The sequence below is a fragment of the Pseudomonas taetrolens genome (assembly GCF_900475285.1).
GTDB lineage: Bacteria > Pseudomonadota > Gammaproteobacteria > Pseudomonadales > Pseudomonadaceae > Aquipseudomonas > Aquipseudomonas taetrolens.
In genome coordinates this window covers 4,120,335-4,235,677 of the sequence record NZ_LS483370.1, presented here as the reverse complement: position 1 = coordinate 4,235,677, position 115,343 = coordinate 4,120,335, and the positions used below count along the sequence as shown (strand labels likewise).

Sequence of the window (115,343 nt, the reverse complement as noted above, 5' to 3'; positions counted from 1 at the left end):
CCCACCGATGACAAAATTCGCAATGACCTAGGGGTGGTTTATCTCAATCAATTGCGCATCGATGATGCCCGGTTTGAGTTTTTGACTGCACTGGAGCTCAAGCAAGAAGACGCTTTGGCGGCGCTCAATTTGGTGACTTTGTTGCTCTTTCAGGACAACTGGAGCCAGGCCTCGGAGCTTGTGACCCGTGCCGGGCTGACGCCCGGACAAGTGAGTGATGCACAGGCAAGGGCGATGGAACTCAAAGCCCAGACCGTAAAAGTCATAAGCCCGGTGGCTGCAATCCATTAATGCGTTGGAGTTTTGCCATGATCTTTTCTATTCGTATGGGTGTGATGCTGGTCATGCTGCCTCTGGGTGCGATGGCCATTGAACCGGGGCCTGCGTCCAGTGCCCAGCAGGAAACCGAAAACTGGCTGCATCTGCAGAGCAGCGGCAAAGCCCGGTCGTCGATACAGCAAGTGGCAACTCCGGCGGAACGCGAGCGCAGTCTGCAACGCTGGCTTGACAGCTACACCCACCCGATTCCCGAATACTACGGGCAAAAAGAGGGCGGCTCTGCCAAGCCGGATTGAATCGGGTGCCATGACAGCGACCGGGGGCGAGGCTTGCATCGCGAGCCCTCTGCTCCGACAGCGTATGTTCACGGCTTGTATGCCGGGTTAATGCGATGTGTGCTGATGCCGTTTGACGGAAGCACCAGGGGACAAGGCCAGCGCTAATTGGGTGCGGTTATTCATGTGAGTCAGGCGCAGCACTTGCGACACATAGAGTTTGACGGTGTTTTCAGTGATGCCCAGATCACAGGCGATCTGGTAGTTGGTTTGGCCTTTGCCCACCAGTTTTGCCACATCCATTTGGCGCGGTGATAGTTGGTTGAAAATTGAAGGTATCTGGACTTCGCTCAAGACCCGCTCGGCGGGAGGGGTGGGGACCCGTTGCGGGGGACGTAGTACTGACTCCATGTCGTGATAAAGATCATCGATGGACTCGGCTAAAAATTGCAGCTTTTGGTTCAGGTGGCCCAAGTGATCATTTCTTTGTCGATCAAGCAGGATAGTTTCCTGACGTTGAATGCCTTCAAGCAATTCGGTGAGATCGATCGGTTTTTGATAGTAATCAGCGATGCCAATTCGCAAGGCCTTGATCACATCCTGCTTGTCTGCACGACCCGTGAGTAGGATGCTTTCGAAAGCTCGTCGCTTTCCGGCGATTGCTTGCAAATGCTGTGTCAGCTCAATGCCGTCCATGTCTGGCATATGCAGGTCACACAGCACCAGAGCGATTTGCGAGTCAGCGACAAATGCAGCTATGGCTTCACGGCTGGATAGGCAGGGCACGCAGGTATAGCCGCTGCTTTCCAGGAATTCACACAGTTCTTCGACGATCAGGGCGTGGTCGTCGACGACGAGTATTTTTATAAGGGGGGTGAGCTTGTTCACGCGTTACTCCATGCCTGGCAAGCCAATCTAAGGCGTCCTTTACCATTCACTGAATGGGGGGGTGTATAAAACATAGTCGTACTTTTACACACTGTACAACTATTAAATCCTACGTTTTGACTAGGGTATGCACAAGACTGTGAGACTAAAGCCGCACAGCAGGAAAGGCGCAAATGGCAGTTTTTTTGACGGTTCGCCAATGCATTCAGGAACAGGCGGGATAATTCGCGGATTCAGCAAAGAGCAGATTTTAGGTGCGAGCCACCACCACAGTCCTGCGCTAAGCCCTGCGCCAATAAATGTACCCAGCAGCATCAGACGATCGCTTGCCAATGCCAGTGCAATCAATAGCTTCACATCACCGGCCCCCAGCTTGTTGAGGGCATACCCGGGGAGGGTCAGCGCCAATGCAATCAGCAATGCCCAGCCGCCCTCGGCAGCGCTGGCGCCCAGCCAGGTATGCCCGGTCCAGAGCAGGTAGAGCAATGCCAGCGTCGCGGCCCCGAAGGTCAGCCAGTTGGCAATGTGGCGTTGCAGCAGATCCTGGATAGCGCAGGCGGCGAACCACAGCAATACAACCCATAACTGGATCACGTAATTAATATCCCTATTTACGAATGATTCTATGATGATATTACGTCAAGTCGGCAGGGTAGACACAGTCATGAAAATTGGCCTTTCCCACAAGCAAAAAGGTGCTGCTGCGATTGAGTTCGCGCTGGTGTTCGTTATTTTCTTTGCCGTGTTGTACGGCGTGCTCAGCTATAGCTTGCCGCTGTTGCTGATGCAGTCGTTCAACAATGCGACGGCTGAAGCGGCGCGGCGCAGCGTGGCGGTGGATCCTACTCTGGCTGCAGCGGCCTACAAGCTGAAAGTCGAAGAGGTTGCCAAGGCCGTACTTGAGGAGAAACTGACCTGGGTGCCTTCTGCGATCAAGGGATCCATCGTCAAGACGGCGGCCTACAACGCGGGTGAGCTGGTTGTGACCGTCAGTCTGCCGGCCACAGCATTAAGCAGCATTATGCCGGTGCTCAAGCTGGGGGTGATTACCGTGCCTCAACTGCCCACCGATTTGACAGCCAAGTCGAGCCTCAGCTTTTGAGCCAGGGTGTGCGGTTGTTCACCCGTTTTTTGAAACGCAACAGCGAGCATGTTCCAGAGCCGGCCGGGTCATCGTCCGGCAGCGAGGCGGGGTTGCAGCTATTGCTCGATCAGTACGGACACGTAGTCGAGTCCCATGGCGGGCAGCGTCATGGTCTGACGCGGTTCAACGAGGGAGCACCGCGTCTGTTGCGGGACTATCTGATACCGGGCAGCACGCTGGCACTTGAAGGTGTACCGGCAGACTGGGTCGGGCACAGCCTTGACCTCGACTTCCAGGGCGCCGGGCAACTTGTGGTTCACACCCGCGGCTGGCTTGAGCCCCATGCAGACGGCTGGCTGCTGCGGCTGCTGGATATCACGGATTTGAAGCTGGGGACTCAGCAGGCGCACAGTCGTCAGCACTGCACGCAATTGAGCCTCAGCATGACCGAGCAACTGCGCCAATGCAGCCTTGAGCGTTTGCCCGTGGTGATGCTCGAGTCGCTGCAGCGAGTCGCCCAGCATTGGCATGTGCCCTGTGTAGCGCTGGCCCTGCGCGATGATGCGCAGCCGGGCTGGCGCCTTTATAGCGCCTTTAACGCGTTTGACGCCCCGCAGCTCTGGACCACAGGGCAAATGATTGGCGCAGAGCTCAACAGTTACAGTGGTGTTCAGCGTCTCGATCTGCAGCGTCAGGCAACAGAGGAACAGCTCAGGCTGGACAGTCTGTTCGGTCATGCCGAAGGCCTGCGCGTGCCGTATCGTGATCATTGCGGGCTGTCAGCGTGGCTGCTGTTCGGGTTTTATCCGAGGTCGGCACATTCAACACTGATGAGCGAGAGTGACTGGTCGCAAGTCTGCGCGGCGCTGGCCGGGCCGCTGCTGGCACGTTTGCGCGAAAAACAGCAGGTCGAGCACCGCGATCGCATGGAGTCTCTGCAAGGGTTGCTGGGAACAGGCTGGTGGGAATGGTCCCCCGGCGATCAACAGTTGCACGTTGCTCCGCAATTGGGCAGCAGTTTGCTGCTGGAGCCAGGTGCACACTCGATGCCCCGTGAAGCGTGGCTGGCACTGTTCCACCCGGCAGACCGCGACGAGCTCAGTAGTCGTTTCAATGAGTTGCTGGAGCATGACAAAGGAATGCTGTTGAGTGTGCGTTTGCATCAACCATCCCGTATCGAGCCGCCCCAGTGGTATCGGATTCAGGGCCAGACACAGGGCTCCGGCAGTCAGCGCCGCATCGTCGGCTTCATGCTCGATGTCAGCCTGATTAAGAACCAGCAACTTCAAGCCGATGCGGCCCATGCTCGACTTGATAACCTGATCGCCAGTTCACCGGCGGTGATTTACGTCCAGCGCTATGAAGAGGGGGCGTTGCTGCCCGCTTTTTTCAGTGCCAGCCTGCAACCTCTCTTGGGCTGGGCTCTGGAAGACTGCACCAGTGCTGCGTTGATCGAATGGATTCACCCCGATGATCGCGAGCAGTATTTTGAGCGCACCCGGCAGCTGCTGCGCGATGGCAGTGCCCGTGCCCGCTATCGCCTGCGTGATCAACGTGGCAATTATCACTGGTTACTGGACGAGGCCAAGTTATTGCGTGATGACCTCGGGTTACCTGTGGAAGCCGTAGGGCTGTGGCTGGATGTCACCGAGGCAACCGAGACCGCCGAGCGGGTCAAGCGCAGCGAAGAACGCTACCGGGTGCTGGTCGAAGATTCACCGGCAATGATTTGCCGCTACCTGCCTGACCTGACCCTGACCTTCGGCAACCAGCCATTGGCGACGTATCTGGAGTGCACGCCTGCACAGTTGCCGGGGATCAATCTGGGCAGTTGGCTCTCGACGGAGCAGCGTGCAGACTTTGTGCAGCGCATCGCTGGCTTGAGCCCGCAAAACCCGGTGAGCCTGGCTGAAATCAGTCTGCAGCTGCCGGGGCGTGAACATGCGTGGTGGGTATGGTCAGACCGGGGAGTGTTCGATGCCCAAGGCAACTTGCTGGAAATTCAGGCCGTTGGCCGTGACAACACGGAGTTGCGGCGCTCGCAGCAGCAACTGACCCACAGCGCAAAAATGGCCACCCTGGGTGAAATGGCCACCGGTCTGGCCCACGAGATCAACCAACCGTTGAACGTGATGCGCATGGCGGTCGTCAATGTACTCAAACGCCTGAGCAACGGTGATGTGCAGGCCGACTACCTGCAAGACAAGCTCACTCGTATCGACTCGCAGATCCAGCGTGCGGCCCGGGTGGTCGATCATATGCGGGTGTTTGGCCGTCGCTCTGAAATCGAGCAGCAAGTCTTCAATCCGCACCAGGCAATGGAAGGTACGCTGGCCTTGTTGGCGGAAGGACTACGCGGCAAAGGGGTAGAGCTGCGCAGTGAAGGCCTGGCGTGCAGCGTATTCGTACGCGGTTATGTTGACCAACTGGAGCAAGTGCTGATCAACCTGGTGGTCAACGCGCGTGATGCCCTGATGAGCAAGCGTGAAACCGACCGCGATTTCCAGCCCTGGATCGCCCTCTGCGCTGAATCTGTCGGCAATAACGTTTGCCTGTGGGTACAGGACAATGCTGGCGGCATCGACCCGCGCCTGCTGGAGCGGGTTTTCGAACCGTTCTTCACCACCAAGCCCATCGGCCTCGGCACCGGCCTGGGCCTGTCCGTCAGCTACGGCATCATCGACAACATGGGCGGCCGGTTAAGCGTCAGCAATACCGGGCCGGGCGCCCGGTTCTGTGTGGCGTTGCCGGTGGTGGAGGCCGGAGGCTTGCTAGAGCACTAGTTGAGGGTGTCCGCCCTGATTGCAGGAGAGGTTGGCGCCGATTTCAGCGTTGGCGAGGCCCACGCCAAGAGCGCTGAGTACGCTGTTCACAATAGGGTCGAGCAAGTTGGCCAGCAGCCCTTTCAGAGCGGTGGACAGAATGCCGGTGACCTGGTTAACCAGCCCGCCCACTGCCGCCAGTGCATCATTGGTAATGTTGCCGGTCTGGGGGGTGTAAGTGACCAATAACTTGTTATCCAGAGAGTCACCCAGACTTCTAATGATGTTTGGATCGCCGGGAAGTACTCTCCAGGCGAGAGGCGTGTTGACGTTGGTTAGCGTGGGGGCTGAGAAAACAAGCGGCTCGGACTTTCCGGCTAGCTGAGCTTGAACCTTGAGTCCCAGCCCTCCGCCCTTGCCCATCTGGAGAGGGCCGCAGAGCAAAAGAATGGAGCAGTGGGTGACGTCAATACTGATGAGCTTAACCGGTTCCACGGCCAGAAAGTTCTCTCTGTTGATTTCGACGGTTGAAGGAAACGCGCCGTTGGCAGGAGGCGTACCAATGCTCAGTTTGGCGGCCGCGCTCGAAGATTGAGCCGTCAAGCTTTTGGTCGCTGTATTGGCACAGTTATAGGCCGTCACATAGCTGTTGGCACTGGCGGCTTCCAGGAAAATATCCAGGGATGAGGCAATGCTCAGCGAGGTTCGTTCACAGGCCACGAGGCAACTTAAAACACCGACCAGATCCAGATGCAAAAGGCTGTTTACTACACTGGTCAGCGGGGACAGGAGTTGAGTGAGCGCCGAGGTGATTTGCGAGACCAGTTTTAACACCACCAGATCAATATGAATGTGGGTTTGAACCTGCGCAGTCTTTACAAAAATCCGATTCGGGCCGTTCAGAGGGTCTTTAATGGCCAGCGCGGGATTGCCCACCATTGATATCTGTGCGGGCTCAATGACTTTAAGTTTCAGGGTCACGTTGCCGACCAGTGGAATAGACGAGTTTATGTCGGCAAAAATGGCACTTTTCCCGTTCGACAGTTGAACGATCCCTTGAAGTAAGTCGAACACTTTAAGGTCTGTATTCAGGCCAGCGTTGGAGGTGCCATTTTGAATCTTGAGCAAATCCCCCAGTTTTAATATCTGCGTATTACTGGCAATCAGCTTAATGGTTTTCAGGGCATTCAATGCGACCGATGCGGCAGGACCTCCTTTCTCCAGTACATTCACCGCAGCGTTAATGAGTTGAGTCGCGCTGACCTGCGTATCCAGCAACTGGTTGTAGTCTCCGGCCGTCAAGTTCAGGTCGATGGCGAGCTGGTCCAGATAGCTGAGCAGGTTGATATCGGTGGATGCCAACCCTTTCCACGATGCAAGTGTCAGGTCCAGCTTGCCGCCCAACAGGCCACCGATGACACCATTGAGAAGTGCCGATTTCGAGCTGTCTATTGTTCCGAGAGAGGTCCGAATACTCAGCATTGCCAGAGGCTCACCGCCGATGGCCCCCACCGCACTCGCCGTCAAATGGGTACTGAGATTAAACCCGTTATTTGAAAATATGCTCCACAATCCACCAACCACGCTGGAGGGAACGGTGGTGGTGGCAATAACACGGATGGCATCGGTTTTAGTGGCATCCAGTTTAAAGGTGCGCAGGCTGTCACTGCCTGTGACCAAGGTACCGCAGGTGGTGTTGACCTTTTGTACGGCTCCGGGAGTAAAGCCATTGCGGCTGGCGCTTTCGTTAGCGAATGTGGCGGCGGTACCATTTACGCAACTTCCCCCGCGGCCTACCGCTTCAAGCACGGCCAGATCCGCGACCCGCTGCAACTTGCGTTGCTCCAGGTACAGGCGCCCACTGTCGATCACCAACAGAATAAAGAGCAGCGCCATCCCCAGAACGATGGCAGCCATTAAACCGATTGCACCACGTTGTGGCTGCGGGCCCTTGAAACGGGCACTGCGTAGAGGGGGAGACATCGAGCACTCCTTATACCGGAACAGAGCCCGGCGCTAACGCTCCAAAGGTGCAGGAAGTGTAGCCAAGAAGCGATTTAAATGCTGGCAATTTGCCGTTTTTATATAAGTAATGTGAGCCAATGATCAGAACTTTTCGCCCGGTGATCTAAAGCACTGTTTAAATACGATGGGGCTTCACGAAAGTATTAATACATTGTGAGTTATATGTCGGGCAAGTAAGTGCGTGCCGCCTAAAAGTATGAGGCTTACTTGGGAGGGTAGTTACTCAGGATTTTGCTGGCCGCGTTATGAATGGCTGCACTGCGCTCTGCAGGTGTCGGGCGCGGGTTGACGATCTGTTCAGCACTGCCTCGCCACACCAGTCTGCCATCTCTGGCATCGAGCAAATCGATTTGCAGGGTGCCGACCTGATAGTCAACGCTGCGGGTTTCGTTATACATCGGAGAACCCCAGTAGCCACCCCACGGGCCGCCCCATGCGCTACCGTAATTAGTACTGACTTGCTGTTGGCGATTGTCGACGATCAGGTAGGTTTGCACCTGCAGGTCGGCCTTGCTGCCTGCTGCAGCCTGACGCAACCCGCGCTGACCCAGTTGCTCGGCCACAGCCTGACGAATGCGTTGTTCGGTCAGGTCGCTTTTGATGCGCGGGTCGTCGGGCCGGTATTGCAGGCCGGGTTCTTTCCAGGACCAACTGCGGTAGCTGGAAAAGTCGCGGCTGGCATCAAAATCGTGATTCACCTGCGTGGTTTCGCAAGCGCTCAACAACAGGACCATACCCAATAACAAGAGGCGACGTAACATGATGATTTCTCCGCTTCAACAGCGCCTTATTGGGGAGGATAAGCTTGCACTGCCTTGTTCAACGACTCACGCAACGCATCACTGCGTTCGCTCAGGCTGCCCCGGCTGCTGGTTTCTGCACTGGAACTCCACACTGGCTGCCCGGTTTTGCCGTCATACAGATTGAGCCGTACCACCATCACTTCAACTTCATAGGTGCGCACGACCGGAATGCGCTGATACATGCCGAACTGGTTGCCATAACGCCCATACGGATCGCCATACATCCCGCCGTATCCACCCCCATAACCATAGTCGTCCTGCACCTGACGCAGACGTTTTTCGGTGTGCAAATCGGCGCGAACCCACAGATCTGCCGGACGGCCGGCTTGCGCCGGACGCAAGCCGCGCTGATCCAGGGCATTGCTCACGGCTTCAGCGATTTGCGCCGAATCGGCCCAGGCCGTGCCTACCGGCGGGCGACCATTGAGCCAGGCCCAGCTCTGGTAGCGCCCGTAATCTCTGGGCGGCGCGGGGTAGGCGCTCAAATCCAGCGTGTGGGCGGCTTGAGCCGGGGCCGGCGGCATGGGCAGGGACGTGGCAGTGTAGGGGTTGGTGCTTTGACACGCTCCCAAACCTAAGCTTAAAACGAGTAAGGCAGCACGGCGATACATGATGTTTCCCCCTCGCCAAGTGGTCAAACCGGGCGGCACACCCAATGCAGATAACGGCCCAGCCCGGCAAAAGCAGGATGACGGCGGTGGGCAAGCTCCATTTCTACCAGCGCCTGCAGTTCGGCGCGGGCCTGGAATTCCACGGGCATGTAATCGTGAAAAACCCGCACGCCACTCTGGCTTTCGACTTGCCACAGCCCCTCAAGTGCAGTGGCCAGCTCGCGTGGGTCGAGGGGCTGTTGCGGAGTCAGGCTCTGTTTTTCGCCGGCCATGTCGTTCTTGCGCATCTTGCGGAAGTGGCCTTTGAGCAGGTTGCGGTAGATCAAGGCGTCGCGGTTATAAAACGCCAGCGATAACCAGCCGTCTTTGGCGGTCAGTTGATGCAGCACCGGCAAGATCGCGTGGGGCTCGGCCAGCCACTCCAGGACCGCGTGACACAGCACCAGGTCGTAAGGTTCGGTGAGCTGGCCCAGCAGCTCTTGCCAGGGCGCCTGAATAAACGTGCCGGTCTGGCCCGCTTCGGCAAACCGCTGACGCGCGCCTTCAAGCATGGGGGCGGCCGGCTCGGCCAGGGTCACATCGTGCCCTTGCTCGGCCAGCCACAACGACATATGCCCCAGCCCGGCACCGATATCCAGAACCCGCAACGGACGGGATGGCAGTGCTTCCTTGAGGTCGGCCTGAAGCACGGCCAGGCGAATGGCGCCCTTGGCACCGCCGTAGATTTTCTCGGCGAAGCGGGTGGCCAATTGATCGAAGTGACGGTCACTCATTGATTGAAACGCCTTTCATTGTCGGCCAGTTTACTGCGCACCACTTCGTTCATGTCCAGCCCCAGCTCGCCGCACAGCAACACCAGATAAAGCACGATATCGCCCACTTCCTGTCCGGCGTGAGCCAGTTTGTCAGCGGGTAGTTGGCGTGACTGGTCTTCGCTTAGCCACTGAAAGATTTCTACCAACTCGGCCATTTCGACACTGGCGGCCATGGCGAGGTTTTTCGGGCTGTGGAATTGCTTCCAGTCATTGTTATCGCGGATGCGATGCATGCGTTGGGTCAGTTCGTCGAGGTTCATCGCGGGTGTGCTCTCCAGAAGACGCAAAGCTTGCGGCGGAACGCCAGCTGACGCAAGTGAAAGGCATTGGCTGCTGTGGATTGCGAACAGTCGGACTCTTTAGCCTTGACCACCTAGCCAAGTGGACGCCACTGACCGGTCAGGTGCACCAGATCACCCTGCCCGTTGAGCTGGAAATCACCACGGGAGCCCGGGTCACTGGCCAGTAGAATGACTTCGCTGGGCAAGCGCACCGGTTTTTTGAACGAGACACAAATTTCCAGATTGTCCGCCGGTAGATGTGAGTCAAGGGCCGCCAGGGCTCGGGCTTTTATCCACAGGCCGTGGGCAATGGCGCTGGGGAGGCCAAACAGTTTGGCACTGGCTGCGCTCAGGTGGATCGGGTTGTAATCGCCCGACACCTTGGCGTACTGGCGGCCAATGCCAGAGGGGACGTACCAGCGCGTCAGCTCTGTCAGCGCAAGCGCTGCGGCTGTCGGTTGCTCAAGCGTTTCTCCTGGTAACTCAACGCCTTTGCACAACAATGTACTTTCAGCAGCCCACAGCGGACCGATCCTGTCGCTGACTTCGGTCACCACCTCAAAGGTCGCGCCCTTGGGGTGTCTTTGCAGGTTGCGGGCATACACGCCGATATGCAGTTCGGTTACGCCCCCCATTGGCCGTATGAGTTGAATCCGGTTGTTGAGATGAATCAAACCGAGCAGCGGGAAGGGGAAGTCCTTGGCAGTCAGCAATTGCATTTGCAGTCCGAACGCCAACAGGTGTGGGTAGGTGGGAGGCAACAGCGGGCTGGGTGTTAAACCGCACAGGTCACGAAACGCCGCCAGGGGCTTGGGGGCGACGGCCACCCAGCAGCGCACGCCTTGCTCGGGCAACGTGCTACCGGTGATTTTGCGTCGGGCCGCGGCGTGGGCATACAGCGCGGGCAAATGCGGCGGCGTGTCGAGGTCAAGCCATTTTATGCTCATGCTCAGGCCCCCAGAATGCTTTGGCCACACACCCGCAGCGCTTGCCCGCTGATCGCGCCGGACCCCGGCTGGACGAGCCAGGCCACGGCTTCCGCCACATCTTGCGGCAGGCCGCCCTGACCCAGAGAGCTCATGCGGCGCCCAGCCTCACGCAGGGCAAATGGAATGTGCGCGGTCATTTGGGTTTCGATAAACCCCGGCGCCACGGCATTGATACTGATACCGCGTTCGCCCAGCAAGGGTGCCCAGGCCTGAGCCAGGCCGATCAATCCGGCTTTGCTGGCTGCATAGTTGGTCTGGCCACGGTTGCCGGCAATGCCACTGATAGAGGCCAGCAGGATGACCCGGGCATCATCGCGCAGGGTACCGCTGTCGAGCAGGTCTTTGGTCAGGACCTGGGGGGCATTGAGGTTGACCGCCAGCACCGCATCCCAGAATTCGGGTGTCATATTGGCCAGGGTTTTGTCACGGGTGATGCCGGCGTTGTGGACCAGAATGTCGAGGCCGTCCGGCAATTGTTCGATCAACTGTTCCGGCGCATTTTCAGCACAAATATCCAGCGTTATAAAACGCCCGTCCAGGCGTGCGGCGAGGGCTTCAAGATCATTCTTGGCCGCGGGCACATCCAGCAGGATCACATCGGCACCATCGCGGACCAGCGTCTCGGCAATCGAGGCGCCGATTCCTCGGGCCGCACCGGTGACCAGTGCCTTGCGCCCCGCCAGCGGCCGGGTCCAGTCCTGTACCTGCGAAGCGCAGGCATTGAGGCGCAGTACCTGGCCGCTGACATAAGCACTTTTAGGCGAGAGGAAGAAGCGCAGCGCGCCTTCCAGCTGGTCTTCGGCGCCTTCGCCGACGTACAGCAGCTGCAAGGTGCTGCCGTTGCGCAGTTCCTTGGCCAGTGAGCGGCTGAAACCTTCGAGGGCGCGTTGAGCACTGGCTGCGAACGGCTCACTTAAGGTTTCCGGGGGGCGGCCTAAAACAACCAAATGTGCGCTCCGTTCAAGGCTGCGCAGCAGAGGCTGGAAAAACTCGCGTAATTGCTTGAGTTGATAGATGTGTAACAGTGCACTGGCATCGAATACCACTGCTTTGAGTTTTGGTCCCTGGCCTGGAATCCAGGACGTCGCGTTGAATGATCCAGAGCCGTAGCTGAACACCGCATCCGTGAGTTTGCTGGCAAAGTGATTAACCTGCCCGGCCAGTTCTCCCCCGCCAATCAGCAGCGGGCCTTCGACCGGACGCAGACGTCCGGCTTGCCAGCGCTCCAGTCGCACCGGTGACGGCAGCCCCAGCGCGCCGACCAGACGCTGGCCGATGGAGGAGTTGGCAAAGTCGATATAACGGTCTGACATGGAACACTCTCCGACAGATGGGGTTCAAAGGGTTGACCACAAACAAGTGATAGTCGTTCGTTTTCAGCGATAAGACCTACGCTTGTAACGATTAATGGCGGTAAGAGAATAGGGTGAATCGTATGAGTCTGCGCCGTGTGGCAATTATTGGCGGTAATCGAATTCCGTTTGCCCGCTCTAACGGGCGGTATGCGACTGCCAGTAATCAGGCAATGCTGACGGCCGCGCTGGAAGGCCTGATCGAGCGCTATAACCTGCATGGGTTGCGCATGGGGGAGGTGGTGGCCGGGGCTGTGCTCAAGGATTCACGGGATTTCAGTCTGACCCGGGAATGCGTGCTGGGCTCGCGGCTGTCGCCGCAAACCCCGGCCTATGACGTGCAGCAAGCCTGTGGCACCGGACTTGAGGCCGCGTTGCTGGTGGCCAATAAAATCGCCCTGGGGCAGATCGAGTGCGGCATCGCGGGCGGGGTCGACACCACCTCCGATGCGCCCATTGGCCTGAATGACGGGCTGCGCAAATGGTTGTTGCAGTTCAACCGCACCAAGGCGCCCCTGGACAAGCTGAAGTCCCTGTTGCAACTGCGCCCGCAGTTTCTGAAGCCCGAGTTTCCGCGCAATGGCGAGCCGCGTACCGGTTTGTCGATGGGGCAGCACTGCGAGTTGATGGCGCAAACCTGGAACATACCGCGCGACGAGCAGGATGTATTGGCCTTGCACAGTCATCAGGCGTTGACGGCGGCTTATCACGCGGGCTGGGAAGATGATTTGATCACGCCATTCATGGGCCTGAGCCGCGACAACAATCTGCGTGTCGATCTGACGCTGGAGAAACTGGCAGCCCTTAAACCGGTATTTGAGCGCAGCGCCAAAGGCACGCTGACAGCGGGCAACTCCACGCCGCTGACGGATGGCGCATCCGTGGTGTTATTGGGCAGCGAGGCATGGGCCAAAGAGCGAGGCTTGCCTGTATTGGCTTACTTGCGCGATGGCGAAACGGCGGCGGTGGATTTCGTACACGGCGCTGAAGGTTTGCTGATGGCCCCGGTGTATGCGGTACCACGGCTTTTAGCGCGCAATGGCCTGACGTTGCAGGATTTCGACTACTACGAGATTCATGAAGCATTTGCGGCGCAGGTACTCTGCACCCTCAAGGCATGGGAAGACGTGAATTATTGCAAAAGCAGGTTGGGCCTTGAGGCACCGCTGGGCTCGATCGACCGCAGCAAGCTGAATGTCAAAGGCAGCTCGCTGGCCATAGGTCACCCCTTTGCCGCGACGGGGGGACGGATTCTGACCAATATGTCCAAGTTGCTCGCTACCGCCGGGCAGGGGCGAGGGTTGATCTCGATCTGCGCGGCGGGCGGGCAGGGCATTACGGTCATCGTTGAGCGTTAACAGGCAGCGCAGCAGTTGTAAATGTGAGTGGCCGGACGCGGCCTCGTTCTACTCGTCCGCTGCTACAGGATGGTGTGAGCCGAAGGTCGTCCGGTTTGTGGTGGTCACGGCCACTGTAGAGCAGCCGTAGAAACGCTTTTGTAGCCGTTGACGAGCGCAGCGAGGCTACGTTCGGCTGCGCAGCAGTCGTAAATGTGAGGGACCGGGTTTACGGCCGCTGCGCAGCCGGACGCAGCCTCGTTCTACTCGTCCGCTGCTACAGGATGGTGTGAGCCGAAGGTCGTCCGGTTTGTGGTGGTCACGGCCACTGTAGAGCAGCAGTAGAAACGCTTTTGTAGCCGTTGACGAGCGCAGCGAGGCTACGTTCGGCTGCGCAGCAGTCGTAAATGTGAGGGGCCGGGTTTACGGCCGCTGCGCAGCCGGACGCGGCCTCGTTCTACTCGTCCGCTGCTACAGGATGGTGTGAGCTGAAGGCCGTCACGGGTTGTGGTCAGGGAGTGGGCACGGCCACCGTGTTTTGTGCAGCGGCTTCCTGTCGATGACGGCTGGCATAGTTTTCTGCCATGACCGAGCACACGATCAGCTGCAACGGGTGGTAGATCATGATCGGCAGCAGAATCAGCCCCAGGCCGGGGTGAGCCCCGAAGATCAGTGCCGCCATCGGCGCGCCGGTGGCCAGCGATTTTTTGCTGGCGCAGAACACCGCGGCAATCTCGTCAGCCGTGCTGAACTTCAAGGCGCGGGCGGTCCGGGTGGTCATCCACAAAATGACCGCCAGCAATAACACGCTGCCTGCAAACGCGCTGATAATCACCGTGGAACCTTGTTGCTGCCACATGCCCGAGACCATCGAATTACAGAATGCGGCGTACACCAGCAACAGAATCACCAGCTTGTCGGCGATGCCGGTGTAGCGCTTGTGCCGGGCAAAGAAGCGCCCCAGCAGCGGCCGTGCCAGTTGGCCAAGGACCAGTGGCAATAGCAGCATGGCACACAGGTCGAGCAGGGTTGAGCCCAGGTCGATGCCACCGGTGCCGCTGCCGACGACGAAACTGACCAGCAACGGCGTCAGGAAAATCCCCAGTACGCTGGACAAGCTGGCGTTGAGAATCGCAGCGGGCACATTACCGCCTGCACTGCCGGTCAGTGCGACCGAAGACGAGATCGTCGAGGGCAGGGCGCACAAGTAGAAGAACCCCAGCATCAGCAGTGGTGGCAGTTGAGCGCCGAGCAGTTTGTCAGCCATGACCCATATCAGCGGAAACACCACGAAGGTGAAGCCTTGCACCATGAGATGCAGGCGGATGTTTTTCAAACCATGACTGATCTGCTCGCTGGACAGGTTCACCCCGTGCAGGAAAAACACCAGGAATACCCCGATATTGATCACCCACTCTGCGTGCATGGCGCCCCCTGTGCTACCGAATGTCGGGAACACATAGGCCAGAAATGTCGCCAGCAACATGCCACACAGGAACCAGTCGGTGAACAGTCGCTTGAGGTGTTTGAGTACAGGCATCACAGGCACCGGGATATTGTAAGAATTGGTGACTTAGCCTAACGTCGGTTTTTTGAGACGTCTTGCGACACAAGGCCAACCAATGCCGCCAAACGGACAATATGGGCTGGAGCGGGCCATTCCGGTACTGAATGCCTTGCCTCGGCCGTTGTATGCACGGGCCGAGAGCCTGGGCGCGGGGTCGTGGACGCCACGGCATCAACATGACTGGGTGCAGTTTTCTTACGCGATCAGCGGTGTGTTGGGCGTGCACACCGACGAGGGCAGCTTCTTTGCGCCACCGCAGTGGGGGATCTGGATTCCCGCCGGCCTGGAGCATGAAGTCATCACCTCGATGCGGGCTGAAATGCGCAGTTTGTACGTGCGCCGGGAGGATTGCCCCTGGGCGCCGGGCCATTGCCGAGTGCTCGAAGTCACGCCGCTGGCCCGTGAATTGATCAAGCGGTTTTGCGCCTTGCCCGTGGAATATCCCGAAGGCGGAAGCCCGGAACAGCGACTGGTGCAGGTCTTGCTCGACCAGCTTGCCGGTCTGGACGAGGTCGGGTTCTCGCTGCCCTTGCCGCGTCATGCGCGGTTATTGGCGCTGTGCAATGAGTTGATCGCCTGTCCGGATGCCGAGGTGACTCTGGGCCTGTGGGCTGGACGCCTGGGCACATCGGAGAAAACCCTGATGCGTCTGTTTACCCGTGAAACGGGCTTGAGCTTTCGCAGCTGGCGTCAGCGCATGCGGTTGCTGTCGTCGCTTCGGGTGCTGGAAGAGGGCGCCAGCGTAACCAGCGCTGCGTTGTCATGCGGTTATGATTCGACGTCGGCTTTTATTGCCGCCTTCAAAAAAATGTTCGGGTTTACGCCGGGGGAGTTGTTCTGTCAGGGTTAGCCGGCGGGTTGATAAGTCGATGCTCTAATGGTGGGCCTCGTCTATGATTCAAGCGGCTGACGCAAGAGGCGACTTTCGGGATTTATCGGCACAAGGAGTGCGTACAAGCGACTCTTAAAACGGTCGCCCTCTCCCCGTGGTGAGAGGATTGCCGTATAACGAGTGACATTCGCGTGTTTGGTAATAAAGGACCCACAATAAAAGCTGATGAAGACTCCAAAACGCTTAGAACCCCTGATCGAGGACGGTCTGATCGACGAGGTGCTGCGCCCACTCATGAGTGGCAAAGAAGCAGCTGTGTACGTAGTCCGCTGTGGCAATGAGCTGCGGTGTGCCAAGGTTTACAAGGAGGCTAACAAACGAAGTTTTCGCCAGGCCGCCGAATATCAGGAAGGCCGCAAGGTACGCAACAGCCGTCAGGCCCGAGCGATGGCCAAGGGCTCGAAGTTCGGTCGTAAAGAAACCGAGGATGCCTGGCAGAACGCCGAAGTGGCTGCGCTGTTCCGTTTGGCGGGTGCCGGTGTTCGGGTTCCAAAACCGTTCGACTTCCTCGAAGGCGTGCTGTTGATGGAGCTGGTGGCGGACGAGTACGGCGATGCCGCTCCGCGTCTGAATGACGTGGTTCTGGAGCCGGATCAGGCCCGTGAGTACCACGCGTTTCTGATTCAGCAGATCGTATTGATGCTGTGTACCGGACTGGTTCATGGTGACTTGTCCGAGTTCAACGTGCTGCTGACGCCGACCGGTCCGGTGATTATCGACCTGCCACAAGCGGTTGATGCCGCAGGTAACAACCATGCGTTCAACATGCTTGAACGTGATGTGGGCAACATGGCGGCCTACTTCGGACGCTTTGCACCGGAGCTCAAGAGCACCCGCTATGCCAAGGAAATGTGGGCGCTTTACGAAGCGGCTACGTTGCACCCGGGTAGCGTGTTGACCGGCGAGTTTGACGAGCCGGACGAGTTGGCGGATGTCGGCGGTGTGATGCGCGAAATTGAAGCGGCGCGTCTGGACGAAGCCTTCCGTCAGGCGGTGCGAGCTGCCGATGATGCCCCTCCGAGCAAAACCGAAGAGCCGCCTCCACCGTGGATGCAGTGATTCGATGAATAAAAAAATCCGGCCCAGGCCGGATTTTTTTATGGCTGTGATTCAAAGCCCTCACCCGCAGGTCGAAGGGCTTTGGGCACGTGGGGCAATCACTTGCAGCAGCTCCCCGATTCCAGGTCCTTGAGGATCGGGCAGTCAGGGCGGTGGTCGCCCTGGCAACTTTCAACCAGTTCCTGGAGGGTGTCGCGCAGGCCGCTGAGTTCGCGGATTTTTTGATTCAACTGCTCGATATGCTGGCGAGCCAAGGCCTTTACATCGCCGCTGGCACGCTGGCGGTCTTGCCAGAGGGTCAGCAACTTGCCGACTTCTTCGAGTGAGAACCCCAAGTCCCGTGAGCGTTTGATAAACGCCAGCGTATGAAGGTCATCATCGCTGTAAAGGCGATAGCCGCTGTCGCTACGATTCGCCGCTTTCAGCAGGCCGATGGATTCGTAATAACGAATCATCTTGGCGCTCAGCCCACTGTGTCTGGCGGCTTGGCCGATGTTCATGGCAGGTGCTTCCTCACTCAAGGTCCTTGGGTTTCCACAACTTCAGCAACAATGCGTTGCTGACGACGCTGACGCTGGAAAAGGCCATGGCTGCACCCGCAAGCACCGGGTTCAAAAAGCCGAAGGCAGCCAGCGGGATGCCGATGACGTTATAGATAAAAGCCCAGAACAGGTTTTGACGGATTTTGGCATAGGTCTTACGGCTGATCTCCAGCGCGGCGGGTACCAGGCGTGGATCACCACGCATCAGGGTTATTCCCGCGGCATGCATGGCGACGTCGGTGCCACCGCCCATGGCGATACCAATGTCTGCCGCTGCCAGAGCCGGGGCGTCGTTGATACCGTCGCCGACCATGGCCACCACGCCGGTTTTTTTCAACTCGGCAACGGTCGCAGCCTTGTCGGCGGGCAATACCTCGGCGTGTACATCTTCAATCCCCAAGGCCTGGGCCACGACCCTGGCACTGCCCCGGTTGTCTCCGGTCAGCAGGTGGCTGCTGATATGGCGTGCCGTGAGCTGCTGGATGGCCGACAACGCGCCGCTTTTAAGCGTGTCGCCAAAGGCGAAAAGTCCCAGGACATGCGGCTGCGGAGCTTGTTCAATCAGCCACGACAGCGTGCGGCCTTCCGCTTCCCAGGCGGTAGCAGACTCGGCAAGCGCTCCCGGGGTGAGGCCGGTTTCTTCCAGCAGGCGACGATTACCCAAGGCCAGACGGCGACCTTGCAGGGTGCCAGCAATTCCGCGTCCGGTGAGCGATTGGCTGTCGGTGACATCCGGTACATCCAGGCCGCGGGCGGCGCAGGCATCCAGTACAGCTTTGGCGAGCGGGTGTTCGCTGCCTCGTTGCAGTGCACCGGCGGCTTGTAATACGCGGGTTTCGTCACCTTCCAGTGCGCTGAAGTGGGCAATCTGCGGGGTGCCGGAGGTCAGGGTGCCAGTTTTATCAAACACCACGGCGCTGACTTCATGGGCGCGTTCGAGGGCTTCGGCATCTTTGATCAAAATGCCGTGGCGCGCCGCCACGCCGGTGCCGGCCATGATTGCGGTCGGTGTGGCCAAACCCAGCGCACAGGGACATGCGATGACCAGCACCGCCACGGCGTTAATCAGTGCGGTTTCGATGGGCGCGCCATAAAACCACCAACCGAGCAAGGTCGCGAGAGCGATCAGCAGCACCACCGGGACAAAAATCTGGCTGACTTTATCCACCAGCTTCTGGATCGGGGCTTTAGCGGCCTGGGCGTCCTCGACCAGACGGATGATGCGCGCCAGTACGGTTTCGGTCCCCAGCGCCAGCGTTCTGATCACCATGCGACCTTCACCGTTGATCGCGCCCCCGGTGACTTTATCCCCAGGCTGTTTCGGCACGGGCAGGCTTTCGCCACTGATCAGCGCTTCGTCGGCGTGGCTTTGGCCTTCGACCACCTCGCCATCCACCGGGAAGCGTTCACCGGGTTTGACCAGCACCAGGTCGTTGAGGCTCAGGTCGCTGATGGCGACATCTTGTTCCTGACCATCAACCACTCGCAGCGCACGTTCGGGGCGCAGTGCTTCAAGGGCTCGAATGGCACTGGCGGTCTGACGTTTGGCGCGACTCTCGAGGTATTTGCCCAGCAGTACCAGCGCGATGACCACCGCCGAGGCTTCGAAATACAAGTGCGGAACACTCCCGGGGGCAGCGATGGCCCATTCGTACAAGCTCAAGCCATACCCGGCGCTGGTGCCGAGAGCCACCAGCAAGTCCATGTTGCCAGCGCCGGCTTTGACGGCTTTCCAGGCGGCGACGTAAAACCGGGCACCCAGTATGAATTGAACGGGTGTGGCCAGCGCAAACTGAGCCCAGGCGGGCAGCATCCAGTGCAGGCCGAATGGTTCGAGCAGCATCGGCAGCACCAGCGGCAACGCCAGAACTATCGCCAGAACCAGTGCCCACCGTTCGCGGTGCAAGCGTTTTTGCTGATCGTCCTCGGCAGCCTTTGGGTTTTGCGGCAGGCTTGCCGCATATCCCGCCTGGCTGACCGCCTTTATCAGCACGCCCGGATCGAGCTGTCCGAGGTATTCAATGTGGGCGCGTTCGCTGGCAAGGTTGACGCTCACACGTTCAACTCCCTGCACCTTGCCCAGGGCCTTTTCCACCCGTCCTGCGCAAGACGCACAGGTCATCCCGCTGATAGCCAGTTCAAGGGTGTGACGGGGTACCTGGTAACCCGCATGTTCCACGGCCTCGATCAGCAAGGGCAGGCTATCGCCATTGGCTGCGACGCGAGCGTGTTCAGTGGCCAGGTTAACGCTGACCGACGTAACGCCCGGCACTTTGGCCAAGGCTTTCTCCACACGTCCAGCGCAGCTGGCACATGTCATGCCCGAAATGGGCAAATCGAATGGGGTGGACACAAGCAGACCTCCTCAAGAAGTTATCTATCCATAGAATCGACCTTGACCCTATGGCAAGGTCAAGGCTTCTTGCTGCCCGCTACGTTAGCTCCCCGGATTCAGTAGCCCAGCGCGGCCGGTTTGAGGTACATGCCGCTTTTGCCAAGGGCGATACGGTACTTGCGCACATCACCGGCTTTTAAAGTGAACTGCTGCGCGGGCGGCACCAGCATGCCGGGCAGGCATCCAGCCGCTTGTCCGGGCAAAAGCTTGAGACGAATGTCGACGCTGGCGGCGGGTAAATTAAAAGACAGGGCTTGTTCTTGAAACAAACGCCCGGCCAGCAGGTCATCTATGTACACGCCAATTTCACAGTGTGTGGGCACTTCAAGGCGCTCGCGGGAGATGATCAGGACGCCGTAATCCTGTTCGGCATGTGCCCACAGCGGCAAACTGGCAAGACCCAAAAGGCTGGCTAGGCTCAAGGCGGTCCAGCGCATAGGATCCACTCCTGTGTTTCGATGGTTGGCCTTGTAGCTTGGCCGAGCGGTGGATGGATTGCCAGTGGACTGTAGTGACGTCGTAACAACGGACTTGACCTTGCCACGATGGCAAGGTGAAAGCTGACCGCATCTCAAACCAAGGAGGCATGACCATGCAAGTATTCACAGTTGAAGGTATGACCTGCGGCGGCTGCGCCGGATCAGTCACCCGTGCCGTGCAGCAAGCGGATAAAAACGCCCGGGTTGAAGTAGACCTGGCGACCAAAACAGTCAAGGTGGAGAGCACCTTGCCACCGTTGCAAATCATTGATGCAATCACCAATGCCGGGTTTGATGCGCGGACTGCGCACTGAGTGACGGGCGTAAATCCGGGCGTGTGGCGAGCCAGGAGAATTTATTAGCTAGCTCGCTATCTTAATGTTCAAGGTGCTTATCCACAGCTAGACTATCGGGCTGCATTGAACGCAGCTCGATTTGGATAACTGATGAACTTTAGAGCAATTCTGATTCTTGGCGCCTTGAGTGCTTTCGGCCCCTTGGCCATCGATTTCTATTTGCCGGGCTTTCCGGCAATGGCGACGGCCTTTGCGACTGACGAAACCCATATCCAGCTGACCCTGGCCGTGTATTTCCTGGGGCTGTCCATTGGTCAACTGATCTACGGCCCGATTGCCGACAGGTTTGGTCGACGCGTGCCACTGCTGGTGGGTGTCAGCCTGTTCACCGTGGCGTCTTTGGCGTGTGCTTTTGCCCCGAGCCTGGAGTGGCTGATCGGTGCACGCTTTGTGCAAGCGTTGGGCGGTTGCGCAGGAATGGTAATTTCACGGGCGATTGTCAGCGACAAGTGCGATGCCGTTGGCTCGGCCAAAGTCTTTTCGCAGTTGATGCTGGTGATGGGGCTGGCCCCGATTTTGGCGCCGATGCTCGGCGGCTTGTTGGTCAACCTGTATGGCTGGCAGGCGATTTTCATCGTGTTGACGGCGTTTAGTGCAATGGCAGCATTGGCTGTGGCGCTTGGGTTGCCCGAAAGTCTGCCGGCCAATGTACCGCGCCAGCCGCTGTCGGGTGCCTTGCGTCAGTACGGTCGACTGCTTAAAGACGGTGAGTTCCTGGGACATGCCATGACCGGCGGAATCGCTATGGCCGGTATGTTTGCCTACATTGCCGGTTCGCCTTTCGTCTTTATCAAACTCTATGGTGTCCCGGCCGAGCACTACGGCTGGCTGTTCGGTACTAACGCCGCCGGGTTTATCCTGGTGGCCCAGGTCAACGCCCGATTGCTGGCCAAGCGCGGGCCGGCCTTTTTACTGTCGCGCATGATCTGGGTCTATCTGGCGGCGGGGCTGACGTTGCTGGGGGTGAGCTCGTTGCACACCGAGCAGTTATGGCCGTTGCTGATTCCGCTGTTTATCTGTATTGCCAGCCTGGGTTGCATCATTCCCAACGCATCGGCCTGTGCCATGAGCGGCCAGGGCGCACGTGCGGGCAGTGCATCGGCGATGCTTGGCTGTTTGCAGTTCAGCGCGGCGGCGACAGCCGCGTGGATGGTGGGGGTCTTGCATGACGGCAGTGCGATGCCGGTAGGGATGGTCATCACCTTGTGCGGGATACTTGCAGTGGGTGCAGCGATGGCGACCCGTCGGCTCTATGCTGCACGGATCGCCACTCAAACATCGTTCTGATCAGACTGCCTGCTGCTCGGGAAGGCGGTGCGGGGCTTGTATTCGCGCTTGCAATTTGTCCACAAAGGCACGGGCTTCGGACTCGTTGCGAAAGTTGACCGCTTGCCGGTCGATTTGAACCTGCCATTGGCAATCACGGGATCTTGCTAACGCTTTAATCAGGATTTTCATAACGGGCCTCCTCAGGTTGGCGAAGGAGGCCAGTGTATGCCTGACACGTTGCCGTCGCCCGCACTGGCGGATGACGGACAGCAAGTCTCTGACTGACGGTATCCCGAGGCTTTTACAGATCCTGTTCGGGGTCGATCAGAAGCCTTCCAGCACTATTTTGCCCTTGGATTTGCCGCTTTCCAGCAGCGCATGGGCGCGGCGCAGGTTGCTTGCGTTGATGGTGCCGAAGTGTTCGCCCAGCGTGGTGCGCAAAGTCCCGGCGTCAACCAGCTCCGCAACACGATTGAGTAGATGATGTTGCTCGATCATGTCCGCAGTTTCGAACAATGAGCGGGTGTACATGAACTCCCAATGCAGCGACAGGCTCTTGCGCTTGAGCTTGGTAATGTCGAGCGCCTTCGGGTCGTCGATCAGCGCGAGCTTGCCTTGCGGGGCGAGGGCGTCAACCAGCTGATCCAGATGCTGGTCGGTTTGGGTCAGGCTGGCGACATGAGTCACAGCGTCGATGCCCAGGCCCTTGAGGGCTTCACTCAAGGGTTGGCTGTGATCGACAACCACGTCGGCGCCCAGCTCGCGCACCCAGGCCTGGGTTTCAGGGCGGGATGCGCTGCCAATCACCTTGAGTGCCGTCAGTTGGCTGGCCAGTTGGGTCAGGATCGAACCGACGCCGCCTGCCGCGCCGACGATCAACAGGCTCTGTTGCTCGTCGGCATCACCCTGCTTGATCCCGAGACGCTCGAACAACAGTTCCCAGGCGGTGATTGCCGTGAGTGGCAATGCCGCGGCGTGTGCGAAATCGAGGCTTTTTGGCATGTGCCCGACGATGCGTTCATCAACCACGTGGCGTTCACTGTTGGCCCCGGCGCGGGCGATTGAGCCGGCGTAAAACACCTTGTCGCCAACCTTGAACAGGCTGACCTCACTGCCTACGGCCTTGACCACACCGGCGACATCCCAGCCCAGTACTTTGGCTGTGCCAGCATCCGGCTGTACGTTCTGTCGGACTTTGGTGTCCACAGGGTTGACGGAAATGGCCTTGACGTCCACCAGCAAGTCCCGTGGTCCGGCAACTGGCTCGGGCAGTTCGATGTCTTGCAGCGCCTGCGGATCTTGAATCGGCAAAGAATGGAAGTATGCGACAGCTTTCATGGGAAGGACGTCCTGCGAAGGGGGAGACAGTTGGACGATGATTCGCTATTTCACAGAATGAAAAAACCCGCTAATACTGCAGTCTCTTTCAATATTATTTTGATAATGCTCGGGTAAATTCCCCATGTTGCGCTTTGATGATCTGCAATTGTTTGTTCGCGCCGCTGACTTGGGCAGCCTGTCGGCTGCGGCACGGGTGATGGACATGTCCCCGGCCGTGGCAAGCGCGGCCCTCAAGCGAATTGAAGCGCAACTGGGCGCACGGTTGCTGGCGCGCTCAACTCGCAGCTTGCGCCTTACAGCTGAAGGCGAAGGATTTCTTGAGTACGCGCGTACGGCATTGAGCAGCCTTGATGAAGGGCGGCGCTTGCTGGCCCGTGGGCAAGATCAGGTCAGTGGTGTGTTACAGCTTTCGGCGCCCTCGGACTTCGGCCGCAATTTGCTGTTGCCGTGGCTGGATCAGTTTCAGCGTGAGCATCCGCAACTCACCGTACGGTTGTTGTTGGGCGACCGCATAGCCGATCTCTTTCGTCAGCCAGTAGATATCGCCTTGCGCTATGGCGAGCCGGAAGACTCCAGTCTGGTGGCACTGCCAGTAGCCCCTGACAACCGTCGGGTGCTCTGTGCGTCACCTGCGTATCTGGCGCACAAGGGTGAGCCGCAGCAGCTTGAACAACTGCTGCAACATAATTGCTTGCTGTACATGTTGGGTACGCGGGTACACGACTATTGGCAGTTCCATGACGGCAAGCGTGAGCTCGGGCTGACAGTGAGCGGCGATCGCTTCAGTGATGATGCCGATGTGGTGCGTTTGTGGGCAGTGGCTGGCGCGGGGATCGCTTACAAATCCTGGCTGGATGTTGCGGGGGATGTACAGGCCGGAAGGCTCAAGGTCTTGCTGCCCGAGCTGACGTGTGAACGGGCGCCGTTGAACATGCTCTGTGGCCATCGAGCACAATTGAGTAAACCGGTGAGGTTATTGCGGGACATGCTCAGTGAGCAGTGCGGGATTTTAAGCCGCTCCCGCAATCCGTAGCCGCAGGAACGCCGTAAAACCCGCGGCAGGAGCAGGGCTTGCCTCGTGATTCAGGCAACGCGGTGCGGGATGCCAACCGCGTGGGGGCTTTCGCGAGACAGGCCCGTCCCTGCCGGCGGACGTGTTACGGCTTGACCAGGCGTGCGTCCAGGCTGTTTTGCGCCAGGCGTTTGGCCTGGTCCTGGGTCATACCCAGATCGGTGTACAGCGCGTGGAAGTTCTCGGTCATGTAGCCACCAAAGTAGGCCGGGTCATCCGAGTTCACGGTGACTTTTACGCCGCGTTCCAGCATGTCGAGAATATTGTGTTGTGACATGTGATCAAACACACACAGCTTGGTGTTGGAGAGCGGGCATACGGTCAACGGGATTTGCTCGTCGATGATGCGTTGCATCAAGCGCTCGTCTTCAATCGCCCGCACACCATGGTCGATGCGCTGGATTTTCAACAAGTCGATCGCTTCCCAGATGTATTCCGGTGGACCTTCTTCGCCGGCATGGGCGACGGTCAGAAAGCCTTCATGGCGCGCACGGTCGAACACCCGCTGGAACTTGCTCGGCGGGTGGCCCATTTCTGAACTGTCCAGCCCGACGGCGACAAACGCTTCGCGAAACGGCAGTGCCTGATCGAGGGTTTTTTCGGCTTCTTCTTCGCTCAAATGGCGCAGGAAGCTGAGGATCAGACCGCTGGTGATACCCAGTTGCTGTTCACCGTCCTTGAGTGCGCTGGCGATGCCATTGAGCACGACTTCAAACGGAATTCCACGGTCAGTGTGGGTTTGCGGGTCGAAGAAGGGTTCGGTGTGAATAACGTTCTGTTCTTTGCAGCGCAGCAGATACGCCCACGTCAGGTCGTAGAAATCCTGAGAGGTGCGCAGTACGTCTGCGCCCTTGTAGTAGAGGTCGAGGAACTCTTGCAGGTTGTTGAAGGCATACGCCTTGCGCAAGGCTTCAACGTCGTTCCAGGGCAATGCGATTTTGTTGCGCTCAGCCAGCGCGAACAGCAGCTCGGGTTCCAGAGAACCTTCAAGGTGCATGTGCAGTTCAGCTTTTGGCAGGGCGTTCAGCCAGTCATACATAACGTTTTTTCTCATCAAAGCAGGTACAGATGACGACATTCTACAGGCGCGAAGCGCTACAGCTTGTAAAAATGCCCCTGCCATTTGTCGCAGCCCAGGCTGTACTTGCCAGTCAAGTGATGATCAAGACGCTGATAGCTGAACTAAGGTGTAACGAAACGTTAGCGAGTTGCAGGTGTCTGTAGCCGGCGACGTTAATGGCTACTCCGACAAAAGGCTCTCAATGCTGACTTTAATCAAAGACGAAAAACTCCTGCTGCTGGCGATTGTCATGGCCTGTCTGACATTCCCGTTTGAGCACTGGTTGCTGCATAGCGGCCAGGTCACGGCGTTGGTGGCAGGCTTTGTGCTGATTGCCGCGATTGTTTGTGCCTCGATGCGCGTGGCGCATCATGCGGAGCTGCTGGCAGAAAGATTCGGTGATCCATACGGGACGATGATCCTTACGCTTTCAGCGGTATTGGTTGAAGTCGTGATCCTGGCGATCATGATGAGTAACGAAGCCTCTCCCACGCTGGTGCGTGACACCATCTATTCGGCGGTGATGCTCGACATCAACGGCATCCTGGGCTTGGCGGCCCTGATGGGAGGCATCAAGCACGGCGAGCAGTCTTACAACGACGATTCGGCCCGTACCTACAGCGTGATGATTCTGACCGCGATGGCTGTCTCGATGGTGGTGCCTGAATTTATCCCCAAGGCTGACTGGAAAATCTATTCAGCCTTCACCATTGGCGCAATGGTGGTGCTCTATACCTTGTTCTTGCGCATGCAGGTGGGGCCGCACAGCTACTTCTTCAGTTACAGCTACCCTGAGAAAAAAGCCCACAAGCGCACGGCAGAAGAGCCACAGGGCAATCTGCAGTTTTCAATCGGTATGTTGGTGCTAGGGGTCATTGTGATCGGTGCGCTGGCGGAGGTGATGTCCAAGACTCTGGATCTTGGCCTGGAAGGCACGGGGGCACCCCCGGTCATCACCGCCATCGTGGTGGCGACCATTTCGGCGGCGCCGGAAATCCTGACGGCCTTGCGCGCGGCGCTGGCCAATCGTATGCAATCGGTGGTTAACGTCGCCTTGGGCGCCTCATTGTCGACGGTGATTCTGACCGTGCCGGCCATGGAGGCGATGGCCCTGTATACCGGGCAACCGTTCCAGATGGCCATGACACCGGTACAAACGGTGATGGTCCTGATCACTCTGGTGGTGAGCGCAATCAACCTGAACGATGGTCAAACCAATGCGATTGAAGGTATGACCCATTTTGTATTGTTTGCGACGTTCATCATGTTGTCGTTTCTGGGGCTGTAACCCGTGGGCCGCCTGCATCGCGCATGACCGGGGATGGCCCAGACTTTGTAGTCCCCTCGACCATCCCGCCGACCCAGCGTCTGAAGATGTAGGCATATGATGCTATGCGAGTAGGACTTGATTTTTAACGCAGTCAGAAAAGAAATGGCGTATAGAGAAAGTGGTTAAAAAACGTACAAAAATAAGCAGGCGTTATGGGGGTTGGATCCGAGGGGAGTTTGCACGGGTTATCCACAGGTTGTTCCACAGTAACTGTGTGCAACTTGAAAGCATGGCTATAAGTACCTGGCTGCTTTGTTCTAACCGCGATAACAGGCTCTAACTGTCTGTTTTTATTATAAAAATACTCAGCATGCCGGAAGTTGGTTGAAAAACGTACAAAACGCCGGAGTGCCCGTGAAACAAGGGCTGCAGCCGTGTGTACTCAGGTTATCCACAGCCGGGTGCACAGCGACTGTGGGCAATTGTTATGCAGCGATATAGCCGTTTTATTCAGCGGGATCCACGGCAGATCTGTGCAGCAAAATTCTGCCGCGACTGAGTCCTGACAGGTGCTGTTGCAGAGGCGCTATGTGCTCTTCGGCCAGAGCCAGACGCAGTTCAACCCCGTTGGCCGTGAACGTCTCGTCGATCAGTATTCCGTTCAGTTCGGCCAACCGCAGTTTTACCAGGGCTAGCTCGTTGAAGTCGCAGGCGCATTTCAGTTCCACGCGTCTGAACAGAGGCAGCTTCTCGGCGTTTTGCAGGCACTTGTTGGCTCCGCCGCCATAAGCGCGTGCCAGTCCGCCAGTCCCCAGTTGAATACCGCCATACCAGCGGATGACCAGCACGACCACTTGATCACAGTCTTGCGCTTCAATGGCTGAGAGTATCGGGCGCCCGGCGGTGCCCCCCGGTTCTCCGTCATCACTGCTGCGATATTGATCCCCGAGCTTCCAGGCCCAGCAGTTGTGCGAGGCGTTATGGTCGCTGTGTTGTTCAATGAACTCTTGGGCTTGCCGGGCGTTGTTGATCGGCGCCGCGAGGGTGATAAATCGGCTTTTGCGGATTTCTTCGCGGTATTCGCAAAGGCCCGTGAGGGTTGAAGGCATATCAGTTCCGCTTAGACAGTAGGCGTCAGGCCGCAGCCTTTGAGGATGATGCGAATCAGGTTGTCGCTGGCAACGTGCATGTCTTGCTTGGTCAAGCGTGAGCGTCCCGTTACGCGGCAGATCTGTGTCGCAAAGTCGGCGTAATGCTGGGTACTGCCCCACAAGAGGAAGATCAGATGCACCGGATCGACCGGGTCCATCTTGCCGGCATCAATCCAGGCCTGAAACACTGCTGCGCGACTTTGGAACCAGGCGCGGTAGTCTTGAGTGAAGTACTCGGTCAGACATACACCGCCACTGATGATTTCCATCGCAAATACACGCGATGCCTGGGGGTGCTGGCGTGAGAACTCCATCTTGGCCCGGATGTAGCTGCTCAAGGCCCGGGCCGGATCGTCTTCGGCGCGCAGTGTATTGAAAGTGCTGTCCCACAACTCGAGAATGTTGCTCAATACCGCAATATAGAGCCCCAACTTGTTGGAGAAGTAGTAATGCAGGTTGGCTTTGGGCAGACCGGCCTTGAGGGCGATGGCGTTCATGCTGGTGCCTTTGAAACCATGACGGGCAAACTCATCCTCGGCGGCCTTGAGAATGGCCTCTTCGTTTTTTTGACGAATACGTCCGGCAGGTTTGCCGTCGTGGGCGGGGACTTCAAAGGTCATAGGTCTTCCAGAGCATACTGTGTGGGAGTAATCAGTGCGACGACACGATTTTTCACGTTAACGTGTCGCTTCCAGGCTCTCAAGGAAACTTTCCAGCACCAGATGTGGGCGGCGGCCCTTTCGCGTGACTGAAGCCAGGCTCAAATCATAGAAACGTGTGGTGGCTTTGAGAGCCCGAAGGCGGCCTTGTTGCACCCAAAAGCTTGCGTAGTGATCGGGAAGATAGCCGATATAGCGTCCGGTCAGAATCAGAAACGCCATACCTTCGCGGTCCGAGGCGCTGGCGGTGCAGTTGAGTGCCTGATAATGCGCTTGAATCTCGGCGGGCAGGCGAAAGGTCGGTGCAATGGCATCCTGTTCATTGAGGCGCTGATCTTCGAGTTGCCGGTCATCGACATAAAACAACGGATGACCCACGGCGCAATAAAGCTGCGAACGCTCGCTGTACAGCGGTTGATACTCCAGCCCTGACAGTGCAGTGGCTTGCGGTACGACACCGACATGCAGGCGCCCATCGAGCACGCCTTGCTCGACTTCGCTGGGCGGGATCATTCGAATGTGGATGCGTACGTCTGGCCCGCGCTCTTTGAGTTGTGCCAGTGCATGGGTGATTCGCATGTGGGGCAGGGTGACGAGGTTATCGGTCAGGCCGATGGTCAGCTCGCCACGCAAATGTTGGTGCAGACCGTTTACTTCAGTACGAAAACTCTCCAGCGCGCCAAGTAATTGCAGAGATGATTGATACACCTCGCGACCTTCCTCTGTCAGAGAAAACCCCGCTCTGCCGCGTTGACACAGGCGTAATCCTAAACGCTGTTCAAGATCGCTCATTTGCTGGCTGATTGCCGAGCGTCCAATCCCCAGCACGGTCTCTGCCGCAGAAAAACCGCCGCACTCCACCACGCTGCGAAAAATACGCAGCAACCGGATATCAAAGTCGCTGACCTGGGCCAGTGCATCGGGACGACGGCTGCTCATAGTTTAGTAGGTGCCCAACTAAAGGTTAGAAGAGTTGTGTTTCATCGACTTTATAGCCGTGGCAATTTAGGTGCAAGAACGCTTTCAATCCCGTGCCGCTTTCTGCTTTGCGAGGTTTTGCTGATGAACATGCCCGAGAACGCCGAAGTTACCGTGACCAGCCAGCTCAAACTGGATGCTCACTGGATGCCTTACACCGCCAACCGTAACTTCCATCGTGACCCGCGTTTTATCGTGGGTGCCAAGGGTAGTTATCTGACAGACGATAAGGGTCGGCAGATTTACGACTCGCTCTCAGGTCTTTGGACCTGTGGTGCAGGGCATACTCGCAAGGAAATTCAGGAAGCCGTGGCCAAGCAGTTGGGCACACTCGATTACTCGCCGGCGTTCCAATACGGACACCCGCTGTCATTCCAGTTGGCAGAGAAAATTACTGCACTGACACCGGGCAATCTCAATCACGTGTTCTTTACTGACTCGGGTTCGGAGTGTGCTGACACCGCAGTGAAGATGGTGCGTGCTTATTGGCGGTTGAAAGGTCAATCGAGCAAAACCAAGATGATTGGCCGTGCCCGCGGTTATCACGGTGTGAACATTGCGGGTACCAGCCTGGGCGGTGTGAACGGTAACCGTAAGATGTTTGGCCAGGCGATGATGGATGTGGATCATTTGCCGCATACGCTGCTGGCGAGCAACGCGTTCTCGCGCGGTATGCCGGAGCAGGGCGGAATTGCCTTGGCCGATGAGCTGCTCAAGTTGATCGAACTGCACGATGCGTCGAATATCGCGGCGGTTTTTGTGGAGCCTATGGCCGGCTCGGCAGGGGTACTGGTCCCCCCACAGGGTTATCTGAAACGACTGCGCGAAATATGTGACCAGCACAATATTCTGCTGGTGTTCGATGAAGTGATCACCGGGTTTGGCCGTACAGGTGCAATGTTTGGTGCTGACAGTTTTGGCGTGACACCTGACTTGATGTGTATTGCCAAGCAAGTCACTAACGGTGCCATTCCAATGGGCGCTGTCATTGCAACCAGCGAAATCTATCAGACGTTCATGAATCAGCCGACGCCTGAGTACGCGGTTGAATTTCCGCATGGCTACACCTATTCGGCGCATCCGGTGGCGTGTGCCGCAGGTCTAGCTGCGCTTGATCTGCTGCAAAAAGAAAACCTGGTTCAGAGCGTGGCTGAAGTTGCACCGCATTTTGAGAATGCGCTGCACGGTCTGAAGGGCGTGAAAAACATCATCGATATCCGTAACTATGGGCTGGCCGGCGCGATTCAGATCGCACCGCGGGACGGCGATGCAATTGTGCGTCCGTTCGATGCCGCGATGAAACTCTGGAAGGCTGGCTTCTACGTACGCTTTGGCGGAGACACCCTGCAGTTTGGGCCAACCTTCAACAGTAAGCCGCAAGATCTGGATCGTTTGTTCGATGCTGTCGGCGAAGCACTTAATCAGATCGACTGATCCTTCTATATAGAAGAGACATTTTTGAATTTTGACAGGCGTGACAGTTTCGCGCCTGTGCATAACTTTTTGGAGTCCCAATGAGCACGATTCAACATTTGATCAACGGCGAAATGCTGAGCGATTCTGTCCGTACCGCTGATGTGTATAACCCCTCGACCGGTAAAGTGATTCATCAGGTTCCGTTGGCCAGTCGCGAGACGATTCAAAAAGCTATTGATGCAGCCAAGGCAGCCTTTCCTGCCTGGCGCAACACACCTGCGGCCAAGCGTGCCCAGGTGATGTTCCGTTTCAAGCAATTGCTGGAGCAGAACGAAGCACGGATTGCGCAGTTAATCAGTGAAGAGCATGGCAAGACACTTGAAGACGCTGCAGGTGAATTGAAGCGCGGGATTGAGAACGTCGAGTACGCTTGCTCCGCTCCTGAAATCCTGAAGGGCGAATACAGCCGCAACGTAGGCCCGAACATTGACGCATGGTCCGACTTTCAGCCATTGGGTGTGGTCGCGGGTATTACGCCTTTCAACTTCCCGGCAATGGTTCCGCTGTGGATGTACCCGCTGGCCATTGTTTGCGGCAACTGTTTCATTCTTAAACCATCGGAACGTGATCCGAGCTCGACCCTGCTGATCGCTCAGCTGTTGCAGGAAGCCGGTTTGCCCAAAGGCGTGATGAACGTGGTGCACGGTGACAAGTCTGCAGTGGATGCGCTGATCGAAGCGCCGGAAGTAAAAGCACTGAGCTTTGTCGGGTCCACACCTATTGCCGAGTACATCTACGCCGAAGGTACAAAGCGCGGAAAACGCGTTCAGGCACTGGGTGGTGCGAAAAACCATGCGGTTCTGATGCCGGATGCTGACCTTGATAACGCAGTCAGTGCATTGATGGGAGCGGCTTACGGTTCATGCGGCGAGCGTTGCATGGCGATTTCGGTGGCCGTGTGCGTAGGCGACCAGGTGGCGGATGCACTGGTGGCCAAGCTGGTCCCGCAAATCAAGGCACTGAAAATTGGCGCAGGCACGACTTGCGGGCTGGACATGGGACCTTTGGTTACCGGACAGGCGCGTGACAAGGTTAGCGGCTATGTCGAAGACGGCGTGGCAGCGGGTGCCGAGCTGGTGGTTGACGGTCGTGGCCTGAGTATCAAGGATCATGAAGAGGGCTTCTTCCTGGGGGGGTGCCTGTTCGACCGCGTGACGCCTGAGATGCGCATCTATAAAGAAGAGATCTTTGGTCCGGTGTTGTGCATTGTCCGGGTGAATAGCCTGGAAGCGGCGATGCAGTTGATCAACGATCATGAATACGGCAACGGTACTTGTATCTTTACCCGTGATGGCGAAGCGGCACGTCTGTTCTGCGATGAGATTGAAGTGGGGATGGTCGGGGTTAACGTTCCGTTGCCAGTTCCTGTGGCTTATCACAGCTTTGGCGGGTGGAAGCGCTCGTTGTTTGGTGATCTGCATGCCTATGGGCCGGATGGCGTGCGCTTTTACACGCGCCGCAAGGCTATTACCCAGCGCTGGCCGCAGCGCGCAAGCCATGAAGCTTCGCAGTTTGCCTTCCCGAGCCTGTAATCACAGCACTGCTATATAGAAGAAAAGAGGCCAGCCGTCAGGCTGGCCTCTGCTTTTGGGGGCTTTTAAGGCGATATGGCAGAAATATTAAATGAGTGCTTGACCTGGAAATCCAACGGCCTATAATTCGCCCCACTTCCGGCGCAGTCGAAACGGAAAACTCCTTGAGTTTCAATGAGTTGGATTGGTTTTCGACGGTGTCAGCTTCAAGTTATCGAAGCAGGAAATGAGGTGTTGACAGCAGCGTGTAACGCTGTAGAATTCGCCTCCCGCTAACGAGCAATCGATAGCGCAAGTGGTTGAAGTTACAGAGGAAACTTTGAAAACTTCTTAAAATAACCGCTTGACAGCAATAGAGGCTGCTGTAGAATGCGCGCCTCGGTTGAGCGAAAGCTTAACCAACCGCTCTTTAATAACTGAATCAAGCAATTCGTGTGGGTGCTTGTGGAGTCAGACTGATAGTCAAAAAGATTATCAGCATCACAAGTTACTCCGCGAGAAATCAAAGATGTAACCAACGATTGCTGAGCCAAGTTTAGGGTTTTCTCAAAACCCAAAGATGTTTGAACTGAAGAGTTTGATCATGGCTCAGATTGAACGCTGGCGGCAGGCCTAACACATGCAAGTCGAGCGGTAGAGAGGTGCTTGCACCTCTTGAGAGCGGCGGACGGGTGAGTAATACCTAGGAATCTGCCTGGTAGTGGGGGATAACGTTCGGAAACGGACGCTAATACCGCATACGTCCTACGGGAGAAAGCAGGGGACCTTCGGGCCTTGCGCTATCAGATGAGCCTAGGTCGGATTAGCTAGTTGGTGAGGTAATGGCTCACCAAGGCTACGATCCGTAACTGGTCTGAGAGGATGATCAGTCACACTGGAACTGAGACACGGTCCAGACTCCTACGGGAGGCAGCAGTGGGGAATATTGGACAATGGGCGAAAGCCTGATCCAGCCATGCCGCGTGTGTGAAGAAGGTCTTCGGATTGTAAAGCACTTTAAGTTGGGAGGAAGGGCATTAACCTAATACGTTAGTGTTTTGACGTTACCGACAGAATAAGCACCGGCTAACTCTGTGCCAGCAGCCGCGGTAATACAGAGGGTGCAAGCGTTAATCGGAATTACTGGGCGTAAAGCGCGCGTAGGTGGTTTGTTAAGTTGGATGTGAAATCCCCGGGCTCAACCTGGGAACTGCATCCAAAACTGGCAAGCTAGAGTATGGTAGAGGGTGGTGGAATTTCCTGTGTAGCGGTGAAATGCGTAGATATAGGAAGGAACACCAGTGGCGAAGGCGACCACCTGGACTGATACTGACACTGAGGTGCGAAAGCGTGGGGAGCAAACAGGATTAGATACCCTGGTAGTCCACGCCGTAAACGATGTCAACTAGCCGTTGGGAGTCTTGAACTCTTAGTGGCGCAGCTAACGCATTAAGTTGACCGCCTGGGGAGTACGGCCGCAAGGTTAAAACTCAAATGAATTGACGGGGGCCCGCACAAGCGGTGGAGCATGTGGTTTAATTCGAAGCAACGCGAAGAACCTTACCAGGCCTTGACATCCAATGAACTTTCCAGAGATGGATTGGTGCCTTCGGGAACATTGAGACAGGTGCTGCATGGCTGTCGTCAGCTCGTGTCGTGAGATGTTGGGTTAAGTCCCGTAACGAGCGCAACCCTTGTCCTTAGTTACCAGCACGTAATGGTGGGCACTCTAAGGAGACTGCCGGTGACAAACCGGAGGAAGGTGGGGATGACGTCAAGTCATCATGGCCCTTACGGCCTGGGCTACACACGTGCTACAATGGTCGGTACAAAGGGTTGCCAAGCCGCGAGGTGGAGCTAATCCCATAAAACCGATCGTAGTCCGGATCGCAGTCTGCAACTCGACTGCGTGAAGTCGGAATCGCTAGTAATCGTGAATCAGAATGTCACGGTGAATACGTTCCCGGGCCTTGTACACACCGCCCGTCACACCATGGGAGTGGGTTGCACCAGAAGTAGCTAGTCTAACCTTCGGGAGGACGGTTACCACGGTGTGATTCATGACTGGGGTGAAGTCGTAACAAGGTAGCCGTAGGGGAACCTGCGGCTGGATCACCTCCTTAATCGACGACATCAGCTGCTCCATAAGTTCCCACACGAATTGCTTGATTCATTGAAGAAGACGATAGAAGCAGCTTTAAGCTCCAAGCTGATAGCTCAGGCTAACAGTTGCAAGCTCGAAATTGGGTCTGTAGCTCAGTTGGTTAGAGCGCACCCCTGATAAGGGTGAGGTCGGCAGTTCGAATCTGCCCAGACCCACCAATTTTGTGTGGAAATAGCCTGTAGAGATATGGGGCCATAGCTCAGCTGGGAGAGCGCCTGCCTTGCACGCAGGAGGTCAACGGTTCGATCCCGTTTGGCTCCACCATTACTGCTTCTGTATCGTAAAGCTTAGAAATGAGCATTCCATCAGACGATGGTGAATGTTGATTTCTGATCTTTTGATTAGATCGTTCTTTAAAAATTTGGGTATGTGATAGAAAGATAGACTGGATAGCACTTTCACTGGTGTTTATTCAGGCTAAGGTAAAATTTGTGAGTTAAATTGCGAATTTTCGGCGAATGTCGTCTTCATAGTATAACCAGATTGCTTGGGGTTATATGGTCAAGTGAAGAAGCGCATACGGTGGATGCCTTGGCAGTCAGAGGCGATGAAAGACGTGGTAGCCTGCGAAAAGCTTCGGGGAGTCGGCAAACAGACTTTGATCCGGAGATGTCTGAATGGGGGAACCCACCTAACATAAGTTAGGTATCTTAAGCTGAATACATAGGCTTAAGAAGCGAACCAGGGGAACTGAAACATCTAAGTACCCTGAGGAAAAGAAATCAACCGAGATTCCCTTAGTAGTGGCGAGCGAACGGGGACCAGCCCTTAAGCTGTATTGATGTTAGCGGAACGCTCTGGAAAGTGCGGCCATAGTGGGTGATAGCCCTGTACGCGAAAACATCTTTACAGTGAAATCGAGTAGGACGGAGCACGAGAAACTTTGTCTGAATATGGGGGGACCATCCTCCAAGGCTAAATACTACTGACTGACCGATAGTGAACTAGTACCGTGAGGGAAAGGCGAAAAGAACCCCGGAGAGGGGAGTGAAATAGATCCTGAAACCGTATGCGTACAAGCAGTGGGAGCCCACTTTGTTGGGTGACTGCGTACCTTTTGTATAATGGGTCAGCGACTTATTTTCAGTGGCGAGCTTAACCGAATAGGGGAGGCGTAGCGAAAGCGAGTCTTAATAGGGCGTCTAGTCGCTGGGAATAGACCCGAAACCGGGCGATCTATCCATGGGCAGGTTGAAGGTTGGGTAACACTAACTGGAGGACCGAACCGACTACCGTTGAAAAGTTAGCGGATGACCTGTGGATCGGAGTGAAAGGCTAATCAAGCTCGGAGATAGCTGGTTCTCCTCGAAAGCTATTTAGGTAGCGCCTCATGTATCACTGTAGGGGGTAGAGCACTGTTTCGGCTAGGGGGTCATCCCGACTTACCAAACCGATGCAAACTCCGAATACCTACAAGTGCCGAGCATGGGAGACACACGGCGGGTGCTAACGTCCGTCGTGAAAAGGGAAACAACCCAGACCGTCAGCTAAGGTCCCAAAGTTATGGTTAAGTGGGAAACGATGTGGGAAGGCTTAGACAGCTAGGAGGTTGGCTTAGAAGCAGCCACCCTTTAAAGAAAGCGTAATAGCTCACTAGTCGAGTCGGCCTGCGCGGAAGATTTAACGGGGCTCAAACCATACACCGAAGCTACGGGTATCACTTAGGTGATGCGGTAGAGGAGCGTTCTGTAAGCCTGTGAAGGTGAGTTGAGAAGCTTGCTGGAGGTATCAGAAGTGCGAATGCTGACATGAGTAACGATAATGGGTGTGAAAAACACCCACGCCGAAAGACCAAGGTTTCCTGCGCAACGTTAATCGACGCAGGGTTAGTCGGTCCCTAAGGCGAGGCTGAAAAGCGTAGTCGATGGAAAACAGGTTAATATTCCTGTACTTCTGGTTATTGCGATGGAGGGACGGAGAAGGCTAGGCCAGCTTGGCGTTGGTTGTCCAAGTTTAAGGTGGTAGGCTGGAATCTTAGGTAAATCCGGGATTCTAAGGCCGAGAGCTGATGACGAGTGTTCTTTTAGAACACGAAGTGGTTGATGCCATGCTTCCAAGAAAAGCTTCTAAGCTTCAGGTAACCAGGAACCGTACCCCAAACCGACACAGGTGGTTGGGTAGAGAATACCAAGGCGCTTGAGAGAACTCGGGTGAAGGAACTAGGCAAAATGGCACCGTAACTTCGGGAGAAGGTGCGCCGGTGAGGGTGAAGCATTTACTGCGTAAGCCCACGCCGGTCGAAGATACCAGGCCGCTGCGACTGTTTATTAAAAACACAGCACTCTGCAAACACGAAAGTGGACGTATAGGGTGTGACGCCTGCCCGGTGCCGGAAGGTTAATTGATGGGGTTAGCTAACGCGAAGCTCTTGATCGAAGCCCCGGTAAACGGCGGCCGTAACTATAACGGTCCTAAGGTAGCGAAATTCCTTGTCGGGTAAGTTCCGACCTGCACGAATGGCGTAACGATGGCGGCGCTGTCTCCACCCGAGACTCAGTGAAATTGAAATCGCTGTGAAGATGCAGTGTATCCGCGGCTAGACGGAAAGACCCCGTGAACCTTTACTATAGCTTTGCACTGGACTTTGAATTTGCTTGTGTAGGATAGGTGGGAGGCTTTGAAGCGTGGACGCCAGTCTGCGTGGAGCCAACCTTGAAATACCACCCTGGCAACTTTGAGGTTCTAACTCAGGTCCGTTATCCGGATCGAGGACAGTGTATGGTGGGTAGTTTGACTGGGGCGGTCTCCTCCTAAAGAGTAACGGAGGAGTACGAAGGTGCGCTCAGACCGGTCGGAAATCGGTCGTAGAGTATAAAGGCAAAAGCGCGCTTGACTGCGAGACAGACACGTCGAGCAGGTACGAAAGTAGGTCTTAGTGATCCGGTGGTTCTGTATGGAAGGGCCATCGCTCAACGGATAAAAGGTACTCCGGGGATAACAGGCTGATACCGCCCAAGAGTTCATATCGACGGCGGTGTTTGGCACCTCGATGTCGGCTCATCACATCCTGGGGCTGAAGCCGGTCCCAAGGGTATGGCTGTTCGCCATTTAAAGTGGTACGCGAGCTGGGTTTAGAACGTCGTGAGACAGTTCGGTCCCTATCTGCCGTGGACGTTTGAGATTTGAGAGGGGCTGCTCCTAGTACGAGAGGACCGGAGTGGACGAACCTCTGGTGTTCCGGTTGTCACGCCAGTGGCATTGCCGGGTAGCTATGTTCGGGAAAGATAACCGCTGAAAGCATCTAAGCGGGAAACTTGCCTCAAGATGAGATCTCACTGGAACCTTGAGTTCCCTAAAGGGCCGTCGAAGACTACGACGTTGATAGGTTGGGTGTGTAAGCGCTGTGAGGCGTTGAGCTAACCAATACTAATTGCCCGTGAGGCTTGACCATATAACACCCAAGCAATTTGCTGACTCGAAAGAGCGCCAGATTGCGGTGTGTGAAGACGATACAAACCGAAAGTTTGCAATTCACAAAGCACCGACTCTATTACATACCCATTCGCTGGAGCGTGAACCGCAAGGTAAACGACCTGGCTACCGAATTTCTTGACGACCATAGAGCATTGGAACCACCTGATCCCATCCCGAACTCAGTAGTGAAACGATGCATCGCCGATGGTAGTGTGGGGTTTCCCCATGTGAGAGTAGGTCATCGTCAAGATTAAATTCCAAACCCCCTGTCTGCTCACGCAGACAGGGGGTTTGTTTTTGTGCCAAGAAAAGCCAGGTGCTCTGCTCCCGCCAGGCCTGCAGCTAGACTCTCACCAATCCCTCCGAGCAATGTTAAGGTTCGCCTTTGGATTTGCTTTCTCCTAAGGATGCCGACATGCCGGTTGCTACGTCTCTCAATGCGGGTTTCATGGTGGTTCACGGTAACCGCCTCGATGAGTTACGCAGCCTGGTTGTCAGCTGGATGCGCCGCTATCCTTTGGCGCCTTTGGAAAACGAAATTGCGTTGGTCCAGAGCAATGGCATTGCCCAATGGCTGAAGCTGGCTCTGGCAGGGGACGCTCAGGACGATGACTCTGGCGGCTGTGGTATTGCCGCAGCGGTGGATGTGCAACTGCCCGGCAGTTTCATGTGGCAGCTTTATCGACTCGTTCTGGGCAGCGAAGAGATCCCGGCCAAGTCTCTGCTGGATAAAGCCCCCCTGACCTGGCGCTTGATGCGTTTGCTCCCCGCTCTGATCGATCAACCGCACTTTGAACCGCTCCAGCGCTTCCTGACCCATGACACCGACTTGCGCAAGCGCTACCAGCTCTCAGAACGTCTTGCAGACTTGTTTGACCAATACCAGGTCTATCGGGCGGACTGGCTGGAGGACTGGGCAGCCGGTCGTCATCAATTGCGCAATGCACGGGGCGAAAGCCCGGCCCTGAGCCCGGCCAATTGCTGGCAGGCCGAGTTGTGGCGCGCGTTGTTGCTGGATGTCGGGGAGGAGGGTATGTCCCAGAGCCGGGCAGGCGTGCACCAACGCTTTATCGAGAAAATAAACAGTCTCGAGCAAGCCCCGCCCGGCTTACCGGCGCGAGTGATCGTGTTCGGTATTTCCTCGCTGCCTGCACAGGCGCTCGAAGCATTGGCCGGGCTGGCCCGGTTCAGCCAGGTGTTGCTGTGTGTTCACAATCCATGCCGACACCACTGGTCTGACATCGTGGCTGACAAAGACCTGCTGCGTCATCAGTACAAACGCCAAGCCCGCAAAGTCGGGATGCCTACAGCGCTGGACCCTGACATCCTGCATCAACACGCACATCCATTGCTTGCAGCGTGGGGAAAGCAGGGTCGCGACTACATCAACCTGCTCGACAGTTACGATGACCCCAACAGTTATCGTGCGGCTTTTCGGGACGGGCGTATCGACCTGTTCAGTGAAGTTGAACCGCTCAACATGCTGAACCAGTTGCAGGATGACATTCTGGAGTTGCGTCCACTCAACGAAACCCGTGATCTGTGGCCTCCTGTCGATCCAGCGCAAGACAATTCAATCCGCTTCCACGTTGCTCACAGTGCGCAGCGAGAAGTTGAGATTCTTCACGACCAGTTACTTGCGCGATTTAGTGAAAATCCTGAGCTGCAGCCTCGAGACGTGATTGTGATGGTGCCCGATGTTGACAGTTATGCACCGCATATCCGCGCTGTATTCGGACAAATCGAACGTGACGATCGCCGGTTTATTCCCTACACCCTGGCCGATCAAGGTCAGCGTGGACGTGATCCTTTACTGATTGCCATTGAGCATCTGCTGAAGTTGCCTGATAGCCGCTTCCCGGTCAGTGAAATTCTGGACCTGCTGGATGTCCCAGCCCTGCGTGCTCGTTTTAAGGTACAAGAGCGCGACTTGCCGACCTTGCATCGTTGGATTGAGGGCGCGGGGATTCGCTGGGGGTTGAATGCCGAGCAGCGGGCAGGCCTTGGCTTGCCGTCACAACTGGAGCAAAACAGTTGGCGTTTCGGCTTGCGTCGCATGTTGCTCGGCTATGCCGTCGGCAGTGGCGAGGCCTGCGATGGCATCGAGCCCTATGATGAAATTGGCGGCCTTGATGCGGTATTGATCGGACCGCTCGTGGCATTGCTTGATGCCCTGGAAATTGCCCACCAGGAACTGTCGCAACCAGCATTGCCGCAACAGTGGGGGGAGCGCCTGCAAGCCTTGATGCAGCTGTTCTTCCAAGCCGAAACCGAGCATGACGATTACTTGCTGGCCCAGCTTGAGGAGCTGCGCGAAACATGGCTGGAGACCTGTGAACAGGTGGGGCTGCAGGATGAGTTACCGCTGACGGTGGTGCGCGAAGCATGGCTGGCCGGACTCGACCAAGGCAAGTTGTCACAACGCTTTCTGGCCGGTGCCGTCAATTTTTGTACCTTGATGCCCATGCGTGCGATCCCGTTCAAGCTGGTATGCCTGCTGGGCATGAATGATGGTGACTACCCGCGAGCACAGCCGCCTCTGGATTTTGACTTGATGGGCAGCGACTATCGTCCGGGCGATCGATCCCGCCGTGAGGATGATCGTTATCTGCTGCTCGAAGCGCTGCTTTCTGCCCGGGATCAGCTTTATGTCAGTTGGGTAGGGCGCAGTATTCGCGACAACTCAGAGCGTCCGGCCTGTGTATTGATTGGCCAGTTACGTGATCACCTGGCCAGCGGCTGGCAACTGGCGGGCGACCATGACCTGCTGGATGCCATGACCCAGGAGCATCCGCTTCAGCCGTTCAGTACGCGTTATTTCCATGAAGGCGATTCGAACCTGTTCAGTTATGCCCGTGAATGGCAGCAATTGCATGAGCCCAAGCCTGAGCGAACCCCGCCCGCCACGCTGGAAGCCTATCAACAGGAAGAACCGCTGAACCTGACGCAGTTGCAGGATTTTTTTCGTAACCCTGTTCGTCACTTCTTTAGTCAGCGTCTGAAAGTCTTCTTTGAGGCAGCCGAAGTGCCTTTAGCGGATGAAGAGCCATTCGTGCTTGATGCGTTACAGCGTTACACCTTGAGTGACAGCTTGCTCGAAGCCGCACTGGCGCAGCCTGATCAGTTTGAGCAGGCCTTGCATACTCGTGCCTTGCGGTTGCAGGGCAGCGGCTTGTTGCCCATGGCGGGTTTTGGCGAGTGCCTGCAGCATGAGTTGATTGAACCACTGCCGGATGTGTTGCAACGCTATCAGCAGTTACTGGCTCTTTGGCCGACGCCGCTTAACACTGCCTTGCCTGTCCGTTTCGACGATCACGGCGTGCTGCTTGAGGGATGGCTCAGTCACCTGCATCAGCGAAGTGACAATGGTTTATTGTCCATCACGACGATTCCTAACAGCATCGGCGCAGTTAAAACCCGTAAATGGCACCGTCTGACTCGCCCCTGGGTTAATCATCTGGTGGCCTGTGCCAGCGGCCTGGACATGTCTACCGCGCTGGTGGCCAGCGATGACACTTTGCTGCTAGGGCCTCTGGAGCCCGGGCAAGCCCGTGACATTCTGGGTAATTTGCTGGTGTCCTGGAAAGTCGGCATGGGGCGTCCGCTGCCCGTTGCGGTCAAAACGGCATTTGCCTGGCTGGCACAGACAGACCCGGCCAAGGCCGACGCTGCAGCGCAGAAAGCCTACGAAGGTGACGGACAAACCAGCGACGGTGAGCGCCGCGAAAGCGCAGCCTTGGCCCGCCAGTTTCCGGACTATGCGGCCTTGATGGCCAATGCTGAATTCGAAGGGTGGTGCGACGCCCTTTATCGACCCCTATTTGAGGCGCCCTGGCGTTCATTGAGCAGCGAGGCAGCCCGTTGATGAGTGCGCAAACCCTACCTTTGGCACTAGGCTTTCCGTTACGCGGCAGCCAGTTGATTGAAGCCAGCGCCGGCACCGGCAAAACCTTCACTATCTCAGCGCTCTATCTGCGTTTGATATTGGGGCACGGTGGCGATGGCGCGGACTTTGGCCGCGAGTTGCTACCGCCGCAAATCCTGGTGGTGACCTTCACCGATGCGGCGACCAAAGAGCTGCGTGATCGTATTCGTACCCGGCTGGCAGAGGCTGCACGGTATTTCCGTGACGAGATTGACGCCCCCGATGCCTTGGTTGCGCAGCTGCGTGATCAATTCGATCCCGGGCAATGGGCAGCGTGCGCCGGGCGCCTCGATATCGCTGCGCAGTGGATGGATGAGGCTGCGGTTTCGACCATCCACAGTTGGTGCCAGCGGATGCTGCGTGAGCACGCTTTTGACAGCGGCAGTCTGTTCACCCAAACGCTTGAAACCGACCACAGTGATTTACTGGGCGAAGTATTACGCGACTATTGGCGACTGTTTTGCTACCCCATGCACGGCGATGCATTGAACTGGGTACGTGCCAACTGGAGCGGGCCTGCTGCTTTGTTGCCGCGGGTTCGGGCACTGTTCGCCAGCTCGCGTCAGGCGCCTGTCACAGAGCAAACGCCGGCAGAAATGATTGAGGCTTGTTTGCAGCAGCGTCGCGAGGCGCTGTCACAACTTAAAACGCCGTGGCTGCAATGGGCCCAGGCGTTGCGCGAGATTTGCCTGCAAGGCGTTGCCAGTAAAACGGTCGACGGTCGAAAAATGCAGGCCCGCTATTTTGAGCCCTGGTTTGAAAAACTCAGCGCCTGGGCCAGCGATGATTCCCAGGAGCAACTGGACCTGGGCACCGGTTTCAGCCGTCTGACCCCGGACGGTATGGCCGAGGCCTGGAAAGGTGAGCCACCGCAGCATCCGGCACTGGACGCGATGCTTGGCCTGAAAGCGGCGCTCGATGCCTTGCCGACCCCGGATGCCGCCGTTCTGCAGCATGCGGCACGCTGGGTGAGCGTGCGTTTTGAAGAAGAAAAACGTCGCCGCGCCGAGATGGGCTTCGATGACATGCTGCTCAGACTGGACAATGCCCTGCAGGCAGAGGGTGGTGAGCGATTGGCGACCCTGATTCGCGAACAGTTCCCGGTGGCGCTGATTGATGAATTTCAGGACACCGACCCGGTGCAGTACCGCATCTTCCAAACCGTCTACCGCATCGAAGACAACAACCCCGACACCGGCCTGTTCCTGATCGGTGATCCGAAGCAGGCGATCTACGCCTTTCGCGGTGCTGACATCTACACCTATTTGCGTGCCCGTCACGCTACTCAGGGGCGACTGCACACGCTGGACACCAACTTCCGTTCAAGTCACGCGATGGTCAACGCGGTAAACCACATCTTTGAGCGGGCCGAGCAGAGAGAGGCTGGACGGGGGGCATTCCTGTTCCGCGAGGGTTCTGAAAACCCTGTGCCATTTGTTTCGGTGAAATCCCAGGGGCGCAAGGAAGTCTTGCAGCTGGACGGTCAGCCCGCCACTGCGTTAACCCTCTGGCAATTGCCTTCAGAGCAGCCGGTGTCGGGTGCGGTTTACCGTCAGCAACTGGCGGCAGTGTGTGCCAGCCAGATTGTTGAGTTGCTCAATGGCGGGCAACAAGGTCGCTGCGGCTTTGCCCTGGACGGCCACATTGTGCGAGGTGTGTTGCCGGCTGATATCGCGATTCTGGTACGTGACGGTAAGGAGGCGCAGGCTGTTCGGCGCGAACTGTCGAATCGTGGTGTGCGTAGCGTTTACTTGTCGGATAAGGATTCGGTTTACGCCGCGCAGGAAGCGCACGATGTGTTGGCCTGGCTCAAAGCCTGCGCCGAGCCTGATGTCGAGCGCCCCCTGCGCGCCGCGCTGGCGTGCATCACGTTGGACCTGCCCTTGATCGAGCTGGAGCGTTTGAATCAGGACGAACTGGCCTGGGAAAAACGCGTTATGCAATTTCGTGGCTACCGCGAAACCTGGCGCAAGCAAGGGGTGCTCGCCATGTTGCGCCGTTTGCTCCACGACTTTGAATTGCCCCAGGCACTGATCGCCCGGGTCGATGGCGAGCGTGTCTTGACCAATGTGCTGCACCTGTCCGAGCTCTTGCAACAGGCTGCCGCCGAACTGGATGGTGAGCAGGCGTTGATCCGGCATCTGGCCGAACACCTGGCATTGTCCGGGCAGGCGGGCGAAGAGCAGATCCTGCGTCTTGAAAGCGATGAACAGCTGGTCAAAGTGGTGACCATCCACAAGTCCAAGGGCCTGGAATATCCTTTGGTGTTCTTGCCGTTCATCTGTTCGGCAAAGCCTGTGGATGGCAGTCGTCTGCCCTTGCATTACCACGATGCCCAAGGCAATGCCCACGTCAGTTTGAGCCCTGTACCGGAGCTGATCGTCCAGGCCGATGACGAGCGTCTGGCCGAAGACTTGCGCTTGCTCTACGTGGCGTTGACCCGTGCCCAGCATGCTTGCTGGCTCGGTGTGGCCGACCTCAAGCGGGGTAACAACAATCGCTCGGTTTTGCACCTTTCGGCTTTGGGTTACCTGTTGGGTGGCGGGGCGTTGCTCGCCGAGTCTGTCGGGCTGGAACGCTGGCTTGCCGACACGCAGCAAGGGTGTGAAGGCATGCAGTGCATGCCTGTGCCTCTCGTTAGCGAGCAGCATTTCTACCCGCCGGCCAATCAAGCGAGCTTGCTGAAACCTCGCGTCCCGGTGCGGCGCGCAGCCGAGAACTGGTGGATTGCGTCCTACAGTGCATTGCGCATCAGCGACAGCCTTAGCCCAGCCGAGGCACCTGAAAGCGCCTTGGCGCAGAAGCTTTCGGATGACGAGCGTCTGGATCCCGATGCACCGCGTGATGTGTTGCTCAGCGGTGGCGATATTCACCGCTTTCCTCGTGGGCCCAATCCCGGGACCTTCCTTCACGGCCTGCTTGAATGGGCCGGGAGCGAAGGGTTCAAGGCCACCCCGCCGGCCATCCACGATGCGGTGGCGCGGCGGTGTAACCGGCGCGGCTGGCAGGGCTGGATCGAAACCCTGAGCGACTGGCTGCACCACCTGCAGGATGAACCGCTGCGTCTGAACAATGGTCAGCCAGCGGTGGTGTTGAGCCAGTTGGGTCAGTACCAGATCGAAATGGAGTTCTGGTTCGCCAGCCACAAAGTGGATGTGGTGCAACTGGACGCGCTTGTGCGTCAGCACACTCACGGCGGCGTTTCGCGTGCCGCGGCCGAGCCGAGCTTGCTCAATGGCATGTTCAAAGGATTTATCGACCTGACCTTCGAGCATGCCGGACGCTATTACGTGGCGGACTACAAATCCAACTGGTTGGGCAGCGACGACGAGGCCTATACCGAGCACGCGATGACGGCCTCCATTCTGGATAACCGCTACGACCTGCAATACGTCTTGTATCTGTTGGCCCTGCACCGTCAACTCAAAGCGCGGCTGGCTGATTACGACTACGACCGGCATATGGGGGGTGCGCTGTATTTATTCTTGCGCGGTACCCGCTCTCAAGGGCAGGGCGTGTTCTTTACACGGCCACCGCGATTGTTGATCGAAAGCCTGGACCTGATGTTCCAGGGCAAACCCCGGCAGCAGGCTGAACCGGCGTGGGAACAGGGAGTGTTGTTATGAGTCGTTCATTTGCCGAGCTGTTGCCGACACCGTTGACGGCCGAAAGCCTTGCCCGGTTGCAACCCTTGAACCAGGCCGACGACTTGCTGCTGTTGCTGGAACGTTGGGTCGAGCGGGGCTGGTTACGTGCGCTGGATAAAGCGTTCGTAGCGTTTCTCCATGAGCGTGATCCGCACGGGGATCCGTTGGTGTTGTTGGCGGCGGCGTTGACCAGTCATCAGTTGGGCCACGGGCATGTGTGCCTGGATTTGTTTGAAACCCTCAAGGAGCCGGACTTCGCACTGTCTCTGCCACCTGAAGGCGATCTCCAGACCGGGGCCATGTTGCTGCCCTCGCAGTTGCTGGAGGCGCTGGATGGTAACGCCTGGTGCAAGGCCCTGCAGGGCAGTGCGTTGGTCGAGCATGCAGGCCGGCCGACGGCAGATGCCGCCAGCCGGCCTTTGGTCCTGAGCGAGCGCCGTCTGTATTTACGTCGTTACTGGGCTTATGAGCGAAGAATCGACAGCGCGTTGCGCCAGCGCCTGGCGGCCCCGGAACCCACACCGGATGACTTGCCAGCGCGTTTGACGGCATTGTTCGGCACGCCAGCGGCCACTGCACCGATTGACTGGCAGAAACTGGCTTGCGCCGTGGCTACCCGTGGTGCCTTCAGCATCGTGACCGGGGGCCCGGGTACCGGCAAAACCACCACTGTGGTGCGTTTGCTGGCTCTGCTCCAAGCCCCTGCTGTCGAAGCGGGCGTGCCATTGCGCATCCGTCTGGCGGCGCCAACCGGCAAGGCGGCAGCCCGCCTGACCGAGTCCATCAGCCTGCAAGTCAAATCGTTGGAAGTGGACGACAAGGTCAGGCAAAAAATCCCCAGCGACGTGACGACGGTTCACCGCCTGCTGGGCAGCCGTCCCGGCACGCGACACTTTCGTCATCATGCGGGTAACCGTCTACCGCTGGATGTATTGGTGGTCGACGAAGCGTCGATGATCGATCTGGAGATGATGGCCAACCTGCTGGATGCCTTGCCGGCCCATGCACGGTTGGTGCTGCTGGGGGACAAGGATCAACTGGCCTCGGTAGAAGCCGGTGCCGTGCTGGGTGATCTGTGCCGTGATGCAGAGGCAGGCTGGTACTCCCCGCAAACCCGTGCGTGGCTGGAGCAGGTCAGCGGTGAACAGCTCAGTACCAGTGACCTGCAGCAAGACCTGGACGGTACGCATCCATTGGCCCAGCAAGTAGTGATGTTGCGTCATTCACGACGTTTTGGTGAAGGCAGTGGCATCGGTCAGCTCTCGCGACTGGTCAATCAGCAACAGTCCCGGGAGGCACGGGCGTTATTGGCGGCCGGCAGCCATGCCGACTTGTTCGCGCTGCCGCTCAAAGGCGAGCGTGACCGTGCCTTTGAGCGCTTGGCGCTGGAGGGCCGAAGTGCCGAGGCCAAGGGCTACCGGCATTATCTTGAAGTGTTGCGCAATCAGCGGCCGGCGGTAGATGTCGGGCTGGAAGACCCGTGTTGGGCCGCCTGGGCGGGCAAGGTACTGGACGCATTCGAGGCGTTCCAGGTGCTGTGTGCCGTACGCAAGGGGCCATGGGGGGTAGAGGGCTTGAATGAACGCATTACCCGCGCCTTGTACGCCAGCCAGTTGATCGACAGCGATCAGCATTGGTATGAAGGCCGCCCGGTGTTGATGACCCGTAATGATTACGGTCTGGGCTTGATGAATGGTGACATTGGTATCGCGCTCAAACTCCCGGAGCGTGATGGCCAGACGCAACGTTGTGTATTGCGCGTGGCGTTTGCCCGCAACGACGGACAGGGCGGGATCCGCTTTGTTCTGCCAAGCCGGCTCAATGATGTTGAAACGGTGTACGCCATGACCGTTCACAAGTCGCAGGGCTCGGAGTTTTCGCACACGGCGCTGGTCCTGCCGGAAGCACTCAATCCGGTTTTGACCAAAGAGCTGATCTACACCGGCATCACTCGCGCCAAGCACTGGTTCAGCCTGATCGAGCCGCGTGCCGGAGTGTTTGAAGAGGCTGTGCAGCGCAAGGTCAAACGCTTGAGCGGCTTGATGTTGGACTTGACTTAATTCGGGCGGAGGAGTCGACAGAGTGTGATGTGTGTCACAGTCTGGACAAAGGCTGTGCTATCGTTGCGACATTACTCCTACAACGATATCAGAGAAATCCTGCATGGACGTGGCAGTCTCTTCAGCGGAACAGCATCTTGGATGGCGGCTGTGGCTGCTACTCCTTGGTGTGTTGCTGCTGAGCACTCCTTGCCTGGCTCAACCAGTAGTGCCGATAAATCTGGCTGATCAACGTGCCAAAGCCGTTACCCAAGTTGTTCTGGGGATACTCAGCTACGCTCGCTGGCCGACAGAGCCCACCCAATTACAGTTGTGTGTGATCGGGCCTACCGAATACACCGACGACCTGCTTAAAGGTGCGACTCAATCCAGCGGTAGGCCGGTGCACGTCCGTCGTTTGCTGACGAATAATCCCACTATTCCCAGTGACTGCAACGCTGTGTACCTCGGCAAGTTAAGTGCGCAAGAGCGCAGCCACCTGTTTAGCCGGCTGAATGGACTGGCCGTGCTGAGCATCAGTGAAGACGGTAACCAATGCACCGTCGGCAGCCTGTTTTGTCTGCACATCAGCGATCAGAAAGTCTCGTTTGAGGTCAACCTCGATTCCGTTTCCCGCAGTGGCGTGCGCATTCACCCCAGTGTGTTGCAGCTGTCACGCCGCCGGGAAGCCCAGCCATGAGCCAGCCAAAAACGCCTGAAAATCGTAGGCACCGTCTGCGCTCGGTGTTGCGCAGAGGTCACCTGGGCGTTGCATTGGTCGCCGTAACACTGGCCAGTGTCTCGCTCACATTGTTGGGCACTCTGGCGCTCAAGGTCTACGCTGATCACAACCTGCAGTTGATTGCCCGTGCCATCAATTACACCGTGGAAGCGGCCGTGGTGTTCGATGATCGGGCGGCGGCGACCGAAGCATTGGCGATGATTTCGTCCACCGAGGCGGTGGCCAAGGCCGAGATCTATACCGCGCAGGGCGAGTTGCTGGCGCAATGGCAGCGTCCCGAAAACGGCGTGATGTCGAAGGTTGAAATGCTGTTGGCCAACAGTCTGCTTGAGCAACCGATCAGCGTGCCTATCCAGCATCAGGGTGAAGAGATCGGGACGGTGGTGGTCAGTGTGCATGGCGCCAATATGTTGAGCTTTTTACTCGGTGGCGTGATTGGGGTCATGGTGTGCACAGCCTTGAGTGTATGGAGTGCGTTGTACCTGTCGCGCCGTTTGCTGGGGGGCATCACCGGGCCGCTGCAGCAACTGGCCGAGGTCGCTCACGCCGCACGGTGCGAACGGGCGTTCGATCGTCGAGTACCACCCGCCGATATCGCGGAGCTGGACGACTTGGGCAACGACTTCAATGCGTTGCTCGATGAGCTGGAATCATGGCAAAGCCACTTGCAGAACGAAAACCAGACCCTGGCGCACCAGGCCAATCATGACTCGCTGACCAATCTGCCCAATCGCGGCTACTTTGAAGCGCGGCTGGCGCGTACGTTGCGTTCGCTGCACAAACCCACCGAAAAAGCTGCGGTGCTGTTTCTCGACAGCGACCGTTTTAAGGACATCAACGACACCTTCGGTCATGCCGCGGGCGATGCGGTGTTGATGGCGGTGGCGACGCGGGTTCGCGGTCAGCTGCGCGAAGATGATGTGGTGGCGCGCATGGGAGGTGACGAGTTTGCAATTCTCCTGACCCCGCTGCACAGGATCGAAGACGCTCAACGGATTGCTGACAAAATCATCCTCAGCATGCTTGAGCCGATTCAATTGCCCGGTAAAACCACGGCAGTGACCTCGCTTAGCATTGGTATTGCCGTTTATCCCGACCATGGAGCAGACCCGGATACGTTGCTGCGTGCGGCAGACTCGGCGATGTACCAGGCCAAACGCCTCGCTCGAGGCGGACAACAGATCGCGGTGCTGGAGTGCCCCGTTAATTCCGTTATTTCCAGGAGCTAGTTTTCCCCATGCGTGCTTTGATCCAACGTTATTCACCGTTTTTCGGGGTTGCCATGTTGTTGGCAATGCTGGCTTTGAACGGCTGTCAGACAGCCCCGCAAAAGGGCTTGAACCCGGCGCAGATTGCAGTATTGCAACAGCAAGGTTTTGAGCTCACGGAAGAAGGTTGGGCGTTTGGCCTGTCGGGAAAAGTACTGTTTGGCAGTGACCTTGAAGTGCTCAATGCGCAAAGCCAGGAAATCGTTGAACGTATCGGCACCGCCTTGCTTGCCGTCGACATTCAGCGGGTGCGGGTTGATGGCCATACCGACGCCTCGGGGCAGGAGTCTTATAACGAACAGCTTTCAGTGCGCCGCGCCAACAGCGTGGTCAAGGTGCTGACCCGTACGGGCATGCGTCCTGAGAATATCCAGATCCGCGGGCTGGGCAGCCGCGAACCCGTCGCGTCGAACAAAACCCGTGCCGGACGCACTGAAAACCGCCGGGTGTCGATCGTGGTGATCGCCGATTAAAGGCTGTTTGTAGCTGCTGCCAGGGGCTGCGATGGCGTGTAGCAGCCCTGGTATCGCGAAGACCCTCCGGACCTTAGTCCGCAAACTTCATCCCCCGGGTTTCCCCCAGCAACAACGGTGCATTCAGCTCAGTGACCTCGCGGATGTAATCCCACAACAGGGTGATCCGCTTGAGCTTGCGCAGGTCCTCGCGGCAGTACATCCAGAACTGCCGTGTCAGGTTGATCTCCTGCGGCAGTACCGGCAGCAAACGCGGGTCCTGGGCGGCCAGAAAACACGGCAGAATCGCCAGTGAACGGCCTTGCTGAGCGGCCACGTACTGTGCGATCACGCTGGTGCTGCGCAGATTGGCGCTGGCGCCGGGCAGCACATTGGCCAGGTACAGCAACTCCGAGCTAAATGCCAAATCGTCGACGTAACTGATAAACGGGTGCTCTGCCAGGTCAGAAGGCCGGCGGATCGGCGGGTGCTGATCCAGATATTCCTGGGTCGCAAACAGCTGCAGTCGGTAATCGCACAGCTTGCAGCACACGTAGGGGCCGTGTTCCGGGCGCTCCAGCGCGATGACGATATCCGCCTCGCGCTTGGACAGGCTGATGAAGTGCGGCAGTGGCAGGATATCCACCGAGATTGCCGGGTAGGCATCCACAAAGTGACTCAACTGTGGGGTGATGAAAAAGCTGCCGAAACCCTCGGTACAGCCCATGCGCACATGGCCCGACAATGCCACGCCAGAGCCTGAAACCTGCTCGCAGGCCATGTGCAGCGTGCTTTCGATCGACTCGGCATAACCCAGCAGACGCTGACCTTCGCTGGTCAGGGTAAAGCCATTGGTGCGCGACTTTTCAAACAGCAAAGTGCCGAGTGCGGCCTCCAGCGAGCTGATGCGGCGCGACACGGTCGTGTAGTCCACGGCCAGGCGTTTGGCTGCGCTGCTGGCTTTGCGGGTGCGGGCCACCTCAAGAAAAAACTTCAGGTCGTCCCAGTTCAAAGCGCTTAACGATGTGATGTTTTTTTGCATGTTAGACCGGCTTTTATGTGCGTTCTTATTAGAAGAACGCACACCTATACTCCAAAAACAGTCCTGCGACCAATCTGGACGCCCGTACACGCGCTACTGACGCAACATAAAAATAATGTCGGAGACTTCCATGAACGTTTCTACCGCCCCATACCAAAACGCCCGCTTGCTGATTGATGGTGAATGGATCGAGTCGCAGACCACTGAGTGGCACGACATCGTTAACCCGGCCACTCAACAAGTGCTGGCCAAAGTTCCGTTCGCCACACCCGATGAAGTGAACGCGGCCATCGATGCTGCCCAGCGCGCTTTCCAGACCTGGAAGCTGACGCCAATCGGCGCCCGGATGCGCATCATGCTCAAACTTCAGGCGCTGATACGCGAGCACTCCAAGCGCATCGCCACCGTCCTCAGCGCTGAACAGGGCAAAACCATTGCCGACGCCGAGGGCGATATTTTTCGCGGCCTTGAAGTCGTCGAGCACGCGTGCTCCATCGGCACTTTGCAGATGGGTGAATTCGCTGAAAACGTCGCGGGCGGTGTTGATACCTACACCCTGCGTCAACCGATCGGTGTTTGCGCGGGGATCACGCCCTTCAACTTCCCGGCGATGATTCCGTTGTGGATGTTCCCGATGGCCATTGCCTGCGGTAATACCTTTGTCCTTAAGCCGTCCGAGCAAGACCCGCTGTCGACGTTGATGCTGGTCGAGCTGGCGCTGGAGGCCGGAGTGCCGCCAGGCGTGCTGAACGTTGTTCACGGTGGCAAGGACGTGGTGGATGCACTCTGCACCCACGCGGATATCAAGGCGGTGTCGTTCGTCGGCTCAACCGCTGTCGGCACTCATGTCTACGACCTGGCCGGTCGTCATGGCAAGCGTGTGCAATCCATGATGGGCGCGAAGAACCACGCCGTGGTGCTGGCAGACGCCAATCGCCAGCAAACCCTCAATGCGCTGGTCGGTGCGGGCTTTGGTGCCGCCGGTCAACGTTGCATGGCGACCTCGGTGGTGGTGCTGGTGGGCGCGGCCAAACAATGGCTGCCGGACCTCAAGGCGCTGGCGCAGCAGCTCAAGGTTAACGCGGGCAGCGAAGCGGGCACTGACGTGGGGCCACTGATTTCCAAGCGTGCGAAAGAACGTGTGCTGGGGCTGATCGAAAGCGGGATCAAAGAGGGGGCGGTTCTCGAACTGGATGGTCGCGACGTCAAGGTGCCGGGTTTTGAGCAAGGTAACTTCGTGGGGCCGACCCTGTTTTCCGGGGTGACCACCGACATGCAGATTTATACCCAGGAGATTTTTGGTCCGGTCCTGGTGGTGATCGAGGTCGACACGCTGGATCAGGCCATCGCGCTGGTTAACGCCAACCCGTTTGGCAACGGTACCGGGCTGTTCACTCAAAGCGGGGCTGCGGCGCGCAAGTTCCAGAGCGAAATCGATGTGGGTCAGGTCGGGATCAATATTCCGATCCCGGTGCCGGTGCCGTTCTTCAGTTTCACCGGCTCTCGGGGTTCGAAACTCGGGGATCTGGGGCCATACGGTAAGCAAGTCGTACAGTTCTATACTCAGACCAAGACCGTCACCAGTCGCTGGTTCGACGATGACAGCGTGAATGATGGCGTCAATACCACCATCCATCTTCGTTGAGGGCCGGATCATGAACATCGCATTTATTGGCTTGGGCAACATGGGCGCCCCCATGGCGCGCAATCTGCTCAAGGCAGGGCATTCGTTGAACCTGTTTGACCTGAACAAAGACATCCTGGCAGAGCTGGCGGCCTTGGGCGGCCGCATCAGTGCCTCGCCACGCGAGGCTGCCAAAGGCACGGAGCTGGTGATCACCATGCTGCCGGCGGCGGCCCATGTGCGCAGTGTGTGGCTGGGCGAGGACGGCGTGCTGGCCGGTATCGGCGACGGTGTCCCGGCAGTGGATTGCAGCACCATCGACCCGCAGACCGCGCGTGATGTTGCTGCTGCCGCGGCTAAACAGGGCGTGCCAATGGCTGACGCACCGGTGTCCGGCGGCACTGGCGGCGCACAAGCCGGCACGCTGACGTTTATGGTCGGTGCCACTCAAGCGCTGTTTGACACGCTGCACCCGGTACTCTCACTCATGGGGCGCAACATCGTCCGTTGTGGGGATGTGGGAACCGGCCAAGTGGCTAAAATCTGCAACAACCTGCTGCTCGGGATTTCCATGGTCGGTGTCAGTGAAGCCATGGCGCTGGGCGCGGCACTGGGCATCGACAGCGAAGTACTGGCCGGGGTGATCAACAGTTCAACCGGGCGCTGCTGGAGCTCGGAGGTCTACAACCCGTGGCCCGGGATCGTTGAAACGGCACCGGCCTCGCGCGGCTATACCGGCGGCTTTGGTGCCGAGTTGATGCTCAAGGATCTGGGGTTGGCCACCGAGGCGGCACGTCAGGCGCATCAGCCGGTGGTGCTGGGCGCTGTGGCCCAGCAACTGTATCAAGCCATGAGTTTGCGCGGAGAAGGCGGTAAAGACTTTTCGGCCATCATCAACAGCTATCGCAAACCCCAATAGGGGTTTTCCGGGAATCCGCGTCGGGCGGGTTCCCGGTTTTTTTGCGGGGTGACAATCAGGCAAAGACAAAATACTTGCGCACGGTTTCAACCACTTCCCATGTGCCTTTCATGCCCGGTTCAATCACAAAGATATCCCCTGCACGCAGATGGATCGGCTCCCGGCCTTCTGGCGTGATGATGCAATAACCCTCGCGGAAATCGCAGTACTCCCACTTCACATATTCCACGTACCACTTGCCGGGCGTGCAAATCCACGTGCCCATGATTTTGCTGCCGTCTTCGCTGGTGTAAGCGTTGAGGTTGACAGTGTGCGGGTCGCCTTCCAGCTTCTCCCATTTACAGGCGTCGAGCACAGGCAATGGGTGCGTATCGCGAAGAACGGTAATCGGCGCAGACATAAGAACTCCGGTGATGGTTTAAGACACAACCCCCACCGTAACCGTCCGAGCTCCCTGACAGATGTCTGGGTTCGACCCCCAGCAACCCGAATGCGCCGTGTCGGCAGCTTTAGTCAAAGCGCGGGGGGCGTCACTTGATCAGTGTCTGTTCACCAGCGCCTGGCCCTTGATCAGGCGCAAGCGGTAGAACCCGTAGATCACCAGGAGCCACACCGGGATGGCATACACCGAGGCGCGAACGTCAGGGATCATCCAGATAACGGAGACGATTACCGCCATAAAGGCCAGGCACAGGATGTTGCTGAATGGGGACCAGAACGCTTTGAACGAAGGCACTACACCTTGTGTGGCTATGGCCTTGCGGAATTTGAGATGGGTGAGGCTGATCAGTGCCCAGTTGATCATCAAGGACGCAACCACCAGCGCAAACAGCAGCTCCAATGCTTTGTGCGGCGCCACGTAGTTGACCGCGACGCACAGCAGGGTCACCAGCGCCGACACGCCCAGTGCCCGCAACGGCACGCCATGGCGAGTCAGTTGCATCAGTGCTTTAGGGGCGTCGCCTTGTTCGGCGAGGCCGAACAGCATGCGGCTATTGCAGTACACGCCGCTGTTGTAGACCGACAGGGCGGCGGTCAGCACGACGAAGTTGAGGATCTGTGCGGCGGTGTTACTGCCGATCAGGGCAAAGATCTGTACAAACGGGCTGCCGCTGTACGCATCGCCGGAAGCGCCGAGGGTCACCAGCAACTGATCCCATGGGTACAGTGCCAGTAGCACGGTCAGTGCGCCGACGTAGAAAATCAGTACCCGGTACACCACCTGGTTGATCGCCTTGGGAATCACTTTTTTTGGCTCGCTGGCCTCAGCGGCAGTGATGCCCACCAGCTCCAGGCCACCGAACGAAAACATGATGAAGGCCATCGCCATCAGCAGCCCGGTGCCCCCATTGGGGAAGAAACCGCCGTGGCTCCAGAGGTTACTGACTGACGCTTGCGGGCCGCCAGTGCCGCTGATCAATAGATAGCAGCCGAGTACGATCATGCCGAGAATCGCCACGACCTTGATGATCGCAAACCAGAACTCCATCTCACCGAAGACCTTCACGTTCAGTGTGTTGATCAGGTTGACCAATACAAAGAACACCACGGCGCTGACCCAGGTCGGGACTTCGGGCCACCAGAACTGGATGTATTTACCGACCGCCGTGAGCTCGGCCATGCCCACCAGCACGTACAGCACCCAATAATTCCAGCCCGACAGAAAACCCGCATAGCCGCCCCAGTACTTGTGGGCGAAGTGGCTGAAAGAACCGGCCACGGGTTCTTCAACGATCATTTCGCCCAGCTGGCGCATGATCAGAAATGCGATAAACCCGGCAATCGCATAGCCGAGAATCATCGACGGGCCTGCCGACTTGAGTACGCCTGCGGATCCGAGAAACAACCCCGTACCGATCGCGCCACCCAAGGCAATCAGCTGGATATGGCGATTCTTCAAACCACGCTTGAGTGTGACGGGGGGAGAAATGTCGTCAGCCATCAGGTGCCCTGTTCGTTGTTGTTTTTGATATGGATAAAGACCCCGGCGGTTTCTCCGGGGATCAGGATGGCCCGGATATTACTCCGGGTGAAAAGTGAGGCATACAGAGCAGGGCAACTCTGCGATATTTCTTACAGACTTATCGAGTCGTCAGCGCTTCCAGCAGTGCCCGGGCATAGGCCGGCAAGTGTTCGAACGAGCGGGCGCACAGCAGCAGTTTGCGGTCCGCCCAAGGCTCGCTCAAGCTCACCACATTGAAGGTGCGCGGGGCTTGCCAGCGCTCAATGGTGGCCTTGGGCACAATGCCCAACCCGGCGCCGCGGGCCACCATTCGCAATACCCCGTCAAAGCCTTCGGCGCGGATTCTCACCTGCATCCGCAGGCCGATGTGCAGTGCTTGCTCCTCCAGGTACACCGCCAAGGCACTGTTTGTCCCAAGCCCGACGTAGTCATGGTTCAAGGTGTCGCTGAACGAGGGAGATGGCAGATCGGCGAGCGGATGATCTCGTGGCATCACCAGTACCAGCGGATCGTCGCGAAAAGCGCGGGTCTGCAGGTTACGGGTATCCACGGCGTTGGAGATAACCCCGATATCGGCGGCGTTCTGACGCAAAGCATGGGTAATGCGCAAGCTGGTGAGTTCTTGTTGATCAATGCTGATGGAAGGGTGCTGGCGCACAAAGTCGGCCAGCAACTCTGGCAGGTATTCGGTCAGGGCGGCGGTGTTGCACAGTAGCCGGACCTGACCCTTGAAGCCTTGGGCGTACTCGGTCAGGTCGTGGTTCATCCGGGCGACCTGTTGCAGCAACAACCGCGCGTGTTGTGCCAGCGCTTGCCCCGCTGGCGTGGGGCTGACCCCGCGGCGGCTGCGATGCAGAAACGTCACGCCCAGCGAAGCTTCCATCGCCCTGATGCGCGCACTGGCGGCGGCCAGCGACAAATGACTGAGGCCGGCCCCGGCGGTGATATTGCCCGCCTGCAGCACATTCAAATACAAGCGCAGATCAATCAGGTCGAAGTGCATGTTTCAAGTACGCCTCACATCAAACGGGATGAGCCTATTGCGAGGCAAGAGGCTGGCTCAGTCAATGACGCATTTTCAGCCGATGTCATGCGCATCAGCATACGCCGATGAAGACATTAATCGAGTTCTACCAACATCTGGGCTGGGCCCTGTCACTGCTGGTGCTGATCACCTTTCTGCTGGCTGGAACCGTGAAAGGCGTAATTGGTCTCGGCTTGCCGACCGTGGCAATGGGTTTGCTTGGCCTGGCTATTGCTCCGGCACAGGCAGCGGCATTGCTGATCATTCCCTCGATGGTGACCAATGCCTGGCAATTGGCTGCGGGTGGGCAGTTGCGCGTCTTGATCCGACGCCTGTGGCCGATGCAATTGGGGATAGTGCTGGGCACCGGGCTTGGCATGCTCTGGCTGAGTGTCGATGGCGACAGCTGGGTGGTCAGGGCGCTGGGCGCGGCATTATTGCTCTATGCCCTGAGCGGCCTGTTTCTGCCCACGCTGCGCGTAGCCCCACATCGAGAACGGTGGTTGGGGTCGGCCAGTGGTCTGATCACCGGGGTGATTACTTCGGCCACCGGTGTCTTTGTGATTCCTGCCGTGCCGTACTTGCAGGCCTTGGACTTGAATAGAAATCAGCTGGTTCAGGCCTTGGGATTATCCTTCAGTGTCTCCACAGTGGCCCTTGCCGCCGGGCTTTACTGGCGCGGCGATCTGGGCAGCGGTGAGCTGAACGCCTCATTGCTGGCGCTGTTGCCGGCCATGTTCGGCCTGTGGCTGGGGCAATGGCTACGCCAGCGCATCAGTGCCGCGGTGTTTAAACGGGTGTTCTTTGTGGGCATGGCACTGCTGGGCACGCACCTGTTGGTCAGCGGGTAGCCGACGACGGGCTGAGCATGTCGATCATCCGCACTTCAAAGTCACGGGCCAGGTAGTCCATGCGCTGCTCGAAAAACTGCTTCATGTGCGGCAAGTTTTCATGCACAGCCAGGTGCTCGCGTGACTGCCAGATCTCGTAAAAAATAAACAGTGTCGGGTCCAGTTGGTCGCGCAGCATGTGGTACTCAATGCAGCCATCCTCTTGACGGCTGAGGGGTACGTACGCGCGAAACAACGCTTCAAAGGCGTCGGCTTTTTCAGGTTGGGTATAGGCGTGAAGAATAAATCCGTGCAGTGGGGTCATCGAAGCAGCTCTTTAGCGTGAGTGTCTAAAAAAGCTTAAGGCAACAATAGGTTGTTGATTCGTGCTTTTAGCGCAAATGTCATTTGCCCGGACGCGGGTGTTTCCTGGGCAAGGCGGTCTATATCCTGCCGTCACGTTTTAAACCTTTAATACCCAACGCCGCTCAACAGCGCCGAGGGTTAATTCCTGACGAGGCTGATGATGAAGAAAATTCTGTTGCTTAACGGTGCTAAAAAATTCGCGCATTCCGATGGTCGTTACAACCTGACCCTGCACGAGACGGCCCTGGCTTTTTTTGATCGCCAAGGGTTCGAAGTCAAGGTGACCCACATCGACGAAGGCTATGACGTGGCTGAAGAGGTCGAAAAATACCTCTGGGCTGACGTGGTTATTTACCAGATGCCGGGTTGGTGGATGGGCGCGCCGTGGATCGTCAAGAAATACGTCGATGAAGTGTTCACCCAGGGCCACGGCAAGCTGTACGCCAGTGACGGCCGCACGCGCTCTGATGCTTCGCAGCGCTATGGCAGCGGTGGCCTGATTCAGGGCAAGCACTACATGCTGTCGCTGACCTGGAACGCGCCGCAGCAAGCTTTCGATGATCCGGCTGATTTCTTTGAAGGAAAGGGCGTGGACGCGGTGTACTTTCCGTTCCACAAAGCCAATGAGTTTCTGGGCATGGCCGGTTTGCCGACCTTCCTGTGTGTCGACGTGATGAAGCGTCCGCAACCAGAGGCTGATGCGGCCCGTTACGAACAGCACCTGACCGAAGTGTTCGGCCTGCGGGCCTGACCCATTTGCCCCACATGCGGCTACTATCAAGGCTGTTATCCATGAGGGGCATGTGTGAAAGCCAGATCCGATGAGCTGCAAATCTTTGTCTCGGTGATTGAGTGCGGTTCGATTTCCGCTGCTGCCGAACAGGCAGGGCAAACGCCTTCAGCCGTCAGCCGCACGCTGTCACGGCTGGAGACCAAGCTCGAAACCACCCTGATCAACCGCACCACGCGGCGCATGGATCTGACCGAAGAAGGCAAGTTTTTCTTCGAGCGGGCCAAGCAGATCCTGGAGCAAATGGATGAGCTCGAAGAACGTTTGGTCTCGCATCAGCGCACGCCCTCGGGTCGTCTGCGGATCAACGCCGCCGCACCTTTCATGCTGCACGCCATCGTGCCGTACATCGCCGAATTTCGCGCCTTGTACCCCGAGATCCTGCTGGAACTCAACAGCAATGACCTGATCATCGATCTGCTGGAGCAAAGCACCGACATTGCCATTCGCATCGGTGCGCTGACCGACTCCACCCTGCACGCCCGCTCTCTGGGTTGCAGCCCGCTGAACATCCTGGCCAGCCCCGACTACATCGCTGCCCACGGGTTACCCACAAGCGTTGCAGAACTGGCCCAGCACACCCTGATCGGTTTCACCCAGAACGATGGCCTCAACCAGTGGCCGCTGCGTTATGCACAGGGCGATCGCTGGCCCATCCAGCCGGCCATCAGCGCCTCCAGCGGTGAAACCGTGCGCCATCTGGCGCTGCAAGGGCAGGGCATTGCTTGCCTGTCGCATTTCATGACCCACGAAGACATTCAGGCCGGACGCTTGCAGGTGGTTCTGGGCGAATTCAACAGCGGCTATCGCCAACCGATTCACGCGGTGTACTACCGAAACTCGCAATTGGCGCTGCGCATTCAGTGTTTTCTGGACTTTATCCAGACCAAGCTGACCCGTTATGCGAACTGCGATTTCCAGCAGTAATGCGGCCGTAACTTGGCTCAACTCATCCATTGTTACGGACGTCCTGCGCCTGCGTTTTTCCGCTATCCGTAGCAGCGGAGTGAGGCCGCGTCCGGCGGCGTAGCCGTCGTATGGCCTTTCGGATCAAGATCAAAAGCCGACGTCGCCTCGTTGTACTCGCCAACGGCTACGGTTTTTGGAGGGGCTGAAATCTTGAAGGTTCTTCGGGCCTTATCGCTGCCTGCGGCAGCGGCTACAGGCACTGTAGTTTCGAGGGTTTGTGTATCACCTCGCAGTTTTGCTTTTGTTGTTTGAAAGTGATGCTGAAATCAGACATGGTTCGGCATCGTCCTACAAAAATAAAAGGTAATCATCATGCGTGTTGTTTGGTTCAAAACCTTGGCCTTAACGGCTGCAATCGCGGCCAGCAGCTCGGCTTTTGCTGTCACGCTGGACGGCGGAGCCGTGGCTGCGCCGGATCAGTACGGCGCTGAAGTGGCGGCACAAATCCTCAAGAAAGGGGGCAATGCGGTCGACGCTGCAGTCGCAACGGCCTTCACCCTGGCCGTGACCTACCCCGAGGCAGGCAACATCGGCGGCGGCGGTTTCATGACCTTGTTTGTCGATGGCAAACCCTACTTCCTCGACTATCGCGAAACTGCGCCCAAGGCTGCTACCCGCGATATGTACCTCAATGACAAAGGCGAAATCATCGAGAACATGAGTCTGGTGGGCGCGCGCGCGGCTGGCGTGCCGGGGACGGTCATGGGCTTGTGGGAAGCGCACCAGCGTTTTGGCAAGTTGCCGTGGTCCGAACTGCTGACGCCTGCCGTGGGGTACGCGAAAAACGGTTTTAAGGTCGCGAACAAGCAGTACCAATATCGCGAAGATGCGTTGAAGCTGTTTAACGGCTCGACCAACTTTGGTGACTATTTTGGCAGCATGAAAACCGGCGAAACCTTCAAGCAGCCTGAATTGGCCGCCACTCTGGAACGTATTGCCGATCAAGGTGCAAAAGAGTTCTATCAGGGTAAAACCGCCGATCTGCTGATCGCGCAAATGAAGCAGGACAAGGGGCTGATCACCCATGAGGACCTGAACGACTACAAGGCCAACTGGCGTGAGCCGATGCGTGTCGACTGGCGTGGCAACACGCTGTATACGGCACCGCTGCCAAGCTCTGGCGGTATCGCGCTGGCGCAATTGATCGGTATCAAGGAGGCTCGTGCAGCCGACTTCAAAGGTGTCGAGCTGAACTCTGCGCCGTATATCCATCTGCTGGCTGAAATCGAAAAACGTGTATTTGCCGATCGCGCCGATTATCTGGGTGACCCGGACTTCGGCAAGATGCCAGTGGCTGAATTGACTGACCCGGCCTACATCGCCAAGCGGGCGGCAGAGGTGAGCCCCAAGACCATTTCTGCAACTGAGCAGGTCAAACCGGGGCTGGAACCTCATCAGACCACGCACTTCTCCATCGTCGACAAAGACGGTAACGCGGTCAGCAATACCTACACCCTGAACTGGGATTACGGCAGCGGCGTTGTGGTTAAAGGCGCAGGCTTCTTGCTCAACGATGAAATGGATGACTTCAGCTCCAAGCCGGGCGTTGCCAACTCCTTTGGTGTGGTAGGGGGAAATGCCAACGCCATCGAGCCGGGCAAGCGGATGCTGTCGTCCATGAGCCCAAGCCTGGTGACGCGCGACGGTCAGGTCACGCTGGTGCTGGGTACGCCCGGTGGATCGCGGATTTTCACCTCGATCTTCCAGGTGCTGAACAACCTCTATGACTACAATCTGCCGCTGGAAAAGGCCGTGGCTGCCCAGCGTGTGCATCACCAGTTGCTGCCTAAAGATACGATTTATTACGACGCTTATGCGCCCCTGACGGGCAAAGTCGCCGATGAGCTCAAGGCGATGGGTTACACCCTGGAAGATCAGGGCTGGAACATGGGGGATATCCAGGCCATCCGGGTTAACGGCACCCAGCTTGAAACCGCGTCCGACCCGCGTGGTCGTGGTGTCGGCATGGTCGTGAAATAAGCAAACCACCCCTGTAGGAGCGAGCTTGCTCGCGAGAGTCGCTGACGATTACGCGTGTACTTGCTGGATACACACTGCGTTTTTGAAGCCATCGCGAACCCGCTCGCGCCTACAGGTTTTGCAGTTGCAGGATTCAGTTTTACAGTTTGTTACCATATGCGATTCGTTTCTCCCTTCAGGTAACTCATGAAACCTATCCGTCTGCGTGCTGATGTCCTGGCAGGACTCACGACGTCGTTCGCTCTGTTGCCCGAGTGCATTGCGTTTGCACTGGTCGCTCACCTCAACCCGCTGATGGGGCTGTATGGTGCTTTTATTATTTGCACCCTGACCGCGCTCTTCGGCGGGCGCCCGGGCATGGTGTCCGGTGCAGCCGGGTCAATGGCGGTGGTCATTGTCGCGCTGGTGGTGCAACACGGGGTGCAGTATCTGCTGGCCACGGTGCTGCTGGGCGGGTTGATCATGCTGGCGTTCGGTGTGCTCAGGCTGGGCAAGCTGGTACGCATGGTGCCGCACCCGGTGATGCTCGGTTTTGTTAATGGCCTGGCGATCATCATTGCCATGGCCCAGCTCGATCACTTCAAAGATGGGGAGGCCTGGCTCACCGGTACACCGCTATACATGATGATCGGGCTGGTGGCGCTGACCATGGTCATTGTCTACGGCCTGCCGCGCTTGACCCGCGCTGCACCGCCGGCGCTGGTGGCGATTCTCGGGGTGGGGCTGGCGGTGTACCTGCTGGGCTTGCCGACCCGTACATTGGGCGATATGGCGCACATAGCCGGTGGCTTGCCGACGTTCAGCCTTCCGGATATTTCGTGGACGCTGGAGACCCTTGGCATCATCGCGCCCTACGCGATATTGATGGCGCTGGTGGGGCTGCTGGAAACGTTGCTGACTCTCAATCTAACCGACGAAATCACTGAAACCCGTGGCTACCCGGATCGCGAGTGCGCAGCACTGGGGGCTGCGAATATGGTCTCGGGCGTATTTGGCGGCATGGGCGGTTGCGCCATGATCGGGCAAACCGTGGTCAACCTCAGCTCAGGCGGGCGGGGCCGGCTGTCAGGCGTGACCGCTGGCATCATGATCCTACTGTTCATATTATTTCTCGCCCCGTTCATCGAGCGCATCCCGCTGGCGGCACTGGTGGGGGTGATGTTCGTGGTATCACAGCAAACGTTCGCCTGGGCGTCGTTGCGGGTGCTGAACAAGGTGCCGCTGAACGATGTCCTGGTGATCATTGCGGTCACCGTGATCACGGTGTTTACCGACCTGGCCACTGCGGTGCTGTGCGGAATCATCATTGCGGCGCTCAATTTCGCCTGGCAACAGGCCCGCGAGCTGTATGCCGACGCGAACCTTGAGAGTGACGGCAGCAAGCTTTACCGGGTGCATGGCACGCTGTTTTTTGCGTCGACAACCGCGTTTCTGAAGCAGTTTGACCCGGCCAACGATCCGGCCCAGGTGACACTGGATTGCCGTCACTTGAGCTTCGTCGACTACTCAGCCATTGCGGCCTTGAACACGTTGCGTGAGCGCTACAGCAAAGCGGGCAAGCACCTGCGGGTTTTACACCTGTCCGAGCGCTGTAAAAAACTGCTCAAGCGCGCCCGCGTACAGCACGTTTAGAGTCCTCTCTGCGGGCCCGTGCGCGGGCCCGCAGCATTCAGGGGCTAGACCTTGAAGTGGCTCACCATCATTTGCAGTTGATTGCCCAGTCGCGCCAGCTCGACGCTGGACTTGGCGGTTTCGTCGCTCGCGCAAGCGGTCTGCTCCGACACATCGCGCACATTGATAATGCTGCGGCTGATTTCTTCGGCCACAGCACTTTGCTGTTCGGCCGCTGCGGCGATTTGCTGATTCATTGACTGAATATTCGACACGGTACGGGTAATACCCTGCAGTGATGTGCCGGCCTGGCGAGTCAGGGCCACGCTGCTGTCGGTCAGGGTACGGCTATTGTGCATGACACTGGCCACTTGCTGGGTACCGCTTTGCAGTGCTGCAACCAGCGTATGAATCTCTTCCGTGGATTTTTGTGTGCGCTGGGCCAGGCCGCGGACTTCATCGGCGACCACCGCAAAACCACGGCCCGCTTCACCCGCTCGGGCGGCCTCGATGGCGGCGTTGAGCGCCAGCAGATTGGTCTGCTCCGCTACGGCCCTGATCACGTCCATGACGCTGCCGATCTTGTCGCTTTCCTGTTGCAACACGGCCATGGCCTCGGTCGAACGGCCGACTTCCACTGCCAGGCGCTCGATCTGGTCAATCGCCTGATTCACCACGTTGTCACCTTCGCGAGCTTCTCCGTCAGCCGCGGCGGCCGCTTGCGAAGCCTGCTCGGCGTTACGCGCGACTTCCTGCACGGTGGCGGTCATTTCGTGCATGGCGGTTGCCACTTGATCGGTCTCGATCTTTTGGCTGTTAACACCTGCGCTGGTCTGTTCCGTAACGGCAGACAGCTCTTCGGCGGCGCTGGCAATCTGTGTCACGCCATCGCGGATACCGCCAATCAATTCGCGCAGGGTACTGCCCATGCGTGCAATGCCTTGTTGCAGTACACCCAGCTCATCGCGGCGGGTCACGCGCATATCCTGGCTGAGGTCGCCGCTGGCAATACGTTCTACAACTTCCAGGGTTTCGCGCAGCGGACGGGTGATCTGGCGCGTAATGATCACGGCGGCACTGATTCCGAACAGCAACACCAACAACGTACTGATCATTTGCAGGTTGTTGGCTTCGGCGCTTTCGATGTCGCGGCGTTCGAGCTGAATTTTATACAGTTCGTTGCTGCGGCTAACGATGCCATTTCCGTACTCGGTCATTTCCTTGCGCATTTCTACGATGGTGTTGTCCGTGTCGGCGTATTGCTGCAGCGCCGTTTTGTACTGGACGATAGCCTCGCTCAGGGAGCGCAAGGCGTCGGCTGACGTATTGGCGAAGTGGGCATTCAACCCTTCAATACTGGCCGAGGCCAGGTTGAGTTGGGTGCGTGCGGCCTGTTCGGTGGTGGCGGTGGGTGAGCCGATGTAGGCCCGTACCTGATCGCGGGCCATCAGGAACCGCTCGCGTACCCGGGTCACGTCCTGGAACTGTTCGAAACGTCCGTCTTCGCCGGCAGCGCGTTGCAGCACACGGTCATTCAGTACGTCGATGGCGGCGAGTGCCGTTTTGGCCTGGCGATCCATGGTGTCGCGGGATACGGCGGATTCAACGTACGCCTTGCGCATGATCACCAGCGCGCTCTGATAGCGATTGATCATGTCGAGTTGCTCATTGAGCAGCTTGAGGTTTTCCGGGCTCTTGAAGCTGGCGATCAGCTTTTTTTCCTGATCCGCAAACGCTTCCAGGCTGTTTTGCACCACTTGCGCAGCCGTTTCGTCGCCGTTGGTGAGCATGTACTGCAGGCGCGTGACCCGCAGGTTGGTCAGCGCGCTGTTGAGGCGCGTGATGTCACTCATCCAGTTGCTGCGATCAATCAAGGTGTCCAGGCTGAACCAGCTGCCGATTGCCATCAGGCATGTCAGGGCTAGGACCAGGCCGAAGCCAAGAGCCAGTTTCAAATTAACGCTGATGTTACTCAACCAGCTATTCATTTTGTTCTCCAGGAACAGTGCACGTCTGGGGGAAGTTCGCTGGAGGTTTTTATTGTTCTGGTCCAGCAGAAGGTGTGTGGGGCTGTATCGGCGGGATTGCCCAGAGCTGAAACGTTTTTTTCGGTGCGTCGCTCCCGGGATGAACACCCCTTTTATTCGTGTGGACAAGTCCGGTGTTCACGTTTTTTTTCACATTCGTTTCACCTGGCTCTGACGTGGGCTTTTTTAGACTGCGCCCATTTAGCGGGATCGGTTGCATTCAGGATCGTTTCTTTCCTCAAGGTCGCCCCTTGCGCCCTTGTCATATTCGCCCGATAGGGTGGCGGCCTGTGCCACTCACCGACGGCCTGGAGGCATGCTTACCGTGATATCGAGTTTTCGTCTGACCGGCGCTAAGCCAGCGCAATTACTCAGCGGGCTGGCACCTTATAAAAATGTTCTGGTAGTGATTGCAGCGACGCTGCTCACGGTGGCGCTCACCCTGAAGTTGCTGGCGCCTGCGTCGGCGCCGGATTTGGCGCAACCCGGTAACGCCAGCCGGGTGCTCGCATTGACCGAAAGCTGGGAAAGCGGCGATGTGATTGCCCTGGTGCGACATGCCGAACGCTGTGATCGCTCGACAGCCCCTTGTTTGGGGGCCGCAGACGGTGTGACCGTGCGCGGCGAAGCGACCGTCCGAAAGCTGGGCATGGACTTTCAACAGTTAGGGCTTAATACCGTCGATATTTACAGCAGCTTGCTGACTCGGGCCCGCCAAACAGCTGACGCCATGTTTATTCGTCCCGTTGAGGCGCAGGACTGGTTGTTCAACTGCCGGGGCACGATGTTACGTGATGCGCTCCGGCACAAGGTGCCGGGCCGCAATCTGGTACTGGTGACTCACAGCGAGTGCATGGAGCAAATGGAAAAGGACCTGCAGGTGCCAACCGACACGGCCTTGGGCTACGGTTCTGCATTGTTCATCAAGGCCGATGGCAGCAGCGTTCAGCCGAAAATGCTGGGCTATATTGCCCCCGAAGACTGGAGGCGTCTGGTGCCCGGGATGACGGGTATGGTTACGCCCGCTCGTGCCGTATTGCCGTTATGACATGTCGGCCGGGCGCCTACCCGGTCCAGAGTATCCAGCGCCGGGCTCTCGCATCGGGCGTTTTCAGTGGGTGCGGCACCTGACGACGCGATCAGACCCGGTTCAACAGGCGGTTCCAGTTTTGCTCTTCAGGCAAGGGCAGTTCGCTGAGCTCCCGGGCCACAACGTTTTCGATGTCGCGGGCGCTCAGCTCGTTTTCATCCAGCCATGGCCAAGTGGCGTCCGCATCGCGAAAGTTGAGTTGATTGTTCATCTGCTGGCAGGCGAGGGCGAGCAGGTGCATCAAGTTCCACTGAGTGCTTAAGTAGGCTTTTTGTTCAGCCTGAGTGCGGCTCAGCATGGCTGCTACGTCAGGCAGCTCCTGACTTTGACAGACGGTACTGCGCAGGCACCACACGATGGTTCCTGAATTCGAGGCGTCCTGATTGGCTTGCGTCGGGTCAGTACTGACGTCGATGTCGAGGTTCAGGTGTTGCCGTTCAAGCTGATCAATCAGGTAATTGGCAAGATCAGACTTGCGCAGATAGGCAGTGGCGGTATTGAACGCCAGGTGAGCGTCGTAGTTGCTCAGGGTTTTGCTGGAAATACGAATGGACATGACAGGCTCCTTGACTGGGAAATGCCCAGCATTGAGAGCGTAGTCAAAACACCGTGATCAGCCATGACAACTGATGTCCTGTTGTCATGGGTCATGTTTTGCTGGGTAAAGTCCAGGCACGGTCCGGATAGCATGAACAGGGCAGCCCATGGCTTTCACGTTCTGTATCATTTCAAGCCGCCACAATGACTGCGGCATCAGGTGCCCTCATCCGCTAGAATTCCGCGCTTAGCGAGTTTCTCCTCTATCTGTACCAAGGGATGTCCATGATCTGGTTTCTTGAAGGGCAATCCAGCCAACGCGATGTAATTGCAGGTGCCCGCCTGGCACTGCCCGAAGCCGTTCGAATCTTTGCCTCGCACCGACAAAATCGTCCTGAAATCACGGGCCTGGCAGATGTCGCCTGGCGTGAGCCGCAGGACAACGAAGAGCGTATTGCCTGGGTTATCGAGCAGGCCCGTGCCAACCAGATCAAGGTGCTGCTGGCCGGACGGGTGGGCCATGTCTATGAAGCCTATCGTGCTGATTTTGAAGCCGCCGGGTTGCAGCTGGTGACGGGTGCTCTGGATAGGGACACCTTTGAGCGGGTTGACGACAAGTCGGTGTTTACCCGTGAAGCGCTGGCAGCGGGACTGGCCTGTATTCCGGCCATTACTGTCCACACTCAGGACGAGCTGCAAGACGCTTACGCCCGGCTGTCCCGTGACGGCCAGGTGTGCGTCAAGCCGACCCGCGGCATTTATGGCCAGGGCTTTTGGCGCCTGGCTGATGACGTCGATCCCTTCCGCAGTTTTGCCAACGCGGATGCCCATGAAGTGAATGCTGCGGTATTCGCCCGGGCCTACGGTCAATCGGTTGATCCCAAGCCATTGCTGGTGATGCCCTACATGCCTGGCAGTGAGTGCTCGGTGGACATGATGTGCGAGGCGGGCAAGGCGGTGGCCTACGTCGGGCGCCGCAAGCAAGGCTTGATGCAGTCGTTCGAGCGTGACAGTGCGGCAGTGGAGCTGGCGATCAAGGCGGCGCGGCATTTCAAGTGTGACGGTATCGTCAACGTGCAGACCCGCGATGACGCCGCTGGCCAACCGCATTTGCTTGAGATCAATCTGCGTTATTCCGGCGGCATTGGTTATACCCGTGAAGCGGGGGTTAATTTGCCGGGTATTTTCGCCGCGCGCCGTCTCGGTCTGCCCGAGCCTGTGAGTGCATGGCGTGAGGACCTGCAGGTCAAAGCGATTACGGTCGTCGTTTCGGTTCGCGCAGATGAGCTGTTAAGGTGCTAGAAAGCCCGAGCAACTGCCGGTCATCGGGTTTGACGGTTGCTGCCAGATCAAGACCGTAGTGGCGTCCGACGCCCATCCATGAACCTCGCGTGCCGGCTTAACCGGGGACCGCGAGCGTCTTCCAGGCATGCCGAGCCAGCCCGGCTTCACAGGTCGGGCGATGGTGAATGGATCTTAGCCATCTCCAGTAACCATTTTGCGCTTGTCTTAAATCCTCAACTCGCGAATTGTCCCCCACTTTTTAAGTATTTCCAGGTAATAAACTTTGATGAACAGCGGTAACTCAATGACCGAAACCAAGGCTTTGCACGCAAACCTTAAGCGCGGTCGTCTGGAAGTCGAAGTCAATTCATCGACCTTCGACCCTCAGGCTCTTTTCAGTTTTGCTGAACGTCGTAACCCCAAGCGCGCCTTTTTGTTTGTGTCCCGCGTGCTGGGTCGACATATTCCGGCGCGACCATCGCTGATGGCCGACAGCTTCAATGCCCTGGCGGCCCAAATCCCTGCAGACCTGCCCGGCCCGGTGCTGGTCATCGGCATGGCTGAAACCGCCGTGGGCCTCGGTGCCGGCGTGCACCGGGCGCTGAGCCAGACCCGTGACGACAGCGTGTATCTGGTGAGCAGCCGACACCCCACCGGCAGCGAGCTGTTTGCCCGCTTTGAAGAAGAACACAGCCACGCCAGCTCGCATTTGTTGCATCTGCCACAGGACCCTGAGACCCGCGAATTGATGCTGAACGCACGGTCGCTGGTGCTGGTGGACGATGAGGCCTCGACCGGCAATACGTTTATCAACCTGTCTCGAGCCCTGGCTGACGCCGGGCTGCATTCGATTGAGCGGGTTGTCACTGCCACCCTGACTGACTGGTCGCAGGATGCTGTGCGCAAGGCAATGGGTGCTCACGTCAGCAGCGTGTCACTGCTCGATGGTCGCTATACGTTCGCCGAAGATGTCACCGCTGAACTGCCAGACATGCCCGAAGTGGGCAGTGTTGCCCAAGGTGACTGGTCGCTCGATCCGAGCCGTGACTGGGGCCGCATGGGCGTGCGCGAGCACCTCGACACTCTGGCGCCGGGGTTGCAGGTCAAGCCCGGAGAGCGTGTGCTGGTGATCGGTACCAGCGAATTCGTGTGGCGTCCGTTTCTGCTGGCAGAGCGCCTGGAGCGTGCGGGTGCCGATGTGCACTTCAGCTCCACCAGCCGTTCGCCGATTGCCCTTGGGCATGCGATCGATCATGCGCTTTCGTTCTCGGACAACTATGGCCTGGGCATTCCCAACTTTTTGTACAACGTTGCCCCCGGCCAGTTTGACCGTGTGCTGATTTGCAGCGAAACCCCGGCGGCAGCCGTCGACCCGGCGCTGGTCAGCGCATTGAATGCGCAGGTGATCGTTGATGACAAGTAATCGTCCACTGGTGTTCGTTGATCTTGACGACACGCTGTTCCAGACCGCCCGCAAGATGGGTGATGAGCCGCGCTTCCCGGCCACGCTGGATGTGGACGGACAACCCAACGGCTTTATGAGCGCCACTCAGAAGAGCTTCGTTGAATGGCTGCTTGCCACAAGTGATGTGGTACCCGTGACCGCTCGCAGTATCGAGGCGTACCAGCGTGTGCAATTACCGTTCGCCCACGGCGCGGTGTGTGCTCACGGAGGCGTGATTTTGGGCGCCGACGGCACTCTGGACGCGCAGTGGCACGCCCGCATGTGCGATGAGCTGGCGTTCGAGCAAACCCGTTTGCATGAATTGAGCGAGCAAACGCTGCTCATTGGCGCCGAACTGGGCTTCTCGTTGCGTGGCTGGGTCGTTGAAGAGCAAGGGCTGGCCAATTATGTGGTGACCAAACACAACAACGAAACCGACGAAGCGCTGCGCATTGTCCTCGCAGAGGTCAAGGCGCGAGGCTTGCTGGACGGGTTGTATGTGCACGGTAATGGCAACAACCTGGCGTTCCTGCCACTGACGCTGCAAAAACGTGAGGCAGTGCGCGAGTGGATCCGCCGCGATCAGGCGATCAACGGCAAACGTCCACTGCTCGGTTTTGGCGACAGCGTGTCAGATCTCGGCTTTATGGCTGAATGCGACTGGTGGGGTACGCCAAAGCGCGGTCAACTGGCCAGTCATGTGCTGGCGAGTATGGATCATGAATAACGCGTTTGAAGGGCTGAGCACCGTTGGCAGTGGCAGTTACGACGCTGATGACGTGCACTTTTTACTGCAGGCGATGGAGATTGAAGTCACCGACGTGCAGGAAAAGGAACGCCTGATTCAGACCCGGCAGCGCCATTACTCCGAGATGATCAGTCAGGAGCATCCTCCGTCCGACACGCATAAAAGTTTGTATCAGAAGGCTCTGGCACAAAATGGCGCCCGCATGGCTGCCGATGTGCAGGCCTTGGCCCTGGCCTTGAATGAGCGTTACAACGGCGCGTCGATTGCGCTGGTGTCATTTGTCCGGGCGGGCTTGCCTCTTGGCGTTCTGCTGCGTCGAGCTCTGGTTGAAATGGGACGCGATGCCCGGCATTACGGGATCAGCATTATTCGTGATCGCGGCATCGACAACGTGGCACTCGAAGCTATCATCAAGACCCACGGCGCCGAGAATATCGTGTTCGTCGATGGCTGGACCGGAAAAGGAGCTATCAGCGGCCAGATTCGTGACAGCCTGGCGGGAGACTCGAGGTTTCCGGCGGATCCACGCCTGGTGGTATTGGCCGACCCGTGCGGCCGTGCCTGGCTGGCGGCTTCCGCGCAAGACTGGCTGATCCCTTCGGGCATTCTCGGGGCGACGGTTTCCGGCCTTGTTTCACGTTCCATCTGGCCTCAAGAGCCCGGGCTGCATGGCTGCGTGGTGTACGAGCACCTGGCCGGACATGACGTGACCATGAGTTTTATCCACAGCATCGAAGCCGAACGCGCGCAGTTGGCGCCAGTGGCAGCCGTCCAGCCCTGGACATCGGAGCAGGCGTTGCTGTTGCAACGCTCGGCCGTGGCTGCGGTCGAACGTATCTCGACACGTTTTGCGGTGAGCAATCCCAACCGCGTCAAACCCGGCATTGCCGAAGCAACTCGCGCTGTCATGCGTCGGGTGCCTGACCACGTGCTGGTTCGCAGTCGAGATGATCAGGATGTGCAGCTATTGATGCACCTGACTCGCCAGGCCAGCATCGAGGTCGAAGAAGTCGGTGATGAGTTGGGTCCGTATCGCGCAGTGACCGTAATCAGGAGTGTTAGCTGATGAGCCAGTATTCAGCCTATGCCTTGGGTGCCACGCTTTATATGCCAGCCACCCGTCCTGACATCCTGGACGTGGTCATGGGTGAGAAGATTCAGGGGTTGCGCTCGCTGGTCGTGTGTCTGGAAGACGCAGTGGCCGAAACCGACGTACAGCAGGCACTGAACAACCTGAAAAACCTGTTGCTGGGGATCGAGGCGCGTGGCTGCCGCCCGGCCGGCGGCCCTCTGCTGTTCGTCCGGCCTCGGGATGCGGAAATGGCGGCGGTGCTGAACGAGTGGTCGTTGATGCGTCACGTCGACGGCTTCGTGGTGCCCAAGCTGCGTCTGAGCAATATCCGCGAGTGGGAGCTGGCCGTTACGCGCAGTGACTTGATCCTGATGCCGACACTTGAAACACCGGAAGTCTTTGATCCCGGTGCGATGGTAGAGCTGCGCAGCGCCATGCTCGAGCAACTGCCCGGGCGTATTATCGCCTTGCGCATCGGTGGCAATGACCTGATGGGATGCCTTGGATTGCGTCGCAACCCTGCGATGACCCTGTACAGCACCCCCATGAGCTATGTGATCCCGATGTTGTGCGGGATCATGGGCGCAGCGGGCTTTGCCCTGACGGCCCCGGTGTTTGAACAGCTCAATACACCGCACTTGCTGGATCAAGAGCTGGGTCTGGATCTCGCTCACGGGCTGGTGGGTAAAACCGCAATCCATCCGTCGCAAATAGGCGTGATTCACAAAGCGCTGCAAGTCAGCCTTGAAGATCTCAACAGTGCACGCCACATAGTGAATGAGGCGGCGCCTGCGGTATTCAGGTTCAACGATGCCATGTGCGAGCCGGCGACCCACTACAAATGGGCGCAAACGATAATCGAACGAGCACACTGGCAAGGGGTTCGCCCTGAAACCGCCAGCTCGACGGACACTTTTGGAGGCAGCCTGCGATTGGCTGAATGGGTAGGTTGAACAAGGTTTTAAATTCCCCGGCTACATCAAAACCGGTGTTGGCGGCTTTCGATTTCGATGGAACGCTGACCTATCACGACAGTTTTGTGCCGTTTTTTACGCTTTGCCTTTGGCAACCGATTGTTCGCCATGCGCTTGCTGCGAATGATTCCGTCTACCCTTTGCTATTTAGTGGGGCGGATATCGCGTAACGACCTGAAGGAAAAGCTGATCACGGTGTACCTGACCGGTGCCAAAGAGGCATGGGTCAAGGAGCGTGCCGAAGCATTTTGTGACGTTTCGTGGCAGCGTCTAATGCGACCTTTGGGCTTAACATCTGTCGCCAGCCAGCTTGAGCAGGGAGCTCGCGTAACGATTTGCTCTGCGTCACCCGAACTGGTGCTGGCACCTTTTGCGAAAAAGCTGGGTATTGGCCTGATCGGCACTCAACTGGCGTCCGTCGATGGCGTGCTCACCGGTGAAATCGACGGTACCAACTGTCGCTGTGAACAAAAAGTCATCCGGCTGGAGGCGCAGTATGGGCCTTTATCCCAATACACACTGCGCGCCTGGGGTGACACCCGGGGCGATGAACAAATGCTCGGGGCTGCTCATGAGCCACATTGGCGCGAGTTTCACGCGCTGTGGCGCCGCAAGCGGCCACTTGATGTGTGCTTGCGTGAAGAACTGTAAGCAAGGCGTAAGCCAGGCATGTCAATAATCAGCAATCCCCTATGGTAAACAGCACCTCGTGCACCATTGCAGACAAGGAGACGCTTCATGGCCATTTCGCTGTCCAAGAACCAAACCATATCCCTTGAGAAAGAAGCCGGAACCGGCCTCAAGAAAATCCGCATGGGCCTTGGCTGGGACCCGGTCAAACCGAGTGGTTTCTTTGCCAAGCTGCTAAGCAGTGATGCGGCCGTCGACCTGGATGCTTCGTGCATCGTGCTCGACAGCGGCAAACAACCCCTGGATCTGGTGTGGTTTCGCCAGCTCAAGTCCAACGATGGCTCTATCGTTCACTCCGGCGACAACCGCACGGGCGAGGGCGAGGGCGACGACGAGTCGATCATGGTCAACCTGGAGCAACTGCCTTCGGCGGTCAAGCATCTGGTGTTTACCGTGAACTCGTTCACCGGGCAAAACTTTGAAGCGGTAGAAAATGCCTACTGCCGTATCGTTGATGAACTCAGCGGTAAAGAGCTGGCGCGTTTCAACCTGTCCGAGAAAGGCCGTCATACGGGCGTGGTCATGGCCTGCCTGAGCCGCACGTCGGCGGGTTGGGACCTGACGGCAATCGGCTCGGTTGCCAATGGTCGTACTGCTCAGGATCTGAGTAACGAGGCAGCCAAGGCGGTGCGCGCATGACTACTTTGACCCCGGGCGCCAACACGGCGGTCGCTTCCGGAACGCTGAGCGTCACGATCGGCTACACCCCTGTACCGGGTGCCGACCTGGACGTGTCGGCGTTCTTGCTCAATGAAGGGGGCAAGGTGCGTGGCGACAATGACATGTGCTTCTTCGGCCAGCAGAGTGTCAATAACGGCGCGGTGAAGCTGGTTGAGTCAGCTGCCGGCCGCAGTGTGTTCAGCCTGGATCTGGACGCGATTGATGCTGCGATCGAGAAAGTCGCGCTGACCGCAACCATCTATGAGAACAAGGCCAACTTCGCCGCATTCCCACAGCTGACGGTCTCGGTGAGTGGCGGTATTGAAGCACCGATTCCGACCCAGGGCATGCAGGAAACTGCACTGATCCTCGGTGAGTTCTATCGTCGCCAGGGTGTGTGGAAGTTCCGTTGCGTTGCTCAAGGGTTTGCCGGTGGTCTGGCCCCCCTCGCTCAGCATTTTGGAGTCGAAATCGCTGCACCCGCACCCGCTGCACCCGCCCCCGCCCCCGCTGCGCCTGTACCTGCAGCGGCACCAGCCCCGGCCCCTGCTGCCCCGGCGCCAGCCCCTGCTTCAAGGGTCAATCTGTCGAAGATCACCCTCGACAAACAACGCCCGTCGATCAGCCTTGAGAAAAAGGACGGGGATTTTGGCGAGATCAAGATCAACCTCAACTGGAACCGCGCAACGCCGAGCGGCGGTGGCGGTTTCTTTGCCTCCTTGCGCGGCAAGTCGGGCGGCATCGACCTGGATGTAGGCTGCCTCTACGAAATGGACAATGGCCTCAAGGGTGCCGTCCAGGCCCTGGGCAATGCCTTTGGTGACTTCCGTGACGAACCGTTCATCCAGTTGATGGGCGATGACCGTACCGGTGCAGTAAGCGATGGCGAGTGGCTGCGGATCAACGGCAAGGAATGGCGCAAGATGCGCCGTGTGCTGGTTTACGCGTTTATCTACGAAGGTGCACCGAACTGGCAAACCACTGACGGTGTCATCACCTTGTATATACCGGGTGAACCACCGATCGAGGTGCGTCTGAGCGAAGAGGGCGGTACCAAGGGCATGTGCGCCATTGCTCTGCTCGAAAACGTCGGTGGCAGCGTGAAGGTGAACCGCAAGGTCGAGTTTTTCAAAGGGCATTCAGATATGGATAAAGCGTTTGGCTGGGGCATGCGCTGGTCTGCCGGCTCCAAATGAGCGCTGTGTAATTGGCCGCCTGCCGAGGCAGGCGCTGTTCCCTCAACTTTTGAAAAGGTAACTCCCATGCTCGAATGGCTGAAAACCAACGCAACGGCTGCCCGTGACAAGCTTTCGGCGGAAGTCAGCAAGTTCAAGAACCGTGAATTCATGGAAGCCGTGGTTTCCGGGTGTGCACTGGTTGCGGCTGCCGATGGCGACATCAGCAGCAGCGAAAAACAGAAGATGATCGGTTTTATCCAGAACTCGAATGAGCTGAAAGCGTTTGATGTCAAAGACGTGATCAAGTCGTTCAGCGATGTCTGCGACAAGTTTGAATTTGACCAGCAAATCGGCCGTGCAGAAGCACTGAAGGCGATTGGTCAATTACGTAAAAAAGAAGATGCCGCCCGTCTGCTGGTGCGTGTGTGCTGCGCAATCGGTAGCGCCGACGGCAACTTTGATGAAAGTGAGCGGGCTGCTTGCCGCACTATCTGCAATGAGCTGGGGTTGAACCCTGGCGATTTTGATCTCTGAGGACATCATGGAAAACACGGCAATTGGCTTCCCGCCAACTACCATCGCTGTATTTGTGGCTCTGGCGGTCATTGCTCTGGCAATTGACCTGTTCACCCACAAAAGCGATAAACCGGTCTCGCTGACCAACGCCGCCGTCTGGTCGGTGTTCTGGGTGCTGATCTCGCTCGCGTTTGCGGGCTACCTGTATTACGCCCATGGCCCAAGCGTGGCCAGCCTGTTCGTTACCGGTTACGCGCTGGAAAAAGTCCTCAGCGTCGACAACCTGTTCGTGTTCATGGCGATCTTCGCCTGGTTCAAAATCCCCGATTCGTTGCGTCACCGGGTGCTGTACTGGGGAATCATCGGCGCCATCGTATTCCGCCTGATCTTCGTGGCCATCGGTACCGGTCTGCTGGCCTTTGGCCCTTGGGTCGAAGTGCTGTTCGCGGTGGTCGTGGCCTGGACGGCGATCATGATGTTGCGCAGCAAGGAAGAAGACGAAGAAGAAGATTATTCCAAGCACATGGCCTACCGTTTTGCGAAAAAACTGTTCCCGGTCTGGCCGAAACTGCACGGACATAATTTCTTTGTTTCACGCAAAGAGCTTGAAAAAGAGATCACGAAGCCGCAGAACAAGGGAATGACCCTGGTGGGCAAGGGCGCTTTGTTTGCGACACCGCTGTTTCTGTGTGTGGTGGTGGTCGAGGTTTCGGACATTCTGTTCGCTTTCGACTCCGTACCGGCAGTGATCGCAGTCAGCCGTGAGCCGTTGATCGTTTATTCGGCCATGATGTTCGCCATCCTGGGCCTGCGGACCATGTACTTTGTCCTCGAAGCCCTGAAGCGTTACCTGGTTCACCTGGAAAAAGCGGTTATCGCACTGTTGTTCTTTATCGCTGGCAAGCTGGCCCTGAACGCTACCGATCACTTGTTTGGCCATGGTTATGAAATTGATCCAAACACCAGCCTGATCGTGGTGTTGGTGGTATTGGCCATTGGTATCGTGGCCAGCATCATCTTTCCTGGTAAGGATGAAGAGCAATCCGACGTTAAAAACGACACGAACGCTTGATCGCACATTATTAAGGAGAATTATTCATGGCACTTTCCCTTTCCAAAGGCGGCAACCTGTCTCTGTCCAAAGAAGCCCCCGGGATGACTAAAGTCCTGGTAGGCCTGGGCTGGGATGCTCGTTCCACCGATGGTCAAGATTTCGACCTGGATGCGAGCGCTTTCTTGCTCAAGGCTGACGGTAAAGTCCGGGCTGACTCCGACTTCATTTTTTACAACCAGCTGAAAAGCGTCGATGGTTCGGTTGAGCACACCGGTGACAACCGTACCGGCGAAGGCGACGGCGACGACGAGGCGATCAAGGTCGACCTGTCTAAAGTCCCTGCCGATATCGACCGAATCGCCTTCACGGTGACCATTCACGAAGCCGAAGCGCGCAAGCAGAACTTTGGTCAGGTACGCGGTGCATTCATCCGCATCGTGAACCAGGACAACAACAGCGAAGTCGCACGTTATGACCTGGCTGAAGATGCCAGCACCGAAACCGCGATGATTTTTGCTGAGCTGTATCGCAATGGCGCCGAGTGGAAGTTCCGCGCGGTCGGTCAAGGCTTCGCCGGTGGTCTGAAGCCATTGGCTGAAAGCTATGGCCTGAAATTCTGATCTGTCCCCATCAACTTTTTATATAAGGGTTCACGAACATGGCAGTAAGTCTGAGTAAAGGCGGTAACGTTTCCCTGACTAAAGAAGCTCCTGGCCTGACAGAAGTGATTGTCGGCCTGGGTTGGGATCCACGAGTTACCGACGGTCAGGATTTCGACCTGGACGCCTCGGTATTTATCGTGGGTGAGAGCGGCAAAGTGCTGAACGACGGCAGCTTTGTGTTCTACAACAACAAAACTTCTCCGGACGGCAACGTCGTGCACCAGGGCGACAACCGCTCGGGCGCAGGTGAGGGCGACGATGAACAGGTCAACGTAAACCTGGCTGGCCTGGCACAAGAAGCCAAGAAACTGGCTTTCGCTGTGACCATTCACGAAGCTGAAGGCCGCAAGCAGAGCTTCGGTCAAGTGTCGAACGCTTATATCCGCGTTCTGAACAAGGCTGACAACAAAGAGCTGGCACGCTTTGACCTGAGTGAAGATGCGTCGACTGAAACCGCAATGGTTTTCGGCGAGCTGTATCGCAATGGCGAAGAGTGGAAGTTCAAGGCAATCGGCCAAGGTTTTGCAGGCGGTCTGGCACCGTTGGCATCGAACTTTGGCGTTAACCTGGGCTAAACCCCGGCGTTAATCAAAAGGCCCTCTCCGGTTTCGGAAAGGGCCTTTTTTAATGCCGGTCTTGTAGCGGCAGTCGTGGGTAGCCCATCAGGTTTGTCTCAGAAACTCAGCTGCCATTGCCCCATCAGACCGTGGTTGCGGCTGTTGCTGCCGATATCACCGGTATAGCCGACGGCCAGTGTCTGGTGCGCTGACAGGCCGAGATCAATCCCGGCTTCCAGCACCAGACTGTTGCGATCCAGCGAGCTGCCTTCAACATTGAACGCTGTTCCGCCGAGTACAAAGGCCTGGCGGGTAGAACTGCCGGTATCGCCATAGGTGTGCTTCCAGCCCGCGCTCAGGCGCGGGGTCAGGCTCATGCCGTTCTGCAGGTGGCCCATGTGTGCTAAACGCACGCCCAGTGTGCTGTTGGCGTTTTCCTGGGTTTGCGCCTCCACTCGCAGTGCTGCGGCACCGCCTTTTTCGGTATAGCGTTCACGGTGGTAGCGCTGATAACCCAGATTGACGAAAGGCTCAGCACTCAGACGCCCGCTGCCCAGCACGTAGCCCAGCTCGGCAAAGGCTTGCTGGCTGTTGGCGTGGTAATCGCCTTTGGGCTGATCTGAAAGTCCGTCAAACGCGACGGTGCGTTTGCTGTCACCGTTATGGCCGCTATAGGCAGCCCCCAAACGCAAGGCCAGGGCCCCGCTTTGGCGAATCGCATAAGCGCCAGCATGCCAACTGTTAACGGTACCGTCCATGCTGCTGGTGTCAACGTCGGTTTTCGAATAACCCCCCAGCAGACCCATGCGCCAGTCCGGGGTCAGCGCCCAATCCGCACCCAGCAAACCACCTTGGGTGCGCTGCGTCATATCGTTGCTGCCGTGCTCGCCGTCCAGTCGACCGTAACTGCCGATCCCTTGAAGCCAGAGTCGACCTTGTGCCTGTGGATCATTGAGGTGGCGTACTCCGGACGGAACCCCGGTAGCTACCAGCGACGGGGTGTCGTGACGGCTGGTTGCCACCTGTAGCCCGTGGCCCGCGCCCAGTGAGTACATGGCTGCCAGCAGGCTGTTGCCGACTTGTCGGGTCGCGCCCAGGGTGGCGCTGCTCAGGCTGGCATTGCTGCTGCCTGCCAGTTGTTCAATGGCTGACGCAGCGGCTTGTGCATGAGTATTGAGCAGGGCGTTATACAACGTGTTGCCGGGTTTGAGCTGGCTGAGGCTGAGGGCTGCACTGCGACCGTTGGCGCTGCTGGCGTAATCGGCAAACGCCACGTCATTGCGCGCATAGCTCAGCTCAACGCTGCCCGGGGTGTAGCTGAGGGTGGGGATGAGAAAGGCGTAATCACTGGTGACCTCACCAAAGGTGCCGTTGACCGATCCTGCGTTCAGCACCGTGTACTGGCTTAGCCAGGGATAAGTGCCATGGCCGGCATTGATTGCCAGGGTGGCACCGTTCAGGTTGACGCTGCCTCCGACTTGCAGGGGCGCACTGCTGCCATCGGCATTGACGCCATAGGCCAGGGTGGCGCCCCGGTCGAGTATCAGGTCATGGACGACGCTTACGCTGCCCCGTTGCGCATCGGTTTGCAGCGTGCCGTTGACCAACAGGTTGCCGACACTGCCCCCGCCCGCATAAACACCGCCCTCATCGACGGTCAGGGTGCCGTTGATGGCGCCCTGATTGATCAGGCGTGCGCCGCTGAAAATCTTGCCGCCAGCGCTGAAGTCATCCTGGCTGGTAAGTGTCCAACTGCCGGCCTTCACGTCCAGCCATTCGAAGTTTCGACTGTTACCGAAGCTGCCGCCCGCCGGATCCTCGAACACCACGCGGTCATCACCCCTGCCGCCGTCGACCACACCGTTGAAGTGGCTGGCTCCGCCCAGTGTCAGCGCGTCATTGCCTGCACCCAGATCCAGTGCCTGACCATTGCTGCCACTGATCAGGCCGTGGTTGATCACCCGATCATCGAACTCGCCGACAAACTTCACCCCAAAACCGTTTTGCCCCTCAATGCTGCCCTGGTTAACCAGCGTCGTTGCGGCGACACCGGAACCATCGCTGCCATCATCCACCAGCAGCGCATTGTTGGCACCAATGACCCGTGCGCCTTGGGCGTTGAGGACATAACCACCGCCTAAGGCAATACCTTCGCTGCCGTTGGCGAAGCCGTTCTTGTCGACCCCTCCGGCGCCGGCGCCCTCAATCACCCCGTAGTTTTCAATATGGGCGACCAGGTCGATGTCCACACCGTCGCCATCACCGTTGGGCTTGAGCCCGGAGTAAGTACCGGTAATGGTGCCGTAGTTGATCACCGTGCCGTCGCCATCCGAGCCGAAGCCCGAACCGTTACGCCCGGTCACCTCGCCATGGTTGTACAACGTGGCGCCCAGGTCGGTGGTTATCCCGTGGCGTCCGCCGGATACTGTGCCGTGGTTGGTCACGACAACGCCGGCAGCCGAGTCTATGTCGATGCCGTCGAACTTGTCGTTGTCGGTCAGTGCATCGCCCGAAGAAATTTCGCCATCGTTGAGGATCGTTGCATGGGCGCCGGTTTTTATCCCGTCGCTGAACTCCCCGCGAATCACGCCTCCCGTACGATTGAGCACCGTGGTGGAAACGCCGTGACTGCGTAACGCGTCGAGGTCAATGCCCTGGCCGCTGCCGGTGGAGCGGATCGTGCCACTGTTATCGATCAGCAGGCTGGCGCGGCTGAAGTTGGTATCGATACGCAAGGCATCGTTGCTGCCCTGAATCGTCGCGCCGCTGCGATTGAGAATACTGTAGCGGTGTTCGCCGTCTTCACTGCCGCTGCTGTCGATGGCACGTCCGGCCGTGGAGGTCAGGCTGCCTGCGTTATCGATCACGACCCCCTTGCCGAGGGTGCTGCCCTTGAGGGTGACGGCCACTTTGGCAGTCGTCAGGCTGGCGTTCGAATGGAGGGTCAAGGAATCGCTGGCGCTCAGTTTCAGGGCGCCGGTCTCGGGGGAAGTCAGGACGGTGTCGTTGGCGAACGTCTGCGAGATAAAACCACTGGAGCTGATGAGCGCAATGGCGAGTGCAAGGCGCTGGGGTGAGGCGGGCATGGCGAACGACCTTTTTTTGTAATAACCGGACCGTCTTGTATAACGGGAGGTTTTTACAGAATGATGTAGCTGACTACCGCCCGAACCTCTGTATCGTGTCGACCATTGCAGGTTTTTTCGCTTTCACCCGGCGCAATCAGGTTTTCTCGATGAAGACCGCGCCCTCTTATCAAAGTGGTTCAGTTCAAACATGGATACAGTACGCGCACGTCTCGCCGGTCTGATTGAATTCGTCAAACAGACGGCGCTCATGCAAAAGCGCCCGGCGCTAACAGTGAGCCAGCACAAAGCATTTGGCATCACTGAAGAAAAACTGAGGGCCTTGCCGGGTGTCAGCCTGGATGTGCAAGACGCCGCCGACGATGAAATATGGTTACGGCTTGAGCGATTGCACGAAACTAAACCACCGGCGCCACTCAGCCTGCTGCTGGCACAGTGGATTGAACTCAAGGGGACTCCGCAGACCGAGCCGGCCCTCAAAGCGCGGGTGAATCGCCAGGTGCTGCTCAACAGCGGTGCACTGTCCGAGCCCGAGCGTTCACGCTTAACGGCCACCGGTATCCATGTAGGCGAAGAGGTTTTGCCTGATGAGTGGGTGAATCTGGACGACTGTCTGGATGCCGATGACATAAAGGCTCAGCTCAAGTCCTACACCCAAACCGCGTGGCAGGTGTGGGCGGTGGAAGAAAAGCAGCGCCGTAAAAGCATTGAGCTTTACGCCGAACTGTTTTTGCTGGTGCAGCAGATGCAAGGCAACCTGGGGGATGCCCAGCTGGAGCTGGTCTGGGGGATGGGCGTTTCGACATGGGAACACCCCGTGGTCGGAGTCATCCATTACCCGTTGATTAGCCAGTTGGTCGAGGTCGGCATTAACCCGGACAACATGGCCATTGAAGTGCGCCCGCGCTCGGTCGAACCCCGACTCGAAGTGGACGCCTATGTGGCGGCGGAAATCGCCGGTGTGGGGCCGCTGGATAAGCAGGCCAAGGCATTTTTCAAGCAGGAGCAGGCCGGTATCAGCCCGTTTGATGCCGCCAGCCATGAGCCTGTGATTCGCCTGGCATCCACCTTGCTGGATGCCCAGGGCGTGTACCTGCCACCCACGCTCACTGAAGAGGACCGTTCGGTGCCCAAGGCGGGGGAGCACCTGTGTGTCACAGACACCTGGACCCTGTTTGCACGTGCCCGCGACAGCAATATGTTTATCGAGGATCTGGGGCGGTTTGAAGGCGCAATGGACGCGCTGGAGGTAATGCCACCGGCTTTGCAGGCGATTTTGACCGAGCCTTCAGACGTGCTGGAAGACCTTGAGCTGCCGCCGTTTCGCGGATTGTCTTATGTCAGCGGCTCACAAGGGGGTGATAGCCCCGCCGCGAAGGCCCACGAGCTGTATTTCCCCAAACCGTATAACGACGAACAAGTGCAAATCATCCAGTTGCTGGAGGTGCACGACGGCGTTGTGGTCCAGGGCCCGCCCGGAACCGGCAAGACCCACACCATCGCCAACGTCATCAGCCATTACCTGGCCAACGGCAAGCGTGTACTGGTGACCTCCATGAAGGATCCGGCGCTGGCGGTGCTCCAGGAAAAACTCCCCGAAGACATTCGTCCGCTGGCGATCAGTTTGTTGAGCAGTGAAGCGGACGGTATGAAGCAGTTCGAGTTCGCGATTCAAAAGATATCGGCAGAGGTTCAGCGTATTGATCGAGCGCTGTACAAGCGTGAAATCAGTCAGATTGATGACGAAATCAATGCGCTTCACGGGCAGATTTCCGGTGTGGATCGGGAAATCACTCACTGGGCCGAGCGCAATCTGTCGGACCTCGAAATAGACGGCGAGCGCCTCAGCCCGACCCATGCCGCGCAGCAGGTCGCCACGCATCAGAACGAAGTCACCCGTTTTGCCGACCGTCTCAGTCTGGGAGATGAGCACCGTCCGCAGTTCACCGTGCAAGACATCATCGCCTTGCGTCAGGCCCGTTCAGAGCTCCGGGAATCATTGTCTTACCTGGGACACACCGTACCTCGGCTGGCTGATTTTCCAGAGGCGCAGACGCTGATCCAGGTTCATCAGGACCTGGCCCGGGAAAGCCAGTTGCAGCACAAGGAAAGTACGGGCGAAGTGCCTCGGCTGGTGGACTCCAGAGCTCAAACCCTGGAGCAGGCGCAGGTATTGGCTGAGCATCTGGAGCACTTGCAGGCGCTGCGTACACAGATCAAGACCACCGCCCAGGACTGGGTGCCCGCGATGCAGGCTTATCTGTCACGCAGCGGTGACAGCGATGTACTGGGGCTTTTCGACACTCTCAAGGGGGAAATAGAAACCCTCCTGGTGGGGCGAAAAGCCTTCGTGGCCCGGCCGGTGAGCTTGACGTTTGAGCTGTCAGCGCAGCCCGAAGTGCTGACGGCCATCGAGAACCTGGCCCAGGGTCGCCGCCCGTTCGGCCTGGCGGGACTGATCGGCAAAGGCGCACAAAAGCAGTTGCTGGACGAAATAGTCGTGCTCGGCAGCAAGCCGCAAAACGATGAAGACTGGGCGCATGTGCATGGGTTTGTGCGCTTCCAGCAGCTCAGCCGAACCTTGCTCCTGCGCTGGAATGCACTGGCAGCCGAGATGCCGCTGCCGACGCTGGAAACGGATGCCGAGCATCTGGTGGCCGCCGCTCGAGCGATTGAGCTATTCGATGACCTGGTGCGTGCGCATCACTGGGAAACCCGCGCCCAGGCTGAACTCAGGCAGTTACTCCCGGAGTGGGCTGAAGCCAGCCAGCTGAGTGGGGATGACACCGTACTGGCCACTGCGCAAAGTATCTTGCAGCACTATTTGATCCGTCATCGCCTGGCCGCTACCTGGGCCACCAAAGAGGCCTTCAACAAGGCGCTGGCGGGCTGTGGCGGGGCGGTGAGCGAGCGACTGCAAGGGTTTTTCGACCTGAGCCTGGGGCAGCGCGGCGTGGATACGTCCGACATTCAGGCGCAGTGGTCTGAGCTGATGGACGAGTTGCGACGGGTTTTGGCGCTGTCAGATGCGCTCGCTACCGTACAGCGGGTGACGGACCTCATCGCACAGAGCGGTGGGTTGATCTGGGCTGCACGCTTGCGCGAAGAGCCGAGTTTGCAGCCGGTGGATACCCTGCTGGCGGACAACTGCCTGGACGTCTGGCGCCTGAGCCGTTTGGCGCATTACCTCGAGAGCATCGATGGTCGGGAAGACCTCAAACGGTTGTTTAAAGTACGCGGCGAGCTGGAGTTGAGCCTGTCGCGGCTGTATCAGGATGCCGTGGTTAAACGGACCTGGCTGCGCTTGTCGGAGAACGCCACGCCAAGTGTCAGGGCGGCCCTTGAGTTGTACCGTACGGCGATCCGTAAAATCGGCAAGGGCACCGGCGTACGTGCCGGTCGTTATCGTCAGGATGCGCGGCTGGCGGCCGATGTGGCGATCTCGGCGATCCCGTGCTGGATCATGCCGCATTACCGGATTTGCGAGAGCCTGCCGGCACAGTACGGTGCGTTTGACCTGGTGATCATCGACGAAGCATCGCAGTCTGATTTGAGTGCATTGCCGGCGTTGCTACGGGCAAGGAAAGTGCTGGTAGTGGGGGATGACAAGCAGGTCTCGCCGGACGGTATCGGCATGGAAGAAGAGCGCGTGCAGACCATGATGACGCGCTTTCTGGGCAATCAGGTGGCGCTGTATCGGCCATTGATGTCACCTGAGCGCTCGCTCTATGACCTGTTCAAAGTGGTGTTTGCCAAGAGCGGAACCATGCTGCGTGAACACTTTCGTTGCGTGGCGCCCATCATTGAATACTCTAAGCGCGAGTTTTATAACCACGAACTCAAGCCACTGCGCCTGCCGATGATGACCGAGCGACTGGACCCGCCGCTGATCGACCTGTTGGTGATGGACGGGGTGAAAAAAGGCAAGTTCAACCTCGGCGAAGCCAATGTGATCGTCGAGGAAATCCGCCGCTTGATTGCCATGCCGCAGATTGCGGGCCGCAGCATCGGCGTGGTCTCGTTGCTGGGAGCCGAGCAAGCGCAAAAAATCATGCAGATGCTGACCCAGGCATTGGGAGAAGAGGTGATCACCCAGTTCCAGATCAGCTGTGGTGACGCGCGTACGTTCCAGGGCAAGGAACGCGACATCATGTTCCTGTCGATGGTCGCGTCCCCGGGTGACTGTTTTGCCAATACCCGTGACTCGATTGCCCAGCGCTTCAACGTGGCGGCTTCACGGGCACGTGACCGCATGTACCTGGTGCGCAGCGTCGAGATCAGCGACCTGAGCCCTGTCGACAGTTTGCGACGGGGCCTGATCGAACACTTCGAAACGCCGTTTGCCCAGGATGCGGTGCAGGTCAGTGACTTGCGCGAGTTGTGTGAATCCGGCTTTGAGTGCGATATGTACGATGAGCTGACCCGACGTGGTTATCGGGTGATCCCGCAGGTCGGCGTGGGCGCCTATCGCATCGACATGGTGGTTGAAGGGCATAACGACAGCCGTCTGGCCATCGAGTGCGATGGCGATCGCTTTCACGGTCCGGATCGCTGGGACAGTGACATGCGCCGGCAACGCATTCTGGAGCGGGCGGGCTGGCGCTTCTGGCGCTGCTTTGCTTCGGCGTTCACCCTCAGTCGCCAAGCGATTGTCGATGACCTGCTGGCAACCTTGAAGGCGATGGACATCGAACCTGCCAGCGGTGAAGGTGCGGCGCCGAGCATTCATGTTGAGCGGCGCCAGGTGTTTGGGTTTCAGCGCGATGATGAAGGGAGCGAAGAGGGCAGCCCGCATCGTCATGACGATCGTCCTGCCAAGGATCCGTTCTTGATCTGGATCCCCGATGTGGCCCATGTCGAGAGTGAAGTCGACTCACTTTTGCCACAGATGGTTTAAGTCATTAACGGGCAGGTTCAAGGATTGAATCTGCCCGTTGTCGCAATAGCGAACTGCGCAATTATTTGCGCAGTTCAAACCTGATCACGTTGTGGATAACACCTCGCAGGGCTTGTTGCTCAAGGCCTGTAGAGGAGTGCGCAAGAAGTTGCACACACTGCGCAACTTCTTGCGCAACTTTTAGTGATTTTAAGGATGTTTTTTATCCTGAACTAAACAAGGTTACGCTGCAGCCAGTGGTTTATGAGGGTTGAGTATAAGTTGGCATAAGTCTTGAACTCCTGTTGTGGTCTCGCGGACTTTTTCTGCGGGGAACTACAACTTTTTGCAAGGAGAGTTTCATGGCTACACCAGCGTATATGTCGGTCAATGGCGAGAGACAAGGTCTGATCACGAGTGGTGCTTTTACCGCCGACTCAGTGGGCAATATCTATCAGGAAGGGCATGAAGACGAAGTGATGGTGCAGGCCTTCAGCCATGAAGTCATCATTCCCCGTGATCCCCAGTCGGGCCAGCCCACCGGGCAGCGCGTTCACAAGCCGGTATGCATTACCAAAGTCTTTGACAAGGCCTCGCCGCTGTTACTGGCAGCCCTGACTTCCGGTGAACGGATTACTTCGGTAGAAATCAAGTGGTATCGGACTTCGGCTTCCGGTACCCAAGAGCATTACTACACCACCCTGCTTGAAGACGCGATCATCGTGGATATCAAGGATTACATGCATAACTGCCAGGACCCGGCCAACTCGCACTTCACTCACCTCGAAGACGTGCACTTCACGTATCGCAAAATTACATGGACTCACGAAATCAGTGGTACTTCCGGTTATGACGACTGGCGGACTCCGGTCGCCAGTTAAACCCAGGTTTCCCTAACACGTCATCGGCTCTTATACGGGTCGATGTCGTACACAGGTGACTCAGTATGTTTAAACCTGAAGTTTCGTTGTCCGATGGCTTGCCCGCCGATCTGGACTGGCAAGGTTGTACCGGGTTGTTACTGGATGCGGTACGCCTGATCAAACTATCCCGTCACTTGGAACAGTGGACCAATCCCTGGGTCTTTGAGCCTCTTTACACCGCTGCGCACATGGCGGGCCTCGAGAGCCTGTCGCCTCGCGTGGTGAAAGTTGAAGGCCCACAGCAGGCGGTGTTGCAACAGTTCCTGGCCGAGGCTGACGAAGAGTGGGGCTACCTGCTGTTCTGCGATGGCTCCTGGGAAGCCCTGATGGAACATCTGCGCTGGCTAACCGTGGTGCGCATGCCGTACGGGCAGGATGTTTTGCTGCGCATAGCTGACCCGGCTGTCGTACATGGGTTGCTGGACAGGGCGGTCGAGGCGGGTGATCCCACCTTGTTCGGTCCGTGTCATCAGATCCTGCTCGCCGATGGCGCCCTGGGTGGCTGGCATCTGCATACGCGTCCAGGCCCTGCATCGAAAGTGCGGCATGGCACGCGCTACGCATTATCCGCGCAAGACCTGGAAGTGCTCGAAACCGTGAGTTTGCGCAACGTAATGATGGTGCTCAAGGCCCACATGCAACATTACTTTCCTGCCTACCTGGAGCATGTCCCGCTGACCGGGCGTTGGGATCGGTTGAATGAGCTGGTAACGGCATCGTATGCGCGGGGATTCAGCAGCGAACTCGATATCACCCTTTACGCCAACATTCACGGTTATCTCGGAGAGGACGCGCTCAATGCCCATCCTGACCTTGAGCATCTTCTGAGCCGTGGCTCGGCGTTGACCCCGTCCCAGCGCGTTGAAAAAGCCGCTGAAATCGCCAGATGCAGAGCGCTAGGCCTGCAGGAGCCCTTCTGATGTCGACTGCGTTCTTTCCTAAAAACCCCAACAACGTCATCAAGTCGCGCAGTGATGCACGAAGTTTCATGGGCGTCTGCCCGCTGATGAAGTCCACGGTGCAGCTGGTGCCGTTGCGTTACGGGCTGGTGGACAATCCGATGCTGGATCCGTCTGCTGAGGTGACGATGCCGTTTGCCCTCAGTGCGCGTCCGCTGGGGATTCGCTTGTTGCGCGATGGCTGGTTGTACGTGATCGAGGGCAGCAGCGGCTTGTTGTCCGAGTACCGCGTGGAGGACGGTCTGGTCAGCGCCATGCTGTGGCAGGGCCAGGCGGTGATGGAGGATGAGCGCGAAGCCCCGATCCATCTGCCGAGCCTGATCTTTGCCAAGTCCAGTACCGTGCATGTGGCCTATGCCGAGGTTCAATGGACGGCGAAAAAATGCCATCAGGTGCTGGATGATCCCGGCGAGCGTGATCACTTCATGCAGGCGGTGGATTTGAGCGCCGTCGATTGTGAAACCGGTGCGCCGCATTTGCTGACGTATGACATGGCCGAGCATTGGCTGGCTGAAGCGGCGACCGAGCGGGTCGAGGCCGGGCTGCACGCGTCCTCCCTGGACGAGCAGGCAGAAAGCACCCGCCGGCGAATGGATGACGCGCTGCCCGAGCATGAGCGCCAGCCCTATGTGTGGGAACGCCCCCAGCGTTTTGAACAGGTGTCGATGAACCGGCTGACCGCTTGCATCGACCCGCACCACCGTGACGACACGCTGTACCTGGTGCTGGATGACACCCTCGGGGTGCTGCGTGACCTGGCCAACTATCAGGATCAGGTGATCGGCTGGATCGATGACTGGGCCAGCGGCGGTGCGCAGAAGGGCGATAACGAGCGCGATTATCTACTGGCCTGCTACATCGAATCCCTCAGCCAAATGAACGAGTCTGATCTTTCGGCTCTGGCCAATACCAGCGATGACCTGGCGATCAATGCCCTGTTTGCCGACCTGGAGCGCCTGCCCGACTCCGAGCGTCGGGTGACCCAGGCCGCGCTGCGTGACTACCTGAACAAGGGCGGCCTGATGCTGCCACCGGCTGGCAGTGCGGTGCCTGAAGCACTGGCGGATGCCCGCGCAGCGGCGCAGGAGCAGGCTGCACGGAGTACTCCTTCGTTTAACGGGGGCCTGGCTATGGAAGCGCTGGGGGCGATGGAAGATGTCGACCGACGGTATTTTACCCACGAGCACTTTCGGAGCGCGCCGGCTGCGTTCGTCGACAGCCATTTCGAAGCGCTGGTGGCGCTGGGCAAGCAGCAGCATCGGCAGATCGACGACATCCTGCACGGCAGCAAACTGGGCCAGCGCGGGGTCAATGACCTGATTGACCGTGCTGCCATGGACCACGAACTGACGGCCCACCGTGTCGGGCTGGCGCGCTGGAACCTGCTGCTCGATCGCATCACTGCCGATCGCGTGGCGCTGGTGACGGGCGGCGCCTTTCACAAGGCCGCGTGGTATTTCGACCCGCTCTACATCGCCCATGCCCGGCATGCCTTTACCCTCGAATATGCCTGCCTCAAGGACATTTGCCGCAGCGACGAAGCCTGCGACCAGCTGTTTGACTACATCGAGCGCGAACCGCAGTTCAGCCGCCCGCTCTATTACACCTTGCCCTTTAGTGAGCAAACCGCATTGTGGGTGCAGTACGCGTTTTTGAGCGCCGCCGGCCTGACCCTGTTCAACAACGGGCCTGAGCTGCTGGCCCGTATGATGCGCATTGAGCAGGGACGTTTACCGGTACTGGATGACTTGCCCGAGAGCACGCGGATCGTGGCCAATGCCGCGCAGCACACCATGACCCCGGCCCTCAATCGGGGGCTGGAGCTGTTGCTCGCCAGCTTTGAGGGCTTGTTCGACGGTAAAGCCATTCCCGATGTCGACGACCTGTTGCGCCGGCTGCCCACTGGCCTCAAAGCCCGATTGTTGGTGGCGGCTAAAACCGAAGGCGTCACGTTCAAGTTCGCCTCGACGCAGGAGCTGGTCAAGTTGCGTTCCACTTTGCAGGAGCTGGCGGAGCAACTGCCTAGAAAGGCCTGGCTCAAGAAAGAGCGCGGCCAGTCCAATCGTCTCAATGGGCACAAGTCCCCAAAATCCCAAGCGCTCATGGCAGAAATCCACGAGCTTAACCGGCAGATCGAGGTCAACCAGCGACGGCTGGCCGCCAGCATGAGCCCGATCCCGGAACTGCCGGATTACCACGAACGGCTGTATGGGGCCACGCCGGGACGCGCGGGGCTGACGGCCATCTTCCCGCCCGAGGGCCGGCAACAAGTCGCCGGCCTTATGGAAAACTTCCGCAAAGGCATCACCAGCGCGCCACCGCTGAACGTACTGGGGGATGGAGCGGCGCTGCTGCTGTTTGTGGCACAGGCGGTGAATTTGGTGCAGTTGTACAACGAAACGACGGCTCTCCCTTTGCACAAGCAAGAGTGGCAACCAGTGATGAATGCCGCTCTAGCAACTGGGGCCGTGGGTTTTGCGGCGGCTCAAGGGATTTTCGACACCGCGTTAAGTGCCCAGGCGAAAGTCTTGCAACTGGCAATGAACAGCAACAGTTTGGGCCGGCTGCAAGTGTGGATGGGGAAACTGCACGTTGGTTTGGGAGTTGGTACCTACTTTTTGGGATTTGCCTCTGCTGTTATCAGTCTTGATGCTTATCGCTCCAATTGGGTGCAAGCGGTGCGCAGCGGCAATCGAGCGGCCCAGCACAGTGCCATCGTGACAATGGTCGCAGCGGGAGGCCTGATGCTGATCAACGCTTACGGTCTGGGTCATACAGGTTATGCCGGGTATCTCGTATTGAAGGCTGCCAAAGGAGAAGCCCGGCGGGCTGCATGGCGAGCGGCCGGACTGCGGCTTAGTCGTGTGTTTTTTCGTTTCAGCCCGGCTGGCGGCCTGTTTACGATTCTTGAGCTGGCCGGCACCTGGCTGTACAACCGCTACAACCTCAGCGCCCGGGATAAATGGCTGCAATGCACCCCGTGGGGCCGGGAGGCCGACAAGCGCAAGGCGGTGAGCTTCGAGTTGTTTCAGCTCTACCTGCAGGCTCTGTTGCAGGCGCCCTTTGTCCAGATCAAGGGCGCAGAAGAGGAACCGTTCTGGCGCAACCTGCTGCTCACCAGCCAGTCGGGTGAGGTTTTTCTGGTCTTCCCGGGGCTCAGTCGCGCGGATTTTCAAGTCACGCTGCAGGGTACAGCCTGGCGTGGCTTGCTGATTGGTGCGCAACGCACCACCACCCTTCGCGAGGGCAGCCGCGGCTTGCCTCTGGTACGGCGTGAAGACATCAGTGCCGAGGTGGAGGCCGGTTTGAGTCGGGTGGTGAGCCAGCAAGAGCGCGAAGGCCAGGGCAGCCCGCTGGCATTGACGTTGCGATTACCGCGTAACCCTGAGCGAACCTCGGGGTTAATGTCCGAGGAGATCGTGCTTGAGTTGGTACTGCAGACCCTGGATGAGGACGGCGAGGTGCTGGTGCAAACCTATTGCATTCGCTTCAACCCCCGGGAAACCGGGCGCTTTCCCGCTACCGAGCCGAGCCAGCCCAGCCCCGGCCTGCCGTTGCTGGCGGTGCATATCCTGGAACTGGAGGAGGTCGTGCAATGAGCGGCTCCTCAGTGAACGACTCTTCAATGAGCAGTGGGATCAAGCCAGCCCCGACACCTGCCAAACGTGCCGGTGATATCGAGTATTTCCCTGCCGGGCAGAAAACCTACCTGGCGCCCATGCCGCTGCCCACCGGGGCGCAGCCCTATTGCCCGTATATCAGCGACCACAACGATATCTACCTGGACTTTGGGGGAGGGATGCCGAATGTGTTTTCTTATCAGGTTAATTTGGGGGGGCCGTTTGCGTACGCCTGTCTGGTTGCTTTTGGGCTTCCTCTGATAGGGGGAGGTATAGGCGTGGCTTTAGGATTAAGTGGCGAGGTTATTCTGAACTCGATCAAAGGGATGTTTTTTGCTGCCTGGAGACCAGCTATCTATGGCTGGCTAGCGGCATCAACCATATTCTTTGCCATCTGGCTTTACCATCACCTGCTGTTTATCCGGGTCATTCCCACGCGCTTCAACCGTCAGCGACGGGAGGTGTGTTTTATGCTCGAGGAGGAGGCGGAGCCGTTGTTTGTGCCGTGGGAGTCGTTGTCAGCCTGGGTGGTGCAGGAGCAGGCAGCGAGCCAGTACGGGGTGGTACGTGAGTATGAAATGGGCATGGGCTTCGAGCACGAAGGGGAGTGGGTGCGGCTGGAGTTCCAGTGCGGGGGGCTGCAGTTGGCGATCGCCCATTGGGAGGCGGTTCGTGGGTACATGGAGTACGAACTCGATGAGCTCAAGGCTGTTCAGGACCCGCTGGAGTTGTCAGGGCCTGACGATCCACCCCACGAAGGCCTGCACACGTTCCGCAATGCCCGCGCCCGTCTGCACCAGCAGATACGGGACAAAGAAGCAGGTTGGGTGTACGGGTTTTTCTGGTACTTCTACCACGTGATGACCCTGTGGACACTGCCGAACCGGCTGGTGGAGTGGGAGATAAAGCGCATCGCCAAAGTCGGACGTCGAGAGTTGCCTGACGCCATGCGCGAATGGTCCGAACCCCTTCCGCCCGAACAATGGGCCACGCCTGGCCGCGACCTGGTGCGCCTGAGCGCCAAGGTCAACGCCCTGAGCAAACGCTTCCCGCGCAAACCCATCACTGAGGTGTTCGCCGAGGTGTGTCGGGGTGAGCCCAACGAGGGCCGGGCATGACGCAGCCTGACGTTGTAAAGCCCTCTCCGACACCTGCCAAACGTGCCGGTGATATCGAGTATTTCCCTGCCGGGCAGAAAACTTACCTGGCGCCCTTGCCGCTGCCCACCGGGGCGCAGCCCTATTGTCCGTATATCAGCGACTACAACGATATCTACCTGGACTTTGGGGGCGGGATACCGAATGTGTTTTCTTATCAGGTTAATTTGGGGGGGCCTCTTGCAGGCACCTGCCTTATGACTTTGGGATTTTCAATATTGTTCTGGTTTTGGGGGGTGTTTCAGGGAGAAAGTGCTGTAGAAAGCTGGTTGTTTGCGCGGGATTATTTCTGGGCTGCCTGGCCATACGGTTTTAAGGCATGGCTAGCGGCATCAACCATATTCTTTGCCATCTGGCTTTACCATCACCTGCTGTTTATCCGGGTCATTCCCACGCGCTTCAACCGTCAACGACGGGAGGTGTGTTTTATGCTCGAGGAGGAGGCGGAGCCGTTGTTTGTGCCGTGGGAGTCGTTGTCAGCCTGGGTGGTGCAGGAGCAGGCAGCGAGCCAGTACGGAGTGGTGCGCGAGTATGAAATGGGCATGGGCTTCGAGCACGAAGGGGAGTGGGTGCGGCTGGAGTTCCAGTGCGGGGGGCTGCAGTTGGCGATCGCCCATTGGGAGGCGATTCGCGGGTACATGGAATACGAACTCGATGAGCTCAAGGCTGTTCAGGACCCGCTGGAGTTGTCAGGGCCTGACGATCCACCCCACGAAGGCCTGCACACGTTCCGCAATGCCCGCGCCCGTCTGCACCAGCAGATACGGGACAAAGAAGCAGGTTGGGTGTACGGGTTTTTCTGGTACTTCTACCACGTGATGACCCTGTGGACATTGCCGAACCGGCTGGTGGAGTGGGAGATAAAGCGCATCGCCAAAGTCGGACGTCGAGAATTGCCTGACGCCATGCGCGAATGGTCCGAACCCCTTCCGCCCGAACAATGGGCCACGCCTGGCCGCGACCTGGTGCGCCTGAGCGCCAAGGTCAACGCCCTGAGCAAACGCTTCCCGCGCAAACCCATCACTGAGGTGTTCGCCGAGGTGTGTCGGGGTGAGCCCAACGAGAGCCGGGCATGACGCAGCCTGACGTTGTAAAGCCCTCTCCGACACCTGCCAAACGTGCCGGTGATATCGAGTATTTCCCTGCCGGGCAGAAAACCTACCTGGCGCCCTTGCCGCTGCCCACCGGGGCGCAGCCCTATTGCCCGTATATCAGCGACTACAACGATATCTACCTGGACTTTGGGGGCGGGATGCCGAATGTGTTTTCTTATCAGGCTAACCTTGGTATTCCGTTTATGTGCGCTTGCTTAATTGGCGTCGGTGCGCCGTTATTGCTTGGCTTAGGTTTCGCACTTATGGGGAGTGGCATAGAGAAGATATGGGAGGGAATGACCGGTGCATTTTTGGCAGGCCGGTGGATCGCTTTTAATACATGGCTAGCCGGTTCAACCATGTGCTTCGCCATCTGGCTCTACCATCACCTGCTGTTTATCCGGGTCATTCCCACGCGCTTCAACCGTCAGCGACGGGAGGTGTGTTTTATGCTCGAGGAGGAGGCGGAGCCGCTGTTTGTGCCGTGGGAGTCGTTGTCAGCCTGGGTGGTGCAGGAGCAGGCAGCGAGCCAGTACGGGGTGGTGCGCGAGTATGAAATGGGCATGGGCTTCGAGCACGAAGGGGAGTGGGTGCGGCTGGAGTTCCAGTGCGGGGGGCTGCAGTTGGCGATCGCCCATTGGGAGGCGATTCGCGGGTACATGGAATACGAACTCGATGAGCTCAAGGCTGTTCAGGACCCGCTGGAGTTGTCAGGGCCTGACGATCCACCCCACGAAGGCCTGCACACGTTCCGCAATGCCCGCGCCCGTCTGCACCAGCAGATACGGGACAAAGAAGTAGGCTGGGTGTACGGGTTTTTCTGGTACTTCTACCACGTGATGACCCTGTGGACACTGCCGAACCGGTTGGTGGAATGGGAGATAAAGCGCATCGCCAAAGTCGGACGTCGAGAGTTGCCTGACGCCATGCGCGAATGGTCCGAACCCCTTCCACCCGAGCAATGGGCCACGCCTGGCCGCGACCTGGTGCGTCTGAGCGCCAGGGTCAACGCCCTGAGCAAACGCTTCCCGCGCAAACCCATCACTGAGGTGTTCGCCGAGGTGTGCCGGGGTGAGCCTCGTTGACTGCGCTGCATGTGATCGTACAACCGCCTTAAGCTATGATACAGGCCTGTGCCACCCCGTAATCCCTTGAATCCGAGATAAATGTTCACCATGGAAAACCAGATCGACGTCCCGCGCCTTCCTCGCAAACGCCGCAGCCTTGCGCAAGAGTTGGTGACGGTACTGTCCGAGCAGATCCGCGATGGCTTGCTCAAGCGAGGCGATAAATTGCCCACCGAGTCTGCGATCATGGCGGCCCATGGCGTCAGCCGCACGGTGGTGCGTGAAGCGATTTCCCGGCTGCAGGCGGCAGGGCAGGTCGAGACCCGGCACGGCATCGGTACTTTCGTGCTGGACACGCCAAGCCCCAGTGGCTTTCGCATCGACCCGGCCACCGTGGTGACGTTGCGCGATGTGCTGGCGATTCTGGAGCTGCGCATCAGCCTTGAAGTCGAGTCGGCCGGGCTGGCCGCGCAACGGCGCAGCGCCGAACAACTGGCGGGCATGCGGGCGGCGCTGGATGCCTTGAACGACAGTACTGCCCGTGAGGGCGATGCGGTGGCCTCGGATTTTCAGTTTCACCTGCAGATCGCGCTGTCGACCGGTAACCGCTACTTCACGGACATCATGACCCACCTGGGCACCAGCATCATTCCGCGTACCCGGCTCAATTCGGCGCGCCTGGCCCACGATGACCAACAGCACTACATGACGCGCCTGAACCGCGAACATGAAGAAATCTACGAAGCCATTGCCCGTCAGGATGCCGACGCTGCACGCGCGGCCATGCGCCTGCACCTGACCAACAGCCGTGAGCGCCTGCGCCATGCCCATGAAGAGGCACAAGCGCAACGCGGTTGAATATCCCTCTGGCGAGACTTGATCTCGCCTGTTCTCCGACAACGTATCACTGTCATTAAAAATATTTTCTAGTCCGCGATACTTCCTGAAACCCCTGTAGCCAAGGCTTTATCTGACTTTTAGTGATCAGGTAAAGCCCGCTTTTGCCCGCGATTTGAAGAAATGGGATTGACGATACTTTTTTAAGTTGTACGATGACGTACGACACAGCCAACCGCTGCCGTTTTTTTCATCACTACAAGCTCCCAGGGTGTTCGAATAATGAATCCACAAGAACTGAAGTCCATCCTCTCTTCCGGCCTGCTTTCCTTTCCGGTGACCGATTTTAATGCCCAAGGTGATTTTCACCGTGAGGGTTACATCAAGCGCCTGGAATGGCTGGCTCCGTATGGCGCCTCGGCCTTGTTCGCAGCAGGCGGCACCGGCGAGTTCTTCTCCCTGGCAGCCAGCGAATATTCGCAAGTGATCAAAACCGCTGTCGATACCTGCGCCAACAGCGTGCCGATTCTTGCCGGTGTAGGCGGTTCGACCCGTCAGGCGATCGAATACGCTCAAGAAGCCGAGCGTCTGGGTGCCAAGGGTCTGTTGCTGCTGCCGCATTACCTGACTGAAGCCAGCCAGGACGGCGTAGCCGCTCACGTTGAAGCCGTGTGCAACTCGGTCAAGATCGGCGTGATTATCTACAACCGCAACGTCTGCCGTTTGACCGCGCCGCTGCTGGAACGTCTGGCTGAGCGCTGCCCGAACCTGATCGGTTACAAGGACGGCCTGGGGGATATCGAACTGATGGTTTCGATCCGCCGCCGCCTTGGCGATCGTTTGAGCTACCTCGGCGGCCTGCCGACCGCAGAAGTCTATGCGGCCGCTTACAAGGCGCTGGGTGTTCCGGTTTACTCTTCGGCGGTGTTTAACTTCATCCCGAAAACCGCGATGGATTTCTACCACGCCGTAGCCCGTGAAGATCACGCCACCGTAGGCAAGATCATCGACGACTTCTTCCTGCCGTATCTGGACATCCGTAACCGCAAGGCAGGTTATGCCGTGAGCATCGTCAAGGCGGGTGCCACCATTTCCGGTTACAGCGCAGGCCCTGTGCGCACCCCGCTGACCGACCTGTTGCCAGAAGAATACGAAGCACTGGCGGCCTTGATCGACAAGCAAGGTCCACAGTAAACAATTGCCCAAGGCCGCTGAGAAATCAGCGGCTTTTTGCGTTTAAGGAAGCCTACCGTGTCTGCTACCCAACGATTTGATAACTACATTGGCGGCCAATGGATCGCCGGTGCCGATTATTCGGCCAACATCAATCCGTCCGATCTGTCGGATGTGATCGGCGAATATGCCAAGGCCGACCTGGCTCAGGTTCACGCCGCAATCGATGCGGCCCGTGATGCGTTTCCGGCCTGGTCGACCTCGGGCATTCAGGCGCGACACGATGCGCTGGATAAAGTCGGCAGCGAGATCCTTGCCCGTCGTGACGAACTCGGCACGCTGCTGGCCCGGGAAGAGGGCAAGACCTTGCCTGAGGCCATCGGCGAGGTGACCCGTGCCGGCAACATCTTCAAGTTTTTTGCCGGTGAATGCTTGCGCCTGTCCGGTGACTACCTGCCGTCTGTACGTCCGGGCGTTCATGTTGAAGTCACCCGGGAAGCACTGGGTGTTGTCGGTTTGATCACACCGTGGAATTTCCCGATTGCCATCCCGGCGTGGAAGATCGCCCCGGCGCTGGCCTACGGTAACTGCGTGGTGCTCAAGCCGGCCGATCTGGTGCCGGGTTGCGCCTGGGCACTGGCTGAAATCATTTCCCGTGCTGGCTTCCCGGCCGGTGTTTTCAACCTGGTGATGGGCAGCGGCCGTGTGGTGGGCGATGCATTGGTGCAGAGCCCGAAAATCGACGGCATCAGCTTCACCGGCTCGGTGGGCGTGGGTCGCCAGATTGCCGTCAGTTGTGTTTCCCGCCAGGCCAAAGTCCAGCTGGAAATGGGCGGTAAAAACCCGCAGGTCATTCTCGATGATGCCGACCTCAAACAAGCGGTCGAGTTGTCGGTGCAGAGTGCGTTCTACTCCACGGGACAGCGTTGCACGGCCTCCAGCCGCTTTATCGTCACCGCCGGTATTCATGACCGGTTCGTCGCGGCCATGGCCGAGCGCATGCAGTCGATCAAGGTCGGTCACGCCTTGAGCGCCGGTACTGATATCGGGCCTGTGGTGTCCCGCGCTCAGCTTGAGCAGGATTTGAGCTACATCGACATCGGGCAATCCGAAGGCGCTCGCCTGGTCAGTGGCGGTGCCGTGGTGACGTGCGACACCGAGGGTTACTTCCTGGCGCCCACCCTGTTTGCCGACAGCGAAGCATCGATGCGCATCAGCCGGGAAGAAATTTTCGGCCCGGTGGCCAATATCGTACGCGTGGCAGATTACGATGCGGCACTGGCAATGGCCAATGACACCGAGTTCGGCCTGTCTGCGGGTATTGCCACCACATCGTTGAAATATGCCAACCACTTCAAGCGTCACTCCCAGGCCGGGATGGTCATGGTCAACCTGCCAACGGCGGGCGTGGATTACCACGTGCCATTTGGTGGGCGTAAAGGGTCCTCTTATGGATCCCGCGAGCAAGGTCGCTACGCGCAAGAGTTCTACACGGTCGTCAAAACGGCCTACGTCGGCTCATAACGCAACACCCTGCAGGCACGAGCACGCTTGTGCCTGCAGGGAGCACGACAGTTTCACCCGCGCATAAAAATAATCAGTGGGAGTTGTTCACATGCAAGCGACCAAGCCAACGCACGTCCGCTATTTGATTTTGCTCATGCTTTTTCTGGTGACCACGATCAACTATGCCGACCGTGCCACCATCGCGATCGCAGGCTCCAGCCTGCAAAAAGACCTCGGCATCGACGCCGTTACCCTCGGTTATATCTTCTCTGCCTTTGGCTGGGCCTACGTGGCCGGACAAATTCCCGGCGGCTGGCTGCTCGACCGTTTCGGTTCGAAAAAAGTCTACGCCCTGAGTATCTTCACCTGGTCACTGTTCACCGTGCTGCAGGGTTATGTCGGTGAGTTCGGTATGTCGACGGCGGTGGTTGCGCTGTTCATGCTGCGCTTTTTGGTCGGCCTGGCCGAAGCGCCATCCTTCCCTGGTAACGCGCGCATTGTGGCGGCGTGGTTTCCGACGGCGGAGCGCGGTACGGCGTCTGCGATCTTCAACTCGGCGCAATATTTCGCCACGGTACTGTTTGCCCCATTGATGGGCTGGATCGTCTACAGCTTTGGCTGGCAGCACGTGTTCATCGTCATGGGCATGATCGGCATTGTGTTCTCGCTGATCTGGCTGAAAGTTATCTACAGCCCGCGCCAGCATCCGATGATCAACGAGGCCGAGTTCAAGCACATTGCTGACAACGGCGGCATGGTCGACATGGACCAGGACAAAGGCCAGGGTAAAAAAAGCGACGGCCCGAAATGGGACTATATCCGTCAACTGCTCACCAACCGCATGATGCTGGGCGTGTACCTGGGGCAGTACTGCATCAACGGCATTACTTACTTCTTCCTGACCTGGTTCCCGGTGTACCTGGTGCAGGAGCGTGGCATGACCATCCTCAAGGCCGGTTTCATTGCCTCACTGCCCGCCATCTGCGGGTTTATCGGAGGGGTGCTGGGGGGCGTGATTTCCGACTATCTGTTGCGCAAGGGCCACTCGCTGACCTTCGCCCGCAAGGCACCGATCATCGCCGGCCTGCTGGTTTCCAGCAGTATCGTGGCCTGCAACTACGTGGACATCGAGTGGATGGTGGTCGGCTTTATGGCCCTGGCATTCTTCGGTAAAGGTGTGGGTGCGTTGGGCTGGGCGGTGGTGTCTGACACCTCCCCGAAACAAATCGCCGGTCTGAGTGGTGGCCTGTTCAACATGTTTGGCAACATCGCTTCGATCACCACCCCGATTGTCATCGGCTACATCATCAGCTCCACCGGTTCGTTCAAATGGGCGCTGGTGTTTGTGGGATGCAACGCGCTGGTGGCGGTGTTCAGTTATCTGGTGATCGTCGGTCCGATCAAACGCGTGGTGCTCAAAGAACCGCCCGCCAGCGGTCCGTCTGTTACCGAACTTTCACCTGCCCATACCTGAGGAGCGGCGCCATGACTTTGATTGAACATTCCGATTCGCCGCGCTCGATTCGTTTGCACCCGCTGGACAACGTTGCGGTAGTGGTCAATGACCAGGGCGTGCCGGCCGGGACCGAGTTGGCAGGCGGTCTGGTCACTGTGGATTTTGTACCGCAGAGCCATAAAGTCACGCTGGTCGACATTGCCGAAGGCGGCCAGGTGATTCGCTACGGGCAGACCATCGGTTATGCCTTGCAGGCGATTCCGCGTGGCAGTTGGGTCAACGAAGACCAACTGCGCATGCCGACCGCGCCGCCGCTGGACAGCCTGCCGTTGTCCACCGATGTGCCGGAGCCGCCGGAGCCGCTGGAGGGCTACACCTTCGAGGGGTATCGCAATGCCGACGGTACGGTCGGTACACGCAACATCCTGGGTATCACCACCACCGTGCAGTGTGTGACCGGGGTGCTGGACCATGCGGTCAAGCGCATCAAGGATGAACTGCTGCCTCACTACCCACATGTCGATGATGTGGTGGCGTTGACCCACAGTTATGGCTGCGGCGTGGCGATCACCGCCACCGACGCCTACATCCCGATTCGCACGGTGCGCAATCTGGCCCGTAACCCGAACTTGGGGGGGGAAGCCCTGGTCATCGGGCTGGGCTGTGAGAAATTGCAGGCCGGGCAGGTGATGCACGAGAACGACAGCTCAGTGGATTTGAGCGAGCCGTGGTTGTACCGCCTGCAGGATTCCAGCCAGGGTTTCACCGAGATGATCGAGCAGATCATGGCCTTGGCAGAAGTGCGTCTGAAGAAGCTTGATCAGCGCCGGCGAGAAACCGTACCGGCGTCGGAACTGATTCTGGGCATGCAGTGCGGTGGCAGCGATGCGTTTTCCGGGATAACCGCCAACCCGGCGCTGGGGTATGCCTCGGACCTGCTGTTGCGGGCGGGGGCTACAGTGATGTTTTCTGAAGTCACCGAAGTGCGCGATGCAATTTACCTGCTGACGTCCCGTGCCGAAACCGAGGCAGTCGCCAAAGAACTGGTACGGGAAATGGACTGGTACGATCGTTACCTGGCCAAGGGCGAAGCGGACCGCAGCGCCAATACTACGCCGGGCAACAAGAAAGGCGGCCTGTCGAACATTGTCGAAAAATCCTTGGGGTCGATCGTCAAATCCGGCAGCAGCGCGATCAATGGCGTACTGGGTCCAGGCGAACGCTTCACGCGCAAAGGGCTGATTTTTTGCGCGACACCGGCCAGCGACTTTGTCTGCGGCACGTTGCAATTGGCGGCCGGAATGAACCTGCACGTGTTCACCACGGGGCGGGGCACGCCTTACGGCCTGGCGATGGCCCCGGTGGTCAAGGTTTCGACCCGCACCGAGCTGGCTCAGCGCTGGCCGGACCTGATCGACATCGATGCCGGGCGAATCGCTACCGGGCGAGCCTCAATCGAAGACCTCGGCTGGGAGCTGTTCCACTACTACCTGGACGTCGCCAGCGGCAAAAAGCACACGTGGGCTGAGCAGCACAAATTGCACAACGACATTACCCTGTTCAACCCTGCGCCGATCACCTGACCCTTGTAGATACACGGTTGCCGGTCAAGTACCGCAGCCTTCGTACCTCCACTCCGCCTCGCGAAAGGGGCGGGTGGATCAAGAGCGAGGCCGCGTCCGGCGGCGTAGCCGTCGTAAAGCCTGGTGTACCTATCCCTGCGTACGGCCTGCCGAAAGGGGGGGGTGGAGAGCAAGACCGGACGCGGCCTCGCTTCGCTCGACCGCTGCTACAGGTTTTGGGGGATTCTGTAGCCGCTGCCTTGGCTTTCATGAGACGCAGCCGCAGCGGCCACCACGCGGCCGATCACCAGAATGGCCGGGCTTTTCAACTGGAAAACCTCGGCATCGCTGTCCATCGCGGCCAGATGGCTGCGGCATTCCCGCTGGTGGGGCAGTGAGGCATTTTCGATCATGGCAACCGGCATATCGCTCGGCATACCGCCCGCCATCAACTGCTCGCGAATCTCATTCAGTTTGGCCACCCCCATGTACACCACCAGCGTAGTGCCGCTCTGTGCCAGCGCTTGCCAGTTCACGTGGCTGTCATCCTGAGTGTGTGCCGTCACCAGTGTCACGCCTCGGGCAACGCCGCGCAGGGTCAGGGGGATATCGCATTGGGTCGCGCCTGCCAGCCCGGCGGTAATGCCGTTGACCAGCTCTACGGCAACACCGCGCTCGCGCAGCCACTGCGCCTCTTCACCGCCACGGCCGAAAATGCACGGATCGCCGCCCTTGAGCCGCACTACGCATTTGCCATGCCGGGCGTAACGCAGCATCAGGCGATGAATGAATGCCTGGGGCGTTGAGCGACATCCACCGCGCTTGCCGACCCGAATGATTCGCGCATCGGGGCAATGCTCCAGCACGGCGGCATTGACCAGGTCGTCAATCATCACCACGTGCGCTTCCTTCAGGGCCCGCACAGCCTTGAGGGTCAACAGTTCCGGATCACCAGGGCCTGCGCCCACCAGCCAGACTTTTGCACTCATTGTGTTTTCCTCACGCGATGACGGCGACTGGCTGCGGGTTGGCAGCCAGCAAGCGTTTGATTTCCGGAACGCAGGAGCCGCATTGCGTCCCGCAGCCCAAGGTGTGTTTTAACGCCTGCAAGTCCATCCCCTGGCCGATTGCGGCACACACGGCGCCCAGGCTGACGTTCTTGCAGTTGCACAGGATGTTGTTGCCGCCGGTCAGGGGCTTGCCGTTGCCCGGTGGCGCGCTCAGTGGCGCCAATAGCCAGCGGCGCAATTGCTCATCGACACGCCCTTCCAGCCACAGGTTGTGCAGCCAGTGCCGGGCCAGGGTTTCGCCGGCAAGTCGAATCGCAGTGATGCGGCCGTCTTCGAGACGCACCCGTTTGCCAATTGAACGCTGTGGATCGTCATAGGCCAGCACTGGCCCGTGGTTAAGTCCCAGGCATTGGTCAATATCACGCAAGAGTTGCGCATCCGGAGGGCTGACATGGGCTGCGCGGATCAGCAGCGCGGGGCGGTCACGACCGGTAAGGCTGAGGCTGACGTAAGAAAAACCTTCACACAGAGGTCGCAACGTCTCGAAGTTCTGTTGAGCATTGCCTTCGATTAGCGCGAACAAATGCCAGGGCAAACACACCGGCTCCAGGCTGACACCGCTGTGTTTGAGTTCGGGTTGTTTCGATAGCGGGTCGAAGGCCGGCAAGGTCAGGCTGTTCACGCCCCCCTTGAGAAAACGGTCGCCCCAGTGCATGGGCAAGAATGCCTGTCCCGGCCGCACACTGTCGTCGCTGCTGACTGGAAGGATGATGGCGCCACGCCGACTTTTGAGGCGGATCAAGTCACCCGACCGCAAGCGGTGGCGGCGCAGTTCATCCGGATGCAAGGTCAGCACGGCTTCGCTGACATGGCCGAACAGTTGGGCGGCGGTGCCGGTGCGGCTCATGCCGTGCCATTGGTCGCGCAGGCGGCCAGTGATCAGGGTCAGCGGAAAGTGTGCATCGCGTTGTTCTTTGGCGGCGCGGTAAGGGTCGGCAACGAAGTTGGCCCGGCCGCTGGCCGTAGGGAATACGCCGTCCAGGTACAGGCGCGCCGTGCCTTCGCGGGCTCCGGCCGGGAAGGGCCATTGTTGCGGACCAATGCGATCTAGCAGGGCATGACTGATGCCGGACAAGTCCAGATCACGGCCGAGGGTCAGGTGTTTGTATTCATCGAACACTTGGGCGGCGGTTTCAAACGCAAACAGGCTGCTGTGGCCTGGGCGCAGGTATTTTTCCAGGCGTTGTGCGAAATCAACCGTGATCGCCCAGTCGGAACGCGCTTCACCCGGTGCGGCAATGGCCTTGCGGACGTGTGAAATACGCCGCTCTGAATTGGTCACCGTGCCGTCTTTTTCGCCCCAGCTGGCGGCGGGCAACAGCAGGTCGGCGAAGGCGGCGGTTTCGGTGGTGTGAAAGGCCTCTTGCAACACCACGAACGGGCAGGCCTGCAGTGCAGCGCGCACGGCGACCTGATCGGGCAAGGATTGCGCCGGATTGGTACAGGCAATCCATACCGCCTTGACCTTGCCGCTGGCCATCTGCTCAAACAGCTCGATGGCGGTGAGGCCGGTATTGTCCGGGAGTTGCTCAACGCCCCAGTAGGCCGCGACCTCTGCTCGATGCTCGGCATTGCCCGCCTCGCGGTGGCCGGGCAACAAATTGGAAAGGCTGCCGGTTTCCCGCCCACCCATGGCGTTGGGCTGGCCGGTGAGCGAGAACGGTCCGGCGCCTGGACGGCCGATCTGCCCGGTGGCCAGGTGCAGATTGATCAGCGCGCTGTTTTTCGCACTGCCGGCGGTGGACTGGTTCAGCCCCATGCACCACAGCGAAAGAAAACCGGACGAGGTGCCGATCCACTTGGCGCACTGCTGCAATTGCTCGACGCTGATGCCGCACAGTTGCGACACCCTCGACGGGGTGTAATCGCGCACCCGTTGTTTCAGTTCGGGCAAGCCCTGGGTGTGGGCCTGGATAAAGTCCCGGTCAATCCAGTCTTCCTTTAGCAGCAGGTGCAAAATCCCGTGAAACAAGGCCACATCTGTGCCGGGAAGAATCGCCAGGTGCAGATCAGCCAAATCGCAAGTATCGGTACGGCGCGGGTCGATCACGATGATTTTCATGTGAGGACGACGGGCTTTGGCTTCTTCCAGTCGACGAAACAGAACGGGGTGAGCGTAGGCCATGTTGCTGCCGACGATCATCACGCAATCGCTCAGTTCCAGATCCTCATAGCTGCATGGTGGCGCATCGGCTCCCAGGCTGCGCTTATAGCCGACCACGGCCGAAGACATGCACAGCCGCGAATTGCTGTCGATGTTATTGGTGCCAATCACGGCCCGGGCCAACTTGTTGAAGGCGTAGTAGTCCTCGGTCAGCAATTGCCCGGAAATATAGAACGCCACGCTATCGGGCCCGTGCTCGGCGATGGTCCGGGCAAATACGCTGGCGGCGTGATCAAGGGCGCTGTCCCAGTCTGTTCGGCCACGCGCCAGGTTTTTGCTCAGGCGCAGTTGTGGATACAGCGCACGGGCATGCAGGTCGCCGGTCAGGTGCAGCGTGGAGCCCTTGCTGCAGAGTTTGCCGAAGTTGGCCGGATGCGACGGATCGCCTTTAACGCCGAGAATGCGCTCGCCGTCATGCTCGATCAGCACGCCGCAGCCGACCCCGCAATAGCAACAGGTGGAAGCCGTGATCTGGCGGTTCATCAGCTTGCATCCCGCAGAGCCAGCAGCACTCGGCCCGGCTGGTTCACAGGGATGGCTTCGACTTCACTCGGACCTTGAGGGCCCGCGTCATCCATGATGTTTTCACCAAACATCAGGTGATCGCGGATTTCACCAATGGTGTGGTGCTCACGGATCTGGCGGAAGTACCAACCGCCGTCGACCGTGTCGCCATACAGGCAGGCGCCGACCAGAACGTCGTCTTTGATCACCAGCTTTTTGTAGATCCCGCCAATCGGGTCCGAAAGGGTGATGGTTTCGGTGCCTTCGCCCCCCATAAAGTCACCGGCGGAGAACAGGTCGATGCCGGTGACTTTCAATTTGGTCGAGGTCACTGAGCCTTGATAGCGCGCGAAGCCCAGTTGTGCGAGGTGGTTGGCGCAGACTTTGGCTTGCTCGAACAGCGGGGCAACCAGGCCGTAGGCGATGCCGCGGTGGCTGGCGCATTCACCGATGGCGTAGATGCGCGGGTCATAGGTTTGCAGGGTGTCGTTGACCAGAATCCCGCGGCTGCAAGGCAGGCCGGAGCGTTCCGCCAGTTCGGTGTTGGGGCGGATGCCGGCCGCCATGACAACCAGGTCGGCGGGGATGATGTCGCCGTTCTTGAATTGCACTGAGCCGACCCGGCCATTGCCGGCGTCATGCAGGGCCTGGGTTTGTTCGCTCAGGCGAAAATGCAAACCGCGGGCCTCGAGTGCAGTTTGCAGCAACTGGCCACTGGTGTTGTCCAGTTGCCGCTCCAGCAGCCACTCACCATTGTGCACCACGGTCACGTGCATACCGCGCAGCATCAGGCCGTTGGCGGCTTCCAGACCGAGCAGCCCGCCACCGATGACCACGGCATGCTGATGGGTCCTGGCGATGTCGATCATGGCCTGGGTGTCGGCAATGTCGCGATAGCCGATCACGCCCTCCAGCGTGTTGCCCGGGATCGGCAACATGAACGGGGTCGAACCGGTGGCAATCAGCAGGCGATCGTATTCGGCCTCCGTGCCGTCCTCGGCAATCACCCGGCGCTTCACCCGGTCGATGTGCACCACCTTGCGGTTTAGCAGCAGCGTGATGTTGTTTTCCCGGTACCACTCCAGATCGTTGAGCACGATCTCTTCAAAGGTGTGTTCACCGGCCAGAACAGGCGAGAGCAGGATGCGGTTGTAGTTGGCGTGAGGTTCGGCACCGAAGACCGTGATGTCGTACAGCTCGTTGCTCAGCTTGAGCAATTCTTCCAGGGTCCGAACCCCGGCCATGCCGTTACCGATCATCACCAGTTTTAGTTTTTTCATCAGGTCCTCCGGGGCTCGGGCCTGCCTCATCAGAGCATTCAGGCCTTGCTCGACAAATATGCGCAAACAAAAAAAGGCATCCCGCCAGTTACCTGGCGAGGACACCTTTGTCCTTGTCCCGTTCTCTCGGGAAAACCGGCCTTCGTCGTTGAGGGCCGGGTTTTATGATTGATGAATCAGCTAATGCAGTGGTTGTGCCAAGTTGGCAGAAGCCCGTGTTTACAGGAAGGAGGGACTTTTTGAGGTGAGATGCAGTGCACTGATTAAACGCGCAGCGCCCGTTATTGGGGCGGCGCAGCGGCCTGGGATGAGTGAGCGCTTTTTCATGCGTGAAGCAGCCAATACAGCAGCGTCAGGTTGATCAGCAACGAAACCAGCGCCACCGTGCGCCAGACCTTCAGCGGCTCGCGCTCCAGCAAGGGCCTGGGGCGTATGTTCAGGCTCTGGCGTTCTCCCTGTTCCAGTTGCAGCAGCCATTCTTCGGCGGTTTCAAAGCGCTGGGCCGGGTCTGCTGCAACGCCGCGCTCCAGGCCATGGGCAATCCACTCCGGCAGGTCGGGTCGATAGCGACTGGCGCTGACCGGCACGCCAAAGCGGGGACGCTGGAAGGCTTCGATTTCACCGTAGGGATAATGCCCGGTCAGCAGGAAATACAAGGTTACCCCCACGGCGTACACGTCTTGCTGAGGGGTCGGCTTTTCGCCGCGAAAGGCTTCCGGGGCGATAAAACTGGGGGTACCGGGCAGAAGCGAGGGCTGATCTTCAGACAGCCCCGGGCACCAGGCGAGGCCGAAATCCAGCAGGCGCAACTCGCCGTCGTCACCCAACAGCAGGTTTTGCGGCTTGATGTCGCGGTGCAGAATTTGCCGCCGATGCATCAGGCCCACCGCCCGCAGCAGGCGTTCGGCCAGGTCCAGCCATTGCACCAGCGGCAGCGGCCCGCCCTTGGTGTGCAGGTCTTCCAGCGTCGCGCCGCTGTATTCACGCATCACGTAGTACAAATGCTGGCGCTGACTGGCGGCATGCACCTCCGGAAAATGCCGCCCGGCCATGCGCTTGAGAAACCACTCCTCCGAGAGCAACGCTTGCCCGGCCTGGTGATGGTCGTGCAAGTGGGCCGGCAGGGTTTTCAGCAGCCAGGGCTGTTGTTGCCCATCGTGTACCCGATAAAGCAGCGATTGCTGACTTTGGCCCAGCAGGCGCTCAACCTGCCAGCCTTCGAAGGACTGCCCCGGTTTAAGGGTCGGTGGCAGCGGCCATTGCTGCAGCTGGATCAGCGCATCGCCGATGTTGGTCTCGCCCAGGGTGTCGACCCGTACCAGCAGCGCGCTGGCATTGTCCTGGCTCCCGGCCAGGTGCGCGGCGGTGACCAGCGTCTGTGCCGCGCTCTGAAGATCGGGCTGGTCGCGCACAATGGCCGCGATGGCCGTATCGCCCAACACCGCCCATACGCCATCGCTGAGCAGCACAAAGGTTTCGCCCTGGCGCAACTCACCGTCGAGAAAGTCCAGCACCACGTGCTGGTCGAGCCCCAGCGCCCGCTTGAGCACATGCTGCATGCCCGGTTGTTCCCAGACATGATCTTCGCTCACCCGCTGCAAAGCATCGGCCTGCCAGCGATAGACCCGGCAGTCGCCGACATGGGCGAGGGTAAAGCGCCTGCCGCGCAGGACCAGCGCACTGACCGTGGTCAGCAGCGGTTGCCCGCCGCCGTTGGCCTGTAACCAGCGATTCTGCGCGAGCAGCAAGCGCTCCAGGGCCTGCGCGACACTCCAGGTTTCTGGCGTGGCGTAGTAGTCCAGTGCCAGGGCCTGCAAGGTCGAGCGCGCTGCCAAGCCACCATCGGCGCATTGGCTCACGCCATCGGCGATGGCGAACAGATACCCTTTGCTGGCTGCCAGCGCGGGGACCGGCGTGACCCCGCGCAACGCATCCTGATTCTCGTCGCGAGGGCCCGTAGCGCTGGCCTGGGCAAAGCTCAGTTGCAGGCTCATTGCGTGCTCACACCCGGGCGGCGGTCACGGCGGCCGAACCCCAGGTGGTTCTCCAGCGGCGCTTGACCCCGTGCAGACCAAACCACGCCAGGACGCCGAGGCTGGCAAACAGCCACAAGGCCAACTGATAGCTGCCCGTGCTTTGTTTGATCGCGCCCATGCCCGCCGCGAGGGCAAAGCCGCCGATACCGCCGGCCATACCGATCAAACCGGTCATGACACCGATTTCACGTCGAAAGCGCTGCGGTACCAGTTGGAACACTGCGCCGTTGCCTGCGCCCAAACCGAGCATGGTGCAGACGAACAGGGCCAGTGCTGCGTAAGAGCTGGGCAAGTTGAAACCGACCGCTGCGATGCTGATGGTGGCCACGGTGTACATGCCGAGCAAGGTCCGGATTCCGCCGAAACGATCGGCCAGTGCTCCGCCCAAAGGTCGCATCAGACTGCCGCCAAACACACAGGCGGCGGTGTAGTAGCCGGCGGTCACCGGGCTCAAGCCGTATTGGTCGTTGAAGTAGCCGGGCAGGGCGCTGGCCAGGCCGATAAAGCCACCGAAGGTCACGCTGTAGAAGAACATGAACCACCAACTGTCGCGGTCGCCCAAGGCTTTGAAGTAATCACCCATGGATTTGGCTTTGGGCCGCTCGGGTGCATTTTTCGCCAGAAAGGCGAACACGCCAATGCACAGAATCAGCGGGATCAGGGCAAAGCCGAACACGTTGCTCCAGCCATACATCGCGGCCAGCACCGGGGCCAGCAGGGCGGCGAACACCGTACCGGAGTTGCCGGCCCCCGCGATGCCCATGGCTTTGCCTTGATGCTGCGGCGGATACCATTGCGATGCCAGCGGCAACGCCACCGCAAACGACGCACCGGCCATCCCCAGGAACAGGCCCAGCAACAACGCGTGTTCGTAGGTGTGAATCCCGACCTTCCAGGCCACGAACAGCGCGCAGATGACGATGCTCTGGCCGATCAGCCCGGCGGTTTTCGGGGACAGGCGATCAGCCAGCAGGCCCATGACCAGACGCAGTATGGCCCCGGCCAGAATCGGCGTGGCCACCACCAGCCCACGTTGTTGAGTCGTCAGGTGCAGATCGGCAGCGATCTGTACGCCCAGCGGGCCCAGTAGATACCAGACCATAAAACTCAGGTCGAAATAGAGGAAGGCCGCGAACAACGTCGGGGTATGGCCGGATTTCCAGAAGCTTGAATTCATCGCGCACCTCAGCTGTAAAAATCTCGAGAAGGAGTCATGAGCTTGTGATGGTGCGCCGTGACGGCCGCGCCACCGGCCCCGGGCAAGGGGGCCAAAACGAAAAAACGCCGCAGCCTGATCCGCGAGGTGCGAATGAGGTGGGCGACGTCTTTGTCGTGGGTGGGGCAACCGCCGTTGGTTACCGGTGACGGTTACTTAGCGAGAACTGTGCCAACAGGTGAATAACCCAGGTTCGTGGAAACGCTGTAGAGACGCGGTTGCCAGTCAAGTAGCGCAGCCCTCGTACCATCGGACGCAGCCGCGCTCTGCGGGTCAGCGGTTACGGCCTCAACCAAGCAACTCGCTCATGGCGATGATCTGTTCGGCGACCTGAATCAGCTTTTGCTGGCGGCTCATGGCCTGGCGTCGCATCAAGGTGTAAGCCTCTTCTTCGTTACAGCGCTTCATTTTCATCAACATGCCTTTGGCCAGTTCAATGCGCTTGCGCTCGGCCAGTTGCAGGTCGCGGGCGTGCAGTTGTGCCCGCAGGTCCTGGTCGCTTTCAAAGCGCGCCATGGCCACGTCGAGGATCGGCTGCAGGCGTTGTGCATGAATCCCTTCGACGATGTAGGCGCTGACCCCGGACTTGATCGCCTGGCGCATCACGTCGGGATCATGTTCGTCGGTGAACATGACGATGGGCCGCGGCTGGTCGCGTGACACCAGCACCACTTGCTCCATCACATCACGGCCCGGTGACTCGGTATCGATCAGGATCACGTCCGGGCGCACCGTTTCGACGCGTGCGGGCAGGTCGATGATCAGCCCGGATTCGTCGATGACCTCAAAGCCGGCTTCAACCAGGGCGGCTTTGAGGCGCCCGACTTTCCTGGCGGTGTCGTTGATCAGCAGGATACGCAACATGTTTGCAGGCTCCTGTCAGTGGCTGGCCACGAGCGGCACGTTGTCGCTCATGGCGTGCAACGCGAAACTGCGGGCATAAGCGGCCGGGTCAGTGCCGTCCCAGACCTTGCCGTCGATCAACTGGCTGCTGCGCATGTCGTGTGTGCCGATGTTGACCCCGACGGCGCTTGCGGCGTCGCGGTAGAGCGCCAGTTGCTGGACCTGCCGGGCAACGCCGAGGTAGTCCGGGTCTTCGCGCAGCAAGCCCCAGCGCCGGAACTGGGTCATGAACCACATGCCATCGGACGCGTATGGCAGATTGACCTCGCCGTCGCCATGAAAGCGCAGGGCATGCGGGTCCTGCCACTGATGACCCAGGCCGTCCGTGTAATTGCCGAGCAAGCGCGGTTCGATGCAATCGAGCGGCGCATTCAGGTACTCGGGAGCCGTGAGCAATTGCGCGGCGCTGCGTCGGTTTTCGCTGCTTTGCTCGATGAAGCGGCTGGCCTCCAGAATCGCCATCACCAGCACCCGGGCGGTATTGGGGTATTGCTCAACGAAGGCGCGGGTGCAGCCAAGGACTTTTTCCGGGTGGTCTGGCCATAACGCCTGGGACGTGGCCAAGGTAAAGCCCATGTTGTGTTTCACCGCGCTCGCGGCCCACGGTTCGCCGACGCAGAAACCGTCAATTCGCCCGGCGTGCAGGTGCGCCACCATGTGTTGCGGCGGGACCACCACGCTGTCGACATCCTGCAGCGGATGGATGCCCTGGCTGGCCAGCCAGTAATACAGCCACATGGCGTGGGTGCCTGTGGGGAATGTCTGGGCAAAGGTCAGTTTTGAGCGAGTTTGGTGCACATGCCGTTCCAGTGCCTCAGGACAGGTCACGCCGCAGGCTTGCAAACCGTGGGAGAGGTTGATGCTTTGGCCGTTTTGATTCAGCCCCATCAACACCGCCATGTCAGTGGCGGCGACGCCGCCAATCCCCAGGTGCACGGCATAAATCAGACCGTAGAGGCTATGGGCGGCATCGAGCTGGCCGCTGACCAGATTGTCCCGCAGGCTGGCCCAGGATGACTGCCGCTTGAGGTTAAGGGTCAGGCCGAAGGGTTGGGCGAACCCTTGAGTGGCCGCAACCACCACTGACGCGCAGTCGCTCAGGGCCATAAAACCGAGGTTGATGGCTGATTTTTCCGGGGCATCGCTGCCGTTGACCCAGGCCAGGGGCCCTGCGCAGGGTTCGTTCATGTGGGCTGCACCTTCGATTAAAACGTACTGCCACGGTGCAAGGCACATGCCACCCGTTAACCAATCGAACCGTTCGACGGTGAACGTGTTCACGCGGGTTAAAAGTTATGAGCTTACAACTGAACATTGATAACGATTTATTCAGCTAAGTCAGGGCTTAGTTCTATCAGGCTGCTCGTATATCTTTATGTTAAATAGTGATTGGTAGACCCTGCTTTTATGCCTTTATGATCTGTCCACAACAACTCGTGAGGCAGGAGTGGGGCAATGACTATTCAAGTAAAACCCGTGGCGGGTCGAATTGGTGCACAACTTGAAGGCGTAAAACTGGGCGGGGATATCAGTGCCGAAACGTTCGAACTTATTAACCAGGCACTGTTAAAACACAAGGTCCTGTTCTTTCGTAATCAGCATCTGGATGACGCCGAACATGAAGCCTTCTCCCGGCGCTTTGGCGACCAGGTGCCTCATCCGACGGTACGTTCGGCCGAGCAGAGCACCGCGATCCTGCACCTGGACGCCAAGGAAACCCGGGCCAACTCCTGGCATACCGATGTGACCTTTGTGGCCAACTACCCGAAGATTTCCATCTTGCGCGGGGTGGTTATTCCTCCTTATGGCGGCGATACCGTGTGGGCCAATACGGCCTCGGCGTATGCCGACTTGCCTGAGCCGCTAAAACAACTGGCCGACAGTTTGCGCGCTTTGCATACCAATGTTTATGACTATGCAGCACCGCGCAATACCGATGAGTCGGGGCTCAAACGTTATCGCGAACAATTCACCGCACACGTGTATGAAACCGAACATCCTTTAGTTCGGGTACACCCGGAGTCGGGTGAAAGAAGTTTGCTGTTGGGACACTTCGTCAAAGAGATTCAGGGCGTCAGCCACAACGACTCAAAACTACTGATCCGTCTGTTCCACGACCGTATTACCCATGTGGATAACACCGTGCGCTGGCGTTGGCAGGAAGGTGACGTGGTGATCTGGGACAACCGCGCCACCCAGCACATTGCGATCAACGATTACGGCGATGCCCAGCGCATCGTACGCCGCACCACCATTGACGGCGATGTGCCTGTCGGCGTGGACGGTCGCCGGAGCCAGGCGCTCAAGCCGAGCCCGGACACCCGCTCGCCGAAAACCGAAGCTGACAAAAAACACCTCGCGGCCTGACAGACCGAACCTCATCGCACCCAGGAAGACGTGTATATGGCCTCATTCAAAAGTAAGCCCCTGTTTCGCAAAGGCCGTATCGCCGCCGTGCTGATGGCGGTTCTGGCAGCACCCTTAGTCCAGGCCGATGTCTTGCGCATCGGTGTCGCGACGGCTGGCGGCGGTGATCCGGTCACGTTCAGCGGCTCGTCTCTGGGCATCGTGCGTAACCAGCAGTTGTTGGAAAAAGCCTTCGCCGGCACCGGAACCGAGGTGCAATGGTTTTTCTTCAAGGGGGCTGGCCCGGCGGTGAACGAAGCCTTGTCCAATCAGCAGCTTGATTTTGCCTACCAGGGCGATCTGCCCGCAGTGGTCGGGCGCTCCAATGGCCTGGATACCAAACTGCTGGCGGCATTGGGCGTGCGCGCCAATCTTTATCTGGCCGTGCCCAAGGGCTCCGAGATCAAGAGCATCGATGACCTGAAAGGCAAAAAAGTCGCGGTTTTTCGTGGCACCAACGGCCATTTGGTCTCGATCAACCTGCTGGCGGAACACGGCCTGACCGAACGCGATATCAAGGTGATCAACCTCGATACCGGCAGCACCCAGGCCGCCCTGGTTTCCAATGGCGTGGATGCCGCCTTCGGCGGTCGCGAACTGTTCAAGCTGCGGGATAAAGGCCTGATCGACATCGTTTACGACAACCCGACCCAAGATGTGCGCTACACCCGTCAGACGGCATTGGTGGTGCGCGGAGCCTATGAAAAAGAACACCCGGCCAACGTACAAAAGGTCGTCGACACGTTGGTGGAGGCGGCGAAATGGACCTCGGAGGACAGCCATCTTGAGGCGGTGCTCACGGAGTGGGCCAAGAGCAATGAGCCTGTGGACTCGCTGCGTGCCGACCTGGCCGGAGTCAGCCTGCGGGACAAGGCTTCGCCTCTGATCGATAACTTCCTGCAGAGCCGCTATCAAGCGGTGGCAGAGCAGGCCAAGAAAGAAAAACTCATTCGCCGCCCCGTCAGTATCGATGGCTGGTTCGAGCCCGGCTATTTGCAGACCGCGCTCAAAGCCAAGGGACTTGAGGGCTACTGGACGGCCTACGGCCCGGATGGAAAACAGCCGACGGGCGATGCGCTCACCGCGGCAACCGGTAAGTAACGGCCTGATCCAGCTGGGGCGCGACTGTTTTTTGTAGCAACAAGAGGGATAAGCACATGGCCAGGGCACAGACTGTTACATCAGAACCGTACGCGGTGCCGGCGTTACCCAGAGACAACGTCAAGCGCTTGCCTCCGGCGCCGACTCGCCCGGTTCGCAAAGTCGAAGTAGCGCGTACGACAGCCTGGACCACGACGCTCGGCGATCACGCTTTGCCCTGGCTGCTACCGCTGCTCTTGCTGGGGCTGTGGTACATCGGGGTTGAACACGGCTGGTTGTCAGAGCAGGTGCTGCCGCCTCCGGCTTACGTTTACCAGACCCTGTCGGACCTGATCACCTCCGGCGACCTTTGGCTGAATGCATCCGCCAGCCTGCTGCGGGTGGTGGTCGGGTTCGCCCTGGGCGCTTGTGTCGGCGTGGCGTTGGGGCTGGCGATGGGGTTGTCGAAAACCGTAGAAGATTATCTGCTGCCCACGTTCAACGCCTTGGTGCAGATCCCGGTACTGGGCTGGCTGCCGTTTGCCCTGCTGCTGTTCGGCATCGGTGAGTCGCTCAAGTATGTGCTGATTGCCAAGGCGGCTACGGTGCCGATCACGCTGTGCACGTTGCAGGCATTTCATCAGGCACCCAAAGGGCTGCTGGAAGCTGGCCGCGCTTACGGTTTCAGCCGCTGGCAAAGCGTTCTTTTCATTGTCTTGCCGTCAGCCGTTCCGACCTTGTTCACCGGCTTGCGCCTGGGCTTTACCAAAGCCTGGCTGTCGCTGGTGGTGGTTGAGCTGGTGGCCTCGAGCGAGGGCCTGGGCTACTTGATTGTCTATGGTCGGCAACTGTTTCAGCTGGATCTGGTGATGGCGGCCGTGGTGGTGGTCGGGGCGATCGGGCTGTTGATCGACCGTTCGTTCGATTACCTGGAGCGGCGCTTGAATCGCGGTCGTCCGACTGCTGCGGGGCGACTGTCATGAGCACAACGTTCGCTGTCAGTGGCGCAAGCCGTCGCTATCGCGGTTGGGTCTTGCCCCTCGCGGCCATCGCCGTGTGGTGGCTGGCCTCGAACCAGGGCTGGAGCCAGTCGGGCCTGCTGGTTTCTCCGGAAAAAGTCGCCGCCACGGCCTGGGAGCAATTGTCATCGGGCAAGTTCTGGCGGGCGATCAGCGCCAGCCTGGCGCGTAACCTCAGCGGCTTTTTTATTGGCACTGCGCTGGGCCTGGGGCTCGGGTGCCTGTTGGGTTTGTCGCGGGTGTTCGAGCGCCTGGTCGGGCCGAGCTTCAATACGTTCAAGCAGATTTCGCTGTTCGCCTGGATCCCGCTGATTTCGGTGTGGTTTGGCCTCGGGGATGTGGCCAAGGTGGTGTTCCTGTCGCTGGCGGCGCTGGTGCCTGTGGTGGTGAACACCTGCGACGGATTGCGCAATGTTCCGCCCAACCTGTTGGAAGTGGCGCGGGTGTACCGCTTCACCCGCGGGCAAACCATTGTCGGGGTCATGCTGCCCGCCGCCTTGCCGTCGATC

86 protein-coding genes, 2 tRNA genes, 3 rRNA genes and 4 pseudogenes (2 of these 95 cut by a window edge) are annotated in these 115,343 nt (G+C 58.5%); 60 read left to right on the top strand and 35 right to left on the bottom strand.

The window, feature by feature from the left end:
• Both DQN55_RS19580 and DQN55_RS19575 read left to right on the top strand, forming a co-directional pair.
• Nucleotides 1-291, top strand: partial view of a tetratricopeptide repeat protein gene (locus DQN55_RS19580; RefSeq protein ID WP_048382651.1) — the 3' portion only. The gene continues 402 nt to the left of window position 1, outside the view; 291 of the gene's 693 nt are visible here — the last part of the coding sequence; its start codon lies off the left edge, out of view; the stop codon is at nt 289-291.
• Nucleotides 292-308: 17 nt separating this feature from the next.
• Entirely contained in the window at nt 309-575 is a 267-nt protein-coding gene (locus DQN55_RS19575; RefSeq protein ID WP_048382650.1) for a DUF3613 domain-containing protein, read from the top strand.
• Nucleotides 576-662: 87 nt separating this feature from the next.
• Here DQN55_RS19575 and DQN55_RS19570 read toward each other — a convergent pair whose 3' ends face one another.
• Entirely contained in the window at nt 663-1,442 is a 780-nt protein-coding gene (locus DQN55_RS19570; RefSeq protein WP_048382649.1) for a response regulator transcription factor, read from the bottom strand.
• 120 nt (nt 1,443-1,562) lie between these two features.
• Nucleotides 1,563-2,036, bottom strand: a complete 474-nt coding sequence (locus DQN55_RS19565; RefSeq protein WP_048382648.1) for a prepilin peptidase — start codon at nt 2,034-2,036, stop codon at nt 1,563-1,565.
• 70 nt (nt 2,037-2,106) lie between these two features.
• On the opposite strand from DQN55_RS19565, the gene DQN55_RS19560 reads away from it, so the two are divergent.
• Both DQN55_RS19560 and DQN55_RS19555 read left to right on the top strand, forming a co-directional pair.
• Nucleotides 2,107-2,544, top strand: a complete 438-nt coding sequence (locus DQN55_RS19560; protein ID WP_048382647.1) for a TadE/TadG family type IV pilus assembly protein — start codon at nt 2,107-2,109, stop codon at nt 2,542-2,544.
• Nucleotides 2,541-5,309 (top strand): sensor histidine kinase, encoded by a 2,769-nt coding sequence (locus tag DQN55_RS19555; RefSeq protein WP_053070937.1) that lies wholly within the window; start codon nt 2,541-2,543, stop codon nt 5,307-5,309. The genes DQN55_RS19560 and DQN55_RS19555 overlap by 4 nt, the downstream gene beginning before the upstream one ends.
• Here DQN55_RS19555 and DQN55_RS19550 read toward each other — a convergent pair.
• The 7 genes from DQN55_RS19550 to DQN55_RS19520 form a co-directional block, all read right to left on the bottom strand.
• Nucleotides 5,298-7,205, bottom strand: coding sequence for a pilus assembly protein TadG-related protein (locus DQN55_RS19550; protein ID WP_231995621.1), 1,908 nt, complete (start codon nt 7,203-7,205; stop codon nt 5,298-5,300). The genes DQN55_RS19555 and DQN55_RS19550 overlap by 12 nt on opposite strands.
• Before the next feature lie 311 nt (nt 7,206-7,516).
• Nucleotides 7,517-8,074 (bottom strand): DUF4136 domain-containing protein, encoded by a 558-nt coding sequence (locus DQN55_RS19545; RefSeq protein WP_048382645.1) that lies wholly within the window; start codon nt 8,072-8,074, stop codon nt 7,517-7,519.
• A gap of 26 nt (nt 8,075-8,100) precedes the next feature.
• Nucleotides 8,101-8,727 carry a DUF4136 domain-containing protein gene (locus DQN55_RS19540; protein ID WP_048382644.1) on the bottom strand — a complete coding sequence of 209 codons (627 nt, stop codon included), beginning with the start codon at nt 8,725-8,727 and terminating at the stop codon, nt 8,101-8,103.
• Between the two features lie 23 nt (nt 8,728-8,750).
• On the bottom strand, nt 8,751-9,500 hold the full coding sequence (locus DQN55_RS19535) for a methyltransferase domain-containing protein (protein ID WP_048382643.1): 750 nt from the start codon (nt 9,498-9,500) through the stop codon (nt 8,751-8,753).
• Nucleotides 9,497-9,802: a nucleotide pyrophosphohydrolase gene (locus DQN55_RS19530; RefSeq protein WP_048382642.1), complete on the bottom strand. Its 306-nt coding sequence runs from the start codon at nt 9,800-9,802 to the stop codon at nt 9,497-9,499. Before DQN55_RS19530 ends, DQN55_RS19535 begins: the two co-directional genes overlap by 4 nt.
• 113 nt (nt 9,803-9,915) lie before the next feature.
• Nucleotides 9,916-10,770, bottom strand: coding sequence for a MaoC family dehydratase (locus DQN55_RS19525; protein WP_048382641.1), 855 nt, complete (start codon nt 10,768-10,770; stop codon nt 9,916-9,918).
• Nucleotides 10,771-10,772: 2 nt separating this feature from the next.
• Nucleotides 10,773-12,125 carry a 3-oxoacyl-ACP reductase gene (locus DQN55_RS19520; protein ID WP_048382640.1) on the bottom strand — a complete coding sequence of 451 codons (1,353 nt, stop codon included), beginning with the start codon at nt 12,123-12,125 and terminating at the stop codon, nt 10,773-10,775.
• Between the two features lie 122 nt (nt 12,126-12,247).
• Here DQN55_RS19520 and DQN55_RS19515 point away from each other — a divergent pair, with 122 nt between their 5' ends.
• On the top strand, nt 12,248-13,522 hold the full coding sequence (locus DQN55_RS19515; protein ID WP_048382639.1) for an acetyl-CoA C-acetyltransferase: 1,275 nt from the start codon (nt 12,248-12,250) through the stop codon (nt 13,520-13,522).
• Between the two features lie 490 nt (nt 13,523-14,012).
• Here the strand turns inward: DQN55_RS19515 and DQN55_RS19510 are convergent, their stop codons facing one another.
• The gene (locus tag DQN55_RS19510) at nt 14,013-15,041 is read right to left on the bottom strand and encodes a bile acid:sodium symporter family protein (protein WP_048382638.1); all 1,029 of its coding nucleotides are present in this window, start codon (nt 15,039-15,041) and stop codon (nt 14,013-14,015) included.
• 82 nt (nt 15,042-15,123) lie between these two features.
• Here DQN55_RS19510 and DQN55_RS19505 point away from each other — a divergent pair, with 82 nt between their 5' ends.
• A complete protein-coding gene (locus DQN55_RS19505) occupies nt 15,124-15,918 on the top strand; it encodes an AraC family transcriptional regulator (protein WP_048382637.1) in 795 nt (264 codons plus the stop codon).
• A gap of 207 nt (nt 15,919-16,125) precedes the next feature.
• On the top strand, nt 16,126-17,019 hold the full coding sequence (locus DQN55_RS19500) for a PA4780 family RIO1-like protein kinase (protein ID WP_048382636.1): 894 nt from the start codon (nt 16,126-16,128) through the stop codon (nt 17,017-17,019).
• Nucleotides 17,020-17,117: 98 nt separating this feature from the next.
• Here the strand turns inward: DQN55_RS19500 and cueR are convergent, their stop codons facing one another.
• The 3 genes from cueR to DQN55_RS19485 form a co-directional block, all read right to left on the bottom strand.
• Nucleotides 17,118-17,519 carry a Cu(I)-responsive transcriptional regulator gene (gene cueR, locus DQN55_RS19495; protein WP_048382635.1) on the bottom strand — a complete coding sequence of 134 codons (402 nt, stop codon included), beginning with the start codon at nt 17,517-17,519 and terminating at the stop codon, nt 17,118-17,120.
• Nucleotides 17,520-17,532: 13 nt separating this feature from the next.
• The gene (locus DQN55_RS19490; protein WP_048382897.1) at nt 17,533-19,881 is read right to left on the bottom strand and encodes a heavy metal translocating P-type ATPase; all 2,349 of its coding nucleotides are present in this window, start codon (nt 19,879-19,881) and stop codon (nt 17,533-17,535) included.
• Nucleotides 19,882-20,012: 131 nt separating this feature from the next.
• A complete protein-coding gene (locus DQN55_RS19485; protein ID WP_048382634.1) occupies nt 20,013-20,393 on the bottom strand; it encodes a hypothetical protein in 381 nt (126 codons plus the stop codon).
• Between the two features lie 155 nt (nt 20,394-20,548).
• Between DQN55_RS19485 and DQN55_RS19480 the strand changes: the two genes are divergently transcribed.
• Nucleotides 20,549-20,749, top strand: coding sequence for a heavy-metal-associated domain-containing protein (locus DQN55_RS19480; RefSeq protein ID WP_048382633.1), 201 nt, complete (start codon nt 20,549-20,551; stop codon nt 20,747-20,749).
• A gap of 132 nt (nt 20,750-20,881) precedes the next feature.
• Nucleotides 20,882-22,078, top strand: coding sequence for a multidrug effflux MFS transporter (locus tag DQN55_RS19475; RefSeq protein WP_048382632.1), 1,197 nt, complete (start codon nt 20,882-20,884; stop codon nt 22,076-22,078).
• Here DQN55_RS19475 and DQN55_RS22315 read toward each other — a convergent pair whose 3' ends face one another.
• Together DQN55_RS22315 and DQN55_RS19470 are read right to left on the bottom strand one after the other, a co-directional pair.
• Nucleotides 22,079-22,249: a hypothetical protein gene (locus DQN55_RS22315; protein WP_162837540.1), complete on the bottom strand. Its 171-nt coding sequence runs from the start codon at nt 22,247-22,249 to the stop codon at nt 22,079-22,081.
• Between the two features lie 135 nt (nt 22,250-22,384).
• Nucleotides 22,385-23,398 carry a zinc-binding alcohol dehydrogenase family protein gene (locus DQN55_RS19470; protein ID WP_048382631.1) on the bottom strand — a complete coding sequence of 338 codons (1,014 nt, stop codon included), beginning with the start codon at nt 23,396-23,398 and terminating at the stop codon, nt 22,385-22,387.
• Nucleotides 23,399-23,522: 124 nt separating this feature from the next.
• On the opposite strand from DQN55_RS19470, the gene DQN55_RS19465 reads away from it, so the two are divergent.
• Nucleotides 23,523-24,434, top strand: coding sequence for a LysR family transcriptional regulator (locus tag DQN55_RS19465; protein ID WP_048382630.1), 912 nt, complete (start codon nt 23,523-23,525; stop codon nt 24,432-24,434).
• 124 nt (nt 24,435-24,558) lie between these two features.
• Here DQN55_RS19465 and DQN55_RS19460 read toward each other — a convergent pair whose 3' ends face one another.
• Nucleotides 24,559-25,512 carry an adenosine deaminase gene (locus DQN55_RS19460; protein ID WP_048382628.1) on the bottom strand — a complete coding sequence of 318 codons (954 nt, stop codon included), beginning with the start codon at nt 25,510-25,512 and terminating at the stop codon, nt 24,559-24,561.
• A gap of 223 nt (nt 25,513-25,735) precedes the next feature.
• Between DQN55_RS19460 and DQN55_RS19455 the strand changes: the two genes are divergently transcribed.
• The gene (locus DQN55_RS19455; protein WP_048382627.1) at nt 25,736-26,821 is read left to right on the top strand and encodes a calcium:cation antiporter; all 1,086 of its coding nucleotides are present in this window, start codon (nt 25,736-25,738) and stop codon (nt 26,819-26,821) included.
• A gap of 488 nt (nt 26,822-27,309) precedes the next feature.
• On the opposite strand, the gene DQN55_RS19450 is transcribed toward DQN55_RS19455, so the two are convergent.
• The 3 genes from DQN55_RS19450 to DQN55_RS19440 are packed head-to-tail and all read right to left on the bottom strand — an operon-like array spanning nt 27,310 to nt 29,552.
• The gene (locus DQN55_RS19450) at nt 27,310-27,912 is read right to left on the bottom strand and encodes an IMPACT family protein (RefSeq protein ID WP_048382626.1); all 603 of its coding nucleotides are present in this window, start codon (nt 27,910-27,912) and stop codon (nt 27,310-27,312) included.
• A gap of 11 nt (nt 27,913-27,923) precedes the next feature.
• Entirely contained in the window at nt 27,924-28,574 is a 651-nt protein-coding gene (locus DQN55_RS19445; protein ID WP_048382625.1) for a TetR/AcrR family transcriptional regulator, read from the bottom strand.
• 57 nt (nt 28,575-28,631) lie between these two features.
• Nucleotides 28,632-29,552, bottom strand: coding sequence for a LysR family transcriptional regulator (locus tag DQN55_RS19440; protein WP_048382624.1), 921 nt, complete (start codon nt 29,550-29,552; stop codon nt 28,632-28,634).
• Nucleotides 29,553-29,675: 123 nt separating this feature from the next.
• Between DQN55_RS19440 and DQN55_RS19435 the strand changes: the two genes are divergently transcribed.
• From DQN55_RS19435 to DQN55_RS19370, 13 genes are all read left to right on the top strand, one after another.
• Nucleotides 29,676-31,025 (top strand): omega-aminotransferase AptA, encoded by a 1,350-nt coding sequence (locus tag DQN55_RS19435; RefSeq protein ID WP_048382623.1) that lies wholly within the window; start codon nt 29,676-29,678, stop codon nt 31,023-31,025.
• An 80-nt stretch (nt 31,026-31,105) separates the two neighbouring features.
• Nucleotides 31,106-32,599 carry a CoA-acylating methylmalonate-semialdehyde dehydrogenase gene (locus tag DQN55_RS19430; protein WP_048382622.1) on the top strand — a complete coding sequence of 498 codons (1,494 nt, stop codon included), beginning with the start codon at nt 31,106-31,108 and terminating at the stop codon, nt 32,597-32,599.
• 565 nt (nt 32,600-33,164) lie between these two features.
• Nucleotides 33,165-34,701, top strand: a 16S ribosomal RNA gene (locus DQN55_RS19420).
• Between the two features lie 122 nt (nt 34,702-34,823).
• Nucleotides 34,824-34,900 (top strand) — tRNA-Ile (locus DQN55_RS19415).
• A gap of 30 nt (nt 34,901-34,930) precedes the next feature.
• Nucleotides 34,931-35,006: transfer RNA gene (locus DQN55_RS19410), tRNA-Ala, on the top strand.
• A 235-nt stretch (nt 35,007-35,241) separates the two neighbouring features.
• Nucleotides 35,242-38,133, top strand: a 23S ribosomal RNA gene (locus DQN55_RS19405).
• Between the two features lie 157 nt (nt 38,134-38,290).
• A 5S ribosomal RNA gene (rrf, locus tag DQN55_RS19400) occupies nt 38,291-38,406 on the top strand.
• Together the 16S, 23S and 5S rRNA genes with 2 tRNA genes alongside form the textbook arrangement of a ribosomal RNA operon.
• Before the next feature lie 165 nt (nt 38,407-38,571).
• Entirely contained in the window at nt 38,572-42,021 is a 3,450-nt protein-coding gene (gene recC, locus DQN55_RS19395) for an exodeoxyribonuclease V subunit gamma (protein WP_048383447.1), read from the top strand.
• The gene (gene recB / locus DQN55_RS19390) at nt 42,021-45,707 is read left to right on the top strand and encodes an exodeoxyribonuclease V subunit beta (RefSeq protein ID WP_048383449.1); all 3,687 of its coding nucleotides are present in this window, start codon (nt 42,021-42,023) and stop codon (nt 45,705-45,707) included. The genes recC and recB overlap by 1 nt, the downstream gene beginning before the upstream one ends.
• Nucleotides 45,704-47,788, top strand: coding sequence for an exodeoxyribonuclease V subunit alpha (gene recD / locus DQN55_RS19385; protein WP_048383451.1), 2,085 nt, complete (start codon nt 45,704-45,706; stop codon nt 47,786-47,788). The genes recB and recD overlap by 4 nt, the downstream gene beginning before the upstream one ends.
• A 103-nt stretch (nt 47,789-47,891) precedes the next feature.
• Nucleotides 47,892-48,467, top strand: coding sequence for a regulatory sequestration protein YfiR (locus DQN55_RS19380; RefSeq protein ID WP_048383453.1), 576 nt, complete (start codon nt 47,892-47,894; stop codon nt 48,465-48,467).
• On the top strand, nt 48,464-49,738 hold the full coding sequence (locus DQN55_RS19375) for a diguanylate cyclase DgcN/YfiN (RefSeq protein WP_048383455.1): 1,275 nt from the start codon (nt 48,464-48,466) through the stop codon (nt 49,736-49,738). The genes DQN55_RS19380 and DQN55_RS19375 overlap by 4 nt, the downstream gene beginning before the upstream one ends.
• Nucleotides 49,739-49,746: 8 nt before the next feature.
• Nucleotides 49,747-50,250 carry an outer membrane lipoprotein YfiB gene (locus DQN55_RS19370; protein ID WP_048383457.1) on the top strand — a complete coding sequence of 168 codons (504 nt, stop codon included), beginning with the start codon at nt 49,747-49,749 and terminating at the stop codon, nt 50,248-50,250.
• Between the two features lie 73 nt (nt 50,251-50,323).
• On the opposite strand, the gene DQN55_RS19365 is transcribed toward DQN55_RS19370, so the two are convergent.
• A complete protein-coding gene (locus DQN55_RS19365) occupies nt 50,324-51,271 on the bottom strand; it encodes a LysR family transcriptional regulator (RefSeq protein WP_048383459.1) in 948 nt (315 codons plus the stop codon).
• Nucleotides 51,272-51,401: 130 nt separating this feature from the next.
• Here DQN55_RS19365 and DQN55_RS19360 point away from each other — a divergent pair, with 130 nt between their 5' ends.
• Together DQN55_RS19360 and mmsB are read left to right on the top strand one after the other, a co-directional pair.
• Nucleotides 51,402-52,916 carry a CoA-acylating methylmalonate-semialdehyde dehydrogenase gene (locus tag DQN55_RS19360; RefSeq protein ID WP_048383461.1) on the top strand — a complete coding sequence of 505 codons (1,515 nt, stop codon included), beginning with the start codon at nt 51,402-51,404 and terminating at the stop codon, nt 52,914-52,916.
• Nucleotides 52,917-52,926: 10 nt separating this feature from the next.
• Nucleotides 52,927-53,814 carry a 3-hydroxyisobutyrate dehydrogenase gene (gene mmsB, locus DQN55_RS19355; protein ID WP_048383463.1) on the top strand — a complete coding sequence of 296 codons (888 nt, stop codon included), beginning with the start codon at nt 52,927-52,929 and terminating at the stop codon, nt 53,812-53,814.
• 55 nt (nt 53,815-53,869) lie between these two features.
• On the opposite strand, the gene DQN55_RS19350 is transcribed toward mmsB, so the two are convergent.
• The 3 genes from DQN55_RS19350 to DQN55_RS19340 all read right to left on the bottom strand — a co-directional run bounded on the left by DQN55_RS19350 (nt 53,870) and on the right by DQN55_RS19340 (nt 56,780).
• A complete protein-coding gene (locus tag DQN55_RS19350) occupies nt 53,870-54,214 on the bottom strand; it encodes a cupin domain-containing protein (protein ID WP_048383465.1) in 345 nt (114 codons plus the stop codon).
• Between the two features lie 138 nt (nt 54,215-54,352).
• Nucleotides 54,353-55,756 (bottom strand): amino acid permease, encoded by a 1,404-nt coding sequence (locus DQN55_RS19345; RefSeq protein WP_048383467.1) that lies wholly within the window; start codon nt 55,754-55,756, stop codon nt 54,353-54,355.
• A 139-nt stretch (nt 55,757-55,895) separates the two neighbouring features.
• A complete protein-coding gene (locus DQN55_RS19340) occupies nt 55,896-56,780 on the bottom strand; it encodes a LysR substrate-binding domain-containing protein (RefSeq protein WP_048383469.1) in 885 nt (294 codons plus the stop codon).
• A 107-nt stretch (nt 56,781-56,887) separates the two neighbouring features.
• On the opposite strand from DQN55_RS19340, the gene DQN55_RS19335 reads away from it, so the two are divergent.
• Nucleotides 56,888-57,652 (top strand): sulfite exporter TauE/SafE family protein, encoded by a 765-nt coding sequence (locus DQN55_RS19335; RefSeq protein WP_048383471.1) that lies wholly within the window; start codon nt 56,888-56,890, stop codon nt 57,650-57,652.
• Here DQN55_RS19335 and DQN55_RS19330 read toward each other — a convergent pair.
• Nucleotides 57,642-57,956 (bottom strand): putative quinol monooxygenase, encoded by a 315-nt coding sequence (locus tag DQN55_RS19330; RefSeq protein WP_048383473.1) that lies wholly within the window; start codon nt 57,954-57,956, stop codon nt 57,642-57,644. The genes DQN55_RS19335 and DQN55_RS19330 overlap by 11 nt on opposite strands.
• A 201-nt stretch (nt 57,957-58,157) precedes the next feature.
• Between DQN55_RS19330 and DQN55_RS19325 the strand changes: the two genes are divergently transcribed.
• From DQN55_RS19325 to DQN55_RS19310, 4 genes are all read left to right on the top strand, one after another.
• Nucleotides 58,158-58,748: an NADPH:quinone oxidoreductase MdaB gene (locus tag DQN55_RS19325; protein WP_048383475.1), complete on the top strand. Its 591-nt coding sequence runs from the start codon at nt 58,158-58,160 to the stop codon at nt 58,746-58,748.
• Nucleotides 58,749-58,802: 54 nt separating this feature from the next.
• Nucleotides 58,803-59,714: a LysR family transcriptional regulator gene (locus DQN55_RS19320; protein ID WP_048383476.1), complete on the top strand. Its 912-nt coding sequence runs from the start codon at nt 58,803-58,805 to the stop codon at nt 59,712-59,714.
• A gap of 354 nt (nt 59,715-60,068) precedes the next feature.
• Complete coding sequence (ggt, locus tag DQN55_RS19315) at nt 60,069-61,736, top strand: gamma-glutamyltransferase (protein ID WP_048383479.1); 1,668 nt, start codon at nt 60,069-60,071, stop codon at nt 61,734-61,736.
• A 186-nt stretch (nt 61,737-61,922) separates the two neighbouring features.
• A complete protein-coding gene (locus tag DQN55_RS19310; protein WP_048383480.1) occupies nt 61,923-63,368 on the top strand; it encodes a SulP family inorganic anion transporter in 1,446 nt (481 codons plus the stop codon).
• A 44-nt stretch (nt 63,369-63,412) separates the two neighbouring features.
• Here DQN55_RS19310 and DQN55_RS22700 read toward each other — a convergent pair.
• Nucleotides 63,413-64,009: pseudogene (locus DQN55_RS22700) on the bottom strand (methyl-accepting chemotaxis protein); the annotation flags it as partial.
• Between the two features lie 306 nt (nt 64,010-64,315).
• Nucleotides 64,316-65,200 (bottom strand): annotated as a pseudogene (locus DQN55_RS22695) (methyl-accepting chemotaxis protein); the annotation flags it as partial.
• Nucleotides 65,201-65,690: 490 nt separating this feature from the next.
• On the opposite strand from DQN55_RS22695, the gene pmrG reads away from it, so the two are divergent.
• Nucleotides 65,691-66,422, top strand: a complete 732-nt coding sequence (gene pmrG, locus DQN55_RS19300) for a lipopolysaccharide core heptose(II)-phosphate phosphatase PmrG (protein ID WP_048383484.1) — start codon at nt 65,691-65,693, stop codon at nt 66,420-66,422.
• Between the two features lie 91 nt (nt 66,423-66,513).
• Here pmrG and DQN55_RS19295 read toward each other — a convergent pair whose 3' ends face one another.
• Nucleotides 66,514-67,020, bottom strand: coding sequence for a hypothetical protein (locus DQN55_RS19295; protein ID WP_048383486.1), 507 nt, complete (start codon nt 67,018-67,020; stop codon nt 66,514-66,516).
• A gap of 266 nt (nt 67,021-67,286) precedes the next feature.
• Between DQN55_RS19295 and DQN55_RS19290 the strand changes: the two genes are divergently transcribed.
• The 12 genes and pseudogenes from DQN55_RS19290 (at nt 67,287) to DQN55_RS19235 (ending at nt 77,858) form a co-directional block, all read left to right on the top strand.
• Nucleotides 67,287-68,303: an ATP-grasp domain-containing protein gene (locus DQN55_RS19290; protein ID WP_048383488.1), complete on the top strand. Its 1,017-nt coding sequence runs from the start codon at nt 67,287-67,289 to the stop codon at nt 68,301-68,303.
• A 268-nt stretch (nt 68,304-68,571) separates the two neighbouring features.
• Nucleotides 68,572-69,708 carry a phosphoribosyltransferase domain-containing protein gene (locus DQN55_RS19285; protein WP_048383490.1) on the top strand — a complete coding sequence of 379 codons (1,137 nt, stop codon included), beginning with the start codon at nt 68,572-68,574 and terminating at the stop codon, nt 69,706-69,708.
• Nucleotides 69,698-70,456: an HAD family hydrolase gene (locus DQN55_RS19280; RefSeq protein WP_048383492.1), complete on the top strand. Its 759-nt coding sequence runs from the start codon at nt 69,698-69,700 to the stop codon at nt 70,454-70,456. The genes DQN55_RS19285 and DQN55_RS19280 overlap by 11 nt, the downstream gene beginning before the upstream one ends.
• Nucleotides 70,449-71,543, top strand: a complete 1,095-nt coding sequence (locus DQN55_RS19275; protein ID WP_048383494.1) for a cysteine protease StiP family protein — start codon at nt 70,449-70,451, stop codon at nt 71,541-71,543. Before DQN55_RS19280 ends, DQN55_RS19275 begins: the two co-directional genes overlap by 8 nt.
• Entirely contained in the window at nt 71,543-72,502 is a 960-nt protein-coding gene (locus tag DQN55_RS19270; protein ID WP_048383496.1) for an HpcH/HpaI aldolase/citrate lyase family protein, read from the top strand. The genes DQN55_RS19275 and DQN55_RS19270 overlap by 1 nt, the downstream gene beginning before the upstream one ends.
• A pseudogene (locus DQN55_RS19265) lies at nt 72,490-73,174 on the top strand (HAD-IB family hydrolase). Before DQN55_RS19270 ends, DQN55_RS19265 begins: the two are co-directional and overlap by 13 nt.
• An 87-nt stretch (nt 73,175-73,261) precedes the next feature.
• Entirely contained in the window at nt 73,262-73,852 is a 591-nt protein-coding gene (locus DQN55_RS19260; protein ID WP_048383500.1) for a TerD family protein, read from the top strand.
• Nucleotides 73,849-75,069, top strand: coding sequence for a TerD family protein (locus DQN55_RS19255; protein ID WP_048383502.1), 1,221 nt, complete (start codon nt 73,849-73,851; stop codon nt 75,067-75,069). The genes DQN55_RS19260 and DQN55_RS19255 overlap by 4 nt, the downstream gene beginning before the upstream one ends.
• Nucleotides 75,070-75,135: 66 nt before the next feature.
• Entirely contained in the window at nt 75,136-75,585 is a 450-nt protein-coding gene (locus tag DQN55_RS19250; protein WP_048383504.1) for a tellurite resistance TerB family protein, read from the top strand.
• A 7-nt stretch (nt 75,586-75,592) separates the two neighbouring features.
• Complete coding sequence (locus DQN55_RS19245; RefSeq protein ID WP_048383506.1) at nt 75,593-76,639, top strand: TerC/Alx family metal homeostasis membrane protein; 1,047 nt, start codon at nt 75,593-75,595, stop codon at nt 76,637-76,639.
• Between the two features lie 26 nt (nt 76,640-76,665).
• Nucleotides 76,666-77,241 carry a TerD family protein gene (locus tag DQN55_RS19240; RefSeq protein ID WP_048383507.1) on the top strand — a complete coding sequence of 192 codons (576 nt, stop codon included), beginning with the start codon at nt 76,666-76,668 and terminating at the stop codon, nt 77,239-77,241.
• A 38-nt stretch (nt 77,242-77,279) separates the two neighbouring features.
• Entirely contained in the window at nt 77,280-77,858 is a 579-nt protein-coding gene (locus DQN55_RS19235; protein WP_048383510.1) for a TerD family protein, read from the top strand.
• 98 nt (nt 77,859-77,956) lie between these two features.
• On the opposite strand, the gene DQN55_RS19230 is transcribed toward DQN55_RS19235, so the two are convergent.
• Nucleotides 77,957-80,926 (bottom strand): autotransporter outer membrane beta-barrel domain-containing protein, encoded by a 2,970-nt coding sequence (locus tag DQN55_RS19230; protein ID WP_048383512.1) that lies wholly within the window; start codon nt 80,924-80,926, stop codon nt 77,957-77,959.
• Nucleotides 80,927-81,116: 190 nt separating this feature from the next.
• Here DQN55_RS19230 and DQN55_RS19225 point away from each other — a divergent pair, with 190 nt between their 5' ends.
• The 12 genes from DQN55_RS19225 to garD all read left to right on the top strand — a co-directional run bounded on the left by DQN55_RS19225 (nt 81,117) and on the right by garD (nt 101,177).
• Complete coding sequence (locus DQN55_RS19225; RefSeq protein WP_048383514.1) at nt 81,117-85,823, top strand: AAA domain-containing protein; 4,707 nt, start codon at nt 81,117-81,119, stop codon at nt 85,821-85,823.
• Between the two features lie 341 nt (nt 85,824-86,164).
• Nucleotides 86,165-86,683 carry an Hcp family type VI secretion system effector gene (locus DQN55_RS19220; protein ID WP_048383516.1) on the top strand — a complete coding sequence of 173 codons (519 nt, stop codon included), beginning with the start codon at nt 86,165-86,167 and terminating at the stop codon, nt 86,681-86,683.
• A gap of 65 nt (nt 86,684-86,748) precedes the next feature.
• The gene (locus DQN55_RS19215) at nt 86,749-87,645 is read left to right on the top strand and encodes a DUF4123 domain-containing protein (RefSeq protein ID WP_048383518.1); all 897 of its coding nucleotides are present in this window, start codon (nt 86,749-86,751) and stop codon (nt 87,643-87,645) included.
• The gene (locus tag DQN55_RS19210) at nt 87,645-91,283 is read left to right on the top strand and encodes a toxin VasX (RefSeq protein ID WP_048383519.1); all 3,639 of its coding nucleotides are present in this window, start codon (nt 87,645-87,647) and stop codon (nt 91,281-91,283) included. The genes DQN55_RS19215 and DQN55_RS19210 overlap by 1 nt, the downstream gene beginning before the upstream one ends.
• Complete coding sequence (locus tag DQN55_RS19205) at nt 91,280-92,422, top strand: hypothetical protein (RefSeq protein WP_231995619.1); 1,143 nt, start codon at nt 91,280-91,282, stop codon at nt 92,420-92,422. The genes DQN55_RS19210 and DQN55_RS19205 overlap by 4 nt, the downstream gene beginning before the upstream one ends.
• Nucleotides 92,419-93,537: a hypothetical protein gene (locus tag DQN55_RS19200; protein ID WP_048383521.1), complete on the top strand. Its 1,119-nt coding sequence runs from the start codon at nt 92,419-92,421 to the stop codon at nt 93,535-93,537. Before DQN55_RS19205 ends, DQN55_RS19200 begins: the two co-directional genes overlap by 4 nt.
• A complete protein-coding gene (locus DQN55_RS19195; protein ID WP_088500047.1) occupies nt 93,534-94,640 on the top strand; it encodes a hypothetical protein in 1,107 nt (368 codons plus the stop codon). The genes DQN55_RS19200 and DQN55_RS19195 overlap by 4 nt, the downstream gene beginning before the upstream one ends.
• 90 nt (nt 94,641-94,730) lie before the next feature.
• A complete protein-coding gene (locus DQN55_RS19190; RefSeq protein ID WP_074703001.1) occupies nt 94,731-95,480 on the top strand; it encodes a FadR/GntR family transcriptional regulator in 750 nt (249 codons plus the stop codon).
• Nucleotides 95,481-95,741: 261 nt separating this feature from the next.
• Nucleotides 95,742-96,653: a 5-dehydro-4-deoxyglucarate dehydratase gene (gene kdgD, locus DQN55_RS19185; RefSeq protein ID WP_048383523.1), complete on the top strand. Its 912-nt coding sequence runs from the start codon at nt 95,742-95,744 to the stop codon at nt 96,651-96,653.
• Between the two features lie 57 nt (nt 96,654-96,710).
• On the top strand, nt 96,711-98,156 hold the full coding sequence (locus tag DQN55_RS19180; protein ID WP_048383525.1) for an aldehyde dehydrogenase family protein: 1,446 nt from the start codon (nt 96,711-96,713) through the stop codon (nt 98,154-98,156).
• Between the two features lie 91 nt (nt 98,157-98,247).
• A complete protein-coding gene (locus DQN55_RS19175; protein WP_048383527.1) occupies nt 98,248-99,612 on the top strand; it encodes an MFS transporter in 1,365 nt (454 codons plus the stop codon).
• An 11-nt stretch (nt 99,613-99,623) separates the two neighbouring features.
• Nucleotides 99,624-101,177 carry a galactarate dehydratase gene (garD, locus tag DQN55_RS19170; RefSeq protein ID WP_048383529.1) on the top strand — a complete coding sequence of 518 codons (1,554 nt, stop codon included), beginning with the start codon at nt 99,624-99,626 and terminating at the stop codon, nt 101,175-101,177.
• A 206-nt stretch (nt 101,178-101,383) separates the two neighbouring features.
• On the opposite strand, the gene cobA is transcribed toward garD, so the two are convergent.
• The 7 genes and pseudogenes from cobA to DQN55_RS19135 form a co-directional block, all read right to left on the bottom strand.
• Nucleotides 101,384-102,145, bottom strand: coding sequence for a uroporphyrinogen-III C-methyltransferase (gene cobA / locus DQN55_RS19165; protein WP_048383530.1), 762 nt, complete (start codon nt 102,143-102,145; stop codon nt 101,384-101,386).
• 10 nt (nt 102,146-102,155) lie between these two features.
• A complete protein-coding gene (locus DQN55_RS19160; RefSeq protein ID WP_048383532.1) occupies nt 102,156-104,873 on the bottom strand; it encodes a nitrate reductase in 2,718 nt (905 codons plus the stop codon).
• Nucleotides 104,874-104,920: 47 nt separating this feature from the next.
• Nucleotides 104,921-106,174: pseudogene (locus DQN55_RS19155) on the bottom strand (NAD(P)/FAD-dependent oxidoreductase); the annotation flags it as partial.
• 323 nt (nt 106,175-106,497) lie between these two features.
• Nucleotides 106,498-108,168 carry a bifunctional protein-serine/threonine kinase/phosphatase gene (locus DQN55_RS19150; protein WP_048383534.1) on the bottom strand — a complete coding sequence of 557 codons (1,671 nt, stop codon included), beginning with the start codon at nt 108,166-108,168 and terminating at the stop codon, nt 106,498-106,500.
• Between the two features lie 7 nt (nt 108,169-108,175).
• Nucleotides 108,176-109,387: a nitrate/nitrite transporter gene (locus tag DQN55_RS19145; RefSeq protein WP_048383536.1), complete on the bottom strand. Its 1,212-nt coding sequence runs from the start codon at nt 109,385-109,387 to the stop codon at nt 108,176-108,178.
• Between the two features lie 327 nt (nt 109,388-109,714).
• On the bottom strand, nt 109,715-110,290 hold the full coding sequence (locus DQN55_RS19140; RefSeq protein WP_048383538.1) for an ANTAR domain-containing response regulator: 576 nt from the start codon (nt 110,288-110,290) through the stop codon (nt 109,715-109,717).
• A gap of 15 nt (nt 110,291-110,305) precedes the next feature.
• Nucleotides 110,306-111,517, bottom strand: coding sequence for a CmpA/NrtA family ABC transporter substrate-binding protein (locus DQN55_RS19135; RefSeq protein WP_048383540.1), 1,212 nt, complete (start codon nt 111,515-111,517; stop codon nt 110,306-110,308).
• 267 nt (nt 111,518-111,784) lie between these two features.
• Between DQN55_RS19135 and DQN55_RS19130 the strand changes: the two genes are divergently transcribed.
• The 4 genes in view from DQN55_RS19130 to DQN55_RS19115 are tightly spaced (at most 56 nt apart) and all read left to right on the top strand, a layout consistent with a single transcriptional unit that may run on beyond the window.
• Complete coding sequence (locus tag DQN55_RS19130) at nt 111,785-112,696, top strand: TauD/TfdA dioxygenase family protein (protein ID WP_048383542.1); 912 nt, start codon at nt 111,785-111,787, stop codon at nt 112,694-112,696.
• Between the two features lie 36 nt (nt 112,697-112,732).
• A complete protein-coding gene (locus DQN55_RS19125; protein ID WP_082150778.1) occupies nt 112,733-113,836 on the top strand; it encodes an ABC transporter substrate-binding protein in 1,104 nt (367 codons plus the stop codon).
• Between the two features lie 56 nt (nt 113,837-113,892).
• Nucleotides 113,893-114,798, top strand: a complete 906-nt coding sequence (locus tag DQN55_RS19120) for an ABC transporter permease (protein ID WP_048383544.1) — start codon at nt 113,893-113,895, stop codon at nt 114,796-114,798.
• Nucleotides 114,795-115,343: the 5' portion of an ABC transporter permease gene (locus DQN55_RS19115; RefSeq protein ID WP_048383546.1), read on the top strand. It continues 237 nt past the right edge of the window; 549 of the gene's 786 nt are visible here — the first part of the coding sequence; its start codon is at nt 114,795-114,797; its stop codon lies beyond the right edge, outside the window. Before DQN55_RS19120 ends, DQN55_RS19115 begins: the two co-directional genes overlap by 4 nt.

Coding starts and splice junctions, on each gene's coding strand:
- DQN55_RS19575 (WP_048382650.1), top strand. CDS start 309: ATGATCTTTTCTATTCGTATGGGTGTGATGCTGGTCATGCTGCCTCTG.
- DQN55_RS19560 (WP_048382647.1), top strand. CDS start 2,107: ATGAAAATTGGCCTTTCCCACAAGCAAAAAGGTGCTGCTGCGATTGAG.
- DQN55_RS19550 (WP_231995621.1), bottom strand. CDS start 7,205: ATGGCTGCCATCGTTCTGGGGATGGCGCTGCTCTTTATTCTGTTGGTG.
- DQN55_RS19545 (WP_048382645.1), bottom strand. CDS start 8,074: ATGTTACGTCGCCTCTTGTTATTGGGTATGGTCCTGTTGTTGAGCGCT.
- DQN55_RS19540 (WP_048382644.1), bottom strand. CDS start 8,727: ATGTATCGCCGTGCTGCCTTACTCGTTTTAAGCTTAGGTTTGGGAGCG.
- DQN55_RS19535 (WP_048382643.1), bottom strand. CDS start 9,500: ATGAGTGACCGTCACTTCGATCAATTGGCCACCCGCTTCGCCGAGAAA.
- DQN55_RS19530 (WP_048382642.1), bottom strand. CDS start 9,802: ATGAACCTCGACGAACTGACCCAACGCATGCATCGCATCCGCGATAAC.
- DQN55_RS19525 (WP_048382641.1), bottom strand. CDS start 10,770: ATGAGCATAAAATGGCTTGACCTCGACACGCCGCCGCATTTGCCCGCG.
- DQN55_RS19520 (WP_048382640.1), bottom strand. CDS start 12,125: ATGTCAGACCGTTATATCGACTTTGCCAACTCCTCCATCGGCCAGCGT.
- DQN55_RS19515 (WP_048382639.1), top strand. CDS start 12,248: ATGAGTCTGCGCCGTGTGGCAATTATTGGCGGTAATCGAATTCCGTTT.
- DQN55_RS19510 (WP_048382638.1), bottom strand. CDS start 15,041: ATGCCTGTACTCAAACACCTCAAGCGACTGTTCACCGACTGGTTCCTG.
- DQN55_RS19505 (WP_048382637.1), top strand. CDS start 15,124: ATGCCGCCAAACGGACAATATGGGCTGGAGCGGGCCATTCCGGTACTG.
- DQN55_RS19500 (WP_048382636.1), top strand. CDS start 16,126: ATGAAGACTCCAAAACGCTTAGAACCCCTGATCGAGGACGGTCTGATC.
- cueR (WP_048382635.1), bottom strand. CDS start 17,519: ATGAACATCGGCCAAGCCGCCAGACACAGTGGGCTGAGCGCCAAGATG.
- DQN55_RS19490 (WP_048382897.1), bottom strand. CDS start 19,881: ATGACATGTGCCAGCTGCGCTGGACGTGTGGAGAAAGCCTTGGCCAAA.
- DQN55_RS19485 (WP_048382634.1), bottom strand. CDS start 20,393: ATGCGCTGGACCGCCTTGAGCCTAGCCAGCCTTTTGGGTCTTGCCAGT.
- DQN55_RS19480 (WP_048382633.1), top strand. CDS start 20,549: ATGCAAGTATTCACAGTTGAAGGTATGACCTGCGGCGGCTGCGCCGGA.
- DQN55_RS19475 (WP_048382632.1), top strand. CDS start 20,882: ATGAACTTTAGAGCAATTCTGATTCTTGGCGCCTTGAGTGCTTTCGGC.
- DQN55_RS22315 (WP_162837540.1), bottom strand. CDS start 22,249: ATGAAAATCCTGATTAAAGCGTTAGCAAGATCCCGTGATTGCCAATGG.
- DQN55_RS19470 (WP_048382631.1), bottom strand. CDS start 23,398: ATGAAAGCTGTCGCATACTTCCATTCTTTGCCGATTCAAGATCCGCAG.
- DQN55_RS19465 (WP_048382630.1), top strand. CDS start 23,523: ATGTTGCGCTTTGATGATCTGCAATTGTTTGTTCGCGCCGCTGACTTG.
- DQN55_RS19460 (WP_048382628.1), bottom strand. CDS start 25,512: ATGTATGACTGGCTGAACGCCCTGCCAAAAGCTGAACTGCACATGCAC.
- DQN55_RS19455 (WP_048382627.1), top strand. CDS start 25,736: ATGCTGACTTTAATCAAAGACGAAAAACTCCTGCTGCTGGCGATTGTC.
- DQN55_RS19450 (WP_048382626.1), bottom strand. CDS start 27,912: ATGCCTTCAACCCTCACGGGCCTTTGCGAATACCGCGAAGAAATCCGC.
- DQN55_RS19445 (WP_048382625.1), bottom strand. CDS start 28,574: ATGACCTTTGAAGTCCCCGCCCACGACGGCAAACCTGCCGGACGTATT.
- DQN55_RS19440 (WP_048382624.1), bottom strand. CDS start 29,552: ATGAGCAGCCGTCGTCCCGATGCACTGGCCCAGGTCAGCGACTTTGAT.
- DQN55_RS19435 (WP_048382623.1), top strand. CDS start 29,676: ATGAACATGCCCGAGAACGCCGAAGTTACCGTGACCAGCCAGCTCAAA.
- DQN55_RS19430 (WP_048382622.1), top strand. CDS start 31,106: ATGAGCACGATTCAACATTTGATCAACGGCGAAATGCTGAGCGATTCT.
- recC (WP_048383447.1), top strand. CDS start 38,572: ATGCCGGTTGCTACGTCTCTCAATGCGGGTTTCATGGTGGTTCACGGT.
- recB (WP_048383449.1), top strand. CDS start 42,021: ATGAGTGCGCAAACCCTACCTTTGGCACTAGGCTTTCCGTTACGCGGC.
- recD (WP_048383451.1), top strand. CDS start 45,704: ATGAGTCGTTCATTTGCCGAGCTGTTGCCGACACCGTTGACGGCCGAA.
- DQN55_RS19380 (WP_048383453.1), top strand. CDS start 47,892: ATGGACGTGGCAGTCTCTTCAGCGGAACAGCATCTTGGATGGCGGCTG.
- DQN55_RS19375 (WP_048383455.1), top strand. CDS start 48,464: ATGAGCCAGCCAAAAACGCCTGAAAATCGTAGGCACCGTCTGCGCTCG.
- DQN55_RS19370 (WP_048383457.1), top strand. CDS start 49,747: ATGCGTGCTTTGATCCAACGTTATTCACCGTTTTTCGGGGTTGCCATG.
- DQN55_RS19365 (WP_048383459.1), bottom strand. CDS start 51,271: ATGCAAAAAAACATCACATCGTTAAGCGCTTTGAACTGGGACGACCTG.
- DQN55_RS19360 (WP_048383461.1), top strand. CDS start 51,402: ATGAACGTTTCTACCGCCCCATACCAAAACGCCCGCTTGCTGATTGAT.
- mmsB (WP_048383463.1), top strand. CDS start 52,927: ATGAACATCGCATTTATTGGCTTGGGCAACATGGGCGCCCCCATGGCG.
- DQN55_RS19350 (WP_048383465.1), bottom strand. CDS start 54,214: ATGTCTGCGCCGATTACCGTTCTTCGCGATACGCACCCATTGCCTGTG.
- DQN55_RS19345 (WP_048383467.1), bottom strand. CDS start 55,756: ATGGCTGACGACATTTCTCCCCCCGTCACACTCAAGCGTGGTTTGAAG.
- DQN55_RS19340 (WP_048383469.1), bottom strand. CDS start 56,780: ATGCACTTCGACCTGATTGATCTGCGCTTGTATTTGAATGTGCTGCAG.
- DQN55_RS19335 (WP_048383471.1), top strand. CDS start 56,888: ATGAAGACATTAATCGAGTTCTACCAACATCTGGGCTGGGCCCTGTCA.
- DQN55_RS19330 (WP_048383473.1), bottom strand. CDS start 57,956: ATGACCCCACTGCACGGATTTATTCTTCACGCCTATACCCAACCTGAA.
- DQN55_RS19325 (WP_048383475.1), top strand. CDS start 58,158: ATGAAGAAAATTCTGTTGCTTAACGGTGCTAAAAAATTCGCGCATTCC.
- ggt (WP_048383479.1), top strand. CDS start 60,069: ATGCGTGTTGTTTGGTTCAAAACCTTGGCCTTAACGGCTGCAATCGCG.
- DQN55_RS19310 (WP_048383480.1), top strand. CDS start 61,923: ATGAAACCTATCCGTCTGCGTGCTGATGTCCTGGCAGGACTCACGACG.
- pmrG (WP_048383484.1), top strand. CDS start 65,691: ATGCTTACCGTGATATCGAGTTTTCGTCTGACCGGCGCTAAGCCAGCG.
- DQN55_RS19295 (WP_048383486.1), bottom strand. CDS start 67,020: ATGTCCATTCGTATTTCCAGCAAAACCCTGAGCAACTACGACGCTCAC.
- DQN55_RS19290 (WP_048383488.1), top strand. CDS start 67,287: ATGATCTGGTTTCTTGAAGGGCAATCCAGCCAACGCGATGTAATTGCA.
- DQN55_RS19285 (WP_048383490.1), top strand. CDS start 68,572: ATGAACAGCGGTAACTCAATGACCGAAACCAAGGCTTTGCACGCAAAC.
- DQN55_RS19280 (WP_048383492.1), top strand. CDS start 69,698: ATGACAAGTAATCGTCCACTGGTGTTCGTTGATCTTGACGACACGCTG.
- DQN55_RS19275 (WP_048383494.1), top strand. CDS start 70,449: ATGAATAACGCGTTTGAAGGGCTGAGCACCGTTGGCAGTGGCAGTTAC.
- DQN55_RS19270 (WP_048383496.1), top strand. CDS start 71,543: ATGAGCCAGTATTCAGCCTATGCCTTGGGTGCCACGCTTTATATGCCA.
- DQN55_RS19260 (WP_048383500.1), top strand. CDS start 73,262: ATGGCCATTTCGCTGTCCAAGAACCAAACCATATCCCTTGAGAAAGAA.
- DQN55_RS19255 (WP_048383502.1), top strand. CDS start 73,849: ATGACTACTTTGACCCCGGGCGCCAACACGGCGGTCGCTTCCGGAACG.
- DQN55_RS19250 (WP_048383504.1), top strand. CDS start 75,136: ATGCTCGAATGGCTGAAAACCAACGCAACGGCTGCCCGTGACAAGCTT.
- DQN55_RS19245 (WP_048383506.1), top strand. CDS start 75,593: ATGGAAAACACGGCAATTGGCTTCCCGCCAACTACCATCGCTGTATTT.
- DQN55_RS19240 (WP_048383507.1), top strand. CDS start 76,666: ATGGCACTTTCCCTTTCCAAAGGCGGCAACCTGTCTCTGTCCAAAGAA.
- DQN55_RS19235 (WP_048383510.1), top strand. CDS start 77,280: ATGGCAGTAAGTCTGAGTAAAGGCGGTAACGTTTCCCTGACTAAAGAA.
- DQN55_RS19230 (WP_048383512.1), bottom strand. CDS start 80,926: ATGCCCGCCTCACCCCAGCGCCTTGCACTCGCCATTGCGCTCATCAGC.
- DQN55_RS19225 (WP_048383514.1), top strand. CDS start 81,117: ATGGATACAGTACGCGCACGTCTCGCCGGTCTGATTGAATTCGTCAAA.
- DQN55_RS19220 (WP_048383516.1), top strand. CDS start 86,165: ATGGCTACACCAGCGTATATGTCGGTCAATGGCGAGAGACAAGGTCTG.
- DQN55_RS19215 (WP_048383518.1), top strand. CDS start 86,749: ATGTTTAAACCTGAAGTTTCGTTGTCCGATGGCTTGCCCGCCGATCTG.
- DQN55_RS19210 (WP_048383519.1), top strand. CDS start 87,645: ATGTCGACTGCGTTCTTTCCTAAAAACCCCAACAACGTCATCAAGTCG.
- DQN55_RS19205 (WP_231995619.1), top strand. CDS start 91,280: ATGAGCGGCTCCTCAGTGAACGACTCTTCAATGAGCAGTGGGATCAAG.
- DQN55_RS19200 (WP_048383521.1), top strand. CDS start 92,419: ATGACGCAGCCTGACGTTGTAAAGCCCTCTCCGACACCTGCCAAACGT.
- DQN55_RS19195 (WP_088500047.1), top strand. CDS start 93,534: ATGACGCAGCCTGACGTTGTAAAGCCCTCTCCGACACCTGCCAAACGT.
- DQN55_RS19190 (WP_074703001.1), top strand. CDS start 94,731: ATGGAAAACCAGATCGACGTCCCGCGCCTTCCTCGCAAACGCCGCAGC.
- kdgD (WP_048383523.1), top strand. CDS start 95,742: ATGAATCCACAAGAACTGAAGTCCATCCTCTCTTCCGGCCTGCTTTCC.
- DQN55_RS19175 (WP_048383527.1), top strand. CDS start 98,248: ATGCAAGCGACCAAGCCAACGCACGTCCGCTATTTGATTTTGCTCATG.
- garD (WP_048383529.1), top strand. CDS start 99,624: ATGACTTTGATTGAACATTCCGATTCGCCGCGCTCGATTCGTTTGCAC.
- cobA (WP_048383530.1), bottom strand. CDS start 102,145: ATGAGTGCAAAAGTCTGGCTGGTGGGCGCAGGCCCTGGTGATCCGGAA.
- DQN55_RS19160 (WP_048383532.1), bottom strand. CDS start 104,873: ATGAACCGCCAGATCACGGCTTCCACCTGTTGCTATTGCGGGGTCGGC.
- DQN55_RS19150 (WP_048383534.1), bottom strand. CDS start 108,168: ATGAGCCTGCAACTGAGCTTTGCCCAGGCCAGCGCTACGGGCCCTCGC.
- DQN55_RS19145 (WP_048383536.1), bottom strand. CDS start 109,387: ATGAATTCAAGCTTCTGGAAATCCGGCCATACCCCGACGTTGTTCGCG.
- DQN55_RS19140 (WP_048383538.1), bottom strand. CDS start 110,290: ATGTTGCGTATCCTGCTGATCAACGACACCGCCAGGAAAGTCGGGCGC.
- DQN55_RS19135 (WP_048383540.1), bottom strand. CDS start 111,517: ATGAACGAACCCTGCGCAGGGCCCCTGGCCTGGGTCAACGGCAGCGAT.
- DQN55_RS19130 (WP_048383542.1), top strand. CDS start 111,785: ATGACTATTCAAGTAAAACCCGTGGCGGGTCGAATTGGTGCACAACTT.
- DQN55_RS19125 (WP_082150778.1), top strand. CDS start 112,733: ATGGCCTCATTCAAAAGTAAGCCCCTGTTTCGCAAAGGCCGTATCGCC.
- DQN55_RS19120 (WP_048383544.1), top strand. CDS start 113,893: ATGGCCAGGGCACAGACTGTTACATCAGAACCGTACGCGGTGCCGGCG.